The 115,343-nt window shown below is 50.3% G+C and carries 88 protein-coding genes and 2 tRNA genes (2 of these 90 only partly in view); 33 read left to right on the top strand and 57 right to left on the bottom strand.

Features of this window, described 5'->3' with window-relative positions; genetic code table 11:
• Positions 1-678, bottom strand: partial view of a VWA domain-containing protein gene (locus HRU79_11420; GenBank protein QOJ27219.1) — the 5' end (the start) only. 705 nt of this gene lie to the left of the window's left edge; only the first 678 of its 1,383 coding nucleotides appear in the window; it begins with the start codon at positions 676-678; its stop codon lies off the left edge, out of view.
• Positions 679-1,024: 346 nt separating this feature from the next.
• A complete protein-coding gene (locus HRU79_11415) occupies positions 1,025-3,190 on the bottom strand; it encodes a hypothetical protein (GenBank protein ID QOJ27218.1) in 2,166 nt (721 codons plus the stop codon).
• Between the two features lie 99 nt (positions 3,191-3,289).
• On the opposite strand from HRU79_11415, the gene HRU79_11410 reads away from it, so the two are divergent.
• Positions 3,290-3,363: transfer RNA gene (locus tag HRU79_11410), tRNA-Pro, on the top strand.
• A 20-nt stretch (positions 3,364-3,383) separates the two neighbouring features.
• Here the strand turns inward: HRU79_11410 and HRU79_11405 are convergent.
• From HRU79_11405 to sprA, 8 genes are all read right to left on the bottom strand, one after another.
• A complete protein-coding gene (locus HRU79_11405) occupies positions 3,384-4,751 on the bottom strand; it encodes an aldehyde dehydrogenase family protein (GenBank protein QOJ27325.1) in 1,368 nt (455 codons plus the stop codon).
• A gap of 103 nt (positions 4,752-4,854) precedes the next feature.
• Complete coding sequence (locus HRU79_11400; protein ID QOJ27217.1) at positions 4,855-6,780, bottom strand: tetratricopeptide repeat-containing sensor histidine kinase; 1,926 nt, start codon at positions 6,778-6,780, stop codon at positions 4,855-4,857.
• Positions 6,777-7,715 (bottom strand): PorV/PorQ family protein, encoded by a 939-nt coding sequence (locus tag HRU79_11395; protein ID QOJ27216.1) that lies wholly within the window; start codon positions 7,713-7,715, stop codon positions 6,777-6,779. The genes HRU79_11400 and HRU79_11395 overlap by 4 nt, the downstream gene beginning before the upstream one ends.
• A gap of 17 nt (positions 7,716-7,732) precedes the next feature.
• Positions 7,733-8,095 carry an acyl-CoA thioesterase gene (locus HRU79_11390; protein QOJ27215.1) on the bottom strand — a complete coding sequence of 121 codons (363 nt, stop codon included), beginning with the start codon at positions 8,093-8,095 and terminating at the stop codon, positions 7,733-7,735.
• 61 nt (positions 8,096-8,156) lie between these two features.
• Positions 8,157-9,128 carry a ParB/RepB/Spo0J family partition protein gene (locus tag HRU79_11385; protein QOJ27214.1) on the bottom strand — a complete coding sequence of 324 codons (972 nt, stop codon included), beginning with the start codon at positions 9,126-9,128 and terminating at the stop codon, positions 8,157-8,159.
• A 3-nt stretch (positions 9,129-9,131) separates the two neighbouring features.
• The gene (locus HRU79_11380) at positions 9,132-9,917 is read right to left on the bottom strand and encodes a ParA family protein (GenBank protein ID QOJ27213.1); all 786 of its coding nucleotides are present in this window, start codon (positions 9,915-9,917) and stop codon (positions 9,132-9,134) included.
• Between the two features lie 23 nt (positions 9,918-9,940).
• Positions 9,941-10,501, bottom strand: a complete 561-nt coding sequence (locus HRU79_11375) for an NUDIX hydrolase (protein QOJ27212.1) — start codon at positions 10,499-10,501, stop codon at positions 9,941-9,943.
• 76 nt (positions 10,502-10,577) lie between these two features.
• A complete protein-coding gene (gene sprA, locus HRU79_11370) occupies positions 10,578-17,315 on the bottom strand; it encodes a cell surface protein SprA (protein QOJ27211.1) in 6,738 nt (2,245 codons plus the stop codon).
• Between the two features lie 194 nt (positions 17,316-17,509).
• Here sprA and HRU79_11365 point away from each other — a divergent pair, with 194 nt between their 5' ends.
• The 9 genes from HRU79_11365 to rimO all read left to right on the top strand — a co-directional run bounded on the left by HRU79_11365 (position 17,510) and on the right by rimO (position 26,586).
• Positions 17,510-20,107, top strand: a complete 2,598-nt coding sequence (locus tag HRU79_11365; GenBank protein ID QOJ27210.1) for a hypothetical protein — start codon at positions 17,510-17,512, stop codon at positions 20,105-20,107.
• Positions 20,108-20,109: 2 nt separating this feature from the next.
• The gene (gene hrcA / locus HRU79_11360; GenBank protein QOJ27209.1) at positions 20,110-21,162 is read left to right on the top strand and encodes a heat-inducible transcription repressor HrcA; all 1,053 of its coding nucleotides are present in this window, start codon (positions 20,110-20,112) and stop codon (positions 21,160-21,162) included.
• 74 nt (positions 21,163-21,236) lie between these two features.
• On the top strand, positions 21,237-21,776 hold the full coding sequence (locus HRU79_11355) for a nucleotide exchange factor GrpE (GenBank protein ID QOJ27208.1): 540 nt from the start codon (positions 21,237-21,239) through the stop codon (positions 21,774-21,776).
• Between the two features lie 4 nt (positions 21,777-21,780).
• Complete coding sequence (gene dnaJ / locus HRU79_11350; GenBank protein QOJ27207.1) at positions 21,781-22,935, top strand: molecular chaperone DnaJ; 1,155 nt, start codon at positions 21,781-21,783, stop codon at positions 22,933-22,935.
• A 25-nt stretch (positions 22,936-22,960) separates the two neighbouring features.
• The gene (locus HRU79_11345) at positions 22,961-23,464 is read left to right on the top strand and encodes a ComEA family DNA-binding protein (protein QOJ27206.1); all 504 of its coding nucleotides are present in this window, start codon (positions 22,961-22,963) and stop codon (positions 23,462-23,464) included.
• Between the two features lie 8 nt (positions 23,465-23,472).
• The gene (locus HRU79_11340; protein ID QOJ27205.1) at positions 23,473-24,264 is read left to right on the top strand and encodes a hypothetical protein; all 792 of its coding nucleotides are present in this window, start codon (positions 23,473-23,475) and stop codon (positions 24,262-24,264) included.
• Positions 24,261-24,815, top strand: coding sequence for an RsmD family RNA methyltransferase (locus tag HRU79_11335; GenBank protein QOJ27204.1), 555 nt, complete (start codon positions 24,261-24,263; stop codon positions 24,813-24,815). The genes HRU79_11340 and HRU79_11335 overlap by 4 nt, the downstream gene beginning before the upstream one ends.
• 8 nt (positions 24,816-24,823) lie before the next feature.
• Entirely contained in the window at positions 24,824-25,312 is a 489-nt protein-coding gene (gene coaD, locus HRU79_11330) for a pantetheine-phosphate adenylyltransferase (protein QOJ27203.1), read from the top strand.
• On the top strand, positions 25,309-26,586 hold the full coding sequence (gene rimO, locus HRU79_11325) for a 30S ribosomal protein S12 methylthiotransferase RimO (GenBank protein ID QOJ27202.1): 1,278 nt from the start codon (positions 25,309-25,311) through the stop codon (positions 26,584-26,586). The genes coaD and rimO overlap by 4 nt, the downstream gene beginning before the upstream one ends.
• A gap of 14 nt (positions 26,587-26,600) precedes the next feature.
• Here the strand turns inward: rimO and HRU79_11320 are convergent, their stop codons facing one another.
• The 6 genes from HRU79_11320 to HRU79_11295 form a co-directional block, all read right to left on the bottom strand.
• On the bottom strand, positions 26,601-26,972 hold the full coding sequence (locus tag HRU79_11320) for a hypothetical protein (GenBank protein ID QOJ27201.1): 372 nt from the start codon (positions 26,970-26,972) through the stop codon (positions 26,601-26,603).
• Positions 26,973-26,978: 6 nt separating this feature from the next.
• On the bottom strand, positions 26,979-27,662 hold the full coding sequence (locus HRU79_11315) for an ABC transporter ATP-binding protein (protein QOJ27200.1): 684 nt from the start codon (positions 27,660-27,662) through the stop codon (positions 26,979-26,981).
• Positions 27,663-27,665: 3 nt separating this feature from the next.
• Positions 27,666-28,682 (bottom strand): phenylalanine--tRNA ligase subunit alpha, encoded by a 1,017-nt coding sequence (gene pheS / locus HRU79_11310; GenBank protein ID QOJ27199.1) that lies wholly within the window; start codon positions 28,680-28,682, stop codon positions 27,666-27,668.
• Positions 28,683-28,686: 4 nt separating this feature from the next.
• Positions 28,687-29,031, bottom strand: coding sequence for a 50S ribosomal protein L20 (gene rplT / locus HRU79_11305; GenBank protein QOJ27198.1), 345 nt, complete (start codon positions 29,029-29,031; stop codon positions 28,687-28,689).
• 64 nt (positions 29,032-29,095) lie between these two features.
• Positions 29,096-29,293, bottom strand: coding sequence for a 50S ribosomal protein L35 (gene rpmI, locus HRU79_11300; protein ID QOJ27197.1), 198 nt, complete (start codon positions 29,291-29,293; stop codon positions 29,096-29,098).
• 38 nt (positions 29,294-29,331) lie between these two features.
• A complete protein-coding gene (locus HRU79_11295) occupies positions 29,332-29,985 on the bottom strand; it encodes a translation initiation factor IF-3 (protein QOJ27196.1) in 654 nt (217 codons plus the stop codon).
• A gap of 225 nt (positions 29,986-30,210) precedes the next feature.
• Here HRU79_11295 and lon point away from each other — a divergent pair, with 225 nt between their 5' ends.
• Both lon and rpmG read left to right on the top strand, forming a co-directional pair.
• Positions 30,211-32,721, top strand: coding sequence for an endopeptidase La (gene lon, locus HRU79_11290; protein QOJ27324.1), 2,511 nt, complete (start codon positions 30,211-30,213; stop codon positions 32,719-32,721).
• A 56-nt stretch (positions 32,722-32,777) separates the two neighbouring features.
• Complete coding sequence (gene rpmG / locus HRU79_11285; GenBank protein QOJ27195.1) at positions 32,778-32,957, top strand: 50S ribosomal protein L33; 180 nt, start codon at positions 32,778-32,780, stop codon at positions 32,955-32,957.
• Positions 32,958-34,185: 1,228 nt separating this feature from the next.
• On the opposite strand, the gene HRU79_11280 is transcribed toward rpmG, so the two are convergent.
• Both HRU79_11280 and HRU79_11275 read right to left on the bottom strand, forming a co-directional pair.
• Positions 34,186-34,500, bottom strand: a complete 315-nt coding sequence (locus tag HRU79_11280) for a hypothetical protein (protein ID QOJ27194.1) — start codon at positions 34,498-34,500, stop codon at positions 34,186-34,188.
• Positions 34,501-34,552: 52 nt separating this feature from the next.
• Positions 34,553-35,275 carry a response regulator transcription factor gene (locus HRU79_11275; GenBank protein QOJ27193.1) on the bottom strand — a complete coding sequence of 241 codons (723 nt, stop codon included), beginning with the start codon at positions 35,273-35,275 and terminating at the stop codon, positions 34,553-34,555.
• Between the two features lie 49 nt (positions 35,276-35,324).
• Here HRU79_11275 and HRU79_11270 point away from each other — a divergent pair, with 49 nt between their 5' ends.
• Both HRU79_11270 and HRU79_11265 read left to right on the top strand, forming a co-directional pair.
• The gene (locus HRU79_11270) at positions 35,325-36,479 is read left to right on the top strand and encodes a DNA polymerase III subunit (protein QOJ27192.1); all 1,155 of its coding nucleotides are present in this window, start codon (positions 35,325-35,327) and stop codon (positions 36,477-36,479) included.
• On the top strand, positions 36,476-40,300 hold the full coding sequence (locus HRU79_11265; protein QOJ27191.1) for a VWA domain-containing protein: 3,825 nt from the start codon (positions 36,476-36,478) through the stop codon (positions 40,298-40,300). Before HRU79_11270 ends, HRU79_11265 begins: the two co-directional genes overlap by 4 nt.
• Before the next feature lie 10 nt (positions 40,301-40,310).
• On the opposite strand, the gene HRU79_11260 is transcribed toward HRU79_11265, so the two are convergent.
• Together HRU79_11260 and HRU79_11255 are read right to left on the bottom strand one after the other, a co-directional pair.
• Positions 40,311-42,173 (bottom strand): alpha-amylase, encoded by a 1,863-nt coding sequence (locus HRU79_11260; GenBank protein ID QOJ27190.1) that lies wholly within the window; start codon positions 42,171-42,173, stop codon positions 40,311-40,313.
• Entirely contained in the window at positions 42,170-43,999 is a 1,830-nt protein-coding gene (locus HRU79_11255) for an excinuclease ABC subunit C (protein QOJ27189.1), read from the bottom strand. Before HRU79_11255 ends, HRU79_11260 begins: the two co-directional genes overlap by 4 nt.
• A gap of 54 nt (positions 44,000-44,053) precedes the next feature.
• On the opposite strand from HRU79_11255, the gene HRU79_11250 reads away from it, so the two are divergent.
• Positions 44,054-45,370: a MoxR family ATPase gene (locus HRU79_11250; GenBank protein ID QOJ27188.1), complete on the top strand. Its 1,317-nt coding sequence runs from the start codon at positions 44,054-44,056 to the stop codon at positions 45,368-45,370.
• Positions 45,348-46,946: a hypothetical protein gene (locus HRU79_11245; protein QOJ27187.1), complete on the top strand. Its 1,599-nt coding sequence runs from the start codon at positions 45,348-45,350 to the stop codon at positions 46,944-46,946. The genes HRU79_11250 and HRU79_11245 overlap by 23 nt, the downstream gene beginning before the upstream one ends.
• Before the next feature lie 17 nt (positions 46,947-46,963).
• Here the strand turns inward: HRU79_11245 and HRU79_11240 are convergent, their stop codons facing one another.
• Genes HRU79_11240 through HRU79_11215 form a run of 6 tightly spaced genes read right to left on the bottom strand, consistent with a single transcriptional unit; the run spans position 46,964 to position 55,005 of the window.
• Positions 46,964-48,298 carry a UDP-glucose/GDP-mannose dehydrogenase family protein gene (locus HRU79_11240; GenBank protein ID QOJ27186.1) on the bottom strand — a complete coding sequence of 445 codons (1,335 nt, stop codon included), beginning with the start codon at positions 48,296-48,298 and terminating at the stop codon, positions 46,964-46,966.
• A 26-nt stretch (positions 48,299-48,324) separates the two neighbouring features.
• On the bottom strand, positions 48,325-48,495 hold the full coding sequence (locus tag HRU79_11235; protein QOJ27185.1) for a hypothetical protein: 171 nt from the start codon (positions 48,493-48,495) through the stop codon (positions 48,325-48,327).
• Positions 48,495-49,250 carry a TonB family protein gene (locus tag HRU79_11230; protein ID QOJ27184.1) on the bottom strand — a complete coding sequence of 252 codons (756 nt, stop codon included), beginning with the start codon at positions 49,248-49,250 and terminating at the stop codon, positions 48,495-48,497. Before HRU79_11230 ends, HRU79_11235 begins: the two co-directional genes overlap by 1 nt.
• A 12-nt stretch (positions 49,251-49,262) precedes the next feature.
• Positions 49,263-50,258, bottom strand: a complete 996-nt coding sequence (locus HRU79_11225; GenBank protein ID QOJ27183.1) for an SPOR domain-containing protein — start codon at positions 50,256-50,258, stop codon at positions 49,263-49,265.
• Positions 50,258-51,868 (bottom strand): hypothetical protein, encoded by a 1,611-nt coding sequence (locus tag HRU79_11220; protein ID QOJ27182.1) that lies wholly within the window; start codon positions 51,866-51,868, stop codon positions 50,258-50,260. The genes HRU79_11225 and HRU79_11220 overlap by 1 nt, the downstream gene beginning before the upstream one ends.
• Positions 51,865-55,005 (bottom strand): tetratricopeptide repeat protein, encoded by a 3,141-nt coding sequence (locus HRU79_11215; protein ID QOJ27181.1) that lies wholly within the window; start codon positions 55,003-55,005, stop codon positions 51,865-51,867. Before HRU79_11215 ends, HRU79_11220 begins: the two co-directional genes overlap by 4 nt.
• Before the next feature lie 2,074 nt (positions 55,006-57,079).
• On the opposite strand from HRU79_11215, the gene HRU79_11210 reads away from it, so the two are divergent.
• Genes HRU79_11210 through HRU79_11200 form a run of 3 tightly spaced genes read left to right on the top strand, consistent with a single transcriptional unit; the run spans position 57,080 to position 59,891 of the window.
• Entirely contained in the window at positions 57,080-57,916 is an 837-nt protein-coding gene (locus tag HRU79_11210) for a purine-nucleoside phosphorylase (protein QOJ27180.1), read from the top strand.
• On the top strand, positions 57,916-58,950 hold the full coding sequence (locus HRU79_11205) for a hypothetical protein (protein QOJ27179.1): 1,035 nt from the start codon (positions 57,916-57,918) through the stop codon (positions 58,948-58,950). Before HRU79_11210 ends, HRU79_11205 begins: the two co-directional genes overlap by 1 nt.
• The gene (locus HRU79_11200; protein QOJ27178.1) at positions 58,947-59,891 is read left to right on the top strand and encodes a phosphate acetyltransferase; all 945 of its coding nucleotides are present in this window, start codon (positions 58,947-58,949) and stop codon (positions 59,889-59,891) included. The genes HRU79_11205 and HRU79_11200 overlap by 4 nt, the downstream gene beginning before the upstream one ends.
• On the opposite strand, the gene HRU79_11195 is transcribed toward HRU79_11200, so the two are convergent.
• Entirely contained in the window at positions 59,851-60,750 is a 900-nt protein-coding gene (locus HRU79_11195) for an Hsp33 family molecular chaperone HslO (GenBank protein QOJ27177.1), read from the bottom strand. The two genes, HRU79_11200 and HRU79_11195, sit on opposite strands and share 41 nt — an antisense overlap.
• An 83-nt stretch (positions 60,751-60,833) precedes the next feature.
• Positions 60,834-63,464: a DNA mismatch repair protein MutS gene (gene mutS / locus HRU79_11190; protein ID QOJ27176.1), complete on the bottom strand. Its 2,631-nt coding sequence runs from the start codon at positions 63,462-63,464 to the stop codon at positions 60,834-60,836.
• Between the two features lie 52 nt (positions 63,465-63,516).
• On the opposite strand from mutS, the gene HRU79_11185 reads away from it, so the two are divergent.
• Together HRU79_11185 and smpB are read left to right on the top strand one after the other, a co-directional pair.
• Positions 63,517-63,606, top strand: a tRNA-Ser gene (locus HRU79_11185).
• A 15-nt stretch (positions 63,607-63,621) separates the two neighbouring features.
• Complete coding sequence (gene smpB / locus HRU79_11180; protein ID QOJ27175.1) at positions 63,622-64,125, top strand: SsrA-binding protein SmpB; 504 nt, start codon at positions 63,622-63,624, stop codon at positions 64,123-64,125.
• A gap of 24 nt (positions 64,126-64,149) precedes the next feature.
• On the opposite strand, the gene HRU79_11175 is transcribed toward smpB, so the two are convergent.
• Both HRU79_11175 and HRU79_11170 read right to left on the bottom strand, forming a co-directional pair.
• Positions 64,150-66,546, bottom strand: a complete 2,397-nt coding sequence (locus tag HRU79_11175) for an endonuclease MutS2 (protein QOJ27174.1) — start codon at positions 66,544-66,546, stop codon at positions 64,150-64,152.
• 7 nt (positions 66,547-66,553) lie between these two features.
• Entirely contained in the window at positions 66,554-67,000 is a 447-nt protein-coding gene (locus HRU79_11170; GenBank protein ID QOJ27173.1) for a GatB/YqeY domain-containing protein, read from the bottom strand.
• Between the two features lie 145 nt (positions 67,001-67,145).
• Here HRU79_11170 and HRU79_11165 point away from each other — a divergent pair, with 145 nt between their 5' ends.
• The 4 genes from HRU79_11165 to HRU79_11150 are packed head-to-tail and all read left to right on the top strand — an operon-like array spanning position 67,146 to position 70,279.
• Complete coding sequence (locus HRU79_11165) at positions 67,146-67,616, top strand: carboxymuconolactone decarboxylase family protein (protein ID QOJ27172.1); 471 nt, start codon at positions 67,146-67,148, stop codon at positions 67,614-67,616.
• Positions 67,617-67,640: 24 nt separating this feature from the next.
• Entirely contained in the window at positions 67,641-68,855 is a 1,215-nt protein-coding gene (locus HRU79_11160; protein ID QOJ27171.1) for a tyrosine--tRNA ligase, read from the top strand.
• Positions 68,856-68,857: 2 nt separating this feature from the next.
• Positions 68,858-69,559, top strand: coding sequence for a lipoate--protein ligase family protein (locus HRU79_11155; GenBank protein ID QOJ27170.1), 702 nt, complete (start codon positions 68,858-68,860; stop codon positions 69,557-69,559).
• Between the two features lie 21 nt (positions 69,560-69,580).
• Entirely contained in the window at positions 69,581-70,279 is a 699-nt protein-coding gene (locus HRU79_11150; protein QOJ27169.1) for a DUF1003 domain-containing protein, read from the top strand.
• Positions 70,280-70,294: 15 nt separating this feature from the next.
• Here the strand turns inward: HRU79_11150 and HRU79_11145 are convergent, their stop codons facing one another.
• The 20 genes from HRU79_11145 to HRU79_11050 all read right to left on the bottom strand — a co-directional run bounded on the left by HRU79_11145 (position 70,295) and on the right by HRU79_11050 (position 91,036).
• Entirely contained in the window at positions 70,295-71,149 is an 855-nt protein-coding gene (locus HRU79_11145; protein QOJ27168.1) for a DUF1460 domain-containing protein, read from the bottom strand.
• Positions 71,146-72,912: an aspartate--tRNA ligase gene (gene aspS, locus HRU79_11140; protein QOJ27167.1), complete on the bottom strand. Its 1,767-nt coding sequence runs from the start codon at positions 72,910-72,912 to the stop codon at positions 71,146-71,148. The genes HRU79_11145 and aspS overlap by 4 nt, the downstream gene beginning before the upstream one ends.
• Positions 72,902-74,008 carry a glycosyltransferase family 9 protein gene (locus tag HRU79_11135; protein QOJ27166.1) on the bottom strand — a complete coding sequence of 369 codons (1,107 nt, stop codon included), beginning with the start codon at positions 74,006-74,008 and terminating at the stop codon, positions 72,902-72,904. The genes aspS and HRU79_11135 overlap by 11 nt, the downstream gene beginning before the upstream one ends.
• Positions 74,005-75,276: a glycosyltransferase family 9 protein gene (locus HRU79_11130; protein QOJ27165.1), complete on the bottom strand. Its 1,272-nt coding sequence runs from the start codon at positions 75,274-75,276 to the stop codon at positions 74,005-74,007. The genes HRU79_11135 and HRU79_11130 overlap by 4 nt, the downstream gene beginning before the upstream one ends.
• A gap of 4 nt (positions 75,277-75,280) precedes the next feature.
• Complete coding sequence (locus HRU79_11125) at positions 75,281-75,577, bottom strand: hypothetical protein (GenBank protein QOJ27164.1); 297 nt, start codon at positions 75,575-75,577, stop codon at positions 75,281-75,283.
• A 114-nt stretch (positions 75,578-75,691) separates the two neighbouring features.
• A complete protein-coding gene (locus HRU79_11120) occupies positions 75,692-76,657 on the bottom strand; it encodes an alpha-ketoacid dehydrogenase subunit beta (protein QOJ27163.1) in 966 nt (321 codons plus the stop codon).
• Between the two features lie 4 nt (positions 76,658-76,661).
• The gene (locus HRU79_11115) at positions 76,662-77,645 is read right to left on the bottom strand and encodes a thiamine pyrophosphate-dependent dehydrogenase E1 component subunit alpha (GenBank protein QOJ27162.1); all 984 of its coding nucleotides are present in this window, start codon (positions 77,643-77,645) and stop codon (positions 76,662-76,664) included.
• 3 nt (positions 77,646-77,648) lie between these two features.
• Positions 77,649-78,062, bottom strand: coding sequence for a cytochrome c (locus HRU79_11110; protein ID QOJ27161.1), 414 nt, complete (start codon positions 78,060-78,062; stop codon positions 77,649-77,651).
• 150 nt (positions 78,063-78,212) lie between these two features.
• Positions 78,213-78,881, bottom strand: coding sequence for a sulfite exporter TauE/SafE family protein (locus tag HRU79_11105; GenBank protein ID QOJ27160.1), 669 nt, complete (start codon positions 78,879-78,881; stop codon positions 78,213-78,215).
• Positions 78,869-79,351: a FixH family protein gene (locus HRU79_11100; protein ID QOJ27159.1), complete on the bottom strand. Its 483-nt coding sequence runs from the start codon at positions 79,349-79,351 to the stop codon at positions 78,869-78,871. The genes HRU79_11105 and HRU79_11100 overlap by 13 nt, the downstream gene beginning before the upstream one ends.
• On the bottom strand, positions 79,348-80,793 hold the full coding sequence (gene ccoG, locus HRU79_11095) for a cytochrome c oxidase accessory protein CcoG (protein QOJ27158.1): 1,446 nt from the start codon (positions 80,791-80,793) through the stop codon (positions 79,348-79,350). The genes HRU79_11100 and ccoG overlap by 4 nt, the downstream gene beginning before the upstream one ends.
• 2 nt (positions 80,794-80,795) lie before the next feature.
• On the bottom strand, positions 80,796-81,419 hold the full coding sequence (locus HRU79_11090) for a c-type cytochrome (protein ID QOJ27157.1): 624 nt from the start codon (positions 81,417-81,419) through the stop codon (positions 80,796-80,798).
• Positions 81,420-81,460: 41 nt separating this feature from the next.
• Entirely contained in the window at positions 81,461-81,640 is a 180-nt protein-coding gene (locus HRU79_11085; GenBank protein ID QOJ27156.1) for a hypothetical protein, read from the bottom strand.
• Positions 81,637-83,787, bottom strand: coding sequence for a cytochrome-c oxidase, cbb3-type subunit I (gene ccoN, locus HRU79_11080; GenBank protein QOJ27155.1), 2,151 nt, complete (start codon positions 83,785-83,787; stop codon positions 81,637-81,639). Before ccoN ends, HRU79_11085 begins: the two co-directional genes overlap by 4 nt.
• 170 nt (positions 83,788-83,957) lie before the next feature.
• Complete coding sequence (gene ccoS, locus HRU79_11075) at positions 83,958-84,095, bottom strand: cbb3-type cytochrome oxidase assembly protein CcoS (GenBank protein ID QOJ27154.1); 138 nt, start codon at positions 84,093-84,095, stop codon at positions 83,958-83,960.
• Positions 84,086-86,491 (bottom strand): heavy metal translocating P-type ATPase metal-binding domain-containing protein, encoded by a 2,406-nt coding sequence (locus tag HRU79_11070; GenBank protein QOJ27153.1) that lies wholly within the window; start codon positions 86,489-86,491, stop codon positions 84,086-84,088. The genes ccoS and HRU79_11070 overlap by 10 nt, the downstream gene beginning before the upstream one ends.
• A gap of 33 nt (positions 86,492-86,524) precedes the next feature.
• Complete coding sequence (locus HRU79_11065) at positions 86,525-88,933, bottom strand: transketolase (GenBank protein QOJ27152.1); 2,409 nt, start codon at positions 88,931-88,933, stop codon at positions 86,525-86,527.
• Between the two features lie 68 nt (positions 88,934-89,001).
• Positions 89,002-89,583 (bottom strand): hypothetical protein, encoded by a 582-nt coding sequence (locus tag HRU79_11060; protein ID QOJ27151.1) that lies wholly within the window; start codon positions 89,581-89,583, stop codon positions 89,002-89,004.
• Positions 89,580-90,170 (bottom strand): guanylate kinase, encoded by a 591-nt coding sequence (gmk, locus tag HRU79_11055; protein QOJ27150.1) that lies wholly within the window; start codon positions 90,168-90,170, stop codon positions 89,580-89,582. Before gmk ends, HRU79_11060 begins: the two co-directional genes overlap by 4 nt.
• A complete protein-coding gene (locus HRU79_11050) occupies positions 90,167-91,036 on the bottom strand; it encodes a YicC family protein (GenBank protein QOJ27149.1) in 870 nt (289 codons plus the stop codon). Before HRU79_11050 ends, gmk begins: the two co-directional genes overlap by 4 nt.
• 86 nt (positions 91,037-91,122) lie before the next feature.
• On the opposite strand from HRU79_11050, the gene HRU79_11045 reads away from it, so the two are divergent.
• Genes HRU79_11045 through HRU79_11025 form a run of 5 tightly spaced genes read left to right on the top strand, consistent with a single transcriptional unit; the run spans position 91,123 to position 97,893 of the window.
• Complete coding sequence (locus HRU79_11045) at positions 91,123-91,833, top strand: purine-nucleoside phosphorylase (protein QOJ27148.1); 711 nt, start codon at positions 91,123-91,125, stop codon at positions 91,831-91,833.
• On the top strand, positions 91,830-92,660 hold the full coding sequence (locus HRU79_11040; GenBank protein ID QOJ27147.1) for a hypothetical protein: 831 nt from the start codon (positions 91,830-91,832) through the stop codon (positions 92,658-92,660). Before HRU79_11045 ends, HRU79_11040 begins: the two co-directional genes overlap by 4 nt.
• Before the next feature lie 9 nt (positions 92,661-92,669).
• A complete protein-coding gene (ribD, locus tag HRU79_11035) occupies positions 92,670-93,701 on the top strand; it encodes a bifunctional diaminohydroxyphosphoribosylaminopyrimidine deaminase/5-amino-6-(5-phosphoribosylamino)uracil reductase RibD (protein ID QOJ27146.1) in 1,032 nt (343 codons plus the stop codon).
• A 15-nt stretch (positions 93,702-93,716) separates the two neighbouring features.
• Positions 93,717-96,437: a HEAT repeat domain-containing protein gene (locus HRU79_11030; protein ID QOJ27145.1), complete on the top strand. Its 2,721-nt coding sequence runs from the start codon at positions 93,717-93,719 to the stop codon at positions 96,435-96,437.
• A complete protein-coding gene (locus HRU79_11025; protein ID QOJ27144.1) occupies positions 96,430-97,893 on the top strand; it encodes a fibronectin/fibrinogen-binding protein in 1,464 nt (487 codons plus the stop codon). The genes HRU79_11030 and HRU79_11025 overlap by 8 nt, the downstream gene beginning before the upstream one ends.
• Here HRU79_11025 and HRU79_11020 read toward each other — a convergent pair.
• Genes HRU79_11020 through speA form a run of 3 tightly spaced genes read right to left on the bottom strand, consistent with a single transcriptional unit; the run spans position 97,883 to position 105,853 of the window.
• The gene (locus HRU79_11020) at positions 97,883-101,833 is read right to left on the bottom strand and encodes a PKD domain-containing protein (GenBank protein ID QOJ27143.1); all 3,951 of its coding nucleotides are present in this window, start codon (positions 101,831-101,833) and stop codon (positions 97,883-97,885) included. The genes HRU79_11025 and HRU79_11020 overlap by 11 nt on opposite strands.
• A complete protein-coding gene (locus HRU79_11015) occupies positions 101,830-103,986 on the bottom strand; it encodes an OmpA family protein (protein ID QOJ27142.1) in 2,157 nt (718 codons plus the stop codon). The genes HRU79_11020 and HRU79_11015 overlap by 4 nt, the downstream gene beginning before the upstream one ends.
• Complete coding sequence (speA, locus tag HRU79_11010; protein QOJ27141.1) at positions 103,961-105,853, bottom strand: biosynthetic arginine decarboxylase; 1,893 nt, start codon at positions 105,851-105,853, stop codon at positions 103,961-103,963. The genes HRU79_11015 and speA overlap by 26 nt, the downstream gene beginning before the upstream one ends.
• A 66-nt stretch (positions 105,854-105,919) precedes the next feature.
• Between speA and HRU79_11005 the strand changes: the two genes are divergently transcribed.
• Positions 105,920-106,384 (top strand): transcriptional repressor, encoded by a 465-nt coding sequence (locus tag HRU79_11005; GenBank protein ID QOJ27140.1) that lies wholly within the window; start codon positions 105,920-105,922, stop codon positions 106,382-106,384.
• The gene (gene topA, locus HRU79_11000) at positions 106,381-108,774 is read left to right on the top strand and encodes a type I DNA topoisomerase (protein QOJ27139.1); all 2,394 of its coding nucleotides are present in this window, start codon (positions 106,381-106,383) and stop codon (positions 108,772-108,774) included. Before HRU79_11005 ends, topA begins: the two co-directional genes overlap by 4 nt.
• A gap of 25 nt (positions 108,775-108,799) precedes the next feature.
• Here topA and HRU79_10995 read toward each other — a convergent pair whose 3' ends face one another.
• The 3 genes from HRU79_10995 to HRU79_10985 form a co-directional block, all read right to left on the bottom strand.
• On the bottom strand, positions 108,800-110,878 hold the full coding sequence (locus HRU79_10995) for a hypothetical protein (protein ID QOJ27138.1): 2,079 nt from the start codon (positions 110,876-110,878) through the stop codon (positions 108,800-108,802).
• Positions 110,879-110,959: 81 nt separating this feature from the next.
• Positions 110,960-113,089, bottom strand: a complete 2,130-nt coding sequence (locus HRU79_10990) for a glutamine synthetase III (GenBank protein QOJ27137.1) — start codon at positions 113,087-113,089, stop codon at positions 110,960-110,962.
• 1 nt (position 113,090) lies between these two features.
• Entirely contained in the window at positions 113,091-113,570 is a 480-nt protein-coding gene (locus HRU79_10985; GenBank protein ID QOJ27136.1) for an Lrp/AsnC family transcriptional regulator, read from the bottom strand.
• 58 nt (positions 113,571-113,628) lie between these two features.
• Between HRU79_10985 and mtgA the strand changes: the two genes are divergently transcribed.
• Positions 113,629-114,318 carry a monofunctional biosynthetic peptidoglycan transglycosylase gene (mtgA, locus tag HRU79_10980; GenBank protein QOJ27135.1) on the top strand — a complete coding sequence of 230 codons (690 nt, stop codon included), beginning with the start codon at positions 113,629-113,631 and terminating at the stop codon, positions 114,316-114,318.
• Here mtgA and HRU79_10975 read toward each other — a convergent pair.
• A protein-coding gene (locus HRU79_10975; protein ID QOJ27134.1) for an RluA family pseudouridine synthase crosses the window boundary here: on the bottom strand, positions 114,281-115,343 show its 3' portion. It continues 98 nt past the right edge of the window; only the last 1,063 of its 1,161 coding nucleotides appear in the window; its start codon lies off the right edge, out of view — the gene reads right to left on this strand; the stop codon is at positions 114,281-114,283. The genes mtgA and HRU79_10975 overlap by 38 nt on opposite strands.

Genomic DNA, 115,343 nt, shown 5'->3' with positions numbered 1-115,343 from the left:
CGTAAACAAAACCATAAACCTTTTCACGTCATCCGGCATTTTACTTAACTGGTCAATCGAAACCATGGCTGCATCGTAAACCGCACTTCCGCCCCCCCTGTACGGCAGTCCATTAACTTTGAACTGACTAAGATACTCTTGACGGTCACGAGTAAGTTCAACCTCTACCTTTGGAGTACCTGTAAACTTAATAACGCTAACATAGTCGTTTGGTGAAAACGACTTCAGCGCGGATTGAATGGCACGCTGCATACGAACTGCACGTGGTATGGTGATTGACGGGCTGTGATCCAGCACAAAACTGACGGCAAAGGCTTCATTTTCGGAACGGCGAATTTCTTTTACTGTAATCGCCGAACTCGTTGCCTGAATTTTCAGCTCGTGGTTGATAAAATCCGTCCATAGTTGCCGTGCTTCTTCCTGACTCTCTAAGTATGGCGGAGCGTACCCTCCCAAACTTACTCCCTCTAAATCGGTGAGTGTTAATTGAACCTCACGTGATTTGTCGGCCATGATATCAGATAGTACAACATACTTGATCTGATTCTTGACTGCCATTTCATGAATCGGTACTAACCCCTGGCTGTTATTGTCTGGTCGTGTGTCTGCATATCCAGCGGATACCTGCGTAGCAGTGACTACAAACGCCACCGTACAAAGTAGTAATGAAATCTTCATCAAATGCCTCCCGAAATGACAGAAGTATAAAAACAACGGGCGCAATCTACGTACGTATTTTTACGCTGTCAAGTGGTAGAGCACGATTTTTCGATTTATTTTTACGTATTAATACGTAATGAGCAATCTTGGCAAGCCCTAAGGTATTACATTTCATTCACTTACCACGAACACATAATGTAGTGAATAAATTCAAAGAAAAACTTGGCAAATCACACTAATAGCATCAAAAACAATACTTTAATGGCTACAACAGTATTGCGGTACTGGAAAATTTCTAATTTCCTATGGTCACCTGAGCCATAGTTGACCATACGCATATTTACGTACGTAGGCATCGTCGACATTACATCAGACCGTATCGCTTGCGCAAAAACCACTCAACGCTGAAGGCTGACAAGGAGACCAGAATTGGCCAGACAGTATTCCAAAGTGCAACTTCGTTCGACCCGGTTTCGGCAACCTCGCGCATTCGCGGATCGGCCACAATTCTGGCAAGAACGGAATCCGCATTTTTCAGATCTGCATAGCTCGCCCCCGACGCATTGGATATGCCGCGCAGGAGAGCAGCATTTTGGGTCGTAGCAGCGGCTTCGATGCTCAGAGTATCAACCGAGAATCTTCCGGATGCCGTTGCAATTCCTTTATCTGCATCATACGCTACAGCTTTATACGAATAGTCGCCTGGTGGCAATGGACGCATACGAGTTGCAAACGTTCCATTCCCAAGTCCCTGCATGGTTACTACTCGTGAGCTTTTTGCCGACGAAATTGTGAGTTGCACCCCAGCCTTGGGATGAAGATTGTAAACAGACTGAAGCAGAGTTCCCGTAAACGAAATTTCCTCACCCGGAGCATAAATCTGGTGCATGGTTTTCACCACAAGGAGTTGTTCGCCTTCGTCCCTGGTAAGCACTTCCATGGTATTTGAAACAAACGTGCTCAGTACATCAGGTGCCGTAGCATTATGCAGCATCGCCGCCGCAGTCCCCATGAGTTTCCACCGATACAACCCGTACCCCAACACAGCAACGGCACGTTGTTTATCGTTCTTCGAGCGGACAATGAGGGGCTCCTGCATTGGAATATTATTAACCCGGATGGTAGCAAGAACATCAGCACCAGGGTTTACCTTCACAAACGTCTCAGTCTTATAAATCGGTGGCAGGGTATTCCACAAATCCTGATCAGCCGGGTCGCCGGAAATGCGCATAAATGGATCAGTGGCCGAGGCAGCATCAACATTGGCCGTCACCGAAAACTCATTTGGACGATGTGCAACCACGGAAAACGGCAGGAATTTTTCAAGGGGCTTAAGCTTATCGTAGTCAGTTGTCCTACTTGGAATAAAAAACAGATTCAGGCCTGCTTCGCAGGCACGCACCAGACGCTGAATAACATCCGTTGGCGTTGTTGGTTCAGGGAAGCCTACCAGAACGGCAGTTACCGCTCCCCTGAAATCAGTGTCAGACGGTGGAGTGGCGTAAAATACTCCGCCGGTTTTTTGCAGAAATGACCGAAGAATTACCGACTTATCAGCTCCGAGCTGTTCCTTTACAAACGATACATCCGGACTGGGCGCTCCTGCCAGGAGTAGGACCTTCTTCTTGTCATCTTTAACATCTACATAGCGTATCACTGAATTGTTATGCTGGTTTTTATCGGCCGTATCAGAGATGATCCGTACCTGAATCCGATGGATACCGGTCTTAACCGGCGTCCACTGCGTTTTTACCAAACTCACTTGCTTGCCGGATGTTATGCGTACGGTGTCAGACGCTATTTTTTTCCCTTCATCTTCAAAAAAAACGTGAACGGTTTTGCCATTCATTGCATCGGCGGCAATGGTGGCGGTAAGCAGTACGGGTTGTGCAACCCGGGTGTGCTCGGGAGATGTTACCGATTCAAGTCGAATGTCGGACGTGACAGCGGTATCTCCGATACCCAGGGTGTACCATCCAACTTTTGAGTCACGTACTACTGCTGTGGGCAGCACACCTGAATTCCACTGACCATCAGTGACCATGAGCACAACGCCCGGTTGTTCAGTACGTGGTCGGTTTACAATGTATTGCATGACTTGAGCCATATTCGTGCGGTCATCGGCAAATACAAGTGCCGAATCGGGGTTGTACTGACGTATCCGCGATCCGAAAAGCAGAACCCGGGTGTTATTGCTTAGCCCCTTCACCTTCTGAAGTAACGTTTGGATCTCATCGTGTATGGCCTGTTCTCCTGTATGTACGGGAACCGAACGTGAAGCATCGACGGCAACAACAAGCAAGGGTTTAGTTGTGTGCGAGTATAAAAACGAAACAAGGGGTTCAAACAATGCTAATGCAAGAGTAAACAACGCACAAAAGCGTAATCCCATTAACATTGCTTTCCTGTTCCGGGGCAGGACTGGCTGTGTTTTGGAATACAAGAAAACCGTCAGCGCTGCCAGGACCAGAGCCATACCTACCAGTAACCACCAATTCCCTGTTGTTAATACCAATTCAAACTGCTGCATGAATAACCTTTTTGTATTCCCTAACGCCGAAATTTACAGAACAATCAACTTGCTGTTTGTGTGCTTAGTACTGTACTACGTAACTTTGTGTTCTTATGTCGGGGCGTGGCTCAGCCCGGTAGAGCACCTCGTTCGGGACGAGGGGGTCGGAGGTTCAAATCCTCTCGCCCCGACACAATTAAAACCAGTTCGTTTACCCGAGCTGGTTTTTTATTATTACCGACTTCAGATTAACAAATTCGGTTAAACCAAAGTGCGAGAGTTCCCTGCCGTAGCCGCTGTTCCCGGTTCCTCCAAACGGCATTCGAGGGTCACTGCGAACAATGCCATTAATAAAAACTGATCCGTCCTTTATACCAACAGCTACATTCTCTGCTCGCTCGATATCTGCAGTGTATAAGGCAACGCCCAGACCATACGGTGTTTTCTGAGCAAGCTGGAGTGCCTGCTCATTTGACTCTGCCACCGTGATCGCAGCCACCGGTCCAAATGTCTCCTCGTCAAAAACACGCATTGACGGTTTAACGTTATCCAGTATCGTTGCTTCGAACAATGCACGCTCCCTATTTCCCCCAACCACACACCGTGCTCCCTGCCGAATTGATTCCACAACTTGCTGTTCGAGTTTTTCTGCAAGGTCTGTACGGGCAAGCGGGCCAAGAGTCGTCTGCTTCTGCATTGGGTCTCCCGGAATAAGAGACGCTACTCGTTCCTGAAGTCCGCCGATAATGTCAGCTTCATGCTTTTTGTGAATGATCAATCTTTTGGCAGCAATACAACTTTGGCCGGCATTTGAAAAACGGGCAACAACCGCATCATCACAGAACGATTGCACATTAGCGTCGTCGAAAGCAACCATAGCGTTACTCCCTCCAAGCTCCAGAACTGATTTTTTCAGACTTGCTCCTGCTGCAGCTGCTACAACTGCCCCTGCCGTGGTACTGCCGGTAAAGGTTACTGCATTAATTGCTTGGTGCGAAATGATGTTTGCAACGTTTCTGTGATGAACACGTACCCCTGCAAATACACCGTCTGGAAAACCAGCCTCTCTGAAAACACCTTCGATGGCTTCAGCACATCCGAACACATTGGGAGCGTGTTTGAGAACAACTGAATTGCCGGCGGCAATCATTGGGATCGCGCAGCGGAATACCTGCCAGAATGGAAAATTCCAGGGCATGATTGCGAGAATCGTACCTAACGGATCTTTTCGTACATAAGCCCTGTCTGCAACACCTTCAACATGTTCTGATTGAAGCATGCCATCAGCATTTTCGGCATAATACTCAGTGACCCATGCACATTTTTCAATTTCTGAAACAGATTCAAGAATTGGCTTTCCCATCTCGCGGGTAATAATGCCAGCGAGCTCTGAACTGCGTTCCCGTAGTTGTTTTGCCAACCCTAACATCAACGTTGTTCGCGTTCTCAGCGGTACCGTTCGCCACTGCTGTGTTGCTCTTAGTGACTTGCGGAGAATTTCCGCAACTGTCGGTTCATCGTACTCGGACCATGCTGATATGATTTCCTGATTGTAGGGATTGATACTATGAAACATTATATGTCCAGGCGTCATGCTGTTTACAATACATTTTTAATAACAATACCAATTGGTACACGATTCTGCCTTGAGGTGATTCGGGGGGCAGCGAGCAAACCTGAAGTTACTGGGCAGTTTCATTCCCGTATGGTGGATTTGCAAGCTGAAGTTCAACGAGGAACGTTGCCCCTCCCTCAGGTGACGTGTTTTCGTACCAAATCCTGCCGTTCATCCTATCTACCATTCGCTTGACCAGATAGAGACCGATACCGGTACTATCTTCACCTCCGGTAGGCGTTGATGACAGTTTACTAAACGGAGAAAACAGGCGTAGTCGGTCAGTATCGCTGATGCCGTGACCGTGATCCGCCACCCTCAGGACTACCATTGCACCCTTTTCAAGTGTGCGTTCAAGTCCAAGGTGACATTCAATGGTTTCACCTAACGGAGAGTATTTTATAGCATTACTAATCAGGTTGTCAAATACAACTGCAAGACTTGCATCCGAAGCCTGTACCCAGAGCGGCTGTTCACTTTGTGACGAAAGTATCCGAATGTTCTTTTCAGTTGCAAGTGCGGAAAGCGTATGCAACGAGTACGAAAAAGTCGTGCGGGCGTCGGTCAGGCTGCCATCAGTCGTATTCTCGGATGCCGCTACGCGTAACGTTTTGTTAACCATTTCGAACATCCGAGTAGAGATTGCGTGAATATCGCGTTCTAACTCCATTCGCTCGCTAATCGTAATCGTTTCATCGGTCCCCAACATTGAAGTCACAGTACGAATCGTACTGAGTGGGTTCTTCAATTCATGTGCAAGCAATGCTATATACCGTTCATTTTCGGCAACAACTTCTTCAAGGTGTCTTACGAGGGCCCCCAACTCAGCATTGCGCTGACGCTCTGCCTCGGCCTCACCCTTTTTCCGGGAGCGTTCAAGAGTTCTATTCATTCGGTACACCTTACTCTTGAGCGACCTCGAATAGAGCATTTTCAAGTGCTCACATCGTTTACGAAGGACAACTGATACATTCTTCCAGTCTTCTATACTTTCGTAGTATTCCAGTTCTTCGTTGTAGATTTCCAAAATGAATGGTACACTGTACATGTACTGGGGCAACGTTTCATTAACCAGCCTCAAGGTAGGCGCCCAGTCACCTGCCAAACGTGCCCTTTTTGCAGTAGCCCGCATTAATGGAAGGTGCGAATGCCCATCAAACTTGCCTGCTTTCTCCAGCTCGCTTACTTCATTTAGAAGTTCGTCTGCCGATTCGAGATCACCAATTTCGAGGTAGCTTAAAATAAGCATTCCGTAGTCAGAAGCAACGTCAGCAACTTCACCAAACTGCTTTGTGTACGTTAGTGACTGCTGAAATGCATCAATTGACTCATGAATTTTATCAAGGCTGCGGTAGTGAAGACCAATATTGTGCAGGGTTTTTCCAATGCCGACATTATCTCCCAGTTGTTTAAAAGTCTCCAAATTTTCCTTGGCTATGGTAAGTGCTTCCTCGAAATCATACAGATAGTTGTGGTATAGGGTTGCCATGTTCGAACGAACAATTGCGCGGAGCGGCACATCATCAGTGATATTGAGTTTTTCCAGCGCACGCTCGTAATAATCAAGTGATTCGCTAAATCGGTTAGTAAACTGGCATACATTTCCAACATTCAAAAGCACACGTGCCTGGTCAAGCTCCGATCCGAACTTTGATAGTAGGTCTAATGCTCTGGAATGCATTTCAAGTGCTTCGTCATAATTAACATCAATCAGAGCCAGGACTCCCAATTCATTATACCCCAGGCCTTCCAATCTTCTGTAGGCAGCACGTTTTGCAATTTCAAGTGCCTGCGACGCCTTTGTCCTTGCATCCTGGTTGTTACCGACGTGTATGCTGGCACGTGAAGAAATCAATAGGACGTCAGCAAAATGCGGACTATCAGCTTCGCATCGCTTAAGCAATTCAGAGCACTGTTCAAGGACAAACTGGGGATCGGACCGTAATTGTGAGCGGGCCTTCTCAATGTCATGAGCTAGACTCTTCTTCGTCATAGTGATAAACCAAGACTAATCCTGTGAATAAGCGCACTGCTTCCTACAGAGCTCATGGCATAGTCAACATGCATGTCATTCAGTGTAACACTGGCTCCTGCTGACACTCCAGCCAGCTGAGTAGCCACATTAACATTGCTTATGTTCCGGGTGGTATTATCGTATCCTAACCGTAGTCTTACATACTTACCGGCACGCAGCTCACCACCAACCGAGAAGTTCAGAAAACGGTCAAAAAACGATGGAACATCATCTGCTAAATGATTAATTGAGGCGTTTACAAGAACAGGCAAGCCTTTTAACTGGTGGTTAACCCCCAAACGAACATCAAGAGGAAGCTTGTCCGTTGTCCCGTCAAATGTTGTCAGCTGAAATCCGGCATTTAAAATCGAAAGCCCAATATTGGTATTCGACTTGGGGATTTGAAACAACAAACCGCCATCCATTGCCAGGGCAAACGTGTTTTGTGTTTCAACGGACCCATACAAGAGTTTTACAGTAGCTCCCCATGAAATCAGGGTGTCGATCTCACGTGAATAACTTCCTGCAAGTGCGATATCAGCTGCACCGAACGAGCCAAGGAGTTCGCCGGTAGTACTGGTTCTGTTAAACGACCCGTAGGATACAAAAGAAGCATGCACCGCATAGGCTTCGTTTGGTGCCGTACGCATCGAGTATACGAGGTAACCGGAGTTAATATCCAGAACGTGTTTGATAAACGTTACGTCAACCTGGTTGGAGTCGGTTGTAACCAGACTACCGGGGTTCATTACCACCATGGACGGATCGTTTGTCATGGCAACGGTAGCACCTCCAAGCGCAGCGGCACGTGCACTAATTGTACTACGCAAGAACGAAAATATCGTGCTCTGCTGAGCCCTGACTCCTGCAATTGTGGTACAAAATGCACAAACGATAACTGTGAGTGATCGCATGGGAAAGCGGAATAATGTCATACGTTATCCTTGGCTACTGCCTGTACTATTTCCCGGAAATGCTTTGGCGGACGAACAGGCTGCCATGTCTCCGAGTTGACAAAAGTGTGTTTCGTAAACCCCGTTACCAGTACCTGCTGTCCTTTGGTAATAACGTAGTCGATGTGCATGACGGCTCCATGATCAGTACAGTACGTGGCCTTCAAATCCAGAACATCGTCGTACCGGGCTGGCTGCAGATACCGGGCCGAAGCCTCAAGTACGGGCATCAGGATACCGGTTTCCTCCAGACGGGAATACGGAATTCCGGCGGCTCTGAGCATTTCTGTGCGTGCAACCTCAAAATAGCTTAAGTACACACCATGGTATACCACACCCATTTTATCTGTATCAACGTACCGAACCCGAATTGATGTTGTATGTGAAATTGTTTTCCCCACCTTAGGCCTTGGAATCTAATGTTGTAAACAACTCTAACAGCCGTTCCAGTTCTTCAACACTGAAGAACTCAATGTCAACCGATCCCTGCGTCTCATTCTTCATGCGAATCCTGACCTGCGTACCAAAAAGATGCCGTAACGATGACTCGATATCCTGTAGGGCAGCATGGTTTTCACCTTCAATTTCAGGCCGAATCCGCTGTCTGCGCACCGGACCGCCCTGGACAATGTCTCCGTTTTTTTCAACCTTCTTCCGTCCTAACTCTATATCCTTAACCAGCGCCTCAGTGCGCCTAACCGAGAGGTCGTGAGTAACAATCTCGGACAGTACTGCAACCTGACTGGCTTCGGTAGACAGTGCAAGCAGTGCCCGAGCATGGCCCATGGAAATTGTCCCGTTACGCAGCTCTGACTGAATCTCTGGTGGCAGGCGCAGCAGTCGCAGCATATTAGCCACCGTGCTTCTGTCCTTGCCAACTCTCGTGGCTACATCATCCTGTTTAAGACCACACTCATCAATCAGCAGCTGATACCCTAATGCAACCTCCAGCGGATTCAGGTTCTCTCGCTGTACATTCTCGATAAGTGCAATTTCCAGCATCTGTGCGTTTGTGTTTACTTCGATGATGTAGGCCGGAATTGTTTGCAAGCCGGCAAGTTTCGAAGCCCGTACGCGACGCTCCCCGCTGATGAGCTCATAACCATCAAAATGTTTACGAACCGTTATCGGTGTAATAACACCGTGAATGGCAATACTCCGAGCCAATTCTTCAAGCCGTGCATTATCGAAATCCTGCCGCGGCTGCATTGGATTTTTCCCAATAATTTTATCAATCTCTATCAATGCTATCGAGGAACTGCTTTCTGAGTCATCAACGCCCGTAAGTGACGTCTGCCTGCTTCGTTCCTGCTTCATTACATCTTTAGGGATCAGTGCTCCAAGCCCCTTTCCCAAGCCTAATCCGGGTTTCATACGCTATTCAACCTCCGTTGGAATAATACCATTCCGTGTAAGGATTTCGGATGCCAGGTCCAGATAGTTCTGGGCACCGATACTGGATGCTTCGTATAAAAGAACAGGTTTTCCATGGCTTGGCGCTTCGGACAGCCGTACATTCCGAGCAATCACGGTTCGCATAGCCTTATCTTCGAAATGTCGGCGAACTTCGTCAACAACCTGATTGGATAGGCGTAGTCTGGAGTCGTACATCGTCAGTAACACTCCTTCAATATCGAGTTTCGGGTTTGTACTCCTTCTAACAATTGCAATCGTATTCAGCAGCTGACCAAGCCCTTCCAAGGCATAAAACTCACATTGAACTGGTATCAGAACACTATCGGCAGCGGTCAGGGAGTTTAGGGTTAACAAGCCAAGTGAGGGTGGACAGTCGATAATGATAAAATCGAAGTCATCCCGAACTGCATCGATTGCCGTACGCAACAAGTATTCGCGCCCCTTTACGTCAACAAGTTCAATCTCTGCTCCAACCAGATTGATATGTGACGGTACCAATTGCAAGAACGGCATCATTGTTGGAACGATTGCATCCTTTATTGGAAGTTTATTTACTAACACCTCGTAGATGGTTTTCGTTAGCTCAGTCGTGTCAACATCATATCCATGCGAGGCATTAGCCTGAGGGTCAATGTCAATAAGCAGTGTTCGCTGTTCAGCCGCTGCCAGCGAGGCAGCAAGGTTTACAGACGTTGTAGTTTTTCCTACTCCACCCTTCTGATTAGCAACTGCAATTACTTTAGCCATTGTGATTCCTTTATTCCAGTCTGTTAATTTTTATGCATTAGGTAGTGTGTTACTGCACTGAGGACCAGAGAGTGCCGTACAATGCCCCGTTGGATTAACGAAAACAGTTCCTTTTCGGCAACAAGTCGAACCGATATATCTTCTAATGCGTCGAGGTTCTGCTTGCCGGTATCAGCACAATTACGCCACAAGTAGGTAAAGCACTGATTAGTCATAAAGGCTGGATTTGCATCCGTCTTGCCAATCAGTACAGCAGGTTCGGGAGAATACCAGCCTGTTTCTTCCCTGCATTCGCGCTCTGCGGCCAAGCGTGGGTCTTCGCGTAGCACTACAATGCCTCCGGGTACCTCGAGTGTGACCTCTGCAGTTCCGTGACGAAATTGCTCAACAAGAATGATTTGGTTATCGCCCGTAACCGGCACAATATTTACCCAAAGCGGCGCACTGGCAATCGTAAATGTACCCGTTCGGCCATCAGCTGCATGCCGGCGAACTTCGCGATGCACCCGCATAACGGTGTAGTCGGTTTCCGACTCAGCCGAAATCCGTTCCCAGCGAGCAATATCATTCGAGCGATGTGGCATAGGCACCTGTGGTAACAAACAAACGAAAATAGCGATTAGAAACCCAACGTACGTACTGTTTCATGCACGTTTCACGCTACCTTCCTCCGGATATGGATAATCGGATATCTACACCGAACTGAGTGGAACTGAAGCCGGGTGTAGAGGCGCCTTCCGAGAAGTTGCCTTCGTAGCGAATAAAAGCCGAGGCCGTAACGCGATTACTGATCGTATATCGTGCCCGAGGTTCAATGGTAAGTTGTGTTGTGCCGTTTACGGTACGGGCCTGCGTAAAAGGATACTCATCAACTTCGAATCTCGCCTGGATATTTTTTCGCATCTGGGTAAGAAGCGAAATCTCAAGATCATTTTTCAGTTCCAGCCCAATAAACCGCAGGTTCATGCCACGCTTTAAATACGATGCCTGAATTTGTAGCTCATGGGTGTTTTCCTGTTGAATCACTCCACGAGCTCCTCCGGAGAGCGAATGCGCCTGGGTAATCGAGTACCGCGCTGTTGCTGTTAACATACCTTCCAGTGCCCTCTCGTCAAAACTCAGGTTTAATCCTATCAGCGGCGAAAATCCTGTACGTACTTCCTGAACGTCGGTTACCCTTCCGTTGTCAGTTATCGTTGCAGATTCTTTATATGTGCTTTGGTAACCGTGTTCCAGGAAAATCCGCTGTGCAATACCCTTTAAGAACCACAGCTTCTCGATACCATCCCACCGCAGCGTCCAGTTTAAAGCAGGCAATACCTTGGCAGCCTCACCCGACCATAGTTGAAAACTTTCAAAACCTTCTCTGAAGGAAGTATTCAGAGCCTCTAATAGTAGTGTGTTCCTGTCATTTTCGTTGGCAGTTGCCATAATGACTGCCTTCCGCTCGTTATACATCCGCAGGACATTATCTACATTGTTATTGGCAAGTGAGAATGGGAAGAAGTTTGGAAAACTGATAAATGTTCTGTCAATTATCTGCCTTTTGAGTACGTTCGTAAACGTAGGATTTCCAAATTGATCGGTAATGACACGTTGATTGATCGAAAAGCCGATATCAGTTTTTGCAATGATGTCAAGCGTTGCACCAGGCCAGAGCGGTCTGTTGGTTTGAAGTTGGAAGGTGGATTTCGTATCGTAGTTGTCCATCATTACCCCGTTGGGCGGTCGCAGTCCTGGTGTGGTTTCGAACTTGAAAAACGGGAATGCAGAGCTGCCGGCAAGAACAACATTGCCGTGAGGCTGGTAGTTTAGGCCAAGCTGGTAGGCTGTACTCGGACCCCACGATGGCTGGTTGGCCCTGAATGTGACTGACCGTGCCCAGAAGTTCGTAAAACCGGTTTCACCCATAACGCCGCCGTTGGTAGCATTGCTGTTCTGATTGAACAGGAAGGTGAAATTCTCGAAACCAAAGAAGATATCCTTCAAAATATAGCCTAGTGTGCCAAGCGTGCTTTTGTCTGTATGCTTGATGGGGCCGAACAATGACTGCCCAAACTGCCCCCATCGGAAAACGGGGCTAATCCTGAACTGGGAATTGAATCGGGCATTTCGAACGATGTCGCGCTGAGCCGGATCAGGCGCAAGCGGATCAACCAGACCAAAGGTAACGGAATACGAGGCAGTGGTCTCGATCAGCCGGTCCAATCCGGCTATGGCAGGAAGCCGTGGACGCATTGAAATTGTCACAACCTGATCATACTGACCGGTTTGGCCAAAGTTGAACAGGCGACCATTACTAAAGAACATTTCACCAAACAACTCCGAAGCAGTCCGTTGTCTGCCATTAATATCAAGTTCCAAAGGTGCCAGCGTTGTCGTGTTCGTTAGCTTGTAATCAATAGTGGGATTGAGTAAGCCATTCTCTACAAGACGCCAGTTGAAGCCAACGGACTGGATTCCGATAAAGTTTCGTACGATCGGACTTGGGTACGATAAATACCTGCTCTGCTCGGTCGTCCTTCCCCGTTCAAAACCGGCATTTGCCGTCACGTTCTGCGGGAGGAAATTAAACTTCACGTCCTTATAAATCTTTAATCCGTAAACTCCATCAAGAAATTTAAAGGGGCTAACTGTAACTGTATTGGGAATGGTAACCGCATAGTCTGCTTTAAACCTCCAGAGCCATTCAAAACGGCTTTGTACAACCTGGGTACGCTGATATTCCTGAGCATAACTAAAATTAAACGTCAACTTGTTTAATATATCGTCAGCATACCATGCCGAGGATGGAATTCCAAGTTTAAGACCAGTTATTGCCCACTGATCCTGAATCCTGAGGGTTTCGGAACGTTCTATTACCTGGCGGGCTGCCTGGTTTGCTACTTCTTCCGTAGCCCCTTTCCGAAGTGTATCCACCCGGGTTGCTTCAGCAGCAGCATCAAGGAGCACGTCGTTCTGCGCCTGATACCGTGGTTGCTGGAAATACTCCGAGTGTGTATAGGTTATCGGGATCTTAGCCCCCTTCATTTCTTTAGGCAATAGTTTTTCAAGCGAGCTGTTTACCGTGACATTCCACGATGTAACCGTGTTGCGGTCGCCAAAGCGTTCTTCCAGTTTATGGAAGTTGGGTGTTCTTACATTGACGGCTGCGGCAACGTCAGCAAGGTCAGCAAGGTTTACACTGGCAGTAGCAATGGCTGCCCAGTCTTTATCACGTATGGGATCAACAACACGAAGCTCATCAACCCACATACTTGTTGTAAGCTCACTGGGATAGCGTTCGGAAGGGTTTTCGATTCCAAATGCAAAAAACGATACTCTGTTTAGGATTGGACTACCCTTGATTGCGTAAACTGCCGACGGATCGTTGGGGACCGGAAACTCCTGGCGTTCGTTAATTCGGGTGGCATCCCGAACCTGCTTAATAGCGGTTAGATTCTCAACGGGAATTCTAATATCCTGCCATCCGCGCAGTAGTGGTCTGCGCATTTCATAGTAGTTGGCGGAGTCCACACCAAACCGAATAAAGGCATAAGCCGGCGGGATCGAATTTCCGTCAATATGATCCGGCATGGTATTATCACCATGGATAAAGAATGCTAACTCTTTGTAATAAAACAAATCCCAGGGGGTATATCTGCGTGCTGCCATTCGTTCTTCGCCGTACTTCATGTTTTGCACGTCAATCCGAAGTGACTGCTCGTTCAGATACAGATTGGCAAACGGGTCCGGGTTTTGCAACTGTTGCGGCGGGCTAACCCCCGGTGGCATGGAATAAAAGTCGGGGGCATCCTGATTTTCTTCGCGGTTAACGTAGGCAACTTGCAGGACCGAGTCAGTTTCACGAAGTCCGGGCTGAAAGTTATGGCGTGCCAGCCAGTATGATCCTACAACACTCCAGTCTGCTATTGCCAGTTTCACCCGTCCGCCACGAAATGCAAGCCGTACATACTGAATATTGGTATAGAGCGGGTTTCCTACAACTGTGTCCGGACGGCGGACCGGAATACGGAATAGATACCATCCTTTGTCAGGATTCCCGCCGATAATCTGAGGGTTAGTTGCCGGATTGGGATCCAGACGAACCTCGTACCTGAAGTACGAGTTGTCAAGCATGATGGTTTGTCCGTTGTTCTTATTCAAAATCTCGGTATCGGGAAACTGTCCAAGTTCCGACTGGGTTGAGTTGTTTTCGTAGTTATTATACTTAATAAACTGTGATTCGTTCTGGTTCTGCCTGTCAGCACTAAAATCAAAAAAGTAGTCATCGCGCGCAGGGTCTGCTTCCAGATTCAGCGGATACGGATAGGACTCTTTCTCCTGTTGGTTTGACAAGGTATCAAGTCCTATGTCTTCACCTTCGTCGATGATATTATTCGGCGGATATCTGTCTTCGGTATTGAGTTTCTGGTTTGGTATTACATCTTCCGATATCTGACCCAGGTCAATATACATTTTTGACCCTGGTTCGTAATCTTCGATCTTCATCATGATTTCGATGTAATCAATGTTATCGTTATCGAAATTGGTGTTAAAGGGTGACAGCAGGCGCATCAGTCCGCCCCAGGTTCTGGCACTATTATCATAACGATAATTATTAGCAGCATCTCGTACCTGTAGTGAGTCTGGATCAAACCAGTGGGGATTTTCACTATCAAGAAACTGAGGGTTCATGTTGTAGATGCCGCGTTTGGCTGGATCGAACACGATCCGCATTGGGTTAATATTCGTTTGTCCAAGGCGCTGCGACCTGTTTGGGTAAACATCACTCTGCGGGACATCAGGAACAAATCGCTGATACCAGAAGGTACGGCCACGGAAATTCTGTGCAGTAGTATCATCGGTCCATAGAGTAATATCCGGGAATGGACTACTATGTGACCACACTCCAGGAGTAAGACCAAAGCTGATAATTCTGCGTGCTCCCTCAAAGTCGTCTACATACGCAACCGGTTTTCCATCGTCTGAAAGTACGCTGCTCTGACGTTTATTGGGGTTAGGGTTAACCATTGCCCATTCGCCCTTAAGCACGAAATTGCTCTTGGTTTTTGTGTCGATAATTGGCAGGTCATCGATAAACCGAGTAAGCCAGGGCAAGTTTGCATTTAGCTCAGTGTCAAACCCCCACATAAGGTTGGCATTGGGTTCCTGGTTTGGCTGCACTCTGTCCACGAGAGCTGCCACGTCGTAGTTCATCAGGGTCATCCCAATCCTGCCGGTAAGATTTCGCTTTTTAAAGAGCTGGTAATCGGCCCGCAATCCGGCAAGTGTTCTGGTTGTCAGATTGAACACATCGTTGCGTTCGTATTCTACCGAAAGGTTTGCGTTAGGCAGAGTAGCTCTGGGATTTAAAAGCGATAACGTTCCTCCGTAGTAATCAACCGAATAATCAACTCCCTCGCGCAGGTCTTGTCCGTCAAGCTTTACTTTCACCGATCCCGGTGCGACATTAAAGGCAAGAGGTATTCGGCTTCCTGAAGCCGTTCCGGATGCTTCACCTACGATCAGAAACCTGTCTTTTGCCGTATTGAGTCTGGCTGCCTGATCAGTAGTATCATACACTTCGTTAAATACATACTGTTCTGCAAGCTGAGCATTACCCTGTTTTGCAAAGTATTCACGTAAACCATCACGGAATGGCTCACGATTGGGGAACGTGATTTCACCTCGTTGGGGATTAAACACCGGCTGGCGGGCATCAAAAATCCCGTCAGGCGGTAGGGCTCCGGTACTGTTATTCACCTGGTCTAGCTTAAATATCGTTACAACCTTATCCGGAGCCCCTTCCAGAATATCGGTAGAGTCATTGGTATTGCGGTAATACCACATCCCGATGTTGGCATCAGTTGGATTTACATTGGTAAGGCCAACGGTGTAAACATTCTTCATTAGCCGCTTCCAAAGCGTTTTAAAACCGGGCTGCATTGCCTGCCGGGAAACCAGCTTCAATATCAGCGTGTCTTTTTCTCCTGCATTCCGAGGCAGCGTGCCAACGTACAAATCATCTTCATCTGTTAAGGCCGACTCGCCTTCGTAGCGATACGAAACAGCATAGAACCGGTCGGAGCGCAAATTCAGAATGGTGAGCGTACCCAGGTTAACATCAACCTCGTAGCGTTTAGGATCCAGCTGTACAAACCTGCCACGTTCCACTTCCCCCGCCTTGATGTCGCCATTCTTCATCGCATCGGGATATCGCTGTCCGCGTTTATATTGAATCGGATCCAGATCAGCGTATGCAACTGCTTCGTTTGCCTGCACCACACTCACCTCGGTTGTTGATTCCCATACAACAATTTCCTTTACAACCAGCGATCCGGTGCTTGCCGGTAAAACGGGTGGGAACGTTGAGTAAAACAAGTCCCATACTTTAAAGTATGCCGTATCCAGGAAGAAATGATTCCGTACATAATCGTAGGCACGTACGGCAAAGTACGACTTTGATGAGCCGCCAGCTGCGTTTAGAAACTGTCGTTCGGAGCGTCGTTGTGATGCAATCGTTTTAATGTAGAGCGGACCAAACTGAAAATCAGCTCTGATACCAAATAAGGTTTGCCCACCACCAATAAGCGTACTATTGGTTTCCAGATTTACATTGCCGAACTCAACCCGTTTTATAATATCGTCATCATAGCCCTCGTATCCCACCTTAAACCGGTTATTAAACTCAAACTGGTTGAGTGTATTCCAATCGGTATTAAACCGGAATTTATCGCCGATTCTGGCGCTGACATTAACCTGGATATTCTGGCTAAAAATTGGCGAAGACTGGGTCTGCCCCAACACAGAAGCAGTACCAAGATTCTGGGTGTCCCAGCGCCAGCCAGCACGCACATTTACCTCACCGTTCACGTTAATGCCAATTTCCGGTTTACCGAAAATTCCAAATATCGGACTGGGCGGAAGCGGGATGGTAAGGTTAGTAGCCTGATCCAGGAGTTTAAGAATCTCGTTTTCCGATTTAACCTTACTTAACTCATACCGCACCAGCGAAGAATCCTTGGCACTGGCATACAGCTCAAACGGTCTGCGTCTAAGGTAGTCATCCAGGTTTTCAATCCGTGGCAGACCCAAAGGCAGTCCCTGGATATTGTCACGCAGGGTAATTGTCTGCAGCAGTGAATCAACCGTCCCTGATTCAAGCAGACCCGGTGGTCGCACCAAACGTCCGGCAGACTTACCTGTTCCGTAAAATTCTGATCGTCTAAACCCGGACGGAGCTCCAAATCGTGGAATGTCGGTATTAGTTGGGTCGCCAAAATCCAAAACGGTTACTGAATCTGTGCGAACACTGTCAGACGCAATAGCACGGCCCTTCACCAAGGGGTGGCATAGTACAAAGAAGAGCGCAAGGAACAGCGCTCCGGCATGATGATTTAATTGTCGATCGTTCACGACCGGCTATTCACAATCAGAGAATAATGGAAGCATGAAAAGAAAGTACCAAACAACGTGAATAGCATGCCTTATTAGTGTAGAAAAACTTTCGCAAAGATAGATGTAGCGTAGTTTTGTGAACAATTTAACGTGTGAGCAAATACTTGAGTGTTAATGCCCACGAATCAACTAACGTGCCTAGTTTATACCGAATGCTGCAAAAATCTACGGTACTATTACTGCTCCTATGCGTTGTAACAGCGGGGTTCGCTGTTGATTTTCACAAATATTCGCCGCTTACGCCCCGACAAATTTCCGTGCTGATGCCCACCGAGACGCGCACGGTTATTGACCTCAGTGGTACGTGGGACGTGGTCGAGGATGGACAGCCCTCTGGTACTGTGGCAGTACCGGGTACCGTTTCGGGTACAGGACCAATCACACTCCGAAAAACAATTAATCTGAAAGCAGAAACAGTTAAGCGGTTTTCCTGGCAGCTTGAGTTTTTTGGTATCTCGGATGAAATCCAGGTTCGGATCAACCAAAAAGAGCTGGTACGTCACCCGGGAGGCAATGCACCGTTTACCGTAGTTATTACCGACAGGATGCTGCAGTCAGGCTCCAATCAGATTGAATTGGTCATCGGACCAACGGGTTCACTAATTACTTCAATCCGTAGATATGCGCCGGCGTCGCCAAAACAATGGACGGGTGTTACCCGTGAACTCTTCCTGGTCGGGACTCCACATGTTTCAACAGCCGAGGTTCGTACCTCCACTTCATACAGCCAGAACTTTTCCTCGGCATCGTTACTGGTGACGACCTCGATCAGGGGTGCAAACGTTGAGCGAATTTCAAATCCGACAGATACTGCGAAGTCAATTCAGCAAGGCATTGTGGATATCGATGTCGAAACAATTGTCCGCAACAAACAAACCGGAGATGTTGTTTCCAGGGACTACAGAAGCAATCTGAAGGTAGAGCGTGCCCGTACCGTAGTCATGAATGCCGACTTGCATATTGCAAATCCTCAATTGTGGTCGCCGGAACAGCCTAACCTTTACGAGATCGAAGTACGTTCGTTATTTGCCGGCCGTGTTATTGATGTGTACAAAAAACTGATTGGCTTACGGTCAATATCGGTGGCTGGTGCACCTGCGCAACGACAAATCAGGTTAAACGGCAGACCATTCTTTGTTTATGGTGTTTCGTATGTTGACGAATATCCTCAGGTTGGACCGTCAATGTCGTGGCGCCAGATGGAAAACGACGTCACCCTTTTAAAAACACTGGGTGCCAATACTGTCAGGGCTGTACGAGGCTGTCTGCATCCATACTTTATGTATCTGTGCGACGTTTATGGTATCATGGTCATGCCTGAAATTGATGCTAGCGGGATCCCCACGCCACTGCTTCAGCATGACGAGGTAAAGGCATACCTTGAGAACCATGCCGACCTGCTTGCTACATACGTCAGCTCGCATCCGTCGGTACTGGCATGTGGGTTAAGCACAGGCTTTGAAGAAGGTTCGCCCATTGTTTTGGCATATCATAAGACCGTAGCTGCATTATTCCGTAAGCACATCTCTGTTCCGTTGTACAAGGTTGTCCCTTCAACACAAATTTCTAAGTTGAACGAAGGGGGCTTTGATTTCGTGGTGTTATCGGCAAATAGCAGAAGTGAGCAGAATTCACTACAAACGGCTTTCGCATCGGCAAAGAACTCCGTCAGGTCAGCCGCCCTGCTGTCACTTGTCGGCTTCCCGGTTTCACCTCAGAACTCCAACGGATACAGTGATCCCATATCGCTTGAATCACAGGCTGTTGCAATTCGTGACGGATTAACGGCTGCCAGAACCAATGCCCTGGCTGGAATTATCATAAACACGTTTGCGGATTACTCACTCGAACTTCCCACCCTGATGGTGGATGGTAACAATCATTATATTTGTACGGCAGGTTTATTAGACGCCTGGCGTCAGCCACGGGTTGGTTTTGACATGTATAAAGCTCTGATTAACGAAGAGAAAGAGCCACTGCTTCAGGCACGCAATTTCACCGACTCAACGTCGAGCCTGTTTCTTGGCACAGGTATCGTGCTGGCGCTGATCTTAATGCTCATGGTAAATCGCTCGCGGAGATTCAGAGAGTACTTTATCCGCTCTCTTGTAAGGCCATACAATTTCTACGCAGACATCCGTGACCAGCGTATTCTTTCAACAAAGCAGACAGCGGGCCTGGGTATCGTTATTGCTGCCGGATCCAGTTTAATCCTTGCATCCACCCTATACTATCTCCGTACCGATGCCAGGATGGAATACCTTATGCATTTGTTCATCTCGGATGGAATACTTTTCAGCATCGTTCGCTGGGTGGCATGGAACCCGCTCCTTGCCATTATTACTGGAACAGTTTTTTGCCTGGGTCTTCTGGCTGCAACGGCCGGCCTGCTCAGAGCGGCTGCAATCTTTTCTCAGGGACGTATCTTGTTCAGGGACTCATTCACCATTGTTGTTTGGGGGGCAGTCCCGCTCCTGATGTTAACACCAATTGGTATGGGACTCTATGAGCTTCTGGCCTCCGATACAATATCAGTGTGGATTCCACTGCTTATCGTGAGCGTCATGCTCTGGTCATTATTTAGAATCCTTCGGTCAACAGCCGTGGTTTATAATGTTTCATCACTTGCCGTACATGGCATTGGTCTGGGATTTATTACGCTACTGTTAATTGCATTTATTACTGTTTGGGAGCTTCAGTTTGATATTCTGGAGTTTCTCGACTATTTCAGAAGTGTTATGGTTTTGTAACGATGGGTTTGTATGTTCCTGATGACCGCGATCTTAACGAGCGCGAACGAACAATCCTTCAAACGGTGATTCAGCTGTTTGTCCTCCATGCGTCACCGGTAGGTTCACGCGTGCTTTCACGTCACCTGGAAAAGGAACTAAACCTAAGTCCCGCCACCATACGGAATGTTATGGCAGACCTTGAGGCAATGGGATACATTACCCATCCGCATACATCAGCGGGGCGAATGCCAACCGACAAAGGGTATCGCTTTTATGTAGACACCCTACTGGAGTTCTCGCTTCAACCTCAGGTAGAACAACATATCGTGGACGAACTCTCGAGTAAACCACGGGAAACCCTACTGAGGGATGCCTCAAAGGTATTGGGGAAGCTAGCCAAGGCACTGGCTGTTGTTAAGGTTCCCAAAGTTTCAGAGGCACTGATCACCAAGGTGGAACTCATCTCCCTTTCGTCTGATAAAATTCTTGTTATTATTGCTCTGGATAGTGACCTTATTCGTACAATCACACTAGAGTCAAACACCGTCATTGACCCCACTGACCTAGAAGTCTTAAGTTGTTTTCTTAACGAGAAGCTCGCAGGTAAAACACTGTATTCACTGTCCGGTATCCTGCCGTATGCATCTGCTGATACCGACGGCCCAACCGGCAGCCTGCTTCGGTTGTTTGTGGACGAAGTGGGAAGACTTTCTACCACTGATACCGAATCAAGCGTTCATGTTGCGGGAGCACATCAGCTGTTGGAGAATCCGGAATTTGGTGATCCGGCACGGATGCGCAGCGTCATCGAACTGATGGAAAATTCGGATGTTATCGTGCACCTTGTAGATGCCGTCCCCTCAACCAGCGGTGTTGCTGTTCGGATTGGGAATGAATTACAAAACGAACAGCTGGCAGACTACAGCCTGATCACTACAATGTATCGTGTAGGTTCAGCCACCGGATCGATTTCACTGATTGGTCCAAAACGTATGGACTACGTTCACATGATGGGCTTGGTTCAAACGGTGAGTGGAGTTTTGCACAGCAACCTTCATGGCAAGGTGTCATAATTACTCGCCACGTAAATCGTCTGTGGCATTCTGCCAAGCAATCTTTTATCATATTTCTATCTTTTTTGCGCACTATGACTAATTCCGACGGTCAGACCGATGAAACAAACATGCCGGATAACGATATTCAGGAACAGGATGAACTCGCTGCACTACGTGCTGAAGTAGCCGAATGGAAGGAGCTAAGTATCCGCCGTAGTGCAGAGCTCGAAAATTTCCGGAAACGTACGGCAACTGAAAAAGAGTATTTGACGCTATATGGCGCTGAGCGCTTTATTTCAAAACTCCTACCGGTGTTCGATGACCTGAATAAGGCATTGGAGGCTGCTCAGAATTCACCCGATCATGCGCTGCTCAATGGTTTACAGATGGTTTACAACAATGCCCTGAAGGTGTTGGCAGAATCAGGAGTGTCTGTTATTGAGTGTAATATTGGTGATCCGTTCGACGTGAATATCCATGAAGCTCTGATTCACGTGCCAAGCGACCTGCCGGAAGGCCACATTACTCAGATTATCGAGCGCGGCTATCAATTCCATGATAAGGTGCTGCGACACGTAAAGGTAGTAACATCGTCCGGAACACCACAGAACGAATCAGACGTAACGGAGTAATACGGTGACAAAGAGAGACTATTACGAAATTCTGGAAGTGTCAAGACAGGCTACCGACGCTGAAATAAAAACGGCCTACCGGAAAATGGCAATGCAGCATCATCCGGATAAGAACCCGGATAATCCTGAAGCCGAAAGTAAATTCAAGGAAGCGGCCGAAGCGTATGATGTGTTGAGTAATGCCGAAAAGCGGGCACGGTACGACCGCTACGGTCATGATGGCGTCCGTGGTATGGGTGGCGGCAACGGTGCTGCAGGTTTTACCGACATCAGCGATATTTTCAGTGCATTTGGCGACATCTTTGGTTCCTCGGTATTTGGCGGAGCTTTTGGCGGGCGCAGCCGCTCTGGTAGGCGGAATCGCGGTGAGCCGGGATCAGACCTACGTGTTCGCATTTCACTGCGTCTTGAAGAAATCCTGAATCCTGTAGAGAAAACAATTAAACTTCGTCACTATGTTACCTGTACGTCGTGTTCCGGAAATGGAAGCAACTCGGCTGGTGGGTGGACACAGTGCGGTTCGTGTAATGGCACAGGTGAGGTGCGGCAGGTCTCCCGGTCAGTATTTGGGCAGTTTGTGAATATTTCACCATGTGGTGCCTGCGGAGGAATTGGCGAAATTCTAAAAACACCGTGTACGGAATGTAAGGGCGAGGGCAGGGTTGAGGGCGAAGAGAACATCCAGGTTACAATTCCTGCCGGAGTGGCCACTGGTAACTACCTCAATGTAAACGGTAAAGGTCATGCAGGCCGACGTGGGGGGCCGCCCGGTGATGTTCGCGTTGAGGTCGAAGTTGAAGACCACGAAGTATTTGAGCGGCAAAACGATGATGTACACATGGACCTGCCAGTATCATTTCCGCTGGCAGCGCTGGGCGGTACGATCCAGGTACCTTCGCTGACCGGGCCTACGGAAATTACTATCGACGCAGGAACCCAGCCGGGTGCCGTTCTCAGGCTAAAAGGCAAAGGAATTCCGCATGTTCAGGCCCGAGGCAAAGGCGATCAGTACATTCACATTAATGTATTTGTACCAACCACACTCTCGGCGACAGAGAAAAAAACTCTGGGTGAACTGTCACAAAGTAAACACTTTGTACCACCTTCACAGCAGAAAGACAAAGGTTTTTTTGATCGCGTGAAGGAAGCGTTTTCGTAATGAATACAGGAAACGCTTTTGTACAATGAAGCGTTTCCTGGTTACCATACAAAACGAGACAGGTCTTACCCGTGCAGAACTGGTAATTGTATTAACCATTTTTATTACACTTGCCATCGGGTGGCTTGGCAACATTATGCAGAGCAGTCAATCCACCCATACGACGGTCGCTGTTGAGCGTGTTATTGATTTGCTTGACTCGCTTGCGGCCAGTACCAGAGCTGGATCCGACTCTGTGGTCATAACTCCACCTTCGGCTTCTACCTCCCGCAGTTCCGAGTTAGGTCAGCACTCAAGAGCACCAACAACACAAACAGAACCGTCGAACCTTTTCAGGCGACCCGTTAATCTGAACAAGGCAACACCAGCACAGCTTGATAAGCTTCCTGGCATCGGCCCTGCTCTTGCCGGGAGGATTGTTGCCGAACGTGCCAAAGCCCCCTTCACATCAATTGATGACCTGCGCAGAGTGAAGGGAATTGGAGCAAAAAAACTTGAAAAGCTTCGTCCCTACGCCGTTGCACCGTAATTTCACAAATGCCTTATTGCGACTTTCTTCATCCTTTACGCTCAATTCGGGTTGGCTGGGAAACCTGTGACGGTGAAATCAGCCTGATCGAGTACACCGAACGTGAGCCGGATTTACTGAGCCCGGATGAGCAAACGGCAGTGGTAATCACTCCCGCTGCAGACCTTGTGGTACACCGTTTTCCAACGATTCGGAGAACGGCTCACCGCTATGTATTCGAGGCCGAGCAGTTTTTTACGGATGCGGAGCGCAGTGCAATGAACCTCTTTTCCATAAAAGGGGCTGACACATCCGCCTCAAGGCAGTGGGACGTTATCATGGGATACAGCAGCCGCGGACTAACAAATCCCGTAAACGAAATCGTGGCAGCATGCATGGCCACTGTTCCCGACGGTGATTGTTTTGTGTGTGGTGTATTTCCGGACAGGATTGTTGTAGCCCTCCAGCAGGGCAGCATTACTGATATCCGATCTGTGTCATGGCGCAACCGGTCAGTAGGCGAAGAATTACGTGCCACTCTCACACTGATGGCACATGACCACCTTGTAAGCTCGTTGCCTCTTGTGCTATTCGGTGACGCACTATCAAGACAGACACTAAATATTCTTATGGACCAGAAGCCGGCTGCGGCTGGTGAAATCAAACGCTTACAACCATTCAGACACATCAGCAGTACGCTTGATGATGACAGCAACCGCAGAATACTTTCACGTACTCACATCCTGGGGTGCATTGTCGGCGCCATTTTTATGCACGAGAACTCCTATCCTAATCCCCTGCTGCCGGTGAGTATCACATGAGTCTGAGAATTATCAGCGGCATTTGGAAAGGACGAACGCTGCCTCCGCCGCATACCAACGGTACCAGACCCAGTACTGACACGGTTAGAACCATGGTGTTTAACTATGTAACTGCATGTACCACGATAGACGGAGCCATAGTCTGGGATTTATTTGCCGGGACCGGTGCATATGGTTTTGAATGTCTAAGCCGAGGTGCCACAGCATGTACTTTTGTGGATTCGTCTGCTATTCAGTGTAAAAAATTGCATGATTTTGCCGCCAGGGTTAATGCTACAGGCCATGATATTGTTCGTGGGACCGTACGTGATTTCATACACTCACAGAGTAACAACAGCAGCCAGCCAACCATTGTATTTGCCGATCCTCCGTATGCAGACCGGGTGTGCAATGCCCTGCTGAACACACTAACGTCGCATGTTGCTGATTCCTGCGTATGTGTCCTGGAACATGGTCCATACGAATTCGTTCTTCCGCATGACGGGTGGACGGTACTGCAACACAAGGAAGTTGGCCAGGTTGTGTTTGACATCGTACAACGATCAGTCTAAGGATTACCATGCAAAAAACTGCAATGTACCCGGGGTCGTTTGACCCTATCACTAACGGACATGTTGATGTGATTCAAAGAGCAGCATCCATGTTTGGAAGCGTCACCATTGTTATCGCCCGCAACAGTAAGAAAACACCGCTCTTTAGTGAAGAAGAGCGATTATACATGGCTACTGAGGCACTGAAGCACCTCTCCAATGTTACTGTTCAGCTTCATTCGGGCCTTGTGGTTGACTATGCGCGCAACCACAATATCCCGGTGATCATCCGCGGGCTTCGGGCTGTAACTGACTTTGAGTATGAGTTTCAGATTGCCTTAATGAACAGGAAAATCGCGCCTGACATTAACACGATATTCCTGATGCCGCACGAGCGCTATACCTATCTGAACAGCTCGATCGTGCGGGAACTTGGTAAATACCACCAAAACCTGACTGAGTTCGTACCACCGGTTGTTGCATCACTGATTCAAAAGAAATTTCCACAAACCGCATGAACGTTCATATCATAACATTAGGCTGCAGCAAGAACACGGTTGACAGTGAAACACTCACCGGTACATTACAGGCCAACGGTCTTACTGTTGTCAATGATGCCGACTCCGCGAGTGCCATTGTTATTAACACATGCGGGTTTATCGACCAGGCAAAATCAGAAAGTATTCAAACAATCCTCGAAGCAGCCGAACTCAAGAAGAACGGTGGTATTGACACGCTCATCGTAGCCGGGTGTTTGTCGGCACGATATGCTAACGACCTTAGGAACGAAATTCCCGAGGTTGATCACGTGTTTGGAACCGAAGCCTACGAAGGAATTGCCAAGGCCTTATCACCTGACTTGAAGTACTCTCTGCTTGGCGAACGAACCGTCTCGACACCACGGGGCTATGCCTATCTGAAAATTTCAGAAGGGTGCGACAGACCCTGCAGTTTTTGTGCAATACCGCTTATGCGCGGCAGCCATCGCAGTATCCCGGAACATGACATCCTGCGCCAAGCCAGGAGCCTTGTTTCACAAGGAGCTAAAGAGCTGATATTGATAGCTCAGGATCTCACGTTTTACGGCTTAGACCGGACAGGAAAGCGCACTCTGGCCAACCTGCTACAAATGCTTGCAAACGAAAGCGGAGCTGAATGGATACGGTGCATGTATTCATTTCCAAGTGGTTTCCCGATGGATGTGATAGACGTCATGGCTGCCAATGATAATATTTGCAACTACCTTGACATCCCCTTACAGCATGCCAGCAATGAGCTCCTGCAAAGTATGCGGCGTGGGATTACACGGGAACGAACAACTGATTTACTAAATAAAATCAGAGAAAAAATACCGGACATCACACTGCGCAGTACGTTTATTGTTGGTTACCCATCCGAAACAGAGCAGCATGTTGATGAATTAGCCGACTTTTTACAGCAACACCAGCTCGATCGGGTTGGCTTTTTCCCTTACTCACGGGAGGATGACACACACGCATTCAGCCTGGGTGACCCAATTGCCCCTGAAGTCAAGGAGCAACGGATTGCACGCCTCATGGCAGTACAGTCCGAAATTTCACTTGAAAAAAACATTCAGAAAATCAGTACCGTCAAGAAGACGCTGGTGGAAGAAAAAATCAATTCGGAATGGCTGGGCAGAACCGAGTCCGACGCACCCGAAGTTGATAATGAGGTGTACATCCGGTCAGCCATACCATTAACGCCCGGCGAATTTGTTAATGTGGCGATTACGGACGCCGATGAGTTTACGCTGTTTGGCAATCTTGCTTAGGGCAGCCCGGGCTATTAAACCTTGAGGTTTTTGAAAAGGAAGACAGACATATATCCGCTCGCCAGTGCCATAACCAGAACGAGTACAATAACAGCAACGGACGGAGCATCAGCACTGCTTGCAACGTCCCGAAGGTGCACCACCGTCCTCCACACAAATGATGCCGTAAAAATACCTGCCACGGCAATTGCAGCAGGTAACGCAAACGTGCGCCGTTGTTTATGTAGCGCTCCCAACACAAGCATCAGGATCCCTCCGATAATTCCGTTTACCAGTGCCGATGCGCTACGATTTTCTGTTGCAATAAAACCCAGTGCTCCGCACACAAGCAGGAACACTCCGTAGTACATGATTCTATGGGCAACGATTCGTGGTGGAAGCATCATGTGGCTCTATTCAACGATCGTACCATCCTGAAGCCTAACAATCCTGTTTGCATGATGAGCCAACTCGATGCTATGAGTGGCAACGATAATGCTGACGTTATACTCGTTTTGCAAGCTACTAAACAGAGCAACGATTTGATTGGCATTATCAGTATCCAGATTCCCGGTTGGTTCATCGGCCAGCAATACTGCCGGAGCGTTCGCCAGTGCTCTTGCAATGGCAACCCGCTGCTGTTCACCACCGCTTAAGCGCAAGGGATGATGTTCTGTTCTGTGCAGTAATCCAACATGCTCTAAAAGAATGTGTGCTCGCTTGTGTGCCTCGGCCTTGGGCTTTCCTGCAATAAGCATTGGCATCATAACATTTTCGATAGCCGAAAATTCCGGGAGCAGATGATGAAACTGGTAAACAATGCCAAGGTAACGGTTGCGCATCGTGGCGAGCTTTCGCGGAGTTAGTTTCTGGTAACAGTAAACCTGATCCGTCACAAGCTGAATAGTTCCTTCATCCACGGTATCTAACGATGCCAGGATATGCAGCAATGTGCTTTTACCAGCACCGCTAGGCCCCATCACTGCAACAAACTCACCCCGCTTACAGGAGAACGTAACATTTCGCAATACCCGGGTTGCAGCCTGTCCTTCGGGGAAAAATGATTTGGAGACGTTTTCGGCGTGTAGTACCGTCATTCTTTACAATTGCTGCAACACTCGCACATCGTTTTGATACAGTAATCGAATATCGTCGATACCGGTTTGCATCATCACTATCCGTTCAAGGCCAAAGCCAAATGCGAAACCAGTGTATTCCTCGGGGTTGATGCCGGCAGAAACAAGCACATTGGGATGAACCATGCCGCAACCTGCAATCTCCAGCCAACCCGAATGTTTACAAATCCGGCATCCTTCGCCCTTGCATAGGAAGCAGCTCATATCAACTTCAAGACTTGGTTCAGTAAACGGAAAGTAACTGGTTCGAAAGCGGAACCGTGCATCAGCCGAGTAGAATTGCCGAGCGAATGCAGTAATGGTGCCTTTTAGGTCAGCCATACTCACATTCCTATCAATATACAGCCCTTCAACCTGATGAAACTCGGCAAGTGACCGTGACGAAACAGCTTCGTTTCGGTATACTCTGCCGGGCATAATACATCTGATGGGCGGAGCAACAGTTTCCATGACACGCACCTGCACGCTTGAAGTATGCGTGCGCAGTAACAGAGTTGCAGGGTTGGACTGCACGAAGAACGTATCCTGCATGTCTCGTGCAGGATGGTCGTCCGGGAAGTTCAGGCTTGAAAAATTATGCCGCTCGTCTTCTACATCGGGTCCGTGCGCAACCGAGAACCCCATGCGTCCGAAAATATCAACCACACGCTGAATTGTGGCCACAATGGGGTGAACCGAGCCATGCCCGGTTCTGCGGGCCGGAAGCGAAGCATCAATGGTAGGTTGCTGTTTCCGGTTCTGCTGCAATCGTGCGTTTATCGTGGCAAATTCAGTTTCAACATGAGCCTTCAGAACATTTAACTCTCTGCCTACAGCAGGTTTTTCTGATGTCGGCAGAGAGCGCATTTCATCAATCATCTGTTGTACCGTACCCTTGCGTACAAGATGTCGTAGCCGGAAGCCGTCAGCCTGTTCCACAGTACTGATCTGCGAAAGTTCCATCTCCAGGACAGCCCGAAGCTGTGCAACACGGTCCAGCATGGGTTTACCCCACTTGCTTTACAATTGCGGCAAATGCATCCGGATGATTCATTGCAAGATCGGCGAGCACCTTACGGTTTATCGAGATATTGCTTTTCTTTAGTCCGTGCATGAGGTTAGAATAGGTGGTACCGTTAAGTCTGGCTGCAGCATTAATCCGAACAATCCAAAGTGAACGGAATGTGCGCTTTTTGTTCCGGCGATCTCGATAGGCATAGGTAAGCCCCTTCTCGACATGATCGCGAACAATTGTCCAAACCTTACTTCTGGCGCCCCAGTAGCCCTTTGCGAGCTTGAAGTACTTCTTCTTTTTCTGATGCGCCGCTACTTTGTTTTTTGCCCTTGCCATGGGTTTTCCTTTAAATGTGCTGTCAGGAGAGCGGATCCCTGATCAACGATATTAATAAATATTATTACCGTAATGCCAGTGCGTGAAGAATAAGCTTTTCATTTGATGGATGAACTAGCGTATTCTGGCGCAGGTTACGTTTGCGTTTGCGAGATTTGCTGGTGAGAATGTGGCTTTTGTACGCCTTTTGCCGTTTGATGGCGCCACTTCCCGTTATGCTGAAGCGTTTCTTGGCGCCTGAGCTTGTTTTCATTTTCGGCATTGCTGTCCTTTGTGTTTAGTCGATTATGTCGTTGTAATTTATTCTTTATTCGTAACCGGTTCTGATTCAGCATCTGGAGCAGGTGCCACAACGGCCGGTTTTGATTTCTGGTTTTCTGCCTTCTTGGTGCTGCCCTTCTTTTTTAAATCGGGTGCGAGAGTAACACTCAGCATTCTACCTTCCGTTTTCATATCCTGATCTGTTTTTGAAATATCGGCAAGAGCATCAATAAATTTTTGTAACAGAGCCCTGCCGATATCCTGGTGGACGATCTCACGTCCACGGAACAGAACATTTGCTTTTACTTTATGACCATCCAGCAAAAACTTTCGTGAATGACGAACCTTAAATTCCAGGTCGTGGGTATCGGTACCGGCACGAAGCCTGATCTCTTTAAGTTCTTTTTGCTGTTGATTTTTACCAATTTGTCTGTCTCTCTTCCGCTGTTCATAAACGAACTTACCGTAATCAATAATCTTACAAACAGGCGGATCAGCCTGTGGTGAGATTTCAACCAAATCACGATCAGCATCATGGGCGCGTTGTAATGCTTCGCGAACCGTCATTACTCCATATTGCTCACCATCATCACCGATAACCCGTACTGTGGGGCCGGCAATTTCCTCATTGATTTTATGCTTACGGTTTTGTTCCGGACGCGGGGCTACGCCACGCGTATTAGGTCTCCTCAAAAGACATCCTTAATTGTATGAATAAACTGGTAAAGCACAAAGATACGGCTCTAACCCTTGTTTATCCAATAAGTTGACGTAGTTTTTTGAATAGCGAAAACACAACGTTTGGAATTGCCTGCACCGGGAAGGGGCTGTGAATTCCGCTCGATTACCGGTGATGAGCATGATGCAATACCTGTCCGACGTAATTTTACGGTTCTCAATCCGTCAAACAAGAAACTTATGAATCATACCGACGACGTTTTAACAACCATCGAAGAAGCGGATCGCCGCACCCCAACCGTGCCGAACGAGTTGCCGGTACTGGCTTTACGCGATATCGTCATTTATCCTCACATGATCTTCCCGGTTCTGATTGGACGGGCAAGTTCCTTAAAAGCCGTTGCCTCGGCGTTAGATCACGACAAGTTCGTGATGCTGCTTACCCAGCGCGATCCTACAACCGACGAACCTGGCTTTTCGGATATGTACAGTCATGGCACAGTTGCCAAGATCTTACAAGTTCTCAGATTACCGAATAATCTATTAAAAGTGCTGGTGGAGGGTATGATTCCCGCACGTGTCTCCGTGGAAATTTCCACTGAGCCCTTTCTAAAAGCAAAGGTGATTCACGTGCCGTCAGTGTTTGATGCCAATGACCAGCAGCTTAATGCCCTTGTGCGGCATGCCAGTGAGTTGTTCGAGGAATATGTAAAAGAACACCGGAACCTGCCACCTGAGGTTTTGGGTGCCTTTGAAAACCTTGACGATCCGGTAAGAAAGCTGTTCTATGCGGCTGCCAACATCCAGCAAAAAGTTGAAGCAAAACAAAAAATCCTGACTCAGGAAGGGCTAACGGCTCAGTATATCGAGCTAATACAGCTTCTAAGCAGCGAAATAGAACTCCTGCGCCTGGAAGCAGAAATCGACACCAAGGTTCAGGATCAAATTCAGAAATCACAGCGCAAATACTTTATCCAGGAACAAATCCGGGCACTCCAAAAAGAACTTGGCGAGGATGATGAACACGGCTCGGAGCTTAGTACACTTCGTGAACAGATAGAACAGGCGGAGCTACCGGAACAGGTGCATGCTCGAGCAATGGACGAGTTTGAACGGCTTAAACGCACTCCATCGATGAGTCCGGAATTCTCTGTTAATCGTACCTGGCTGGAAGTGCTGACAGCCGTTCCATGGAAAAAGCGAACAGCTGACGATCTGAATGTTCAGCATGTACGGAGCATACTGGATGATGATCATTACGATTTGGAGAAGCCAAAGGACAGGATTCTGGAATATATCAGCGTGCTGAACCTGGTTGGCTCATTGCGCGGACAAATCCTCTGTTTTGTTGGCCCTCCAGGTGTTGGTAAAACATCGTTGGCAAAATCGATTGCCAGGGGGCTTGGGCGGAACTTTGTCCGCATTTCTCTCGGAGGTGTCCGTGACGAAGCTGAAATCCGAGGTCACCGGCGCACCTACATCGGTGCCATGCCAGGTAAAATTATCCAGGCAATGAAACGGGCCGGCAGTGTTAACCCGGTAATTCTGCTTGACGAAGTTGACAAAATGAGTATGGATTTCCGGGGCGATCCAAGCTCAGCTCTGCTGGAAGTCCTTGACCCGGAACAGAACTCAGCGTTTAACGATCATTACCTTGAGGTTGACTATGACCTCAGTAATGTACTGTTCATTGCTACAGCAAACGTAAAATATGATATTCCGGCTCCCCTGCTGGACCGCCTCGAGGTGATCGAGCTTTCAAGCTATCTTGAGCCGGACAAGGTTGAAATTGCAAAACGTCACATTATGCCAAAACTCCTTGAACGGCATGGCCTTGCTGATTTCGACGTACGGGTTTCAGATGCTGCCCTGCTTCGTATTGTACGAGAGTACACGCGCGAATCCGGAGTTCGTAACCTTGAACGTGAACTTGCAGGAATCCTAAGAAAAGTGGCTCAGAAAATCGTGTCGCAGGCTACAACAGGTATCGAAGGGGCTGATATCCCCACTGATAGCATTCGTTCGCTTCCGTCCTTTAAAAAGCTACGCAGACGTGCGTGGAAAATTGATGCTCCACAGGTAGAGGAATACCTTAAAGCACCTCGCTTTAAGGAAAAATCATCTGAACTGCACCGCAAAATTGGTGTTGCCACCGGGCTGGCCTGGACGTCAGTAGGCGGCGATACACTCCCGGTAGAGGTTACGATAATGCCGGGAACAGAAAAACTCACCCTTACCGGAAAGCTGGGCGAAGTCATGAAGGAGTCGGCGATGGCATCGCTGTCATACCTTCGCAGCAACTATGCGAAATACAACCTCGAACCCGACGTGCTTAAAGGAAAAGAAATCCACGTTCACCTGCCCGAAGGCGCAATACCAAAAGACGGTCCTTCTGCCGGCATCACCATGACGCTGGCCCTGCTTAGTGCCATAACCGGAAAACCGTTGCGCGGTGATGTGGCAATGACAGGTGAAGTAACACTGCGGGGACAGATTTTACCCATAGGCGGCCTGAGCGAAAAACTCCTCGCAGCAAAAAGAGCAGGAATGAAAACGGTGCTTGTGCCGGGTGCCAATAAGGCTGATGTTTCAGAGCTACGCGAAGGTGTAACCGACGGCTTGGACATCGTCTACGTAAATAAGATTGACGAAGCAATCCCGGTGGCTTTTGACAGTGAATCTCCATTACCCCGCAAAACCATCGTCGCAAAGTTGCCGGCAACTACCAAAACAAAACACCGGAAAAAGTAAATTGTTTGTAATTTTGTGCTTTACATTAACACAGATCTCTAAAGAGGACCTACATCATGGCTAAAAAAGGTGCCCGCGTTATTATTACGCTGGAATGTACAGAAGCAAAAAAAGAAGGTAAGCCGGCTTCCCGGTACACAACAACCAAGAACCGTCAAAACGTTACTGAACGCCTGGAAATGAAGAAATACAATCCCTTCCTTCGTCGGCACACGGTTCATAAAGAAGTTCGGTAAGATATTGCCAAATACTCAGAACTAATAACCATCCTCGTACGGATGGTTTTTTTTTGCTTCCCCTACGGTTTCTTTTGTTTTCTGTTGTTTCGTGGAGGGCGTATGCCATCCACCCCGACGGGTTCGTGGTAATATTTGTGACGTTTCGTGCGGGCGACCACGTGGGGTCGCCCCTACGGGTATGCGTGGTGTTCAACGTTGATTCGTGCGGGCGATCACGTGGGGTCGCCCCTACGGTATTATCGTTATTTATGTTGTTTCGTGGAGGGCGGATGCCATCCGCCCCTACGGTTTCGTGCGGGCGACCACGTGGGGTCGCCCCTACGGGTATGCGTTGTGTTCAACGTTGATTCGTGCGGGCGACCACGTGGGGTCGCCCCTACGGGTATGCGTTGTGTTCAACGTTGATTCGTGCGGGCGACCACGCGGGGTCGCCCCTACGGTTTAATGGTAACATTGCGGTTTAACGCAAACCATTTAACACAATCCACCTGCGCAACCGTACCACGTCAACATTCCAAACGGACGGACTACGGCCCTTCGGGCCCCACCCCCACCGCCACCTCCATCGTGCATCACCACCTACCACTACAGCTCGGCCGGTCGGCTGCGTTGCGCAGCCTACGTAAGAAACATTAGAATTCCGGAGCAATTGCTTTGCTGTATTGTGCATGAATGACAGGAAAATGTGACACACCAAACACCTCGGACCCTACAGGTTTCGTGCGAACGGATGTAACACGTGGGCGGATGGTATTCGCCCCTACGGTTCGTATTGTTTTTTATGTTGTACCGTAGAGGGCGGATGCCATCCGCCCCTACGATTTCGTGTGGGCGACCACACGGGATCGCCCCTACGATTTCGTGCGGGCGACCACACGGGATCGCCCCTACGATTTCGTGCCGGCGACCACACGGGATCGCCCCTACGATTTCGTGCCGGCGACCACACGGGATCGCCCCTACGGTTTCGTGTGGGCGACCACGTGGGGTCGCCCCTACGGTTCGTATTGTTTTTTATGTTGTTTCGTAGAGGGCGGATGCCATCCGCCCCTACGGTTTCGTGCGGGCAACTACGCGGGGACGCCACTTCGGGTTTTGTATTATTTTTTAAGTTGTTTTGTGCAGGCGACAATCCACCCCGTGTATTGAGTGAATTTTCTCTCATCCTGTAAATTCTAAAGCAGTCAATCGTCGGGAGACGCTGCCTACGTTTGGGCTGGGTGGGCTATTTGGTTGGCTTGATTCGTGAAGCCTTGTCGGCTACGGCATCACTCAGATTAATCCCTCGCGCATTTGCAAAATTCATCAGAGCAATAAATACATCTGCGGCTTCATCGGCTACCATTGACGCAGGAACCTGAGCCCCCTTCCAAATTTTCTTTTCAAGATTGGCAAGCTCACCAGCCTCACCACAGAGTTCAAGACAGTAAAACTCAGGTGAACGAGGCTGAAACTGATCGGCCTGCCATTTTGCAAACGCATTCTGGATTTCGTCAAGATATTGCACGCTGTGCTGAACAATGGTCAATGTTTCACTCATCAGAACCCTTCGATTACGACAAATCAAAATACCGTATTACTAAATTACTTTCCTACTCTATCGAATTTTCGGGTTCAATAATCTCCCGCCCATCAGCATCAAGATCAGGCTCCTTCATTCTGTAGCCAACACCGCGCACGCTCTGTACCAATTGTGTTCTTTCGGGTTTTTCAATTTTCTGGCGGAGACGTTTTACGTACACATCGATAATGTTGGACTCTGGGTCGAAATTGTGCTTCCACACCTGCTGGGTGATCATACTCCTGCTTAATATCTTACCCTTATTCCTCATAAAGTATTCAAGCAAGGCGTATTCCTTTGTCGTTAACTCAATTTCTTTATTATCGCGATAGGCAAAATGCGTGACCAGGTCAAGCACAAGATCGCCGCAGGTGAGCTTGGTTGTTTTGTCGGTGCTTGACCTACGCAAAATTGAACGCAATCGTGCCGCAAGTTCTTCAAAGTGAAATGGCTTTGCCAGGTAATCATCGGCACCTGCGTCCAGACCCTGAACTCTGTCCTCAGTTGTGCCCCGCGCAGTAAGCATGATCACCGGTGTTGAATTTCCCAGTGCACGAAGTGCACGCAACATAGAATAGCCATCCATCTTGGGCAGCATCACGTCCAGAACGATGGCATCGTAGCCGCCTGACGAGGCATAGCGCAGCCCCTCTTCGCCGTCGGCAACGGCATCAACAAGGTATTTTTCTTCTTCAAGACCCCGCTTGATGAACGAAGCAACCTTTCGTTCGTCTTCAACTACAAGTACTCGCATCGTGTAATTTACAACACACCGGCTCACGTTGATACCCGATATTTGTGTAATGGCATGGGAACGTGTAGTTGGCCAGGCGGCCATCATTCGAATATTGCAGCGGTCGATATTGTCCGACAGGATACCACAGGCTCTCCTTCTGGAGGGGGCTGAGGGTTGCGGGACATTGGCACTGGCTACTGCGTATGCACGCGTTGTCTTGTGCGAGCAGCGATCTACGGGTGCCAATGGCATAGATGCCTGTGGAGTCTGCAGGTCGTGCGTTCAGAATGCCCAGCTGCGCCATCCCAACCTTCAGCTCATCACAGCATTGCCATCGGGAAAGGCCGACAGCGAGGCCGACCTTCCCGCTGATGTTCTGGAGGAACTGTCCGAATTAATCACAAGCGTTGCCAACGACCCGTATCAGCCGTTTATTCTTCCGGGAGCTGCTACCATTCGGATTAGCCAGATCCGTGAACTTAAGCGGTCGCTGGCTTTGTCGGCAGTGCAGCAGGGGTACCGGGTTGTAATTCTGCATAGGGCCGAAACGCTGACAACAGAGGCTGCGAACGCATTCTTGAAAACATTGGAAGAGCCCCATCCCAATACCCTTCTTATTCTTACCGCCGCCCAACCTGACCGGTTGCTGGCAACGATAACGTCGAGATGCCAGCGCCTGTTCGTCCCGCCTATCTCTACGCATGACGTGGTTGGGGAACTAATAAAACGCGGCAGCTCTGAAACCGACGCCATGCTTGCCGCATCGGTTGCTCAAGGCAATTTTTTGCATGCAGTACAGGTTGCCACCGATGATTTACGGGGCGTTTTTGAGGAGACGCTGACGTTACTTCGAGCATCATTGCATGGACGAGAGTACCGAATGCGGGTTACGTCTGCAATTGAAACCATGCTGGACCGACGGGATAAGCAAAAAGCTGTTTCGATATGCTCCGTACTTGCGCTGTGGTTTAAAGACATCCAGACCCTAATCGCAGGCGGAGAACCGAATTCTGCATTTACCTACTTTGATCCACAGGCTTTGGAGAAATTTGTGACTTCATTCCCGTCAGTTAACATGCAGAAGATTATTTCTGAAATTGAAAAAGCCAGCTTTGATATCTCACGAAACGTGCAGATTCATCTGGTAATGTTAAGCCTGATGCTTTGCATTCGGGACTGTTGCCTTCGATCGAATATTCCACGTGAACACGGCCCTGCATGAGAGTTTGTACCGTTTTTGTGATTGTTTACTTGTGTCTGACGGCATCATCAGTTCAGGCTACGGAATCTCTCTTCGTCCGTTCCGTTGTTACGGATTCCGCCGGATGGCGTTCGGCATCGGTCGTGTACTTTACCAATTCAGGTACCATCGCACCGTTAACTGCGCTCACCTTGAGTGTAACCGAGGGCGGACGGCGCGTGGATTCACTCGTGGTGAATTGTCCGGACCACTCGCCTGCAACAACAATTTCGTCTGTTCTTACCATTGACGTATCCGGATCAATGCGGCTGGGCGGTCCGAATCTAAAACTTGCAACAGAGGCTGCGTCTGCATGGGTTCAGGCGCTGGAGGGGAACTCTGACTGCGCCATTACTGCCTTTGACGATGGCGTGATGTTGTTAACCGACTTTACGAAATCAAAGTCTGAGCTGACTGAAGCCATACAGCGTCTTAAGCCACGGGGAGGAACCGATTATAACAAGGCGTTCAACACCTCCCCTCAGGGTGCCCTCGACGTTGCGAGTCGCGGACGTAACCGAAGGATACTGGTGTTCCTTACCGATGGTTATGGTACTCTTGATCCTGATAGCGTGATACGCAGAGCCGTAGGTGACTCAGTTACGGTGTATTGCGTTTCGCTTGGATTAAGTATGCCTGATGTACTACGAACAGTTGCAGAAAAGACCGGCGGTTTGTGGTTTGAAAATGTCACCACGGTAGAACAGGCACTCGAGGCCTACCGTAGAATCTATGCAGATGCCGTAACACAATACGGTTGTATGGCGCGGTGGAAAGCACCGGAACAGTGTTCTGACCATACCGTAATCCAGGCACAAGCCGGTAATGCTACATATCAATTTGTTGACGATGTTCCGATTGTTTTAGAAAGCAGGGTGAGCATCATCCCGAGTAGTGTCCGGGTCGACTCGGTAACACAAGAGCCCGCTCCCCTGCTTCTTGTGTGTACGGGATCGAACTCTACCATAACAAACATTAGTATTGATCGCCCTGATATATTCCGCCTGACCACTCCTCAACTCCCACGCAGCCTGAAGTTGGGTGATACCCTTGCCATATCGGTATCACTCATTGCTCCATCCTCGGGATATACGGTGGGTACAATCACCATTAGCGGTAATCCTTGCCCTCTGCCTACGGCTTATGCAATAACCGGTGATCCGCTGGTGGCACCGTCACGGAAAACGTTGCGCGTGGTATTCCCCAATGGCAACGAAAAGTTCCCGGCACACTCCGATTCCGTGCTTCGCTGGGAAGGACTCCCACCAGACGTTCCGGTAACGCTGGAAATCAGCACCAATGCTGGTTCTACCTGGCTGAACGTACAAAAAGATGCTGTAGGTAATCTGCGTCCGTGGAAGGTTTTTAATATCTCGTCGGACTCGTGCTTGTTTCGTGTTACTCACATGGTTCCGACCGGCAGTAAAAAACCGTTGTTAACGACTTCGACACTGAATGTTACTTCTGTTGACCTGTCGGCAACTGGTAAATACCTGGCTATCGGCGTAGAGTCTGTACTCCGGGACGCATCAGTACCGCGTGACGTATTGCTCTGGGATGTTGAACATCGCAAACTGCTGCATACGCTGGGCTACGGACAAATCGTTACGTTCTCCAACGATGAGACCAAGCTCCTGGTGATGTCCAGAGATTCGATTTCGCTCATCGATGTACAAACCGGTGCACGGCTCTGGCAGCATACGTCAGATCACCTGCCATCAAACATCTCTGTTGATTCAGCGTTTCGGGTTTTGGCTTTCTCCGGAGCCCAACACAGAAATGTTAATATTGTTGATCTTAAATCAGGTACTGCAATTACCACGATTCCCGTGAATGCCCGCCAGCCTGTCATGGTTGATGTTGCTCCTGATGGCTCGGCCGTAGCAATAGCCGGTGCCGACAGTACAATTCGGGTGGTCCACCTGCGGGCAGGCGGAGGCCGGGACCTCACGATTACCAAGGCTGGTGTTCACGTGTTTTACCGTGCCGTATTCACCGGCGACGGCTCAATCATTGCTGCAGATGATTTAGGTACCGTTAGCAGCTGGGATGCAGCTACGGGCAACCCGCTACGTACATTGTCCAGGCGACAGTACAAGAACGACAATACCTACATTGCGATGTCGCACGATTCACGAAAGGCCGCTCTTGAAGACGGAGTTGATGCAACGCGGATTGTTGATCTGGAAACGGGAGACAACATGGTCAGCATCCGCCGTCCGATGGAGCCTGGCGGTGCCTCGAATGCCCAGCTTAATTCTCAGGGCACAGTGCTTCTTCTTTCAACGCTGGCACATGCAACGGTGTACGATGCCATTACCGGCGTCTCGATGATGCGTCTCCAGCGAGGCTCGGTTACGCCATCACTCTCGGCTGATGGCACAGCCGTAGCTGTAGCCGGTCCGGGCAATGTTGTAAACGTTTATCAAGTTAGCTCACCGATACTCCAGCAAGACGTGAGCGATGCCATGTGGTCGATCTACAAAATCACAGCTAAACTGCGTCCCGTGCGTTTACGGCAGTTAGCCGTCGGACAGTCAACAGACTCAGTAGTGGCAGTTGCACTCACCAACACCTCGCCTGACACAGTACGGTTTTTCGGGGTACGCATTGAGGGGGCTCAGGCATCTGACTTCTCGGTAAATGCACCGCGCGAGTTTATTCTTGGTCCGGGTGAATCCACCTCGCTTACATACTCGTTTCATCCAACCAAGGTTGGTGAACGTGCAGCCCGTGTGTACGTTCAGTTTCCCGGTGGCATTATTAATGCCGCAATTACCGGACGGTGTGTTGGCGGAGTGATTGCAGCCGACGGACGTGACGTTGACCTTGGTACCGTTGCCGCCGGCACAGTAACAAATGTTACTGTTGACGAGCTGCTTGTGAATCAGGGATTGCACCCCGTTACCGTTACCAACATTCAGGTTGCGGGATCTTCGGTTATTATCCCTGCATTTGAACAGCAGTTTTCACTGCAACCTCTAGAACGCAGGGACGTTGACGTAGGAATCCGTGCACCGGAACCGGGCATTTTCACTACTCAGGCAATCGTAACCGTACAGGGCATCCCGGACCCCATCGAAATTCGATTTGTGGTTACGGTTGTCCACCCAGACTCGCTGCTTGCACACCGTGATCCTACAACATTCAGGGGAATAATGTTGCCCACGGCTCTCGTTCCCAAGGCAGGGACTTTGACAACCGGTGTTTACAACGCCCTTGGCCTGTCAGCGACCTATAGCATTACCAACACCATTGCCGTTGTTGCTGGTGGCATGATTCCGCTGCCAAGCCGGTGGCTTGGTGCCACCGGCTATAATGCATCATGGAGTGCCGCATGGTCTGCCGGCGCAAAATTTGGATTACCCGTTGCAAAAAACGTTATTGTGGGCGGTGGCATACAAGCAGGACAAAGTCTCTACAATCAGGACTATTCGGCAGAGATGGACAGCCGGATAACCTTTAGCACACTCTGGGCAACGGCCGGCTATGGTACCGATGACAGCCGACTGAACGTTCATACCGGCTTTACATTCAAACACCATGAAACCCTCCTTGAAGGCGCCTTCCGCGCCGATGCAACCATCCTGGGAATTGGGTATGATTACCGGATAGCAGACCAATGGAAGCTCTGCTTTGAAGGCTTTGCGATGCGAACGATGCCATTTATACCCGTCTCGGTCGTCGGACGATATTTCAGGGCCGATGACGCCTTTGAAGTAGGTTTCACCTATCTGGCACAGCTTAAGGAAGGTAGTGGATGGCCAGTATTCCCCTTGCTAAGCTGGGTTAAGCGCTGGTAAACGCCGGCTCTTAGCCATGCAGCGTAAACACCATCTCGCAGGTTGTTGCGGGCAACTCAACATCAAGCCTTCCTCCAACGTGCTTGATACCTGTGTGCGGCGAAACAAACATCAGGCCGCAATCTGCAGGAATACTAATTTTGGTGACGATAGGCTCTTCTGACAAATTTGCAAGGCAAATCATGCCCTGGCGTGAACCGTGCGGAAGCCTGAGGAAGCCCAGTAACGTATTCGTCACTGACAGTGGGAACACCTTGTCACTCTGCGTTGCATTAGCCCAAAATGCCGACGCCGTCAGCCGTCGGGATGCCGTAACCATTGCGTTAACCGTATCAGCACAGCCATCCCAGGCAAGCGGAACGTCCGAGAACATTGGCAATGTGTTGTGTGAATACTGCGCAATCTCCTCAGATGTGAATCCGAGTCCCGTATTCACCGGAATCACTTCACCCAATTCCATCCCCGCATGAATAAAACCAATGCTTCTCGGAAGCGCCCGCAGCAGGGTCCACACCGCAATAGCTGTCCTTGCCGATCCCAGACGGACAGCAGCACGCATGGTGTTATGCGATTCAGGTGATGCAAAAACCGGTACACTATTCTGCTGTTCGGCAACGGCAACAATATGCTTTCCGATTTCGGATACTGAATGTGCAGTTACCGGAAGATGTCCTACAACGGCATCGTATCCCTCGGCAGCCGACAACCCTTCTGCATCGAACTGTTCCCAGTACAACGTAAACGAATCCTTTAGCGACCTTGCATCAGCAACGATTTTCTTGCGCAGGTCGGCAGGCAGTGCATGTCCCATGTCAATCATTGCACCATCGATGTTAAAGGATCGGATATAGAACGGTATAAGCGACGCAAGTGTATTCCACAGGGGGCTAATGCGATAGTGGTCGCTGTCCAGCTCAGAGTCAAACATCCTGAGCGTGTTGTATGCCATGTACCGGAAGTGCGGATGGTCATGCAGACGCAGGTAGGTAACATCAGTCCACAATGGCTGATTATCATTAGGTGGCCAGTCTGCAAAGCCTGGTGGTATCCGCAAAACTGTATTGCGAGAGCCAAGCCCCTTCCAGCCCTTCTCATCAAATTCAACTTTCAGAGGCGGAGCAGAGAACTGCGCTCTGTACTCTGCTGAGGGTTCGGACAGATTATAAAATTGTTTCTTTTCCACCTTGTGACGTATTGCCTTAACGTCTTTTGCCGGGAACACCGGAGGAGTAAACAGGGCTGCATCACCAGCTTCCGCTTCGTTGATCCAGTAAAACCACTCCGGGTTCGATGAAACCAGGGAGCTGTCGATACTTGCCGTGCGAAGGACAACTTCCAGGATAACCTTGATGCCGAGGCTATGGCACAGTTCAATAAAAACACGAGCTTGATTTTCAACTGAGTATGACACGGCAGGCTCTGCCAGGTACGGATCTAGGCGCCATGGGTTTTGAACGGCATATGGTGATCCCAGCGTTCCTTTGCGTGCCACACGGCCAATGTCGGTAACAGGCTGCAGGATTAGCGTATCTACACCAAGACGAGTGAGGTACGGGAGCAAACCCGCAAGCTTCAGGAATGTCCCTGTGGTCCGCCAGCCATGGGTTCCAACACCTTGTCCGTGGTTGTATGACGTAATGTGGCGTACCATTCCACCATAGGCTAATACTTTTTCAGGATTCCACGTGCGCTGCCGAAGAACCTTCCTGTCCCGATCGATAACGCGAAGCTGGTGAAGGAAATATGCCGGTGGCGACGGGAATGTAACCGGATCGCAACTGCCTACCCACAGTCCGGGCACGGTATATGACGGCCACTGGTGGCGAAGCAGGGCTTCCAGCTCAACCTGCAGGGAGTGGATGAGTGGCGTCATGAATGAAAGTACCCGTAAATACTTTCAGCAACTTTTTTACTAACAATCTCCATCAACTGTTCTTTACTGGCATGTTTAATAGATTCTACCGAACCAAGTGCAATAAGTAGCCGTGCGGCAGTTTTGGCTCCGACACCGTTTATCTGTTCCAGTTCGGACTGCAAAGTTCGCGAACTCCGGAGTTTCCGGTGATAATTAATTGCAACCCGATGTGCCTGATCGCGGGCCTGTTGCAGTAAACGAAGGCTGCTTGATGTTTTAGGCAGGAACACGGAGTCCTGCTCTCCCGGGACAATCACTTCCTCAAGTTTTTTTGCAAGACCGATAACCGTAAAGCTCCCAGCGATTCCAACGGACCGAAGGGCATCCAATGCAGCGTTTAGCTGTCCCCTTCCGCCGTCAATTATGCACAAATCCGGTAATGGCATATCCTTCAGCGATCCGCTATAGCGGCGAGTTATCACCTCCTTCATCGCGTCGAAGTCATTATTCCCTTCAACCGTTCGTAGCCTGAAGGTTCTGAACTCTGAACTTCGAGGCTTACCATCTACGAATACAACCATCGAGCTAACATAGTCAGTGCCCTGCATGTGTGAGTTGTCAAAACACTCGATACGCCGCGGCAGTTTGCTCAAATGAAGGTCACGCTGCAAACTCATTACTGCCCGGGGCATCACCTGGTCTTTTTGTGCCTGCTGCAGCAGCAGTTCACGCAGCAGATGATCGGCATTGGTTTCTGCCAGCGATAGCAGCTTTTTTTTGTCGCCAATCTTGGGGACAAGAAATTCAACCTTCTTACCCGACTTCATCCTCAGAAATTCTATCACTGATTCATCATCAACGGCAAACGGAAGCATTACCTCTGCAGGAATATGATCCTGCTCTACGTACCACTGCTCGATAACACTTCTAAGGATATCGCCGTCGGTATCAGTAGCCTGCTTAATAAAAAAGTGTCGCTTACCCGTGAGCTGTCCGTTGCGAACCGTAAAAATCACCGTGCAGACGTTGTTTCCAATTCGTGCAAGTGCGAACACATCACGGTCTGCTGAGTCTGCGCTAACAACCTTCTGTTTGGCGGTGTACTCCCGCAAGCGCTCCAGACGCTTCAGAACAATCCGTGCTTCTTCAAACCGGAGCTCGTCTGACAGTTGCTGCATGTGTTGCTCCATTTGTAACTCCAGGTCGTTCGACCGTCCGGTAAGGATTTGTTCTACCTGGTGGATGTATGCCAAATACTCTTCTTGCGAAATCAGGTTTTCGCACGGCCCGTCGCACCGCTTGATATGATATTCCAGGCATACCGTGAACCGTCCGGTTTTCACATTATCAGTTGTCAGCGGCAGTTCACAGGTCCGTAGCGGAAACACCGCCCGTATTGTCTTCATAAGGTAGTACAGGAACGTGCCATCTGTATATGGTCCGTAGTATTTACTTCCATCCTTGACCACCCTGCGTGTTTTAAAGACACGCGGATAGTCCTCGTTCGTAATCCGGATATACGGATAACTCTTGTCATCTTTCAGAAGGATGTTATACTTAGGCTTATGCTCCTTGATCAGTGTATTCTCAAGGAGAAGAGCTTCGGGCTCGGTATCGGTGACGATGTATTCAAGACTGGCAATTTTGGACCGCAGCACCATCGTCTTCGCATCCACAGGCTTACCCTCCTGAAAATACTGGCGGACCCTGTTCCGCAGGTTTTTTGCCTTGCCAACATAGATAACCTCACCGGCTTCATTCTTGTACAGGTACACGCACGGAACCGTTGGAAGCGTTGAAACCCTGAGTTTTGCTGCAAGCTCGGATGGAGATAATTTTTCCATACCTGCAAAATAGGGCTATCCCGATACCATATATTCGCTGAGAAAGGAGTTGCAATGCCAACAGAGTACCACGAAGTTCTACCGTCAATCGAACAAGTTTCACTTGAATTGAAAGGGGCTGCAGAGTTCATCGGCAGTCGGGTTATTAACCGCGAGGAAGTCATTGAACAGGCAATTTGTGCTCTGCTGACCGGTGAACATCTTCTGCTGCAAAGCCGCACGGGTGCCGGTAAGTCACTCCTGGCAGAACAGATTTTTCGAATGTTCGACGGAGGCCGGATTTTTCGGGTGCAGGCCAGTAAGGAACAGCAGCCCGACACGTTTTTTGGCGGCCTCGATCTTGAAGCTCTGAAAATCGGCCGAATTGTCCATAACACCGAAGGCTCTTTGGTGGAGAGCGAGTTTGGCTTTATTGACGAGATTTTCGACGCCAATGATTTTACCCTTCGTGCCCTTCTCTCACTGCTTAACGAGCGCAGACTGATGCGTGGCGTACAGGACGTAGCCTCTCCCCTTCATACCGTTATTGCAGCCACGAACTACCTGCGGATTTCCGAGGTGACCGAAGCACTGCTTGACAGGTTTCTGTTCAAAGCGCTCATCCTTCCCGATAAAGATCCGTTTATCCAGTACAAGATTTCGCAGCAGTATCTGGAGCATGGCGGTCGGGTGGTGGAACCCCCACAGAAAATCAGCTTTGCGAAGCTGAAACACCTGAGCCTTGTTGTTCGGGGTCTGGCTGACGACATGGTAATCAGTATTACCAACGAGATGTTATACTTTACCAACATCGTCATTCGGCACTACGAATTTCTCCGAAACCGTCAGCATAGCGAACAGTTAAAGGCTACCTCCGGTGGCGACTTCTACATCTCGCCACGGACCCAGGCCAAATCCCTGGATCTGCTCCGGGCACTTGCCATGCTTAAAGGCCGTACCCATGTTGCTCACGAAGATGTCAGCAGACTGTATTTCATCTTTGCTACCGTCGGCCTCCCCGAAGAAGTTGCAATGTTTAAGAAGTCGTACACCACGGTACTGAACTCACTAACATCATCGCGCGCTTTTGATCAGGTGACAATCCTGCTGGACTTTACTGAGATTCTGGACAAGCTGCGGTCAGAGCCACGGCGCATGAAGGAGCCCCTTTCAGCGCTTTCTGGCACCTCGGTAAAGCGAACATTCTTTGAGTGGATCAAGGAAGCCTTCGGCAGTGAACAGCCTGAGGCAAAAAACAGAATGATCCTGGAGCAGTTCCTGCGTGATTTTGTTCCTGCCTGCGATGAAGTCCGCGAACTCAAGCACAGTGTAGAACAAATTCTTCAGCACACACTAATCCTGATTGAGCGTGAGCTTAACCGATCGGAATAGCATCCTTAACCGGCAGGTGCTCGAAACATCCTCATTCTTCTCAAGGCTGGAAGAATTTGGTTTCTTCGACCGGGTATCGGAACACCTCCCTGCCGAGTTTACGATGATTTACGAGATAGCCAGGGTTATCGAGGATGCTACTCATAGCCTGGCAATGAGTCTTGCGCCGGTTCTGGAACTCGACGAAGCCTTACAGGATGCTCCAACCACTACCATGCTTCTCCCGCACGTACCCGAAGCAAAGGAATACGAGGCTGACCTCATCCGGAGCGTCACCGAAGTCAGACATATCTATCCGCATCAGTTTTTGCTGCCTGAAACTGTTTTCCTGCAGCGCCTTGCAGAACGATCACTGTGGCTGCCACGCCCCCGAACACCACGGAATTTCCGCTATCAAACCGATAGCAACCGGTTTGCCCCTGATGACAGGAAGCAGAAAGTGTACATCCTGTTTGATACGTCAAGCTCGATGCAACACCACTACCGGATACATCTGGCAAAAGCCATTGCCTATATTTTTTTACGACGTAACCAACGCGAACTGGGTACGGTTTTTTGCAGAACCTTCGATGTTAAGATCGGCGATCGCCACGTGGCACGGGACATTGTTGGTTTCGACCAGCTGATAAGTACCATCATGCACATTACGGAACTGGGCAATGGGACGGTACTGCAAAAGGCAATCGAGGCAGCCATCGACGATATTTCGCACGAGCCCCAGCTGTCGCAAACTCAGATCCTTGTTATCACCGACGGTGTGGCACATGTTGACCTTGAGCACCTGCAGATCCTGATGGGTACTGATATCAGGCTGAGTACTGTAAAAATCGGCAGGGCACGGATGCTGGTGGATGACAAGGTGATCGAAGATCAGGTGTTCCATTCTTCAAGCGATGAAGCCAAACGCTTGCGGGAACTTCTGAATGAAAAACGAGACCTTCAGTCAGCCGTATCTCATGCTTCCGGACATAAACGTTCTGAAAATATCAAGGCTCACCTCGATGTTGTCCAAAAGCAGATCGATATGCTGAAAACCAAACTTGCTGTTCAGGTGAGCGAAGAGTACGGCCTCGAGATTCAGCGCCTCAGCACCGTTTATATAGAAATTGATGATATTGAACCAGCCGAACTCTTCAGCTTTAGCGAGGAAAAAGTTGTCGAATTGGAAGAGCTTGCCGAAGCCCTTGTTCAAACACTTCGTTCTGAACACCAGATCGAAGATATCAAGCGGGCGGCAATGCTGTATGACCATCTGTATCTGCTGATGCAGTATAACACCGTAGATGCACCCAGGCTGGAGCGCTACGCCAAGGAGCTGGAGGGCATCCTGGGCTCAATCATGAATCAGCCGGGTACGAGTGACGTTGATGTGTCGATCACCGACCAGGAGCGTTTTCAGCTACGTAATATGCTCGAAGGGGGCTTTGGTTCAAAACGTACCTCACTCGCACGCTTACTGCGCTACCTGTTTATGTACGTGAAGCGCTGGTGGCATACACGACGGAAATTTAGGATGTATGAGCGTCTTACCGGCAAGGTACAGCCTAACCGCCGGAAGGACGTCCATATCCACTGACAACCCAATGAACCCCGTTATACCACACTGGGCCTGCCAACACTGTGATATTCAAAACCATGCTCCCTCATTTTATCCAGCTGGAAGATATTCCTCCCGTCAAAAATCAGGGGCTGTTTCATGAGTTCACGCAGTTTTGGCAAATCCGGATTTCTGAACATGGGCCACTCAGTGGCAATAATCAGCACATCAGCACCCATTGCTGCATCATAATGGTCATCGGAATAGTGAAGACGTGCACCATAAATCTTTTTAACATTAAGGTGTGCTTCCGGATCGTACACTCGCACTGACGCCTTGGCGTCAATCAGTGCATTGATAACTTCCAATGACGGTGCCTCCCGAATATCATCGGTACCCGGTTTAAACGCCAGCCCCCAGACAGCTGCGGTCTTCCCTTGCAACGATCCTCCAAAAGCGTTTAAAATGCGTTGCGAAAAGCGGTGGATTTGTCGGGTATTAACTTCATGAACTGCCTTCACAATCTGTAATGCAACCCCGTGCTGCTCCGCATCGTTCACGATTGCCTTAACATCTTTTGGGAAACAGCTTCCGCCATACCCAAGACCTGCAAATAAAAACTGTGGTCCTATACGCGGTTCGGCACCAACGCCAAGTCTGACCTGGTCAATATCGGCGCCAATTGTTTCGCAGTATTCCGACAGGTTATTCATAAAAGAAATCTTGGTTGCCAGCAACGCATTTGCCGCATACTTCGTTACCTCGGCGCTGCGCTCGTCAAACACGAAAATGGGCGCTCCGGTTTGTACAAATGGCTGATACAAATCAGTGAGTACTGTTGCGGGGTATTCGTCTGATGTACCAATAACTACCCGTGAAGGGTTCATCGTATCGTCAATGGCGTAGCCTTCAGATAAGAATTCGGGGTTGCTGACCACGTACACCGTGCTATCACCGGCTTGTGCAGAAAATATATCCCGAACTTTTTGTGCTGTACCAACAGGGACCGTACTCCGGTTTACCACGATCAGCGGATGAGTACGTTTCAGTGATTTCAATATTCCGGCTACCTGCGCTGCAACATCCATAACGGCTCGCAAATCTGCCGCACCGCCGGCACCCGGTGGCGTCGGTAAACAAAACATCAATACGTCACTGTCACTCACAGCTGTTTCAAGGTGCGTTGTAAACCGGATCCTGCCGGCATCCAGGTTCCTTCGGAGCATTGGTGCCAGCCCCTTTTCAAAAATCACCGGATGTCCGCTATTGAGCTGCCTAATCTTCTCTGCGTCTATATCCATACAGAGTACCGTATGCCCAACTTCTGCTAAACAAACGCCTGTAACCAAGCCCACATAACCGGTTCCGACAATTCCAATTTTGTACGACATTTAGTTTGAATTTGGTGAAAAAAACACTACAGCAGGTACCAGGCAATTGCAATGAGTAACAGGATGCAAACAAACAAAAAGAGCGCAAGTTTTATCAGGCGCTTGAACAACGAGAAACACACAACCACAACCAATATCCAGAGCAGGATCTGTAAAAGTAGGGGTAGCTTGTTATAAATTTCGGTAATATCAGCCATCAGCGGTTTTTAAACACGAATGTAATTGTACCTTCCATCTCAGTGTCGGTTGACAGCGGATTAAATCTCCATTTGTACATGGCTGTTATTGCGGCATTATCAACAGCCGGATTACCTCCCCGCCGAAGTGGCATCACCCAACTAACCGTACCGTCTGGACGCACTCTGAACCGCAATTTAACTTCAGTATTTAATGTTCCGGCGGGAAATCGTGGCAATTCCTTCTTCAACACCGTCCGGTTACCTCCACCTCCCCAGTCAATGTCGCCCAACCCGAGCCCCTTTCCCGGGCCGCTTCCTGCCCAGCCAAGGCCGGTACCGTCAGTTGCTCCATCCTTAGCACCACGGTCAGCATCACCGCTATTGGCTACATCGGAAGCCGTACCTTTTTTTCCCAGTTCGGCTACGGTACGATGCGAGGCTGACGCCATGGGGTCTTCTACTGTTCGCGGATTTTTTGCGGAGGCCGCTGCCTGGGCATCTTCAAGCGGATTGCCATCCGGGCCCTTCCTTGCCTGCCCCTCTCTGGAGAGATTCCCTTTTCGTGCTCCGGTACCGTCGCCATCACCAAAGCGGACCTCTACGAGTCCATAGGATGGCCGCGTTGCGTACGGTTCGGGTGCCGAAACCTTGGTGCACATCGAAAACACCATGAGAACTGCAAAAAAAATAAGAGCAGCAACGAAACCGCGAAAGGTATTCGGATTCCACTGAAACTGGATGCTTGCGGTATTGATATCGTTGCGTGATCTCACAGTGTTTACATTCTAACGCACTCGGGCTACCCAGGGCTGACGGATCCCGGCGCTCCGCGCTGCAGCCATGGCATCTTCGTATGTTTTAAAATCACCAAAGCGTACCCTGTACCATGATTCTCCCCTGATTTCCTGCTGGGCAATATAACCATCGTTAATATTTTTTTCACGCAGGATTTGCAGCCATTCATTGGCATCAGCACGAGACGGGCTGCTAAAAACCTGCACAACATACTGCGTACCGCCACGCAGTTGCTGCTGTGGTACCGGCTCAGGTTTCTGGTTCGATACCTCCGGCCAGCGCTCAGGTATGGGGCGGGGTGTGTTATTCGCTACTGCTGCCGGCTTTGATTTTTCTGTCCGCACGATTGATTTGGGCTGGTTGTTATGGGCGGTATGGTCAGTTGGCTCGGCAGTCTTAGCCGGCGCAGGCTCTGGAGCAGCCGTGGCAGTGCCGACATCAACGTTCTCTGCCGGCCCGTCAGGTGTAGTGTCCGCCACCACCGGAGGTACGCTGGTCTGTACGTCAGATACGTCAGGGGTGTACTCAGCCGTGGCATCCTGCATAAAGGCCTGCTGATCGATCGTTGGCCTGGTTAACCAGTACATGGTACCGCCAATTACCGCCACCAGGAACACTGCAAAGCCAAGGACTCCAAGCCAAAAGATTGGTCCTCGACGCTTGCGGTCAGACGTATCGGCAGCATATACAACAGCTTCTGCCGGTACTGCTGCCTGAGCCAGGTTTTGCATGTCCGGAGATGGTAATTCACCTGTATTGCTGTCAGAACGTACCGATGGTTCATTGGCACCGGTTGCTAATACGGTGTCAGCATGTACAGAGGCCGGCATGCCAAGTTCCGACCAGGCTTGTTCGGAGGTTGGCAAACCGGTTTCTGCAGCAGCATCCATTGACTTGTCGTCGGGAGACTCGGACTGACTTTTCCTGAACGAAGCATCCTCATCGTCAGTAAACCCTGCTGATTCCCAATCATTTTGTTGTGACATTAAAACCTCCAGTCAACACCAACACGTACAAATGCAGTTCTTTCTTTATACCCTTCCCATAGGAAGATGGTGCTCCCTAGCAAATTCTGTGCACGAATCACTGCCGTAAGATTGGAGCCAACATTGTAATCTGCAGAAATCCGAATATCGGTATAGCCGCTCAGATGGGTTGCATTCGCCGTATCGGTATACCGTCCTGCACAATACACCACCTGAATGCCGGCCCGCAGACCAAAATTCCATGTTCTGAAGTATGATAACGAGACTTTGGCAGGCACAGTGTAAGGGGCTGTGTTTGAATTGGCAAGCATTGTCCAATTAAGGGTTACGTCGGCTGACAGCACATCGGCCGGTGAAGGCTTCCACACCGTATTGCCTTGCAGGTAGGTGCGTGCCAGCGTCTGCCAGTCCACCACGAACATTGCTGTATCTGCAGAGCGCACCCAAACCACATCCCGGTTACTTTTAGCAAAGCCCCCTTCCACCCCCACCGACAACGTGGTGAGCGGATGGTACAGAAACGATCCGTGTACCGCTACAACATCAAACGGAAGATCTACCATCTGGTCGGGCGATAGGTATGGGTTTTCGGCTGCAAGATCGGTAATGGTGGTATGCCGAAGACCACTCCTCAGCCCTCCGCCAACGGTGACAACCGGCGATGCCTGCCACGAAACTGTTCCGTTGACCAGTGCTGCTGCCCTGGTTTCTGATGCTGTTCCTTTGCCAATCTGAGCTCCAACCGTGCCCAGAACCTCAACAGGTCCATGCTGGTATTTGAAAACCGGTCCCACACTCACCAGCGGATAGCCACTGCCGTTTGTAGCTAGTGATGCTTCAATCATGCCCCCGGCCAGGACATCATCGTCACCGGTAATAAACCGGATCGTTCCAAACAGCCCGCTATCCGATATCCGCGGATGAAGTTGCGTCTCCACCTCCGATCCCTTCCATGAAGCCGATGCCGTAAAATCATACTTCCCTGTTCGTCCAACCGTTTCAACTCCAAGGCGATAGTTAACAACACTTCGTGAATTGTGTAAAGGTGACGCAAACAGCGAAAAATCCTTCGACCCGATTGATGCCCGTGCTGTTGTTGTACTCCGCCCGAAGACAATAAAACGGTCAGGTGCCTCGTAGGTTGTTTGCACCTGAGCATTCCATAGCGAATAATCCGAATGATCCATCCATCCCCCACTTGACTCGTAACCACCTTTCATGTCAACCAGATATTCGCCTACTCTGAATGAATATCCAGCCTCGATATCCGGTGTAACATAGTTACCGATCCCAACGCTGACATACCCTGGAACATACGCTACATGGTTAGAATACACTGGTAACGGGATTTCTTCGAGCGGTGGCAGTGGCAGTTTTTCGATCGGGTTCAGGCTATCCAGTCTGGTCTTTGAAAGCGCAGCAGGACGTCTGGGTGGAAGTTTTGCTGCACCCGGAATACCAATTTGTTCCTTGCCGGTAACGATGAATTCCGGAAGTTCAATCGGCTGTGCGGGTGATTGCTGCTGAGCCCATGCAAGCGATGTGCAGCCGGCGGAGAGCAGGACGTACGGTAGAATTCTGATGATGAGAAGGGGCTTGGGCAACGTCATTTTTGTTTCTCCAGTCGTTTAAGGCGCGCAAGAGCAGTCTTCCCGTAGTCATCGTTCGGACGCAGTTGGGCAACCACCGTATAGGCATTGCGTGCGGCCGTTACGTCACCCAGTTGTTCATAGGCACTCCCCAGGCCGATCATACTTAATGTGTACCAGTCTTCGTAGCCGGCATAGTCATTACGGACATGTTCAAAGGCTTCCACAGCCTCCGTCCACATCCGCTGTCGCGAATACAGGTCACCCATATCAAACAGTGCATTGGCACGGATCATTGCCGATGGTGAGGTTCGTACCAGGGTTGCCAGCTCTGTGCGGGCACTATCCGGCATGCGCACGGCACGGTAATACAGTGCCAGCTGGTAGCGCGCCTGATCTCCGTACTCTGTTCCGGGATAGGCGTCGGCAACTGTTCGGTACAGGTTCAGCGCCTGCAGGGTATCCAGCATCATCCGGGCAATCGTGGCACGCTCGAATCCTGCGCGTGATGCCTCGGCTGTATCTGTAGGATACCGCTTCATAACAACAGCATATAAACTATCGGCAACCTTTGCGCGAGCCCTCTCCTTGTGAAAATCAGCAAGCTCCATTTTGGAAAGGGCGATGTATTCGCTGTTCGGGTATGTGCGCTCTAAACTTGTGAAGGCATTATGTGCCTGCTGAACATCGTCCATGCTCAGATATGTTTTTCCAAGCATGAACAGGGCATGGTCTGCCCGACTGTTATCGGGGAACTTTGAAAGGAAGGCCTGCAACTCATCGGCTGCGCTTTTATAGTTACGTCCCGAATAAAAAATATTAGCTTTTTCCCATGCGAACTCGCTGGCTGCCTTGCTCTGTGGATTGTATGCTATCATTTGATCGGCAACGGCAATGGCTTCATCGGTTTTCCCTTCACCCACAAGGACGGATTGCAGACTCTTTGCAGCTTCAACGGCCAGGGGGTTCATCGGGAACCTGCTGATAAGGATCCGGTAGCGTGCCTTTGCCCCCTCAAGGTCACCGGTATTGTACAGTGCATCTGCAAGGGTAAACATTGCGTTAGCCGTTTGATCTCCGTTAGGATACTTGTCAATGAGGTATTCAAATTCTTTAATAGCCTCCTGGTCATTATGCTGCTGAAATGCAATCCATCCGGAAAGGTACAACGCATCATCGGCAAGTGCTGAAGCGGGTTGTTCCGATGCAAACGAGCGCAGGTACGCCGAAGCATCGGCAAGGTTGCCTGCACGGTACAAGGCTTGTCCTGCCTGATACCCCGCATATTGTCCAACCTCTGTGTTCGGTGCCGTACGGGCAGCACGGCGGTACTGTTCGGCAGCCTGGGAATAACTCCGGGAAATGTACAAGGCATCACCACGCCGAACCATGGCATCAACGGCATAGCTGCTTTGGGGAAACGCATCGAGCAAGGCACCAAAAGCCTTTATGCTCTTATCGAATTCACGTTTTCTAAAAAAGGTCCATGCCAGACCATACAGTGCATCTTCGCGACGCGGACTTGCCGTATAGCGATTCACCAATTCTTCGTACACATCCTGGGCGTTTCTGAGCAGATCACTCCGGTACATCATCTCGGCCAGCCAGAATAATCCTTCGTCGCGCTGTGGATCGGCAGGATGCGACGCCACATAACCGGTAAGAACTCGAATAGCGGCTTCGCGTTTACCTTCCTGTGCAAGACAAATTCCACGTTTTAACCGTGCTTCGGCAAGGTACCGGCTTCGCATTTCAGCGTAGGCTGACGGCAGTTGAGCAGCCCCTTGTTCAACGCGTTCATACACAGCCTCGGCGTCCGACCATTTTTGTAGTTCCAGGAAGGCGGCTGCCAGCAGCAACTGTGAGCGGATCGTTGTCTGCGCATCGGTACTTAATTTCTCAGCACGGTCAACGGCCCTAATCGTAGCCTCCATGTCGCCACGCTGATAGGCTGCTTGGCCAACCTCCACCAGAGCCTGAGCCTGATACGGATATCCGGCCAGGGCCGCAAGGTAGGTAAAGTCAGCAACTGCTTTTTCGGGCATACCACTCTGACGCAGGGCCAAGGCGCGGTAGAGCAATGCCTGCTGACGTATGGGCGAGGCATCGTCGGTTACCTGATCAATAATTTTATCAAGATGCAGTAATGCGTCGTCCGACGAGTCAAGATTCAGCATACAGAACGCACTTTGAAGTCTAACCAGCGGTACGTTTCTGTCGGGAGGCGATTCCCGTAAATATGCAGTAGCAGAATCCAGGGCTTCGGCAAAACCTCCGCGCATGATCAGTGCATTTGTACGCAGGATTCGAACTTGTCCGACAGCCTCCGATATCGGAAACGGCAACAAACTGTCTCCAGCGGAAAGACTCAGGATCTCTGCATCAATCCCGCCAAGGATGTCAACGGCACGCTCAGGCATCCGTTGCCGCAACGCAATCTGTGCCTCCCTGATCCGGGCTGCCACGATAATATTTCCAGTCCTGTACTTTTTCCGAATTGTTGAGTAGGCTTCGGAAGCTTTGTTTGTCACAGCCAGCCGCTCATACATTTGGCCCATGGCAAACAGCGCACGAGGAGCCAGGCTCCCCAACGAATCGGTGGCTATACAAGCCGCAAACCGCACGATTGCACTGTCAAACTTCTGCATCCTGCCCAGAGCCACACCATCCCAGAAGTAGGCATGTTGTGCAAGAGTACGGTATTGGGTATCACGGCGGACAACGTAATCGTGCTGCGCACGCAATGCAGCAGTATGGAGCAAGCTGTCAGCCTGACTATATCGGGCCTCCGACAGCGCCAGAAAGCCACGTGCCGACATTGCAATGGGGAAGAAGGGCGAGTTGCTGCGCCCCTGCAGGAACACCATCAGACTCCGGTCCGAACTCTTTGGCAAGCCTGAAGCACGTTCGAGCTCGGCACGACTCATTCGTAGGGCGTCACTTCCCGAGCGGACCTCTGAGTCTCGAAATTCATCCAGTACATCGGCAGACCTGCGCAACAGCCCGTCTGACTGCCAAACGTCCGCAACCTGCTCCACAGTCTCCAACGGAAGGTACGGGTATCTCCCCTGCTGTGCATAACACGGCAGGAAGTATATCAGGAAACAGCAGAATGCAAACATTCTGCCACACAGATTTCGTATATAAGATTTCCCCATGGTAGCTGCATTGCAAAAATAAGAAAGAGGGGTGTGGTATGGGGGATGATGAACCGGCTAAATAAAGGGCTTACCGTCGTGTAACCGGTTTGTGTTTTACTTTCAAAGGATCGAGCTCATGGAATACACTCTCCACAGTTTCGACTCAATTGAATATTACCTCGGGACGGGTTTGAAACCCGCACCTTGTTCCGCACCCTTACGGTTTAGTCCTTTTTATGCTGTTTAATGCAGAGCAGCCACGCGGGGTTGCCACACAGTAGGGCCTTATGATATCACTGTTGTTTTAATATTATTTACAGCTCCCTAGTCCGGCAAACATGCTGTACGACCGAGCCACGGCAAACATGCTGTATGACTGAGCCACGGCAAACATGCTGTATCACTGAGCCACGGCAAACATGCTGTATCACTGAGCCACGGCAACCATGCTGTATCACTGAGCCACGGCAAACATGCTGTATCACTGAGCCACGGCAAACATGCTGTATGACTGAGCCACGGCATAAATCCCGAACGGACGGACTACGGCCCTCCGGGCCCCACCCCCACCTCCACCACCATCGTGCGTTACCACCTACCAGTACAGCTCGGCCGGTCGGCTGCGGTGTGCAGCCTACGTAAAACACCTTAGGAATTCCGGAGCAATTGCTGTGATAGAGAGTGTGTCAATGACAGTGAAGTGTGACCACGTTCGTACAGTTTCGTATCGGGTTTTATAATGTTTCGTGTGGGCGACGACATGGGGTCGTTCATACGGGGTTTCATACCCACATTACGGTTTAACACAACCGTTCTGCACTACCGAGGCACGGCATAAATCCCGAACGGACGGACTACGGCCCCCCGGGTCCCACCCCCGCCTCCACCACCATCGTGCGTTACCACCTACCTGCACAGCTCGGCCGGTCGGCTGCGTTGCGCAGCCTACGTAAAACACATTAGGAATTCCGGAGCAATTGCTGTGATAGAGAGTGTGTCAATGACAGTGAAGTGTGACCACGTTCGTACAGTTTCGTATCGGGTTTTATAATGTTTCGTGTGGGCGACGACATGGGGTCGTTCCTACGGTGTTTCATCCCCACATTACGGTATAACACAAACCTTATGCACTACCGAGGCACGTCATAAATCCCGAACGGACGGACTACGGCCCTCCGGGCCCCACCCCCACCTCCACCACCATCGTGCGTTACCACCTACCAGTACAGCTCGGCCGGTCGGCTGCGGTGTGCAGCCTACGTAAAACACCTTAGGAATTCCGGAGCAATTGCTGTGATAGAGAGTGTGTCAATGACAGTGAAGTGTGACCACGTTCGTACAGTTTCGTATCGGGTTTTATAATGTTTCGTGTGGGCGACGACATGGGGTCGTTCATACGGGGTTTCATACCCACATTACGGTTTAACACAACCGTTCTGCACTACCGAGGCACGGCATAAATCCCGAACGGACGGACTACGGCCCTCCGGGCCCCACCCCCGCCTCCACCACCATCGTGCGTTACCACCTACCTGCACAGCTCGGCCGGTCGGCTGCGTTGCGCAGCCTACGTAAAACACATTAGGAATTCCGGAGCAATTGCTGTGATAGAGAGTGTGTCAATGACAGTGAAGTGTGACCACGTTCGTACAGTTTCGTATCGGGTTTTATATGGTGTTTCGTGCGGGCCACCACGTGGGTTCGTTCCTACGGGGTTTCATACCCACATTACGGTTTAACACAAACCTTATGCACTACCGAGGCACGTCATAAATCCCAAACAGACGGACTACGGCCCTCCGGGCCCCACCCCCACCTCCACCACCATCGTGCATCACCACCTACCACTATAGCTCGGCCAGTCGGCTGCGGTGTGCAGCCTACGTAATGATCATGACAAAACTCTGGAGCAATTGCTTTTGTAGATAGTACATGAACGATAGTACAACGTGACCATATGCCCCTTAGGTTCGCTACCTGAGCTCTCCGAACGTGTCATCCTAATCCATGAATCACTGAATTCAATATTCCGACGATATGTACAGGGTCCTGAGCCGCTCAAAGACATCCATTGCTTCCCTATCTTCGCACCATGAATCACCACACGTATGATGATGTTATCAAGGCTGCCGGTCTGGTAAAGGACACAATTGGCATCCAACCCACCGTTGGTATTATTCTGGGGACCGGTCAGGGGGGCTTTGTTGAGCATATCAGCAACCCCGTCAGCACACCATATCAGGATATTCCACTCTTCCCTGAGAGTACTGTTGAGTCGCATGCCGGACGTCTGGTGAGCGGTATGCTCGATGGTGTACCGGTGTGCGTGATGCAGGGCCGGTTTCACATGTATGAGGGGTATTCACTCCAGCAGATTGCCTACCCTATTCGGGTAATGTGGGCGTTGGGTGTAAAAACACTGATCGTGTGCAATGCCTGCGGCGGAATGAACCCTTTATATCGCCGGGGCGATGTTATGCTTATTGACGATCATATTAACCTGCTGGGTACAAGCCCGCTGGTTGGCCCGAACGATGAACGGTTTGGTCCACGCTTCCCGGATATGAGCGAGCCGTACTCGCAGCATTTGCTAACAATTGCTGAAAAGGGGGCTCTGGAAGGTAGGCATCGGGTGCACCGCGGTGTATTTGTTGCAGTCTGCGGACCCAACCTGGAAACCAGGGCAGAGTACCGATTCCTGCGCACAATTGGTGCCGATGTGGTGGGGATGAGTACAGTCCCCGAGGTGATTGCTGCCCGCCACCTGGGGATGAAGGTGCTTGGCATAAGCATCATCACCGATGAATGCTTTCCGGATTCGTTACAACCGGTGTTGCTGGAAGAAATGCTTCAGGCAGTTACAATTGCAGAGCCTGTTGTTGCCGATATTATCCGCTATGTTGTTCAACATGCTGATAGGAGTGAATAATGAGCCGACTGATTTCAGCATTGGTCCTGACCAGTGTGCTGCTACTTTCTTCATGTTCTCCTGAAGAGCCGTTAATAAATTCGTTTAATGGCAAATGGCGTCTGCTGCTGAGTGGTCCTACGGGGCTTTATACGATCTCGATGCCTGACCAGACTGTTCTGAATCAGACCTGGAAGCCAACCACCGACCTGGGTGCATACCCTGTACAGCAGCTTCGGCAGTATCGCAACGATATTTACGTGCTAACAAAATCCGAAAGCATTACCGTCCTAAACCGAGAGACACTTACTGCCGTAGCCGAGATCAGTCTGTCGGGGTATGGCCATGCGGCCGACATTGCCTTTGCCAATGCAACAACAGCCTACGTTTCATTACCCGATAGCATGGCAGTTGGCGTTATTGACCTTACGGTATTCCAGATCGTACGTACAATCTCTGTTGGAGATTCAACTGCAGGTATTGCCGCCCTGGGGAATCAGATTTGCGTTGCACTGCCACATCAGAACAAGGTAGCCATTATCGACAGTCGGACCAATACGGTCGAAGCACGGCTGGATATTCCGTCAGACGTTCCGTCTTTGGTAGAGGGCGATCCGTTGAACAACGTGTTCTGCGTTGTTTCACTCGGCAAGGGAAAAACGCCTGCATCTCAGGGCGAAGATCCTACCGTACCTTCACTCTCTACGATCAATGTGAGTACCCGGACCATTACGGCAACCGTTGCACTTACGTCCCGTGATTCTGAGGGCCCGTTACAAATTGCCTCCAGCCTTTCCGTTAACAGTAGCGGCTACTGCTACGTTCCTGTTCAAAATGGTCTGCTCCAGATTCAAACCCGAACACCCCGACGTGCCGCCGCAGTTCAGTTCGAGTCATACACCATGTGCTCGTATGATGCAGCTCGCGCCCTGCTGATGTGCACTCACCATGATGAGCCACGACTGACGATTTTCGATGAGTTTGCCGAAAAAAAACTTTATGATGTTGCTATTCCGTTTACGACAAACTGCCGAATCATTGGTTTAGCCCCATGAGCACTCGTGATGATGATCTCCTCCATCGTGCTTCTAAACTGCAGCGCCGGATTGTATTCCCCGATTCATCGGACGAGCGCACTGTCCGCGCGGTGCAGGAACTACAACACCTTGGCGTTGCCATCCCCATTCTGGTTACTCACGATACGCCGATTAGCGAACCTCACCTTGTTGAATATCTTTTGGAACGAAGGGCCGGGAAGGGGCTAACCAGATCAGAAGCCGAACATCTTGCCGTACAACCATTATTTCGTGCTGCATGGATGGTGCATACCGGTGAGGCTGATGCAGGTGTTGCCGGTTCCGTTTCTACCACAGCCGATGTTCTGCGTGCCGGGATATGGACGATTGGAATGGACAGCAGTGTTAGTGTCGTCAGCAGTTTCTTTTTAATGGTTCTTCCTTCCGGCGCAGTGCTCACCTATGCTGACTGTGGTGTTGTTCCCGATCCGACGGCTGATCAATTAGCCGATATCGCCCAGTCTTCAGCGGTAAGCCACCACATTCTCACCGGCGCCGAACCGCGTGTTGCGTTTCTAAGCTTTTCCACTAAAGGATCTGCTCAACATCCGCATGCACAAAAGGTGCGTGACGCGTTCAGGATCTTCTCAGAGAAATATCCCAACATTGTAGCCGATGGTGAACTGCAGGCCGATGCAGCACTGGTTCCGGCAGTTGCCGCACGGAAAGCACCGAGCAGTGCACTGGCTGGTAATTCAAATGTGTTGGTTTTCCCAACCCTGGATGCCGGTAATATTGCCTATAAGCTAACTGAGCGTCTTGCAGGGGCTGCAGCCTATGGACCGGTGGTGCAGGGATTGCAAAAGCCTTTTGTTGATGTCAGCAGGGGGTGTACCTGGCACGACATGGTGCTGACGGCTGCAATTGCCGCCTTGTTGTCTAATTCCGCCGCGCCAGGAGTAACTCCTTCAGTTCCATGAAATCCTGTTCGCTAAGGTGATATCGCTCGTTACAGTACTGGCAAACCAATTCGTTGTGACCGGCCTTTTCCATGCTGACCACTTCGTCATATCCAAGTGTTAACAGCACCCCCTTAAACCGTTCAAGCGAACACCGACAGAAGAAATCAACCGCTGTTTTGTCGAGTATTTCAATTTCACCGGGCAATACTTGTTTTACAATGTCTTCGGGAGAATATCCTTTTTCGGCAAATTCGGTCGGACGTTCCAGCATATCCAAAATATCATAGGTCTTAAAAATATCTTCGGGTCGTGCTCCCGGCATCGCCTGGACCAGAATGCCAACACTCTGGGTGATAAGGTCATTGTGATCAAAGGCAACATCAAGCATAAACACCGATGGTATTTGTTCACTTTGTGTAAGGTAGTGACTCAGGTCAGTCGTTATATCGCCCCGCTCCAGTTCTACAATTCCGGTAACCGGTTCATTCTTGTCATACAGGAAACGCTGCACCTTTAACAGACCTTCGCCTAAGGGGCCGGAGCGCTCAGTTGGATTACTGTTCTTAAGGCAGAAACCACGCACCTCGCCTACCTGGATTGCCTCGGCAAATACCGATTTTACTATTCCGTCGCCGTCAGCAGAGACTGATACTCGTTCCTCGCCCTTTAAAAACGAAGCCATTAGCGTTGCGCCCGACAATGCCCGTGCCAGCAGGAGCGAACACAGGGCATCCAGTCCGTGCCTGCGTTGGGCTGTAACAGCCGCAATCCGGTTCAGTACCACGGCGGCACGGAACAGTCCGTCCTTCGTCATAGCCTTAACAACCCGGTCGCGATCTTTCCACTGTCTGCGTATCTCGTTGGTTTGTTCTTCCATTCGTTCACGTTGAATATATTGTCCAAATAGTTACTTTATTGTCCCGCTGTACAAACACGTCGTATAGCCAAGGTTCACCGGTTTCACTCATCCCGGATCGAGTCTTTTAAATCTGCAAGGGTCTGTAGTGCCTGTAAGGGCGTTAATGCGTTCACATCCAGATCCTGAACACGCTTGCGCAGTTCATCGTCGCGAATTTCAAACATCGTGAGCTGTCCGGCAGACTCAAGCATCCGGCGGTCAACTGCGCTGGTATGAGCTGAGCGTGCCGGATCGTGCTTTCCGGTTTCCAGCTGGTTTAGCACTACTTCAGCTGTCCGCAGTATTGCCGGAGGCATTCCGGCCATACGGGCTACGTGAATACCAAAGGAATGGTCGGCCGAACCCGGAACCACCCTGTGTGTAAAGACCAGGCCTCCTTCTTGTTCAACAACTTCAACCTTAACGTTGTGAATACGTTCAAAGCGGTCAGCAAGGGCAGTAAGCTCATGGTAATGTGTGGCAAATAATGTTTTGGCGCCAACCACTTCGTGCAGATACTCGGCAATTGCCCAGGCAATCGAAATACCGTCAAACGTAGCTGTTCCGCGTCCAACCTCATCAAGCAATATTAAACTTCGCGATGTTGCGTTATGGACGATGTTTGCACTTTCCTGCATCTCCACAAGGAACGTGCTTTCGCCTGCCAGCAGATTATCTTGTGCACCAACCCGTGTAAAAATCCTGTCGGTGATCGGAATGGTAGCCTGTACTGCCGGAACAAAGCTACCGATATGAGCAAGAAACACTATCAGTCCGGCCTGTCGCAGATAACTGCTCTTACCGCTCATGTTCGGACCGGTTAACACCATCAGTTGATGTGTTTCGGTATCAAGCACAATGTTATTCGGCACGTAGCGGGTACCGGCGGGTAGCAGACGTTCGATCACGGGGTGCCGTGCTCCCTGGATGTTGAGCAATGTCCCGGTATGCAGCTCGGGCTGTACATACTCGTACTCCTGTGCAGTACGCGCGTAGCTGTGCAAACAGTCGGCGGTGGCAACAGCAAGTGCTGTTTGCTGTATTGCAGCACAATTGGCAGCCACACCACGCTTTAGCTCCAGCAGAAGCTGCTGTTCCAGTTCAGATACTCGGCCCTCAGCCGAAAGCAGCGTGGCTTCAAGTTTTTTAAGCTCCGGAGTAGTGAACCGTTCCGCATTTGCCAACGTCTGTCGACGTTCGTAATGGGCAGGCGCACTGTCACGCTGAGCCTTACTGACTTCGATATAGTAACCAAAAACATTATTAAACGACACCTTGAGCGTTGGTATCCCGGTATCGGCACGCTCACGATCCTGAAACTCCTTAATCCATTCCTTACCATGTGCCATCGCATCGCAGACCGAATCCAGTTCGGCACTGAAGCCCGCATTAAACATCTTACCGCTGCCAAACTGAACCGGCGCAGCGTCAGATAACGCCGCCGAGATCATGTGAACAACACTGCTGTGATCATGAACATCGGCACATACATAGTGCAGGGACGGGAAGGGGCTAAGCATCTGCATGATATCCGGAATTACTCTCAGACCATTACGCAGAGCCACCAGATCGCGTGCTGTTGCTCTGTCAGTTACCACTCTGGCAATAAGCCGTTCAATATCCCCAACCTGCGCGAACAAATCGCCAAGGTTATACAGATGCCGGCTTCCGTTCAGGAGTTGTTCAACAGCGTGCTGCCGTTGAACGATAGCGTCTTTATTGATCAGTGGAGCCTGCATCCACCGTCGGAGCAATCGTGCTCCCATTGGTGTTCTCGTCCTGTCCATCAAGTCAATCAAAGCCCCCTGCCGTTCACCCGGTGAGCCTGGTTGGTGGATTTCAAGGTTTCTGCGTGTTGCGGTATCCAGCACCATCACGTCGGACGTGTTGATGGTACGGAGTGTTGTGATATGCGTCAGTGATCCGCGCTGGGTTTCAGCTATGTAATGCAGGATCATTCCGGCAGCGATCATCGCTGGTGAATCATCAGTGAGACCGAAACCTTTCACCGATGTTGTGGAAAAGTGTCGCAGAACCGTTGTCCGCGCAAACTCGGTATCAAACAGCCACGACTCGAGTTTGCTGACGGCTGCACGTGGTGTAGCGGCCCGCAAAACCGGTTCCCAGATTTCCTTTTGCTCCTTGTTCACCAGCACTTCTGCGGGAGCGTAGCTTTCAAGCAGACTCAATACTCCACCATCCGGTACATCGGCAGCCATAAAGACCCCGGTAGAAACGTCGGCAAAAGCAATCCCCCAAACAGCGATGGTTTTTCCGTTAGCCTTACTTGCAAGCGGAACCAGGGCGCACAAGAACGTATTTGCCGAATTCTCCAGCAACTTGTCGTACATCACAACACCCGGCGTAACAACCTCCACTACGCCGCGCTTTACAATCCCCTTTGCCTGCTTTGGATCTTCGAGTTGCTCGCACACTGCCACCCGGTAGCCCGACCGTACTAACTTTGGCAAGTAATTATCCAACTGGTGATGGGGGAAGCCGGCCAGTGGCGTCTCACCTGCCGCCCCGTTGTTCCGCTTGGTTAACGTAATACCACACGCAGCAGCCGTGGCAATGGCGTCATCGCCGAAGGTTTCGTAAAAATCCCCCAGCCGGAACAGGAGTATCGTGTCCGGATGCTTCTCTTTTATTTGCCTGTACTGGCGTGCTAATGGTGTTTCTTTTGCCGACATTTTATGAAAAATAACCAACGTACCGTATCTTGCACATTCTTCTTTACACCCCGGAGGGGTGGCCGAGTGGCTGAAGGCAACGGTTTGCTAAACCGTCATAGGGTGTTAAGCTCTATCGAGGGTTCGAATCCCTCCTCCTCCGCACTTTCCACAATCAATGCCCTGCGCACAGCGTGGGGCTTTTGCTTTGCAAACCCAACCAACACGAACCGAACGAATTATCGTTACGAACCGCAAGGCGTTGCACGAATACGAGATTCTGCAACGGTTTCAGGCGGGCATCCAACTTACCGGCACCGAGGTGAAGAGTATCCGTGCCGGCAAGATAAGTCTTGCCGAGGCGTATGCCACATTCCCCTCGCGTACGTCGGACGAGCTTCTGCTGCTGGGGATGCATATCAATCCGTATGATTTCGGAAACCGGGAAAACCACGAACCTATGCGACCCCGTAAGCTTCTGCTGCATCGGCACGAGCTTCACCGTCTGCGAATAGCAACCGAGGAAAAGGGGCTTACCATCATTCCTCTTTCGGTTTTCTTCTCGGGTCCGTTTATCAAGGTTGAACTTGGTGTTGCCCGCGGGAAGAAACTGTATGATAAACGCGAGTCTATCAAGGAGCGCGACGAGAAGCGGCGAATGAACAGGGACGAACGCGATTAAGGGAATACCGTCCGGTATAGCCCCCTATAGCTCCACAATGGTTACGCCGTCGCCGCCCTCGGGAATACTGCCCAGTCGGAAAGAACGAATCCCGTGTTGCTGCTCCAAAAAGCGGTGCACGACCTCCCGAAGCGCTCCCGTTCCCTTACCGTGGATGATACTTACAAAGGGCAGGGACCGAACCACAGCACTGTCCACAAACACTTCAAGCGCTCGCAATGCTTCTTCAGCACGCTGACCACGCAGGTCCAGCGTCATCGCCGGTACTGCCACCTTCTCTGCTTCCGTCGAACTCCTGACTGCCGCCTTTCGCTTGACGGGAGCTTGTGCTTTCTCCGACGTCGGTTCCAGCTTGGCACGTTGTACCCTCATCGTGATACCGTTAACATGCACGACTGCATTCCCCTTGGCATCGATAGCTTCAACAGTACCAACAGAGGCTGTTCCTTCGATACGCACCATGGTACCAACAGTGATGTCTGTATCGGTAGCAGAGCTGTCGGTGTTACTGTGTTCGCCCTTTTCTCTATGCGTAAGCTGCTGCCGCTTCTCGTTAAAGGCAGTTTTGACTTCGGCAATACTCTTTTGTTGTTCCCGTATCTCGCGAATCGTGTTTTCAATTAACGCATTAGCCCCTTCCAAAATTTCAGCTGCCTTGATTCTGGCTGATTCAATTTCCTTGCTTTTTTTAGCTTTTAGGTCTGACAGCCGTTCTTCGTATTCCTTTCTCAGTTTTTCGGAAGCCTGATGTTCTCTGGCCGCCTGAAGAGCATGCTGTTCCGCTTCGTTCCGAAACTGTTGCATTGCGCTGATACTTTGTTCCAGCTCATTGTGACGGTTGCCCAGATATTCTTGTGCACGACGCAGTACTACCTCTGGCAAGCCAACTGTTCGTGACAGGTCAAATGCATACGAGTTTCCGGGTACACCATACAGGAACCTGAATGTTGGCTGCATCCGTTCTTCGTCAAACGCAAGTGAAGCGTTCGTAATACGGCTGCTGGTAAGTGCGTACTGTTTCAGCGAACTCTGGTGTGTTGTAACAACAAAGCAGGCACCGCGCGCCAGAGCTGAGTCCAGGATGCCGGCAGCCAGCGCCCCTCCCTCTGCAGGGTCAGTACCGGCGCAGATCTCATCAATAAGAATTAAGGCTTCGTGATCACATTCCGACAATACATCCCGCAGCCGGATAATCTGGGAAGAAAATGTACTCAGGTTGGCATCAATGCTCTGGTGGTCTCCGATGCTTGTGTAGAGTCGGCGCAGCGGACACACACAGGTACCCAGCGGAAAGATGCCGCTCATTGCCATGGCAAGCGACAATCCTATCGTCTTCATCGCTACAGTTTTCCCGCCTGCATTTGGTCCGGATATCAGTATTCCGCGCACGTCACCGCCAAGCCTGACGGTAAGCGGAATAATAGTTTCGTGCGAGGATTTCAGTGTATCATTCGTCGTCCGAATACCCATTGCCTGGTGCATAAGCAGCGGATGACGAACGTTGGTCAGCTCGATCATATCATCATCCACAATAATGGGCATTATACCGCCGTAGTACCGCGCATACCAGGCACGGGCAAAAATGGTATCAAGTTCCACCAGAATGTCGGCCGTGGCTTCCAGTTCGTCGCATACACTACCAACCTCTGCCGTCAACATCGTAAGGATGTTGATTATTTCGCGTTGTTCCCTGCCCCGTAATAACGCCAGGTCGTTATTCAACTCATAGGTTTCAGCCGGTTCCAAAAAAACTGTCTGCCCGGAGCTGCTCATCCCGTGAATAATGCCATTAACGGCACGCTTATTCTGTACCTGTAGCGGTAGAACAAAACGTCCGTCCCGCTGTGTTACAAACTCTTCCTGAAGCAGCTCTTCCTCGCCAAATTTGCGAAGAATCTGCCGCAGCCGCGAGCGCAGCCTGCCTTCCAGCTGATGGATATCTGCGCGAATGGTGCGTAGTTCGCGCGATGCTGTATCCCGGACTACGCAGGTTTCATCGATTGCCTCGGTAATGTGCTTTTCAAGTATCCTGTTGTCGGCAAGGAATTGGGTAAGTGTCCGCAGTCCTATGGTAGCCCCTTCTTTCTCTGCACAGAATCGCTTCATCGTGCGCGACGCAACGAGGGCCTCTGATACATTCAGCAGTTCCGGAGCACTCAGATAGTTACCTGCAATCCGGGCGCGTTTCAGGAGGGCAGAAATATCCGGGAACTGCTCAAGCGGAATGCTGTCACTGGTTACAATAATGTTTACTGCCTCGTGAACCTGCAGAAGCTTTTCGTTCAGGATAGCAGTGTTGGGTAAGGGGCTAAGGTTTCGGACAGCATCCGCCCCCATCGGCGTAACGCAGTAGGTGCTGATTTTTTCAAGGACTGCTGGAAAGTTCAGCTCACTGAGCGCCGTGGATGCAAGGTCAACCATTATCTCGTTAACCAAGCAGCTCTTTAACCACAGCCTGAATCGTACTACCGTCAGTACGACCTTTCAGTTGCTTTACAGCCACACCCATCACCTTTCCAAAATCGGATGGGCCGGTTGCTCCAACGTCGGCGATGACACCACGGATGGCATCGCGAACCTCGTCAGCAGATAGCTGAGACGGCAGGTAGCTCATCAGAATATCAAGCTCCTGTTGTTCCTTGGCGGCAGCTTCGGTACGGCCGGCATTGGCATATTGTTCAATCGCGTCGCGACGTTTTTTAACAGCTGAGTTCAGGATTTTAAGCTCATCATCGGAGGTCATCTCCCGGTCAACACCACTTTTTTCGAATTCCAGGATGGCCGCCCTTATAGACCTCAGTGTTTCTAATCGCAGCGTCTCGCGTGCCTTCATTGCTTCCTTGATGTCGGCGTTAATTTTGTCATTTAAGCTCATACCGCAAAATTAGCGAACTATCGGTGTTTGCAGTTAGCCTGAATAATGGCTTAGCCGGAACCGTGGACAACGTTTCGTATCGGATGATGACCTCTGTCCTTTGCTATTGTTCCTAAGTTTGCGTATTCATACTTCGAGATTTCCTATGGAACAACGACTTGATTACAAGGCTGCTTCACCTGAAGCTTTTAACGCCATGATTGCACTTGAACAGAGCATTCATGCATTTGGTATCGAGAAACCACTCCTTGAACTGGTAAAATCACTGGCATCCATCCTGAACGGGTGTGCATGGTGTTTGGATATGCATACCAAGGATGCACGGGCAATGGGCGAGACAGAACAGCGGTTGTATCTGCTCCCGGTATGGCACGAGGCACACTGCTATACCAGCAGAGAGCGGGCAGCGCTGGAATGGACAGAAGCACTGACTACCGTTGCCAACTCACAGTCGGTTTCCGACGACGTGTATAACCGTGCACGTGCTGAGTTCAGCGAGAAGGAACTCGTCAACCTCACCATGGCTGTTATAGCCATCAATGGGTGGAACCGTTTGAACGTGGCTTTCCGCACCACCGTCGGTGCGTATGTGAGCTCCTATTCCAAGCATGCCTAAGCCCCGTTCACCTTATTGAGCAATATGACTGTTTCAGAACAACTATCCGTCGTTAAACAGTACGCTGTTGACGTTTTGCCGGAAGCCGAACTGCACACGAAGCTGGAGCGCAGCATCAAAACCGGAAAGCCACTGCGAATAAAGCTGGGCCTGGATCCCAGCCGGCCGGATATTCACATTGGTCACGCCGTTGTTCTTAATAAACTTCGACAGTTTCAGGATCTTGGCCATACCGTTGTGCTGATTATCGGAGACTTTACGGCAATGATCGGTGATCCAACCGGAAAGAGTAAAACGCGCCCGGCACTCACACTTGAAGAAACCCGAGCGAACGGCAAAACCTACGTTGATCAGGCACTCCGCATCCTTTCGGGTGATCGGCTTGAAGTGGTCTATAACAGCGAGTGGCTCGAAGCACTGTCGTTTAAACAGATTATCGAACTTGCCTCCAAATACACCGTAGCGCAGCTTCTGGAACGTGACGATTTTACAAAACGGTACAAGAGTGGTGTGCCAATCAGCGTTCATGAGTTCCTCTATCCACTGTCGCAGGCGTACGACAGCGTTGCTATACATAGCGATGTAGAGCTCGGCGGTACCGATCAGAAGTTTAATCTGCTTGTGGGACGTGAGGTCATGCGTGCATACGGCCAGGAACCGCAGTGTATCCTAACCATGCCGATATTGGAAGGTACCGACGGCGTAGAAAAGATGAGCAAGTCGCTGGATAACTACATTGCAATTACCGATACACCACGCGACATGTTCGGGAAAACGATGAGCATCCCCGATTCATTGATCACCCGGTACCTTGAGTATGCCGTGTTTGCTCAGCCCGCACACGTGGCGTTGGTTGCAAAGGGACTGGCCGATGGTACACTCCACCCAAGAACCGCAAAGGTTGAAGTAGCCAAAGGTATTGTTGCCAAGTACCACGGACCCCGGGCTGCCGATGAAGCACTGGCCGAGTTTGAACGCGTTTTCGTTCAGAAAGATGTACCGGACGAGATACCGGACTTTAAACTTCCTGACGGCACTACAGTGATAAATATCATTACTGCTCTCTCTGATACCGGTAGTACTGCTTCTAAGAGTGAGGCACGCAGACTGGTACAACAGGGTGGTGTTCAACTGGATGGCGAAAAGATCACCGATATCAACGCTGAACTTACCGTACTATCACCACGCATCCTTCGCGTTGGGAAGCTAAAGTTTTACCGTCTGCTCCCTGGCAACTAACCATGGAAATCCCGTTTGACGGCCCCGCAACCGGCAGCCAAAACATGAGCAAGGATGTTGCGATGCTCGATGCACCGATTACCCATGGCATATACCGGTGGCGCACCTACACCTGGCATCCGTGGGCCCTCTCGCTGGGTAAACACCAGGACATCGCTGCCATTGACGCCGTGGCTGCCCGCCGTTATTCCATTGATGTTGTTCACCGCCCTACCGGTGGTCGTGCTGTACTCCATGCCAACGAACTAACGTATTGCGTTGTTGCTTGTGGCAAACCTCAAGAGGTGTATGCCAAGATCCACCAGACGATTCACAAAGCCCTGATACAGGTGCTGGGCGATAATGGGTGGCTGCTGGAGTTTGATACCGTCGGACACGATTTGCGCTCACATTACGCATCTGGCTCTGACCTGGGACAAGCCTGTTTTGCTACCAGTGCAAAATCTGAGATTATGGTAAACGGACGCAAGGTTGTAGGTAGCGCGCAGCGGGTAGTCAATGGCATCGTTCTTCAGCATGGTTCCATTTTATGCGGCCCCGAGCATCTTCTCCTGTCTGAACTCATGCCAATCCCTGATGAGCGCAAGACCATCTTTAAAGCTGCACTTCAGCGAAGCAGCATTTCGTTGTCGGAAATTGCTGGGTACGCCATTACACCGGAAGATGTTGCCAAGGCGTTGAGCAGCATCCAGCCGGATCAGTAAACACAAGAATTCGGAGGCACCATGGTAATAAGTTCGGTTTCGGGAACTGCACTTCAGAATTATGAGGCTGTGGCTGGTAAGGATATTAAGCCGGAACTCCTTGAGTTTATCCGATGCTCGCATCCTGACATTACATTGGACGGCTGGATCAGCATGAAGGAGCTGAACACATTCCGACGGTTGTATATGGTACATCTCATCCAGCAAAAAACCGAGGAACTGTCCGACGTGGATATCGAGGTAATCCAGGCAATTACCGGAAACTCCGTCATTGCTGATAATATCGAACCCGGTATCGATGCGTCACTGTCTCTGGGACAGCGCATTGCCGACAGAATTGCAGATTTTGGGGGTAGCTGGACGTTCATCCTGTCATTCATGGGGTTTATCGTTCTTTGGATGATAGTCAATATTTGGTTTGTTACAGTCCATCCTTTTGATCCCTATCCGTTTATTCTGCTGAATCTGGTTTTGTCGTGCCTTGCGGCAATTCAGGCTCCCATTATCATGATGAGTCAGAACCGGCAGGAAGAAAAAGACAGAATGCGTTCTGAACATGACTATCAGGTGAACCTAAAGGCAGAGCTCGAGATTAAGCTGCTGCATGAAAAGGTTGACCACATCCTGCTTCAGCAACGGAAGCAACTCGATGAAGTACTTCAGCTTCTGCAGTATTGTCGTCCGGCTGACAGTGCGGAAGGGCGACAGACGGGACAGTAACAACAATGCCTGGGACTACGCAGAAACAACCGGACGCAGTACGGAAATTCCTGTATGGCTTTTTACGGAGAGCACATAGTTGCCGATCGTATCATCAAGTACAACTTTTTTGTGGGTTGTAGAGGCATGCATAAAACGGGCCTTTCCATCTGTGCGGTTAATTAATCCCGTATGGGCATAATCAAGGCCGGCCTTTGATGTTGTAATGGCGATAATATCACCCTGCTGCATCAAGTGCTCCGCATCGGCAATCTTTTCTTTGGGTATATAGGTCCGTGGGATGGTATTGATGTGTCGTTCAATTGCAGCCATCGCTTCTACCAGCTCGGGATGGTCCTGGAGTGGCTTGTAGAACTTTGGATGCGAACTCATAAAGTTTACATTAACCGGGAACGGCTCTCCGCCCATATCCGGTGTAACGTCATGAATAACGTTTTTTTCAATGTTGTCAGCAATCCATTCGGCAGTGTAATGTAGTCGTGAAACGTACCCATTCAGCTTCCCTTGGCGGTACCGTGTGTATGTAACTTCGTTGACAAGGTCTTCGAACGTGCTACCATGGTGATCGATCATGCGGGCAATATTGAGGACCACTTCAAAAAACGTAACACAGTCCAAGGCCTCAAGATTCACAGTACACACTTCCGGTTGAGTTTCAAGCGTTCCGCCAACGTACGGGACGCCCATAAAGAATGTTGCGATATTTATCATACGCTTGCCAATCGGAAGCGTATTCCAGTGCTCCTGGCGGGCCGCCTGCAGAATTCGTTCAAACCGTGACGTCGGCACACCATCATCCATGAATCCCAAAGACCGCCTTGGTATCAGCGGCAGGGATAGCAGTAAACCGATCACGTGTCGGCGGTTCATTTTCGGAGTCCTATACCAAGATCGGCAAGCTGGGTATCGTCAACAGCAGACGGACATTTATCCATGAGCGACAAACCTGATGTTGTTTTTGGAAATGCAATCACTTCGCGAATATTGTTTGTCCCGCTCAGCAGCATCGTCAGCCTGTCAAACCCAAAGGCAATACCACCATGTGGCGGAGCACCGTAGCGAAGCGCTTTTAGCAGGAAGCCGAACTTTGCCTCGGCTTCTTCTGCCGACATCCCGATCAGTGCAAACATCTTCTGTTGCACTGTTCTGTCATGAATACGTATCGATCCGCCGGCAGCTTCGTACCCGTTGATAACCAGGTCATACGCCCTTGCGCGCACGGCTGTCGGATCCTCGTCAAGCATTCCAATATCTTCGACCATTGGGCTGGTAAACGGATGATGCCGAGCAACCCAACGTGCTTCCTGCGGGTCATGCTCCAACAGCGGAAACTCGGTTACCCACAGCATTGCGAAAGGGGCTTTGGTTTGTGCCGGTAAATCGAGTCTTCGGGCTACTTCTACCCGAAGTGCACCCAGAATCACACACGAGCGTTCCCATTCGTCTGCCGAGAAAAGGAGCAGGTCACCATCTTTGGCACCACAAGCGCTAACCAGGGTTACTTTGTCGCCATCCGTCAGCTGTTTGGCAAACGAACCGGTAAGTTCACTGCCAGCGTATTTCAGATACGGAAGTCCCTGTGCGCCATGAATACGGGCATGATCCGTTAACTCATCAATCTGTTTACGACTGAACGTGGCAGCGTCAGGCACTCGCAAAACCTTAACCGTCCGATTCTGAGCTGCAGCCTCCTTGAATAGTGAAAACGAGCATTCCTTCACATCGTTTGTAATGGTTTTCAGTGGCAGATCGTACCGCAAATCCGGTTTGTCAGTACCATACGTGTTCATAGCATCAGCATACGTGATCCGCGGTAATGGAAGTTGCACAGACACTCCCAGCAGTTCATGCCAGACCACCTGAACAAACCGTTCAGCAACCCCCATGACATCTGCCTGATCAACAAAACTCATCTCAACGTCGATCTGTGTAAACTCTGGCTGACGGTCAGCTCGCAAGTCTTCGTCGCGAAATGCCTTTACGATTTGCATATACTTATCGAACCCCGCAACCATGAGAAGCTGTTTAAACAGCTGCGGACTCTGTGGCAATGCGTAGAATCTGCCCTGATTCAGACGGCTTGGCACCAGGAAGTCTCGTGCGCCTTCGGGTGTGCTCCGTGTTAGCACCGGCGTTTCAACCTCTACAAATCCCTCCTGCTCGAAGAACTTGTGCGTAAGCTGATACAGCTTGTTGCGAAGCAACAGATACGATTGCATGAGAGGACGCCGCAAGTCAAGATATCGGTACTCTAAGCGCAGTTCTTCGTTCGTGGCAAGATCATTGACCACCTCGAATGGCGGAACCTCGCTCCGATTGATGACTCCGACATCAGCAACATCGATTTCCACCAAACCGGTTGGAATATTGGGGTTTGGGTTCTCCCGAAGACGAACGGTACCAGCTGCCCAGATAACCCATTCGGAGCGCACATCCTTGATCAGTGCCGAGAGATCCGGACGGTCTGCAGCATCTATCACGATCTGCGTAACTCCCTCCCTGTCTCTCACGTCAATAAAGTGAACGCTGCCGTAATTGCGGTGAGCATTAACCCAACCGTTTAGGACAACGGCCTTACCGGCATCTTCGGGGCGAAGTGCGCCACATGTTACTGTTCGCTGTTTATAGTTCATGGTTATCCTCTGAATGTCCGCAATATGCAAACAGTCGTTCTATTGCAGCGACAATTTCCGATTCCGGAATATCTGCAATCTGATTTGTTTTGGTAATCAGAGCCTCGTAGCGTGCACCCAGCGGATACCACGGATACAGGTCCTGATGCGGCTGGATGTACATCACACAAACCGGCAACCCAAGAGCTCCGGCAACGTGGACGAAACTGGTGTCGGGCGTTAGCACAACGTCCATGGCTGACATCTGAACTGCTGCATCGTGAAACGTAGCAGAATACGGGGCTGGTTTCGCCGGCGTCAGACTTTCTACCCGGCAAACCCAATTGTAGTTTTTCGGGTCGGCAAACAGATATACCTTCAGGGACGGGTGTGATTTTATAAGTGTATTTAATACACCTGCCATTCTTTCCGCGGGATATTGTTTATTGTTAGAGCTTCCGCTGGCAACCACGCCAAGTCGAATACCGGGCCCGACGTCAGTGCCCAGTGCCGCCTTCGCACCATCGCATTCATACGAAGTAATCGGATACCGTGGAATCAGGCTGACCTTTTCGGGATCGATTCCAAATGCTTTGAGTAGCTCTGCAATTCGGCGGCTAATATGAACGGAATCCCTTGGCAACATTGGTACAACATGAGTGTACACTCCATCGTTTTCCTTGGAAATTCCCAGACGGTACCGGGTACCGCTGAACCTGCACAGTAACCCTGATGTGGCAGATGGGTTATCCATCAGATCAACAACAACATCATATTTTTTCTTACGAATTTCTCGTATGAGTGATGCCAGGCCGGGAGCTGTCCGCGAATACACGTGTACGATGTTCACGTAAGGCTCGGCCGCATTGCGAACGGCAATGTTATTACTACTCAGCACGATGCCGATCTGTGCTTTAGGATACGTTGTGCGAATTGCATCCAGTACGGGAGTACTGATTAGAACGTCGCCTATCCTATCCTGACGCAGGAAAAGGATCCGTGGCACTGCCGACAACGAAAACGTGTCGTGAACCCTGCTTATGGCTACAGGTTTCTTGTCAGACTGAAACCAACGGTTAAACCACCTGCGAAAAGCCAATTCAGCTGACTTTATCATGGCAGCAGCTGTACAGTTTGTTCGGCAACAAGATTTGGGGGTATCGCGTTAATTGTATAGGGATCCGGACTCAGAATAGCCCGGAACGTTGTCCCCAACGGATACCATTCAGCAACCTTAATCAGTTCGGCATACAGTCCCACCACTGGAACTCCGGCGGTTGCAGCCATGTGCAGCACTGCTGTATCGGGCGTAACCACAGCCTGTGCACCTGCAGTCAGCGCCACCAGTTCAGGCAGCGAACCTTTCCACAGGTGTGTACCCGGCACGTGCGTGCGCTGGAGCTCAACCTCGAGTTCACGATAGTTTGAGGGGGCTCCCGTTACAAAGCACACTGTGTATGGCAGCGCCTGTGCAATTGCACCAGCGGCTGTCACTGCATTCTCAGCACTCCATTGCCGGTTTGGCGAGTATGCGCTGATGTTGAGCACCACATACTTCAATCCACTGGTACTCATCGTTTGCATGGTCTCACCCTTGGCTGCCACTATTCCTTTACCGGTATTGGTACTGTACCCAACGCCAAGTGTGAGCAGCATATCGGCTACACGCTGCTGGGCTCTCTGTTCCAGTACAACGTATGGCCGGGGTTCAGCTTGCCTGGTATGAAACAATGCCGGGCCAACCGTTGCCATTGTTTCCATCCAGTGGGCACCCGCCTGTTTGTGTTGTACCTGAATATCGAATACTCTTCCGTAAATATCCTTACGTTCTGAATGCTCAATGGTAAGCCGTATCGCCCGTGGACCAGCAAGAGCGGTAAGCACCGCTGCCTTTGTCATCTTTGTAAAAACAAGGGCTGCAACGGCATCGGGCCGTCTGTTTCGGACATGTTTATACACATTGAACCACGAAATATGCGGTATGTGTCCCGGATGAATAGCCGTAACCGAGTGAACGAACGGGTCGTTCCTAATCAGGTCAATGTTTCTGGTTGACGAGATCACGTCAATCTCAACATTGGGAACATTTTCGGCAAGCCAGCGGACGAATGGTGAGGTTACGATATAATCGCCCACGGCATCGTATCTGAACACCAGAACCCTCACTGGTGTAGAAGAAGCCACAAGTTCCGGCGTTGATATCCTGGTTTTAAACCGTGCTCCGAGGATGCTGAATAATGTTGTTCGTATGTGATCTTTAACCGTTCTGCTGCCATGATGTTCAGGTGGCGGTTTCAGGCCATACAGCGAAACACATTCGCTTTGAACAAACGGAATGTCGGGCAATCCAAAAACTACCGGCTGGCTACGGTAGGCAGGCAGCATGATCTCACCACGTGACTTCTTTAGCTACATTATACACCACGTTGTCGGCCATTGAATACACAGCATCCAGAACATCGGCGATTTCCCTGGTGTTATCCGGATCATCCGAAGCCTCGTATGCTTCTATTGACGGATAAATGTAGGTTTCCTGAAAATGGTTGTGTTTCGTGTTGTCTTCAAATACCGAGTAGTCAACGGCATTAGCGGCATAAAACGAATGCAGCTTACGAACAAGCATCAGATATTCTGAACGCTTGCCGTCGGGAATGGTATAAGAAACTCGAAAGAGGACACGTGACATGAATTATCGGTGTTAGTGTGAATGAAAACACGGACGAAGCACAAATTTACGGCTCCGAAAATTGGTACGACTGAGAATTTTATACAGCATGATAACGTAGTGGCTGCCCGCGAATTAAAACTGTAGAACAGATCGTAGAGCGTCAACCACTGCCAGAGTATTGGGAAGTACCGCCTTTTCAAGGGTTGGGGCAAACGGTGTTGGCGAATCAAACGCCGCAACACGGCGCACCGGAGCATCAAGATATCTGAATGCACTGTCGGTGATCCGGGCAACGATTTCGCCGCCAAAGCCCCCTGTAAGAACTGCCTCGTGAGCAACCACTGCTCTGCCGGTTTTTTTAACCGAAGCAAGAACGGTTTCTTCGTCAAACGGTACCAGTGTTCTGATATCAACAACCTCGACCTTAGCCCCCTCCTTTTCCAGAATTTCGGCTGCTTCCAGTGCCATGAACACAGCACTACCGTAGGCCACAACGGTTGCATCGGTACCCTGCCGTGCAATTCGTGCCTGTCCGAGAGGAATGAAGACCTCGCCTTTCGGGACATCTTCCTTGATTTTGCGGTAGAGGCCCTTATGCTCAAAAAACACAACCGGATTCGGATCTCGGATGGCAGCTGTCATGAGCCCCTTGGCATCAGTTGCCGATGCCGGGCATACTACCTTGAGCCCCGTGGCATGAACAAACCACGCTTCACTGTTTCTGCTATGGAACGGATTGGCACCAACGCCGCCACCTGATGGTCCGCGAACCACGATTGGCACAGGGATTCCCCATCGGTATGCCGTTGTGCCTGCAACGGTAACAAGCTGGTTAAATCCGTTGGTAATAAAATCCATAAACTGCATTTCCACGATCGGACGCATTCCGTTGAGTGCGGCGCCAATGCCGGCACCAACAATGGCAGCCTCGCTGATCGGAGCGTCGATAACGCGCTGTGGACCAAACTCGGCAAGGAATCCCTTTGTGAGTTTAAAAGCACCGCCATAAACACCGATATCTTCGCCTATCAGGAACACCCGATCGTCGGCACGCATTTCAAGTTTGATAGCATCGGCTATCGCTTCAAGATAGGTCATACATTTACAGAAATACGTTTTTCATTCCTTCCGAAGCGTCAGGCCACGGAAGTTCCAGAGTACGGTCGATTGCGGCAACCATTGCGTTAAATGTCTCGTCGTGAATTTGTTTGACCGTTTCGCCGGTTAATACGCCGCGTTGTACCAGCACAGCCGCATAGGTGTTCACGGGATCCTTGAGTGCCCACTGGTCTAAAAGGTCCTTGGGCACATACGAGAAGTCATCGTGCTCGGCATGCCCCCGCATGCGCATGGTTCGCGTTTCAATAATCGAGGGTCCGTTGCCTTCCCGCGCCCGTTCCACAGCTTTCCGGCATGTTTCGTAAACAAGTTCAACATCGGTCCCATCAATTGTTTCACCGTGTATCCCATAGCCGATTGCCCGTTTGCTGAGTTCATCAACGGCAAACTCCATCGAATTTGGTGTGCTGTAGGCGTACTGATTATTCTCAATGATCAGGACGAGAGGTAGCTTTTGGACGGATGCAAAGTTCAGGGCTTCGTGAACTTCACCCACTTGCGCCCCACCGTCGCCAATGTAGGTTAATGCCACGGTTGGTTCGCCACGCATCCGTGCAGCAAGCACAAAACCGTTAGCGACTGGTATCATCGATCCCAGGTGACTTACGTTGCCATAAATGCGAAGTGCTGGGTCGGCATAGTGTCCGGTGCCATCGGTTCCTCGCATCTGACTACCCTGACGTGCAAGTTGATTTTGCATCATCTGGTCAATCTGTGTGCCGAACACAAAGTGTGCTCCAACATTGCGGTGCATCGGGAACAGCACATCCGTTTTGGGTTCAAGCGCCATTGCACTGCCTACACTGACGGCTTCGTTACCAAGCTGGGAATACACACCACCAAAGGCCTTCCCCTGCCGATATAAACGTAGCATGGCTGCGTCAAATTCACGAGCCATCGTCATGTACCTAAAAAAATCGAGCTGCCTGTCAGCGGCAGCTCGATCAGGGTTTTTCTGCTTTTTCACAGCTTATTTAATTTTACCTTTTTTCTTGGCTGCGGCCACCTGAGCTGGCGTAACCTTGCCCTTTGAATTACCGAAATTGGTGAAGACGTATGTCATTACGTCGGCAACATCCTTGTCTGTGTACTTCTTGGGGAGCGGTGTCATAACACCGTTATATTCCTTACCATTAACTTTCACCTTGCCACTCAGTCCGAACACGACCTCACGAATCAGGGTTTCAACGCTGTTAGCCTTGATATAGTCACTCTTTGCAAGCGGAGGGTAGATTTTGGGCATCCCTTGTCCGTTTGCCTGATGACATGTTTTGCAATATCCTTCGTATACCTTTTTGCCGTTTGCTACATCCTGTGCATTCATATCCGATACGCTGAAAACCATTACGCTAACAGCCGCAATCAACCATATTACCGATTTCATTGAAAACCTTTGAATTGTAAAATATTGAGTTTATTGGTACAAAAATACCACAGAATTACTTGCTGTGTATTCACGAAGCAACCACCATCATATTTGCTTGTCGGCTGACGAATTTTCCACCTGTACCACGATGACCATTAAAAGAAGGGGCTAATGGCTGCATGTTTCTGTTTGAACTGGCGAAAGGTTAGCTGGTGACACGTAGGGAATGCCAAGTCCCATTCCGCGAAGCGTGACAAGGACGCCGATAACAAGTGCGGCAATGGGTAGCGCCATACGCCACCGGGAGCTCAGTTTTTCCTTAAAAAACTTGCCGGCTACGGCAATTGCAATCATCGAGGGAAGTGTGCCAACACCAAACAGGAACATAAAGAAAGCCCCCTGCCAGGTGTTACCCGTCCCTGCTGCTCCCAATATCGCACTAACCACCAGACCGCATGGCAACAGCCCGTTTAACAGCCCAATACCCAAACGCGCACCAGCAGCTCTGCTTTGGAGTAACGTCCCTAACCGATTTCGTATTGGAGTCGTTAGGCGGAGTACTGACGCAGAGGGAACAACGGTACGATGAAATATCAGTTGTACAATGGCCGTGAGCACCATAAGAGATCCTGCAATGATGCTTACCCACTGTCCTGTTACATACAGTGTTATCACCCCAGAGCCCAGGCCAACCAGGATACCAAGCATGGTGTAGCTGATGATTCGTCCAAGATGGTATGGGATATTCCTGCCTGCAACGATTGCAATTGGGCCGCACATACCCACACAGTGCATACTGCCGGCTATCCCCAGCATTAAACCGGTCAGCGGTTCCATAGGTAGAGTCTCTCTTCCATCTCGTACGGTATACCGCCACTTGTCCACGATGCAACAATTCGCCATTGTCCAGACTGAAGTGTGCCGGGAGGCAGCCGATATACCCCGTCATGATTGGTATGAATCGTTAGTATTTTGTCCAGTGTTGGGTTGTCGGGTCGGTAACAAAGAACTGAAACCTTCACGTCAGGCTCCAGCTGAAATAAAACCGATTCGGCATCCTGCTCCTTGATGAAAAAGCTGTCTGCTTTCTGACTGGTATGTTGTCGCGCTTCCTGGGTACGCGAATAGTCAAGTGAATGTTCGTAATAATCGGTGCGGACAAGGTGTACACTCCGCGTAAGCGCAAAAACTACAAAGCCGAGGGTTGCAACGGCAAAGGCCACATACACAAGAGCAATTCGTTTTCCCCAGTGGAACCCGGAGTCGATCAGGGAGTCATGACGTGTAACGGTGTTGGGGTCCTTCATGGAGTAATGAACGATGTTTCAGCTTCGTAAACAGTGCTGGTGCCCGAGAGTACGGCAATCCGGATCTTGGTTCCGTGCTGCGCGAGAGTAGCCGTTGGCAAACTCACAATAAACCTGCCTTTCAGTATTTGCTGTGGTTCTACCCTGTCGGGTATTCCCACAGGGGTTATCACGGCAGTGGAAGGGCTGAGTACTTTTACTGTGATTGGTATGCTTTCATGACTTTTGTTAATAATCTGAATTCGGTATACGTTACCCAGCCCCTCAGTTGTCGTAACCCATGTTGTGCCTTCCTGACGTAGAATCTTCACGTCAACGTCAGCTCGTAGTATAAAAAGCGTAACAACGGTTGCTATCAGCAGCAGCCACACAATACCGTAGGCGGCTATCCTGCGGGTAAACCAATGCCCCTTTCCGTTTTCAATCACACTCTGACTTGTGTGACGAATAAGGCCACGCGGCAGACCCACTTTGTCCATAACCTCATTACAGGCGTCGATACAGGCAGTACAGCTAACACATTCCAGTTGTATGCCATTACGAATGTCGATACCGGTTGGACAAACCGTAACACACTGATAACAGTCCACGCAGTCTCCCTGATCGTTTGGCCGTTTAAAATCGGCTTCAGTCATCATTCGTTTTGCTGCGGCATCGTCACGAGTAAACTTTCCACGAGGCTCGCCGCGCCTGAAATCGTAACTTACAGCCATCGTGTTGTCGTCAACAAGGGCACTCATGTACCGTCCGTACGGACAAACAATCAGGCAGGCCTGTTCCCTGAATCGGTAGAACACCATGAAAAAAACAAATGCAAAGAACAGCAGGCCAACAAACAAATCCCAGTGTTGAAAGGGTCCGTTTACGATGTACTGCAACAACGTATCACTTCCAACAACGTACGCCAGAAAAACGTTGGATATCAGAAACGAGATTGTAAAGAATATTGATATCTTGGCAATCCGGTGCATTACGCGTGATACCGTCCACGCACCGGCATCTCTTAAGGCCTGTTCCTTAGGGGTTCCGTCAAGAAGCCATTCAATCTTTCGGAACACCATTTCCATAAAAATGGTTTGCGGACACAGCCAGCCGCACCAGAGTCTGCCAAGGGTAGAGGTAAACAAAACAATCGTAACGACTCCGGTAAGGAACATCAGAGCTACCAAATAGAAGTCGTTCGGCCAGAATGGTATGCCAAAGAAAACAAACTCTCGTTCGATGATGTTGAAGAGTAAAAACTGGTGTCCGTTGACTTTCACAAACGGTGCCAGCACCAGGAAGAGCAGCAGAAACCAGCTTAAAATTGTCCGCCACCGGTATAACCGTCCTCGTGGTTTGCGTGCATAGATCCATTTTCGTTTTCCGTCCTTGGATATACTTGCGAGTTCGGCACGGTACCGTTCGTGATCGTCGATCTCTTCTACTTCGATTACAGCCATGATCAGCTCGGGAGTTCTTTATCGTGACTGCACGGTTTATCGCGACCTTCTTCAATTGGCTTGGGGTCGGGTGGATTTGAGCCACGCATGGAAATGATGTAACTGGCAAGTTGCTGCAGCTCTGTGTTACTAAGTTTATTGGTGCTTCCGTACGGAAGCATCCCCTTATCGGGAAAACCAGATTTAATGCTTGCAATAATTTCTTCAATGGAACAGCCGTGAATCCAATTATCATCGGTAAGGTTAGGGCCTACTGCTCCGCCAAGATCTTCGCGGTGGCAGGTCATGCACAAACTATTCGTACTGTTGTAAATTTCCTTACCTTTATCAAGTGAAGCGTTATCGGTTAGCAGTGTAAACACGACCGCTTCGGATTTAGGTGCATTCGCGCGCAGAGTCTCGGCATTCTTTAGCTCTGTCCTGTATTCAGCCTCCTGAGTCTTTGCACCATACCACAAGATATTCCAGTCAGGACCTGTGTAAACATGGTAGTAAAACATGTACACCACGCTCAGTCCTATGATAAGGTAAAAACCGTACAGCCACCAGCGCGGCAAGTTGTTGTCGAACTCCTGGATGCCATCGGCATCATGGTCCATCAATGTATCTTTTTTTTGCTCGGCCATAAGTCACCAAACCGGTTGTCGTTAGTTTAAAGTAAGATCTTTTACTGTAAGGGGGCTTTGGTCTCGTTATCCAGTGGCATCTCGGCATGATCGCGCATGGCTGACTTGTCAGCTGTTACAAACCACACGATCAGACCGGTAAAAAAACCAACAAACAGGATGAGTGCAACGATGGGATACAGTTCAATGCCGGGAATCGAGCTCAGGACCCTTGAATTCATGGCTGTTCCACCTCCTTCCTGATGTCAGTCCCCAATCGCTGCAGATATGCAATGAGCGCAATGATTTCCTTGTTTGCGTCAACACCCTTGATTCCTGCCTGGCTCAGCCGTCCGGCAACCTCGCCTGCCTGTTGCTGCAAATTGGCAACAGCCTGCTTTTCGAAGCCGGGCGGATAGGGTACGCCCAGGCGCTGCATGGTGATGATTTTTCCCTCGGTATGCGAGATGTCCAGGTTTGTTGTGTACATCCACGGGTAGCCGGGCATGATGGAACCGGGCGAGGTGGACTGCGGTTCGTGCATGTGCTTCCAGTGCCATGCATCCGGATACTTGCCGCCCACGCGGTGCAGGTCAGGTCCGGTTCGCTTCGATCCCCACTGAAACGGATAGTCGTAAATGAACTCGCCTGCCATACTGTACTGGCCATACCGCTCGGTTTCACTTCGGAACGGACGTACCATCTGTGAGTGACAGGTATAACATCCTTCACGAACGTAGATATCACGTCCTTCAAGCTCCAGGGGCGTGTACGGTTTTACCGATGCAATGGTTGGTATGTTGCTTTTTACTAAAAATGTGGGAATAAACTCTACGATTCCGCCGATTGCTACTGCGATCAGCGTGTATACGCTAAAACGTACCGGGCGTCCTTCCAGCCAGCGATGCCAGCCTTCCTTTGCCGTGCTACCTTCATGCGCAGTGCGACGGTTAACAACCTGTGCTTCTTCATTGACAATGAGTTTACCGCTCCTGGCTGTCTTGTGCAGGTTCCATACACAGATAATTGCACCAACTATGTACAGCGTACCACCAATAGCCCGAAGTACATACATGGGAATAATCTGAGTAACGGTCTCAAGAAAATTGGGATACTGCAGCGATCCGTCAGGCAGGAACTGGGCCCACATCAGTGACTGAGTAATGCCACCCCAGTACAGTGGGATAACATAAATCACAACACCAAGGGTCATTAACCAGAAGTGCATGTTGGCAAGTGACAGACTGTACAGCTTCGTGCGATAAATGCGGGGTATGATGTAATACAGCATGGCAAAGGCTAAACCGCCATTCCAGAGCAAGGCACCCAGGTGTACGTGACCAATGATGTAGTCGGTATAGTGAGCTATCGCATTGATGTTCTTTAAGCTCAGCATTGGTCCTTCAAACGTGCTCATGCCGTACGCTGTAATACCCACAACCATAAATTTCAGAACCGGATCCGTACGGACCTTATCCCAGGCGCCACGCAACGTAAGAAGTCCGTTTACCATACCACCCCATGATGGTGCTATCAGCATCAGACTGAAAACAACACCCAGGCTTTGCGCCCAGCCCGGCAATGCCGTGTAGAGCAGGTGGTGCGGTCCCGCCCAGATGTACATAAAAACCAGGGCCCAGAAGTGTACAATTGACAGACGGTATGAAAAGACCGGGCGCTCCGCTGCCTTGGGTACAAAGTAGTACATGATGCCAAGAAACGGTGTGGTCAGAAAAAACGCAACGGCGTTATGTCCGTACCACCACTGAACAAGTGCATCCTGAACACCTGCATACATACTATAACTTTTTAACAGGTGGACAGGAATTTCAAAACTGTTCACAATGTGCAGAACAGCAACAGTGATAAAGGTGGCCAGATAGAACCAGATTGCAACGTAGATATGCTTGTCCTTACGGTTCAGTATGGTCCCGATCATATTCCAGCCAAACACAACCCAAATAAGTGTGATTGCAATATCAATCGGCCATTCCAGCTCTGCATACTCCTTACTTGTCGTTATCCCCAGGGGCAGTGTAATTGCCGCACTGACGATGATAAGCTGCCAGCCCCAGAAATGAATTTTACTGAGAATGTCGCTGTACATTCTGCTTCGGCAAAGCCGCTGCAAGGAATAGTACACACCCAGGAAAATTGCATTGCCTGCGAAGGCAAAAACAACTGCATTGGTATGCAACGGACGAAGTCGTCCAAAGGATAAATAGTCAAACCCGCCAAGGAATTCGGGAACAAAGAGTTTGATTGCTACAATAAGCCCTACCAGGAATCCAACGATACCCCATACCAGGGTTGCCAGCGCAAATGCACGCACAATGGCATTATCATAGTGGACTGTTTCAGTTCTACCTGCAAAGGTGCTATCGGCCATAAAGGTCGCCTTCAGATAATTACCGGATTTTGGTGTGTGTAATGTGTGTACTAGCTACAATCGCTGCGTAAAGATAACGATGTACACGGGTCAGCAGAAATGGTGTTGAAGACAAAAACAACAAAAGTGTCGCCAAGGCCGACGCTGGGACACAAGACTGCCCAGCTTCCCTACTCATCATCCATAATCCGATGTGGCGGGGTTACTACGTCGTCGTACTGTCCGCGACGTGTGGCCAAAATAAACGCTACTAAAAAGCCACCGGCAACGAGCAAGCTGCAGAAGAACAGAATTACAATTACTGCCATACGTGGTTCCGTGCATAGTAGTGAGCGCCAGCCACACTCATCGCAATTACAATCAGTGAGCTTGCGGGCATCATGATGGCCGCCATAACCGGTGTGAGACGTCCAATGACGGCCAGTCCGATGCCAAGGACGTTGTACGCGAGTGAAAACACGAAGGTGGCCCACACAACACGATGTATCTGCCTGGCATAGGTTAGAAGGGCCGGAATATCCTGGATCCGTGATGCATTCATAACAACATCGCTTGCGGGCGCCAATGTACCAGTATGGTCTGTCACGGCTATCGATACGTTGGCGGCTGCCATGGCCGCTGCATCATTCAGCCCATCACCCACCATGAGAATACGCCCGGTTTCATGCTGTACCCGGGTAATCAGCTGACGCTTTTCATCGGGTTTCAGGCCAAAAAACATTTGCTGCCCGAACACAGCCTCAAACAGCTCCTTGTCCTGGTCTGTATCGCCACTCAATAAGAGTCTGTTTGGCAGCCGACGAAGGTTTACAATGCCTTGACGCAGCGTGGGCGTCTGCCGAACATAACCCCGATAGTCTCCATTGATACTAATGTGGGTTGCCGCAACGGTATCGTGATGCTGCACAAACCCGGCAGTACCTATCCGAATATCGGCTCCGTTTACCGTACCACTGATCCCATCTCCAGCAACTTCATGTACATCCACAGCATACATGGTTGCTGAATTGTACGTACAGTGTCGGGCAATGGTACGCGCAACGGGGTGGCTGCTCTGGCTTGCCAGGCAACCAACCATCTGACGTTCCGTATCCGAAACCGCCAATGCCGAAAAGTCCGGTTCCGAAATGGCTTCTGTCAGTGTCCCGGTCTTATCAAATGCAACAGCCCGAACTCGGAGCAGATCGGCCAGCGTATTGGCAGTCCGCAGGAATATCCCTTTTGCTCCAAGTACACCCATTGCCGTACCCAGCGCTATCGGGGCAGCAATGGTGAGTGCGCATGGACAGGCAATAATGAGGACTGCCGAAAAGACCAGGAAAGCACTCGATGTATCCGGGAGCCAAACAACAAACGCTGTGAGCGCAATCAGAATCGTAGCTATCGTAAACCACTGTCCAAAGGTGTTGCTCATGGTTTCGTACACCGAGCCGGAATTTCTGACTGCTGTTCGCTCCCACAGCTTCACCAGATAACTGTGTTGAACGGTCGATGTGGCAACCATCCGTATCAGTCCACCGGCAGCTTTCCCTCCGGCGTACAGCAATTGGCCATTCCGCACCACTACCGGACGGCTTTCACCGCTAACAAACGAATAGTCAATGAATGCTGTATCCCCCATCAGAATACCATCGGCCGGTATTACTTCACCATTGCGGATAATCAGTATGTCTCCAACCGTTATCTTTTCTAGTGGAACGATTTCTTCCGATGCTCTCTTCTCGCGGCGCACCCACAGGGGAAAGAATGACTTGTATGTACGGTTGAATGAAATCCGCGCGTAGGCTTTTTCTAACAGCAGACGGCCTACCAGCAGAAAGAACACAAGACCAACAAAAGAGTCAAGGAATCCTTCGCCGGTTCCGGTTACAATTTCAACAATGCTGCGCACAAAGAGCGCCGTCATACCTAGTGCTACCGGAACATCAAGCGTTACTGTCTGCAGACCCCTTCGGGGCAATTGTTTCAACGCCGCCAAAGCCCCTTTCAGCCAAGGTGAAGCACTGAAGAAATACACGGGTACAGACAGCGCAATGGCCGTCCACGGAAAGATTTCCTGCAACTCGGACGGAAGACCGGCGATTCCACCGGCAAAATATACTGCAACGGCAATCATCATGATATTTGCCATTGCAAACCCGGCTACACCCAGTCGCAGATACAGTCCCCGCAACACGTGGCGGCGTGCACTAAATCGCTGCTGTTCGTCGCCTTCAATGTTTAGGAGCGGAGGATATCCCACATGTGAGAGCAGGCGTGCAATACTGGATGCCTGTGTGATCGTACAGTTGAACTCAACTGCTACCGTCTTATTCAAATAGCTTACATCGGAGTGACGGATTCCTTCGTCTATCTTGTGAAGTTGTTCCAGGAGCCATACACACGATGCACAGTGCATTGACGGTACGTAGAACGAGATTCGCTGTAGGTCTCCGCTCTTCCACTCCGTAAATTTTTTCAGTATTTCCGGTGTATCAAGAGCGTCGTAATCAGTAGTGTCAGCTGCGACGTTGCGTTGTGAGTTGCCCGCTGAAGCATCGATCGAATAATAACTGCACAGATTATGCGATGAAAGTATTTCAAACACGCTGGCGCATCCCGAGCAGCAAAAAACATCATCACCAATTCGCGCTGCCATATCGGCTGAACCAATGTGATCACCACAATGTTTACACCGCGCAGTAGTGGTTTCTGTTTCTACCATGTCAGTAATCAACGCTCATGGCTGTCGTGCAGCCTATACGCCTGCTATTGCAAGAACAGTCTCAATAACATCTTCTGCTTCAGGTTTACTCCAATAGCCGCCGTCTGTACCGTATGCGGGTCTGTGTTCGGTAGCCGTAATGGTTTTCGGCGGCACATCAAGCCACCACCATGCATTGTCGCGCTCAAGAAGTGTCTGCAGGATATAGGCCGAAGCGCCACCGGGAACATCTTCGTCCAAGACTATCAGTTTATTTGTTTCTTTCAGTCGTGTGGCAATGATACCTTCGGTATCAAACGGAAGCAGCGTCTGCACATCAATTACGTCAATCTCGATTCCAAGGGCTGCCAAGCGCGTTGCGGCTTCGAGTGCCACACGCACGCATGCACCATAGGTAACCAGCGTTACGGCTGCCCGGGTACCGCCATGCCTTACGATTTCGGGCACACCCATGGGAACCATGAAGTCGCCAACGTTCGATGGCAGCAATTCTTTCAAACGGTAGGCGCTAAGAACCTCAATCACAAGTGCCGGCTGATCCTCTCTGAACAACGTGTTGTACATACCTGCTGCTTGCAGCATGTTACGCGGTACGCACACGGTAATCCCACGCACAAGGCTGATAATGCCAGCCATTGGAGAGCCGCTGTGCCAGACGCCCTCCAGCCGGTGACCGCGCGTACGCACGATTGCTGGAGCCCGCTGTCCGCCGCGTGTGCGCCACTCAACCGTTGCCAAATCATCACTCATGATCTGAAGCGAATACAGCAGATAGTCTAAATATTGAATTTCTGCAATCGGTCGGAGCCCCCTCATCGACATTCCGATAGCCTGTCCAACAATCGAAACTTCACGAATGCCGGTATCCGAAATACGCAGTGCGCCGTACTTAGCCTGAAGTCCGGCAAATCCCTGATTAACATCTCCAAGCTGTCCTACATCTTCGCCAAAGGCAATTAGTCGCGGGTCTCGACCAAAATTGGCGTCAAAGCAGGCATTCAGCAGTTCGCTGCCATTAACCTGCGGCGAATCGGCTTGAAAGACCGGTGGAATAATGTACGGGGCTTGGCCATGTGTAAAACCGGAATTCGGACCATAGCTGTACGGACGTTTCAGATTATCAGAGTACAACGGTTGTATGCTTTTGTTATAATCCGTCCGCCATTCACGGAGTGCTTCGCGTTCTGCCGAGTTCTGTCCGTAGGTAGCCTCCAGCGCCCTGGCGGTAGCCACCATAATATCTTTTCGGAATGGTTCGCGGATTTGCTGCAGTTCAATGGCAATCTCGGTTTGCCCCAAGTCCTGCAGTAACCTGCATGCCTGATCAACGTCCCGTTTGATTGGTTCGCTATATGCTTCCCACGCAGCCTGCTTAGCGTTGGCAGCTTCGGTAACGGCCTGGTTGTCAATTTCATCCATTTGGTTTGCGGTTGCATACCCTTGTTGAATGATCCAGTTCCGCATGTGGGTAATGCAGTCGGAATCGATTTCCCACTGCAGACGTTCCTTGCTTTTATAGCGTTCATGAGATCCGCTGGTACTGTGGCCTTGCGGCTGAGTAACATCGGTAACATGGATAAGTTGCGGGATATGGTGTTGGCGTGCCTCGTTGGCAGCTTTTACATACACATCAACCAACGCAGGATAGTCGTATCCTTTTACGCGGTGGATACGATAACCGCTTTTACCACCCTCGGTGCGTTCGAATCCCGATAGCAGGCTCCCCACGTCGGCCTTGGTATGTTGAAATTCATTTGAAACACTGATACCGTAACCATCGTCCCAGATGCTCATCACCACCGGCGCATTTAACACACCAATCGCATTGACAGACTCCCAGAACATTCCTTCCGCAGCGGATGCATTACCAATAGTTCCGAATGCAACTTCGTTGCCATTCACGGAGAACATAGTAAACTGCTTTAATTCTTCAAGCTCACGGTACAACACGCTTGCGTAGGCAAGCCCTACAAGTCTTGGCATTTGCGATCCGGTCGGGCTTACGTCGGCACTAATATTCACCGATGTGGTTTGAGGAAGCCAGCCGGTTTCCGGATTAATAAAGCGAGAGGCGAAGTGACCATTCATGGAGCGCCCTGCCGATGCCGGTTCATCTTCGATACTCGGGTGAGCATACAACTGTGCAAAGAACTTCTGGACGTCGCTGGCACCGGTAGCAAACATAAACGTCTGGTCTCGGTAGTATCCCGATCTCCAGTCGCCTGGTTTACAGGCCCGTGCCATAGCCAACTGCGCCACTTCCTTGCCGTCGCCGAAAATTCCGAACTTCGCCTTGCCTGTTAGCACCTCACGTCGGCCCAGCAGCGAGGCCTGTCTGGAGAGTACGGCAATCCGGTAATCGTGAAGAGCCTCAGCGGCACGATCATTCCGTGGCGACTTCTTTCCGTTTGAGCGGTGTTCTTTCTGCGTAACGTTCTCCATAGACGGCAAAAATAGGGCAGAACACATTGTCTACCTGACCGGAGGTGTGTCGCAGTACGATGCCTTCCCTACCACCACCACCCAATAGAGCCGCCAAGGCTTGGCAGAACTCCTGGAGACGGTCCGGGCAGATACAGCAGGTTTACAACGGCCCGGTACTGTACGCCGCCCCCAGGGCTCTCGTACCGATATCCCACCGATGCAGTCGGGTTAACAATTTTATTCCGCCATGTTAACGGTTTTTCAGCATGCGTTCCGTACACCGGATTCAGCGGAATACTGGTGCCAATACAAACTTCCAGATTGTGTACCGAGCCCCACAGTGCCTGCAGCATCACCGGTGCGAAGTGCGGGGTGAATAAGCTGTAGCCGATACCTGCTCGTATGCCAATGCTCCGAAAACCGCCGTCACCAAACGGATGAAGGAGCCGCACATCGGCATGAATGCCAACAATCTCCATGATTGGCACCGTTTGCATCCACACCGAATAGCCGAGTTGTACCGGAGGAGCCTGAACCGGCAGCACTGGCGATGGTGCCTGCACCGTGACAGCGGTATCACCGTGGGTGGTAATCTCGGTGGTTTGTGCATGAACAACTGTCTGCATAACCACACTAATGAGCAGTATGCTGGAAAGAATCCGGATCATAGCTCTAACTGCTGTTGCTCTCCCGATCCCGCAATGTTTTTTTGGACAATGGTTTCTGCAGATTCCAGCGTTTGGTTCAGAACTGAATTGACCAGAACATGGTCAAATGCATCGATATGCCCCATCTCCATCTCGGCACGAGCCAGACGCATTTGTATCTGTTCTTCAGTTTCCGTTCTTCGGTTCCGCAGTCTTTCTGCCAGTGTCTGCATATCCGGAGGAGCAACAAAAATCAGCAGCGAATCGTTGGGGAATGCTGTACGCAAACTTAAAGCCCCCTTCACATCAACATCGAACAGAATAAATTCACGGCGGGTCAGGGATTCCTGTACAACACTTTTCAGGGTTCCGTAGTAATTACCAAAGATCTCTTCGTACTCGATGAGATCGCCCTGTTCGATGCGACGTTTAAATTCATCACGCGACAAGAAGTGATAATCTTTTTTATCAACTTCACCGCGTCGTTTTGGCCGGGTTGTGGCGCTGACGCTAAACCGAAGCATGGGAAACACCTGGAGCAAGTGTCGGGCAACCGTTGTTTTGCCTGCGCCGCTGGGTGCGCTCAGCACAATCAGGCTCTTGCTCATTCTATGTTTTGCACTTGTTCACGAATCCGTTCCAGTTCTTCCTTCATTCCCACAACCAGGAGTGCAATGTCAGCATCGGCAGCCTTGCTTCCGATGGTGTTTACTTCGCGGTTCATTTCCTGCACCAAGAAGTTCAGACGTCGTCCAACGGCTCCGCCTTTCTCTAGGTCGGCACGGTAATGTTTAATATGGCTTCGCAGACGAACACTTTCTTCACTCACATCCAGCTTTTCGCTCAAAAGAACAATTTCCAGCTGGAGTCGCTGTTCGTCGACAGCTTCGTCATTCATGAGCTGACGGACTTTCTCTCTGAGGCGTTCCCTTTCCAGTGGAATGCGTTGTGCACTGAGGTTTTCGGCACGGGTGAGCATGGTGGTAATTGACTCCAGGCGTTCAGCCATATCATTGGCGAGAATAGCACCTTCGTTTGTCCGCATGACGTCCAGACCATCAACTGCCATAGAGACGAGTGGCAGGAGTTCTTTCGAGGCATCGGCATCGGCATCGGCCACGCCACGGAACACTGCATCGTACCGTGCAACCATTTCAATACCAATGGTGCCGGGCAGATTGAGTTCATTCTGTATGGTTTGCAGTGCCACAACGTAGGCCTCTGCTGCAGGGATATTCACAACAACATCATCGGTGGCCAGCGTTGATTCTCTCCGTACAAAAACGTTCACACTGCCACGGCTGATACGGTCCCGTATCACTTCACGGATACCCTGTTCAATATGTGCCCACTCCTTAGGAAGGCGCACGGACGGTTCCAGGTAGCGTCCGTTCACACTTTTTATTTCTACCGTAACCGTGCTTCCCAGTACTTCACCTTGGGCCTTTCCAAACCCCGTCATGCTTTTTATCATGAGCGAAATTAGGGTTGTGCCGACTGATAAACCATTGCAAATCGTTTTTTACAGTAGGATTTCGTTTAGAAGCAATATATTTCGGTATGCCCCTCGTTGCCGTTATCGCCGGTAGTGGTATCACGATAGGAACACCAACCGGTGACAGTATTCAATTTGATTCTATACCGGGTGTACCCGCTACAACTGTTGCCGGACATAACGGTACCATTGGCATGCAGCAGATTGGTACCCAGCAGGCCCTGGTCATGAGCGGGCGCCTGCATCAATACGAAGGACACAGCCAGACCACTCTGGCACGACCACTGGAATACCTGAAGTCGCAGGGCGTTACCCACCTCATCGTTACCAGTGCCGTTGGTGCGCTCAACCGTTCGCTTCAAGCAGCCGATGTTACAATCATTGATGATGTTATTGGGATGATAGATTCACTCGGTACTGCCGGACGCTTCCCTGTGAACCGCGACTGGGCAGGTGCAACCCGCGAGGCTTGTCTGAGAAAGGGGCTAGGGTTACGTAGTGTTACCTACGTCCAGACCCGTGGTCCACAATACGAAACCCGGGCTGAGATCCGAATGTTTCGTCGGATGGGTGCCGACGTCATCGGCATGAGTATGGTTCCCGAGCTGACGGCAGCACGCACACTTGGCTTGTCCTGTATTGCTCTTGCCGTTGTTACCAATACAACATCCGAAGTACAGCTGCCTGTTCTCGGTCACCACCATGTGCTACACACTGCAGCGCAGGCCGCCCGCACCACAGCTGAAGTGATAGAATCGGCTATTTTTGCAGCATGATACGATCACGCTTACATCGGTGGTGCTCCTTACTCGTCATCATTACGATCGTCACCATTTCTACCACCGGCTGTGTACGCGTAGCTCATAGTGACTTCGTGCGCTCTGGCAAAGCCCTTCGGGTTAACGAACCAGTGTACGATTTACGAGCAGTAAAGCTTACAGACGGAACAGTTAATATCAGCTTTATTGGAACACCAACCCTGCGAACGTCGGGTAAATATGTAAAGTATGTAGAGGCTGCAGTAGGCGCAGACGAGAATAGTATGAACGATATCATCACGTTCTCGCTTAGTACGGCAGGTGCACCGGGCGTAGGAGAAACAATTCACCTGACTGGGAATGCAACATGGGATACCAAGCCTGCCGTCGCCAGCAAGAGCTGCTGGGCTGATGTTTCGGTCGTTACGCCGGAGGAACATCTTGTATTCAGAACGCATCTTACTTACGAGGTGATCGAACCTCTTGAACTCACTGCATTTTCGCATGCCGTTAACGATACAACGATGGAGATTGGAGCTGTTGCAAAGCGCATTTTTGTTCCGCCAGGCGAATACCTCCCGTCGTCCGAAGTCTTCCGAATCATCATTACCGACGAAGCCGGGACTGTTGTGTACAGGTCAGATTACGAACGCAACTTCTTACAGTTTGTTAGCACTGTTGAACCGCAAACACCCAACCAGATGCAGCGGTATGTTATTCCATGGAATGGCAGAAACCTTCAGGGGGTACGGGTTAGTGACGGCGATTACCATGTAGAGCTTTTGATTCCGGCTCACCCCAAACCCTACAGAACCGATTTGAACATTTCATGGCCTCCCCGGTAAACCATGGGTATGGCAGAGTATCCAAGTAAACAACTGTGTGATGAAATGCTTGCACGGGCAGCCCGGCTGTCGCTAAACGGTACGGGTACCACGAGTCCGAATCCGCGTGTTGGTGCTGTTGTTGCTGTTGGGTCAACAATTCTCTCCGAGGGTTGGCACGAACGGTACGGTGAACAACATGCAGAGGTGCATGCACTCAATCAGCTGCATAGCATACCAGCCGAGGCTGTACTGTACGTAACACTGGAACCATGCAACCATAGCGGCAAACAGCCTCCGTGCACACACAGAATCGTACAGTCTGGTATCCAGACGGTTGTTGCAGGAATGGCCGACCCTAACCCGACGGTCCGCGGAGGCGGTATCGATTTTCTGCTCACACACGGAGTTCGTGCCTTTATTCACCATGGAGCCGCCACAGATACCATTACCAGAATAAACAGAGCCTACATAAAGACTGTAACAACCGGGATGCCGTACATCGTGGTTAAGATTGCCCAAAGCTCCAATGGTATCATGGCTCCGCTCGAGCGCTCCCCCATCAGCATTACAGGGGTTGAGGCCCAAACCGAGGTGCACAGGCTGCGGGCGGAGTTCGACGCCGTTATGGTAGGCATGGGCACCGTCATTGCCGATAACCCCCGGCTCAACGTCCGCTATGTTCAGGGTCGGGACCCCGCACGTATCGTAGTAAGTTCTGTTCAGGGACTTCCCTCCGATTCGTATCTGTACCAAACCCGTTCTGTTTATCCAACGTATGAAGTCATCACTACCTTTACCACGGCCGACCGTTCACACTTTATTGACCAGCTGAAAGCACTGACGCTGAACGGGATAACCGGTATTTTGTGTGAACCGGGTCCCGGCTTAGCAGCATGGCTGTTTGCACTGGACCTGGTTGATGAACTGCACCTGCACACCGCACCGGTACGCATTGAATCCGGACGGTCATCGAATATTCCTTTTGACCGATTTACACGTTACTCTTCACAACAAGCCGGGGCGGATACAATCGAGATCCTGCTTCGTAACGGCCACTAACATTGTTTATTACGTATGCGTTTTGTTCTCATCCCGCTGTTCTTTCCAGTCCTTGTCTGTGCGGCACAACCCAGTCTTACTCAGCACATTCACTCTGCCATGGAACGGCTTGGCATGTCAGACTCCGATATTTATCTGCCGTACGACTGGGTAAAAGCCGATCCGCACAGAACAAGGTTCCATGACAGTTTGTTTACTCATCCGCTCGGAAGCATTTCGGTTGCGCGCAGGCTGAGCAGCGAAGCCGTTTCAATGCTTACTCATGCCGATCCGGTCCTGTTTTCTGACCTTATACGGTTAACAGAGGTGGGCTACTCACCACTGCATTTGTTTGGAGCACCACCATCACAACTGCCGGTGGCCATTACTGATCTTCATGGACGGCCCACTGAAATCACCGACAACGGTACGCATATTATCGTGCAGTCTTTGCTAAACCGGATTATTACTGCCAAGGCAGCGGCAGCAGATGCCCGCAAGCGCGTTCGCAATACACCGATGGTTGAACGATGGTCAGATTCACTCTGGCTTGAATCGGGCAGCAACGAAAAAGCATCGCTGTTTGACACGTACCGAGCTGAGCGCGAACAGTTTAAAGAGGTGAGCGATTACTTTAACCTTGCACAGCCGGCATGGTTTGAAAACGTGTACCGCAGTGGTGCAGAACTGTATCTGCAGGCAATAACCCACATCGGCAATATTCAGGCAACTCCGGGCAGCATCGGATCTGATACAGCAGTTCACGTTTACCAGACTCCCGCCGGCCTGGTGGCTATCGGTACCACCGGGTCAGATGTGTACCATGGAACCTATGCGCTGATTTTTGATCCGGGTGGTGATGACATTTATACGATCGGTCCATCCTCGAAAGCAGATGCCCTGAATAATCCGGTACAGTGCATTATTGACCTGGGTGGTAATGACACGTACAATGGTAATGACATGGCCCTGGGTTGCGGCTATTTCGGCGTTGGGATCCTGATCGATGTGGCCGGGAATGACACGTACAGAAGTGCCAATTTCAGCCAGGGATGCGGTTTATTCGGATTTGGAATTTTGCACGATATCGCCGGTAATGACTTTTACATCGGCGGACAAAACACCCAGGGCACCGGCATCTTTGGTATCGGCATACTGGCCGACAATGCAGGATCGGACATGTACCACGCTCATTCACAGGCTCAGGGTTTTGGCGGTACACGCGGAGCAGGTATGTTGGTAGACCTTGCAGGCAACGATCAGTACGTTGCCTCAAGTCCGGTTGTTGATGTTCTGCGATATAATGATCACTTTACAACCTTTGCTCAGGGAGCGGCACTGGGAAACAGGCCACATGCTTCCGGAGGAATTGGTATCCTGTACGATGCCACTGGCAACGATACGTATGTGTGCGACATCTTTGGTCAGGGTGTTGGCTACTGGTTTGGCCTGGGCGCCCTGCTTGATGATGCCGGACATGATAAATATCTGGCACATCAATATGCTCAGGGCAGCGGCGTTCACTTTGCCACAGGTATCCTGGTTGATAGCGCCGGCAACGATGTGTATTCCTCGCATGGCGTTAGTCAGGGATGCGGACACGATGTGGCCCTTGGTTTACTGTGCGATGTTTCCGGCAATGACTCCTATGCCGTAGAAAGCCTGAGTCTGGGCGGCGGGAATGCAAATGCCATATCGATTTTTACTGATCTGGATGGCAGTGATCTGTATGCCGCACGCGACTCAACCAATACGTTAGGCTTTTCCGATTTCCGCCGAAGCATGGGCATGATTGGTATCTTTTACGATGCCAACGGTACTGACTTCTACTCAAGTACGCAGCGGAATAATTCTACGTCACTTCAGTCCACCTATGGTACATTTATTGACGATTCCGATTCTTCCGTACGGCAGCCGGTAACAAAACAAAGTACACCGTCACCCGAAGAGCCACCACTGCCACTGGCTACGTCGTTCGACAGCTTATTTATCCAGGCATCAGCCGCACCGTTAAAGTATCAGTCAAACGTAAAGCCGGCGCGAGACTCACTGGTTGCTCTCGGTACCGGTATTCTTGACAGTCTGTGGCAGTACCTTGGAACGCAAATGCCACGCGAACGCCTGACCATAGAGTACGTTGTCCCCAAGCTCTATTCTGCCGACTCAACCGCCGTTATTGCCTTTTTGCACAAGGCTATGCAGTCGGATGACCGGGGGAAGATTGGTGCGGGCTGCGTTCTGGCAGGCCTCTGCAAGAGCATTTCCTTCGTTGAGCCGCTCATCACCGTTACCGGCAACACATCGTGGGGTTTGCGAAGTGCAGCCACACTTTCCCTGAGCCAGATAGGCAGTCCGTCCGCACTATCGGCAGTTACTAAACTTCTTTCAGATAAGCATCCCTACGTCAGAGCAAGAGCAGGATATGCTATTGGTACGCTCACCAAGGGTGAACTGCCGTTGCTGCTGGTAAAGTGCTTTATGGATAAGGAACAAATTGTTCGTAATTCCGCTGTCGAAGGTACCGTTCGGGGCGAAAAGCGAACAATTGCCGACATTATTCCCATTTGGCAAAAATGTAAGTCGCATAATCAGCGAATAAGCTGCGCACGGCTTCTTGGCTGCGTTGACCCCACTCCGGAGAATGTTGCTTCTTTTACCAAGTGGATGAAAGGGGCTTCGGCAGAGTGGAAAAAAGTAATGACGCTAACGTTGCCGTCGCAAAAGCCGGAATGGCTTGGTATCGAAAGCCATGATTAAGCATGCACTCACCCTGGAACATGCCGCACGAGAACTGAACGGTTGCATTGGCGGATGGATTCTATGCAGTGCATGGACGCAAGAGAAGAATGCGTGCCGACTCGGGTTTTGTACGGAAAGCGGACAAGAATTGTACATTACCCTAAGTGTTGACCCCACCTATGGAACTGTTACCAGGAGTTCCGAAGCCTACCGGGCAAAAAAAAACACGATTGACATTTTTGCTGAATGTACCGGACATACGCTACGATCAGTTACAGCCTTTAGTGGTGACAGGATACTGATTTTTGATTTTGGTGATATGCAGATCCAGGCATGTTTCTATTCCGGGGGCAAAGGCAATGTACTTGTTACCCGTAACAGTGTCATCACCAACGCACTGCATCATACATCCCGGCTTCGCAACACGCACTTTTCGGGAACATCGGCTCCGATTAAACTCCCCCCTGTTCTTTTATCAGCCGGTATGCCAGAAGAAGACGTTATTGCCCGGTTTCGGGCATCCCGTGAATTTTATATCCTGGACCATAATTCAGTGCCGGTTTTGAGTGCAATTCCGATTCCAGGCATGAGCGTGATTTCCCGCTTTAACAGCGTGCTGGAAGCGCTTCAGCAGATCGTGGCTATGCGCCGAAAGGCAGATCGTAAAAATACCGACACTGATGCCACTGTACACCTGCTCACGGCCAGGCTCACAAAACTTCGTCGAAGTTATTACGCACTGAAAAACGATGCCCTGAAATCTGTAACACCAGAAACACTACGATCAATCGGCGATGCGCTCCTAAGTCAGCCGGTGCCGATGCAGACAGGTGTCAACACACTGGAGCTGACCCTTCCAGGGTCCGACGAACCAATCACGGTACAGCTTCGGCCGGAAATCAGCCTTGTTGAAAACGCCCGGCGGTACTACGAAAAAGCTCGCAAAGCCCAGGCAGCGGCTAACGAGCGCCTGCTAAGGCTGCCACGACTTGAAACAGAAATTCAAAAACTGGAGCAGTTGCTTCTTCACCCGGAGAGCATTCCTATGGACGTAAAACAAAAACATGCATCCCCTCCCCCTCCGTACCGGATTTTTCAACTGGAACAGGACTACACGTTGTATGTTGGACGAAACAGCGCGAATAATGACCAGCTGACGATGAAGTTTGCTAAACAAAACGACTATTGGTTTCACGTACGCGGCCAGAGCGGTTCACACTGTGTATTGCGCAGTCCGGATCCATCCGTATCCAAGCCTCCAAAGAAGGTTATTGAACAGGCAGCGGCAATAGCCGCATACTACTCATCGGCAAGGAATGCCGGATGGACCCCGGTGATTTATACGCAGCGTAAGTATGTACGAAAGCCCAAGGGTGCTGCAGTAGGTGCAGTCGTGGTTGACCGGGAGACTGTTGTCATGGTAAAACCCGAGCTGCCGGATGGTGTTATGGGTGCACCGGACGCTAATGAATAACTCGGAACGGAATACCGTGTGATCCGGAAAACACATAATAGCAGCCGGATGACAGATGTGCCGTCGGAATAATCGTATGGCTTTCGACAACAGTCTGCTGCCATAGAATCCTGCCAAACGAATCAAGAACGGTAATACGGTCACCCGGGATACTGTTAACTATTTTTAAATGGTCAGTAGCCGGATTTGGGAATACCTGCAGGGTTGATCGGGTTTCCTGAACGCTAACCGGAGCATTATCGAGACTCAGACATAGCTCAACATTTGCCGTTATCATGGTATTAAACTTCAGCGTCTGCCGCTTCAGTGTCGAATCATAGCTGGATAACCCTTGTGCCTTCTGCCAGAGCTGCTCACTGTATGCCGGACGCTGCCACACAGTAAATACTGGTGCCCGTTTGCTGCCACCCGGTTCAACATCCGAAACATCAAACTGTACCATATCAAGGAAGTCACTAGCCGCCGATACAGTACGAACAAGAAAGTACCGTGCGTCAACCAATACAGATGGTTCCGGAAAGGCAGGGGCTGGTCTGTTGATCCTGCTGAGGAGTATGGTTGTGTCAGTACGTGTGGCGGCAGCCTGAACTCCGAGTGCCGTAATCCGATAGGCTTGAACATCTGACAGCGGTGCCTGTACAAGACTGCTAACTCCACTGCCATACGGAATAGCAGAGTTCACACGCCGTGCACCACCCGAAAGGATGGCATGCCTGGATTGCGCAACATCGTACAGGCTTACGCCACCGGTTTCGTTGCACTGATACCATGCCAGAAGCCGCGGGTCATCCGGATCGGCTGGATGATGCATGTGCAAGAGGATCTCGTTACGGCTTAATGACGTTCTGTACAGCCGTACTTCATCGATATAGCCGTTAAAATTCCTGTCAGCCCAGTAGCGATACGTTCCCAGCATGAGTTGAAGTGAGCCAAGGTGCTGCTCCTTATAGACTCCCGGCTGTTCGGCCATTACTCCGTTAACCATGAGCCGTGCACGTGTGGGGCTAATACTGAACGCAACATGATTCCACTGGTCCGGAATAAGCCGTAAACCACTCTTCCATGACCAGTCTGCATCCTTCCACAAAATCCCAAGCTCATTACTGTCTGTCACAAATTGCACACCAAGTTCGCCGCGTACGTCACCCACGACATCCGAACAGAGAATGGCGCTGTGTATAGCTTGGAATCCGACGGGTTTCACCCAGGCGGTGAATGTAAACTCATTTACTGATTCATTAAAGCTGCCAAGGTCTATGAAATCTCCGGCCGACGTTAAGTCAACGCACGATCCCGGTTTGGAATCAACAACATCACATTCACCACCTAATACAACAACGGCGCGTCTGACCAGGCAGGTGTCTGTACCTGCACTGTTACCAACCTCGAGAGTCACCTGATACGTGCCGGGTGTGTTGTAGAACACCTGTGGTGACCTCTCAGAGCTCTCGGCCGGATCTCCGCCTTCAAAATGCCAGCGTCGCCATGAGTCAACAGTAGATGGGACAGGGCTGCGGTCATTAAAGCGCACCGGAACATACTGACATCGAACGGTGTCGGCATCATACCCAAAGCGGGCAATAACGGTGTCAGGCTTAGGTAATGCAGCTTCCCAGATGCCGCGAGTGGTTCCAATCCGCAGCATACCGTCAATTTCATCAGGATGCACGTAGTGAACATGACAGGTTGGGAGACCGCTTCCATACGGTTGCCACTGGCCTGCAGCGTCATCTTGCGGGGGCATTGAATAAACACCATTAGCCGTCCCGACAAAAACAGTTCCTGTGGCTGACTGAACGTTTATGCAATACACGGGAAGATTGTAAAGCCCCTTACTTATGTCCTGCCAAGAGGCACCTGCATCGGTAGTCCGCATGACCTTAACATCCTGCTGACCACCTCCGAACACAATCCACAATGTGTCGGGATGTTCATTATCAAAGGCAACATCCACAATGCGCTTTTCAAGGGTTTGCAGAGCTGAAGGCGTAATATCGGACCAGGTAGCACCGACATCTGTAGAGTGCCAGAGCTTCCCGTCACCAATAGCAGCCATGGTTGCAGGCCGGCTACCAGCAATACGCACATGAACACCTGATATACTGAACTTTTTTAATGTAGTCCAAGTTTCTGCATTGTCGGTAGTTCTAACAACACCCGGGATATTGTGATCAATCGCAACAATGGTGTAGCTTTCAACCGGATGAAACGCAACATTGCTGAACGGAAGGTAACCCAGCTCGATTCCAAGGTTCCGAACTATTGGTGTTTTAAAACGAGAACGATGGCGATAGCCACGAACACTCGTCCACGGCTTTGCGTACAGCCATTGGGTATTATCGGGGTGAACATCAGCCATCATTGCATCTGCACCCGACCACGGATACCATCCAGCCGAGAACCCCCTGCTGTCGTAAACCGCATCGTCACGGACAAAGATGGGTAAATGGTAGGCACCAATTGCCATGACGCCCGTTCCCGGTGCCTGTCCAAAGCCCCATACCTCGACTGCGCAGATGCCGGCACTTCTGTCTTCCAGTGTGGTTCCGCGGTCATTGCTTCGTTGAATTCCACCGTCGGTGGATACCCAAAGAGTGTCGCCTACAATTACGGCATCCTGAACATCATAATGTATTGGTGCAGTAGCCTTCCATGTTTGTCCGCCGTTACTGCTTACATAGGCAAAAATCCCTCCTGCCACGATAAAGCTGGTATCGGTGGAAGAAACAGCAAAGGCCATATCCCAGGTAACCTGAGCAAGACCAAGACCCATTGGATTATAGTCAATAAGGTTAGGTTGCAATGGTGTTGGCATCGATGGTTCATCCGGCCCGCAGCACCTTCGACCGAATGTTCTCCCTTGGTCATCACTTTTATACAGCCCCCATATACCGCCCACGCTGTCCTTTTTACCTGCAAACAGCACCCATACCGAATTTGGCGCGGCGGCCGACGTAGCAATTAGGGCTCGTGGCGTTACATCAAGCTGTCCGGGCTTGGGTAAACCAGTACCGGTTGAAAGCCCCTTCTCATCAACAATCCAAAATGTGCTAACGTTGCCGTCCTTCCGAATGGCGTAGAACTCTTCGCCTTTAGCAGGATTGGCTTCAAGATCCCAGTAGGTACCATCCGATCCCGGAATTACCTGCCATGTTGCACCGGCATCCCTGCTGAGCTGCAGCCGTTTATTGACGGCAACAAGAACGACGTGTGGATTTGCTGCCGAGACGGCTATGCACTCAACGTGTGAAAGTGCCGGATAATCGGCGCGCGAGTCTAGCGACGTCAGCTGCCAGGTTGCTCCACCGTCAACAGATCGGGCCAGGCCAACATCGAGTGCTGCGTAGGCAACCGATGGTTCAGTTGCAGAGAATGCAACTTTATGAACTTCCTGCGCCATGATTCCATCAGTCACCGGAGTCCAGGTTAAACCTGCATCGGCAGAGCGCCACACACCGGCACTAATGGTTCCCGCCAGAAACGTTGTGGGAGCATTTGGGTTAACAGCAATACTCCGTACCACTCCGATACCTTCAGAGCCGGTGGCTTTCTTGGCATCCTTATCCCAAGTAAATGGTCCCAGGCAGTGCCACGTGGCATTGGCCTGCGTCCGTACCACGGCAGCAGTTTTTGCAGCCCTTGGCGGAAAATACCTCCGGCTGTCAACCTTGCCTGTAGCATCCGAAAACAAGTAGTGTTTTCGGATCCATTCCCTGGCATTATAAACTTCGATACTTGGCGGCTCGGTATAGGCAGACGAGTCCAGTCGCATCCACAGCATCACGCTATCCACGTTGGCATGATTGCCAAGGATAGCTTGATACCACCGACTGGTGTGATGACGAGCGTTTGTAAGCAGCCCCTCACGCTCCCATGCCAGCAGTAGAGCCGGAAGGCTGAGAAGAACAACAGCGATGCCAACGGCACGAACACCCATCACATCTTCACGATTTTAAATTCAACGCGACGGTTTTGCTGCCGGCCCTCCTCGGTATCGTTGGAGGCCACCGGCTTAGATTTACCGTAGCCAACAGCCATCAGGCGCTTTTCATCAATTCCGTTATTGACCAGATACGTTCTGACGGCTTCCACGCGATCTTTCGACAACGCCTTGTTTGCGTCATCCGATCCAACGTTATCGGTATGTCCCTGCAGTTCAATCACAAGCGAGGGGCGCGAGCGCAGCAATGCAAGGAGTCGTTCAAGTTCGGGTAGTGATTCATCTCGCAAAGTGCTCTTGCCAAAATCAAAAAAGATATTGGATAACTTTATTGTCTCGTTAACTCTGAGCGGAACCAGGAGCAGATCACGCTCAAGTTCGGTATACTCTTCAAGCTTACGGGCATCTAGCTGGTCACTAACCGGATAGTATCCCTCGGCTTCAGCCCTGAAGCCGTACAGATCGCCCGACGGAAGGGCAATACTGTAACTTCCCTCCGGCAAGGCAGAACGTGCTGTTCCAACAGCCATGCGGTGTGTAAGGCTTTCGTATGCAACACGGGCGGCAATCGGCTTCCTGGTGACGGCATCCAGTACATGACCGCGCACCAGGAAAACAGGTTGTGGACGCACTCCCTTGGTTAACCGGATACGATAGATGTCGGCGCTGCCATCGGTGTTGTTGGCTGCACTTAGATAAGCATAATCACCTTTTGCAGGAACGGTGAAGTAACCATCCCACTTATCACTGTTTACGCTTGGTCCCATGTTTTCGGGTTCCGTCCAGTTCAGCCATGTATCGTCCAACCGGCGTGTGACCCAGATATCCATCGAACCGTAGCCTTTAAGACCGTCAGTAGCATAGTACATCGTTACGCCGTCGGCAGCAACAAACGGACTCATTTCGTTGCCCCAGGTGCTGAGCGTTTGGATATGCTGGGGAGCCGAAAACGTGCCGTCCGACAATAGGTGCGACACATACATATCCTTATCACCCTTCGAGTCATCACGCTGAATTGCCATGATCAGTTGCTGCCCGCTTGGTGAGAGTGAATACTCAGCGAATCTGTTTCTGTTATAGTAATTTCGGATAATAACTTCCCTTGGCACCGTCCATCCCCCTTCTGTTCGGTACGAAATACTAACACCTCCGGAAAGCGGGCGGCCGTCAGGCCTGTACGTATTCCCCACCAGTGCCGTATTCCCATCGGGTGTAATCGAGATAAGGAAATTGCTCCCTTCGTTATTGAGCGGGCGGCCGATATTTCTCATCCTTCCCCACAATCCGTCGGGTTGCAGGTCACTTACGTAGATATCTTCGGTTGACGGGTGGCCGATATTCCCTTCATAAGGGTAGCGTCCGATGTACAGTTGTCGTCCATCAGCGGTGATGACCGGTGAAAGATCACCGCTGTAGGTATTCACATTCGGCCCAAGGTTTTCGCGAACCACATCCTTTGGATAATCGGCAGCAAGGCGTATTGGTTGCTGTGTTTGTCTGACTTCAATGTAATCAGCTTCAACAGCAATGCTTCCCGTAACCACGATACCGAAAGCACGTCCGAATAATCGTGGCTCTTCGGTATACGTCGTGATATCGTCATTGATGACGATTGCAATTGCCGATCCCCTCCGCCGAACCGTAATCGTATTCCACTCATTGTTCTGCTTTACTGAAGCTGATGGTACGGGAGTAACAACATCTTCGTATCTCCCGGAGCTTATTCGAAAAGCACCCAGGCTGCCGTCAGCCGTATATCCAACAACATTCACGTAGTTCACATCAGCAGCCATGTAGCCAATACCGATGATCTTATCCTTCTGCCCCGAGTTAAAGCGCAGACGCAGTTCAATGTCGTAATCGGCGTTGATATCGAGAAAAATCTGTGGGGCAGGAATAAACCACAGACCTCCCGGGCTCAGCTTCCGCAGATGATACATTCCATCAGAAATTCCTGCAATCCTGTCGCCCCAATTCCCGACTGGCCAAACCTGTGTCGCGGTACTAAAATCATCACGATACACAACAGGCATATCGGCGGCGCAGACAGGTATTGCACCTGTCATGGCTGCTGCAATCAGTATTGTACGAACAATGTTCTTTAACAGGACCGGTTCGTAACGATAATTACTCTTCAAGGTAGGTATAGCCATAAAGACCGGAGCGATAAATATTGAGGAATTCTCTCCCTTCGTGATTACTTATCCTCCCGTCCTGTACCGATGAATTAACCCAGGTTTCCATTGTCCGCACCAGCCGTTTTGCATCGAACTGTACATAGTCCAGTACATCGGCCACCGTCTCCCCGTCAATAATATTTTCAATATGGTAGGTGTTGTTCTTAATCACAATATGTACAGCATTCGTATCACCAAACAAATTGTGCAGATCGCCAAGAATTTCCTGATATGCACCAACCAGGAAAACGGCAAGGTAGTATGGCTCTGAGTTCATCGGATGTAGCGGCAACGTTTGCCGGTAATCGCGTCCCCCGATAAACCTGTCAACCTTCCCGTCACTGTCGCATGTAATATCCTGCAGCGTTGCCATCCGAGTTGGTTTTTCACACAGCCTGTGTATTGGCATGATTGGAAACAGTTGATCGATTGCCCAGCTATCAGGCAGAGACTGGAACAGACTGAAGTTGCAGAAATATTTTTCTGCCAGGAGTCTTTGAAGGGGCTTGAGTTCTTCCGGCGGGTTTTTCAGCTCTTTCGAAAGGTCGTACACAGCCCGTGCAACTGACCAGTATAGTTTTTCGACCTTGGCGCGTGCTGCAAGATCCACCAGCCCGAGCGAGAACCTGTCCAACGCTTCTTCGCGTACCTGCTGAGCATCGTGCCACGATTCGAACATTGCCCGTGGACTGATATTCTGAAGAATACCATGCATCTCACGAACCAGCTCGTGATCGGTATCATCGGCGGTGTCAGTTTCTCCCCACTCTGGGACCTTAGCGGTTTCAAGAACGTTGAACACAAGCACTGAATGGTGGGCAGTGAGTGCCCTGCCGCTTTCGGTGATGAGGTTTGGATGTGGCAGTGAGTTCCTGGTTGCAGCATCCACAATTGTTGCAACAGCATCATTGGCGTATTCCTGGATGCTGTAGTTAATGCTGGATGCATAGGAACTTCTCGAGCCGTCATAGTCAACGCCCAAGCCCCCTCCAATATCAACAAATTCGATATTGCAGCCCTGCTTCATCAGTTCCACGTAGTACTCGCTGACCTCACGCAAACCGCTCTTGATTCTTCGGATATTGGTGATCTGCGAGCCCAGATGGAAGTGTATCAGCCGCAGACAGTCCAGAAGATTCTCGTTACGGGCATAATCCACGGCTTCGAGAAGCTCGGCAGGGTTCAAACCGAACTTGCTGTTGTCGCCACCACTTTCTTCCCATTTACCGCTGCCCGATGCAGCAAGTTTGATGCGAATGCCAATATTGGGCCGAACACCAAGCCGCTTACTGATCGTATTAATTAATCGTAGTTCGTTGAGCTTCTCAACAACAACATAAATCTGCTTTCCCATCTTCTGGGCCAGCAGCGCCAGTTCAATATAATCTTCGTCCTTGTACCCGTTACAAATAATCAGTGCATCCGGGTTTCCCATGATTGCAAGGACGGCGTGCAACTCGGGCTTTGAGCCGGCTTCCAGACCAATGTTAACCCGCTCTCCGTACCGCACCAGCTCTTCAACCACGGGACGCTGCTGGTTCACCTTGATGGGGTACACAGAATAATACTGGCCATTATACCCGTAGTCTGCCCCGGCTTTATCAAAGCATAACGCGATTTTCTCTATCCGGTCATCCAAAATATCCGGAAACCGAAGCAGAACCGGGAGCGACACGTCACGTGCCACCACCTCATCGATAACCTGCTTCAGGTCAATTTCCGGTCCTTTATTCTTTCGTGGCTGAACAGTAACATTACCGGCTTCGTTCACGCCAAAGTAGCTCACGCCCCAGCCGTGAACATTATAGAGTTCCGAGGAATCCTCGGCCCGCCATTTACGCATGTATTAGGAGTATGATTTGTGGTTCAGAAATGACGACCAAAAATACGAAGACTATATTTGCTGTCTATGTCAGCAAACGTAAAACTCGAACAGCTGCAAAATCAGTTTGCAGAATTCCTCCGCCGAAAGAAGTACCGGGCTACTCAGGAGCGGTACAGGATTTTGGAAACAATTGCCGAATTGGACCGACATTTCTCGGCCGATGAGCTTTATTTTGAAATCAATAACCGTGGTGAACGGGTATCCCGCGCTACGGTGTATTCTACTCTGGACTTGCTTACGCAGTGCGGCATTTTAACCAAACACAGATTTCAGGGCGAAAGCGCTCACTTTGAGCTTTCGTCACGAATGCCAAACCACGACCACCTTATCTGTACCGAGTGCGGCAGAGTTGTTGAGTTCCGCAACGAAGCTATTGATGCCATCCGAAATTCAGTGGCAGAGTCGCTTGGTTTCGTCCCGGTATCACATTCGCTGCAAATTTTCGCTGTATGCCATAATCCGTCAACTTGTGAATTCAACATATCATGAATCTAGTTATCGTAGAATCGCCGAGTAAGGCCAAAACAATTCAAAAGTTCTTAGGTGACAACTTTGTTGTCACATCATCAATGGGACATATCCGCGATCTGCCGGGTAACGACAAGGCGATTGATATCGAACATGGATTTACTCCCACATACGAGGTCACGGCAGATAAAAAGAAAATCGTCGCAGATCTGAAAAAGCAGGCCGCCAAGGCAGAAACAATATGGCTGGCAACTGACGAAGACCGCGAGGGTGAGGCTATTGCATGGCACCTGATGGAGGCGCTGGAACTGCCACCACAAAAAGTACGGCGCATTGTGTTCCACGAGATCACCAAGAAAGCAATTCAGGCGGCAGTCGAAAAACCCCGTAGCGTTGACATAGCTCTGGTTGATGCTCAACAGGCACGCAGAATTCTGGACAGACTGGTTGGCTTTGGACTTTCGCCGGTGCTGTGGCGCAAGGTACAGCGCAACCTTTCGGCCGGCAGAGTGCAAAGCGTTGCCGTCCGCCTGGTTGTTGAACGGGAACGAGAAATTCAGGCCTTCACGGTAACCTCTCAGTTTAGAATTCAAGCCGAGTTTCAGAAAAACGGCAGGTCATTTACTGCCGAACTTCCACGAAGGTTTGATACCGAAACCGAAGCCCGTACCTTCCTTGAGAAGTGTAAGGGGGCTTTGTTCCATGTGCAAAATCTGGAAATAAAACCCGGTAAGAAGTCACCCTCTGCGCCGTTTACCACGTCAACACTCCAACAAGAAGCTTCACGCAAACTGGGCTATTCATTGGCACGTACCATGAAGCTGGCTCAGGATTTGTACGAGGCCGGACACATTACCTATATGCGAACCGATTCAGTGAATTTGTCCGATGTTGCCATTAGCGCCGCATCAGAGTACATTGGGTCATCCTTTGGCGCCGAATACGTTCAAACCCGCCGGTACACCACCACCGTGGCCAGCGCACAGGAAGCTCACGAAGCTATTCGGCCAACCGATGTGTCAAAGAAAAGTGCCGGAACCAGTGAAGCACATAAAAAACTGTACGACCTGATCTGGAAGCGTACCCTTGCTTCACAAATGGCAGATGCCCGTTTGGAAAAAACCGTTGCAACCATTGGTATCAGCACAACACCGGAAACACTCACGGCAACGGGCGAAATGCTGGCATTTGATGGTTTTCTGCACTTGTATATGGAAAGTTCCGACGAGGAGAATGACCAGGAAGATGCCAAGATGCTGCCACCCCTTGCCGTTGATGAGAAACTGGATGCACAGGCAGTGCGGGCTCAGGAACGGTTCGCCCGCCCCCCAGCCCGATACACCGAGGCGTCACTTGTTAAAAAACTTGAAGAACTTGGTATCGGACGTCCATCCACGTATGCACCAACAATTGGTACGATACAGTCACGGAATTACGTGGTAAAAGAAGATCGCGACGGCAAGCAACGCGAGGTTCGCGAATTAGTGCTGAATCTTAATACAGAGACCATAGCCCCTTCCGAGATCCAGCGTATTGTGAAAACAGAGAATACCGGGCAAGAACGAAATAAACTCTTTCCAACCGGCATCGGCTCAATCGTGACTGATTTTCTTCTCCTTCACTTTGAAGGAATTATGGACTATAATTTTACCGCCAGCGTAGAGAAGCAGTTCGACGAGATTGCTCACGGTAAGCTGCAGTGGCAGTCCATGATTTCGGCGTTCTATGGTCCGTTTAAAGAGACTCTCGACAAAACGTCGGCAACGGCAGAACGCCAGAGCGGTGAACGTCACCTGGGTACCGATCCCAAAACCGGGAAACCGGTCACAATCCGGCTGGCACGCTACGGACCCATTGCACAGATCGGCGACTCTGATGATCCGGATAAAAAACAAAAGGGCCTTGCTCCAGCAATGAGCATGGAAACAGTTACTCTTGAAGAGGCTCTGGCGTTGTTCCGCTTTCCACGCGTTGTTGGTGACTACGAAGGACAACCCGTAGTCGTGAAAATCGGACGGTTTGGTCCGTATATCGAACACAACGGCATGTTTGCCTCCATTCCATCAGGCGAAGATCCCGGAACAGTGTCAATCGAACGATCAATCGAACTCATCGAGGCAAAGAAAAAAGCAGTTGCCGAACGTCTAATCAAAATATTTAATGAAAATCCTGATGTGCAGATTCTAAAAGGACGCTGGGGACCGTTTCTGAAAATTGGTAAGGACAACTATCGAATTCCAAAAGGTACTGATGCTGCAGCGCTTACTCTTGCCGAGTGTTTGGCACTGGCAGAATCACAGTCCGAATCGGCACCAGCCAAACCCGAACGTGCGGTAAAGAAGACTGCTGCAAGGAAGTCGGCCGCAAAAAAGCCTGCATCCAGAAAGTCGGTTACAAAGAAGTCTGAGTAGCATTGGCTGCGGACAGAACCATTGTTTACTGTGCAACAATAAAGCTGCTCCAGTAATACGTTCCGTCCGCCAAATACACTGCTGCAAGGAACGGAGTACCTGAACTTCCAAGTTTGTTTACAATGCCACGGATTTCTTCAGGTGTGATGTTATAAGTTTGCCGGTACACCTGCTGTCCGTTTAGCTGGTACACCACCAGTGTTGCATGTAGTTGCTGAAACGTTACCAGTCTGCCTTCAATCCAGCAGCCGGTTATCGCAACCGAACCGTTGTGATACATTGCCAATGGAACAACGCCGTTCTCAAGGGTTACACTATCCGCTGTCACCGGAGCACGCTCCGGCCTTCGTAGCATGGTCTGAACGTTCAGGTACACTGTGGTATCTGCCTGACCCGATGGATAGCCTGCAAATAAAATGTGGTACACATTGTCTGTAGCTTCCTGAGCTACACGTTCGATACTGCACCCTCCTGACCCAAGCACATTCAGTGCATTCCGTGGAGTACGCACCGTAAACCGGACTGTGGTAGAACCATTAAAGTGCAGGGTTGACTGCAGCCGAATCGGGATGTTCAGAAAAGTGCCAACCGGTACTGTGGTATCGGGGATGGATATACTTACCTCGCCTGTGATGGTGTCACCAACGGCAATCCCCGTGATCCTGGAAGTTATCGTATCCTGGCACTCGGAGTCCATCAGCACCCACCTGAGCGTTATTGAAAATGCACCGGGAACAAGAGGCAGGAACTGAACCGTAAAGTTCTGACGTGTTCCGGCACCCACCAGTCGTGGTGTTTGCGGTTTAACGGTAACCGGCGATGATGATTGAACCGAAATAACGCTAACATCGTTCACGCCATTGTTAGCGACTTGTACTACAGGCTGAACATACAGTCCTGTGGGTACAACTCCAACGTTGACATCAGGAACACTCATCGCTATTGGAGGCTGCACTCCAAGAGTGATCGACGTGGTTTCTGAACATGCGTCAAGCGTTGTTCCGGTTACCGAGTAGGTTCCGGGTGCAGTGATCCGGATGCTGCTACCCTGCTCCCCGGTATTCCACACCCAGCGAACAACTTCTCCCCGCGTATCGGATGCGGTCAGGACAGCGGAATTTCCTGGACACAGGATGCGGGGCCCAGTAATCGTGATCTGCGGTTTCTGAAACTCAATAACTTCAACAGTATCGCTTACCCCTGAGCATCCGTCAACTCCGGTAACCGTTACATAGTAGTAACCTCCGTTCCGCACGGTGATGGTCTGGGTTGTGTCACCGGTATTCCAGACAACGTTACCGCCGGTAACCGCCGTCAGTTGCACGGAGTCACCGGTACAGATATCTCGTCGCGTATATGATATCGTTGGCTTCACCGATGCCAGGACGTTAACCTTTACCGTGGTATCCTTGGTGCAAACACCACCATCGGGGCGGGTGGTAACGGCACGGACGGTGAGAGAACCCGACCTGCTCCACCGTACCTTAACAGCCGGTGTACCCTGCCCGCTTTCCACCACACCACCATCAGCCATCCAGGAATACGAAGTATTGTACTGTCCGGAAACATAGTGAACAAGTGTACCATCTTTACACACCGACGTTGGCCCCTGAATACTGACAACAGGTTTTGGAATAACCAGCACCAGTATTTCGTCTGACGTACCCGTGCATCCGTTGGTATCAACAACTGTTAGACGGAACCTTCCCTCCTGAGTCACCCGGATGGAACTTGTGGTATCCCCGGTATTCCAGCGGTACGACACGAATGTGGTTGGTGCTTCCAGCCGAAGCTGATCACCTGCACACAGATATTCAACCGGATTACCAATCGAAGGATGCGGAATAAAGGCCTGACGAACAACGGCTACGCCGGTGTCGATATTACCATTTGGCAGAGTTACAGTACAGGTATAGGTCCCGGCCGACGTTACAGTGATCTGTCTGTCGGTTGAACCGGTATTCCACGAATAGCGGATCATCCCTGCGGGTGCCGACAGTACAATGTCGGTTTGACCGCATATCACCCGCGGGCCGCTGATTGATACGGCACACAGTGCGGTTGATACCGATGCGAGAAACATCCAGACCAGGAGCTTTTCCATTGCGTTGGCACCTAGCAATAATTGCACCATCATCACACGGAGTGATCTCCGAACAATGAACCGTAGAAACGAGCACCGTCTTTACCGAACCAGCCACATTTCGCGGTATCCCGGCATTGGCCATACAGCAGAGTCACAGATGCGCTCAAGTTTATCGGCTACGTGGCGGACAGCCTTCATTGCAGGCAGCACATTCTGTACCATGTGCGTGCACTTGCTCCGTACATCGCTGCCACCCAGCTCAACATTTTGCCTGTGCAGCTCTCCAAGAGCGCTCCCAAACTTGTCTATTGCCTCTACCAGCTTGTGGTGCGTTTCCTGCGCAAACGTGCTGTGCGTTTGTACCAACTGGGTACGAGCGATAAAATCAAATACTGCGGGGACAATCATTGTACGGGCAATCCACTCTGTGGTTTCTGCTTCGATGTTGATAGTCTTAAAATACTGATCGTACAGCACTTCTTGTCGGGCTTCGAGTTCACGGGCATTAAACACCTGCAACTGCTCAAAGAGTTGAATATTCTTCTGTGAGGTTAACTGTTCATAGGCATCAACGCATGATGCATAAACGGGCAAACCACGCTCGGCAGCAGTTGTAATCCACTGAGGATTATAACCATCGCCATCAAACAAAATACGTTTATGTTCGGAGTAGGTGGAACTAATCACAGTGCGCAGTGCGTTTTCGAACTGTTCGCCCGAAGCCAGAAGAGCTTCGATCTGTGCTGACTGATATATCACTGATTCAGCAACGATACTGTTTAGAACCGTTACCGGAAAGCTGATGGTCTGCGACGACCCCACGGCTCTGAATTCAAACTTGTTACCCGTAAATGCAAATGGTGACGTCCGGTTACGGTCACCACTGTGCAACGGTATCGGAGGCAGCACCGGTGAGCCTAACCCCAGCAGCCCACGAGCCCGTTTACTTCCGGCCTTACCACTCTCGATGCGTTCAAAGACGTCGGTCAGCTCTGCGCCAAGGTAAATGCTCATAATTGTTGGCGGTGCTTCGTGGGCCCCCATGCGTAGATCGTTCGATGCTGTAGCAACGCTAATACGCAGCAAGTCTGAGTGGAGGTTGACGGCACGGATAATTGCCGTGCAGAAAAACAGAAACATCATATTCTCAAATGGAGTATCGCCAGGCTCCAGAAGATTCACTCCCGTATTGGTGATGATGCTCCAGTTCACGTGCTTGCCGCTCCCGTTAATTCCACTAAACGGTTTTTCGTGCAGCAGACAAACAAAGCCATGTTTCCGTGCCGTATTCCTAAGCACCTTCATCACCAGTTGCTGATGGTCGGCTGCAATATTTGCACCTTCGTACAGCGGGGCAAATTCATACTGACCGGGTGCAACTTCGTTATGGCGGGTTCTCACCGGAACGCCAAGTGCGAACAGCTGCTGTTCCACATCCGTCATATAGCTCAGTACACGGTTTGGTATCGAACCAAAGTAATGGTCGCTTAACTCCTGACCACGTGGCGGGCGTGCGCCAAACAACGTCCGCCCGGTTAGTGCAAGGTCAGGTCGGCGTTTGGCATACTCAGCGTCGACCAGAAAATACTCCTGCTCTGCACCAACGGCACTTGTTACGTTTTCAACCGAAGAATCACCAAATAATTTTAGTGCTTTCAGAACTGCATGATTGAGTGCATTCGTACTCCGAAGCAGCGGAATTTTGTGATCCAGTGCCTCACCCGTCCAGCTTGCAAATGCCGTGGGGATATACAATGTGGCACCGTTGTCATGACGGACAATAAAAGCGGGCGATGTTGGATCCCATGCCGTATAGCCCCTGGCCTCGAAGGTAGCACGCAGACCACCACTTGGAAAACTGGATGCATCGGGCTCTCCCTGAATCAGCTCCTTCCCGCTGAATTGCGAAATTGCCGACCCGTTTGAAGTGGGTACAACAAACGATTCATGCTTTTCAGCTGTAAGACCTGTAAGGGGCTGAAACCAATGTGAATAATGGGTAGCCCCTTTTTCAATTGCCCATGTTTTCATTGCCAGTGCCACCGTGTCGGCTATTGCACTATCGATCACCGTGGCTTTATCAATTGTGTTACTAATTGACTCCCACACACTCCTGCTTAAGCGCTGACGCAGTTGGTCGGCTGTTAAAACATCATCGGCAAAGGCCTCCGTTAACGTATCAGAAACAAGTTTTGCTGACCGGGGTACATCGGTTGCGTTTGTGTGCATTTTATTTACTTTCTGCGGATGTTGGTTTGATTTCCAAGTTCTGTGTTTCCTTGTGCGTGCTCAGCACAACATGAGTTACCGTGCGCGTAACCCCTTTCCAGCGCTGCATTACGCTTAAAAGTTCCTCGAGCTGCGAGGTATTGCGGACGCGAACCTTAACAATATGTGAGGCCGTTCCGGTAATTGCATGAACCTCCAAAATATCGGCATGTTTCAGACAGTTCCTCCGGAACTGGCTGTAAACATCGCTTGATTCTGCATCAACGAAGATGAATGCCGTCACGTCGTACCCAAGAGCATCGGAACTGATTACAGCATGGTATCCACGAATCACACCGTTCGCCTCAAGTCTTTTTACCCGTTCACTGACTGTTGGAACCGAGGCTCCAACCCTGTCTGCCACCTCGCTCAAACTGAGTCGGGCATTGTCCTGAAGGATCCTACAAATTTCCCTATCGAGTGGTTTTAATGTGATTTCCATTACTTTTGTCAATTATTTCGTGTGCAAACCTAACAAACGTAAAGTCCCAAATCAGAGCATGTGGAAAAAACTTTTTCGTGGTTTATGGCTTAATATCCTCACGGTTAGCGGCTTATTCATTGTAAGTATTGTTCTGTTGCGATGGTTTCCACCCTGTTACACGCCGCTCATGATTTGGCGTCTGGCCGAAGCCCCGTTCACAAAATACTCGGGAGGGCTTCACTACGACTGGGTATCGATTGATGAAATGTCAACGTGGGTACAGCGCGGAGTCATTGCCAGTGAGGACAGGGCCTTCCTGATTCATGGCGGCGTGGACTGGCGTGCAGTTGACCGTGCAAAGAGAGTTAACCCCTCAAGGGTCAAGCGCGGACGTCCGCCCCTTGGTGCCAGTACCATAAGTATGCAAACAGCACGAAGTGTGTATTTGGTACCGAGCAGGACGATGGTACGGAAGGCGTTTGAGGTTGGAATCACGTACTGTATCGAGGCAGTATGGGGCAAGCGTCGAATCCTGGAAATGTACCTTAATGTTGTGGAGTGGGGCGACGGTGTGTATGGTGTTGAAGCGGCGGCACAACATTACTTTGGTAAAACAGCGGCACGGTTAACACGAATGGAATCGGCACTGCTTGTAGCGGTACTCCCCAATCCAAGGCGGTTTAATGCCGGCAGGCCTTCGGCTTATATTAAGCGACGCGCAAGTGCAATTAGCAAAGGCATGGGGGGAGCGGCCCTGCCTCGGTAGGACGTACTGTACGAATAGCCGAAAGGAAATCTTCTGGGACAGGTGTAGTGAACTTCATAGGTTGCCTGGTTGCTGGATGTACAAATTCAAGCAATCGGGCATGCAGTGCCTGCCGCTGGATAGTGAGCAGAACCTGTCGTGCCTGAGGCCGAAACGCATGGTGGATTCCGTTGAGCACTGAATCTGCACCTCCGTACTCTTTGTCGCCCACGAGCGGGTGCTGTTTCCAACTTGTATGAACCCGTATCTGATGTGTCCGGCCTGTATGCAACTTACAGGTAATCAACGTTGCACAGTTGTAGCGTTCTACAACGGCAACCTGCGTAGCAGCGTATTTCCCATTGCGCTGCACAACAGCATACAGTCTGCGATCTCTTGTACTGCGTCCGATATTGGTTTCAATAAGCATGGCATCATCCTGCATAACACCCCATGCAAGAGCTACATACTCACGCTGAACTATACGTTGAGCAAACTGATTAGAAAGGTGCAGTGTTGTAGCATAGTTTTTTCCAACAACCATCACTCCCGACGTGTCGCGGTCCAAACGATGGACGATACCCGGGCGTACGGCTTGTGCAGACAGAAATTCGGAGGGACTGGAGTCAGGTGTTTCCAGTATGCCATCCTCCATACCATCATCGCCGTCTGACTCGCCGTCATCATCTGTATCGTCGTAATCGGCAAGTGACTCACGATTACCCAGGACAGGAACGGCCTCCCGCTGTCCGAGATGCCACAGAACTGCATTCACCAATGTCCCCGACCTGTTGCCGATGCCGGGGTGCACCAGCATACCGGGCATCTTATTGATGACGATAAGATGTTCATCTTCAAACAGAATATCCAGCGGTATATTTTCGGGGATTAACTCCAGTGGCGGAGGTTTGCGAACGAGAACGTGAATTACATCGCCCGGACGAATTTTATAGTTTGACTTTGTGGGCTTACCGTTCACCGTAACCGTACCGCGTTCTATAGCACGCTGAACACGTGACCGTGAAGCATGCTCAATACTACGCGAA

The organism is Ignavibacteria bacterium (assembly GCA_015709655.1).
Taxonomy (GTDB): Bacteria; Bacteroidota; Ignavibacteria; order Kapaibacteriales; family Kapaibacteriaceae; genus OLB6.
The sequence above is the reverse complement of the archived record's forward strand: the minus strand, read 5'-3'. Positions and strand labels throughout refer to the sequence as shown.

Excerpts from the sequence above, each read along its gene's own strand:
- HRU79_11155 (QOJ27170.1), top strand. The coding sequence starts at position 68,858 with ATGGAAATCCCGTTTGACGGCCCCGCAACCGGCAGCCAAAACATGAGC.
- HRU79_10990 (QOJ27137.1), bottom strand. The coding sequence starts at position 113,089 with ATGCACACAAACGCAACCGATGTACCCCGGTCAGCAAAACTTGTTTCT.
- HRU79_11150 (QOJ27169.1), top strand. The coding sequence starts at position 69,581 with ATGGTAATAAGTTCGGTTTCGGGAACTGCACTTCAGAATTATGAGGCT.
- mutS (QOJ27176.1), bottom strand. The coding sequence starts at position 63,464 with ATGTCGGCAAAAGAAACACCATTAGCACGCCAGTACAGGCAAATAAAA.
- HRU79_11260 (QOJ27190.1), bottom strand. The coding sequence starts at position 42,173 with ATGACGCCACTCATCCACTCCCTGCAGGTTGAGCTGGAAGCCCTGCTT.
- HRU79_11125 (QOJ27164.1), bottom strand. The coding sequence starts at position 75,577 with ATGTCACGTGTCCTCTTTCGAGTTTCTTATACCATTCCCGACGGCAAG.
- rimO (QOJ27202.1), top strand. The coding sequence starts at position 25,309 with ATGAACGTTCATATCATAACATTAGGCTGCAGCAAGAACACGGTTGAC.
- mtgA (QOJ27135.1), top strand. The coding sequence starts at position 113,629 with ATGTGGAAAAAACTTTTTCGTGGTTTATGGCTTAATATCCTCACGGTT.
- HRU79_11090 (QOJ27157.1), bottom strand. The coding sequence starts at position 81,419 with ATGGCCGAGCAAAAAAAAGATACATTGATGGACCATGATGCCGATGGC.
- HRU79_11355 (QOJ27208.1), top strand. The coding sequence starts at position 21,237 with ATGACTAATTCCGACGGTCAGACCGATGAAACAAACATGCCGGATAAC.
- HRU79_11385 (QOJ27214.1), bottom strand. The coding sequence starts at position 9,128 with ATGAAACCCGGATTAGGCTTGGGAAAGGGGCTTGGAGCACTGATCCCT.
- lon (QOJ27324.1), top strand. The coding sequence starts at position 30,211 with ATGAATCATACCGACGACGTTTTAACAACCATCGAAGAAGCGGATCGC.
- speA (QOJ27141.1), bottom strand. The coding sequence starts at position 105,853 with ATGCGTAAATGGCGGGCCGAGGATTCCTCGGAACTCTATAATGTTCAC.
- HRU79_11400 (QOJ27217.1), bottom strand. The coding sequence starts at position 6,780 with ATGACGAAGAAGAGTCTAGCTCATGACATTGAGAAGGCCCGCTCACAA.
- HRU79_11170 (QOJ27173.1), bottom strand. The coding sequence starts at position 67,000 with ATGAGCTTAAATGACAAAATTAACGCCGACATCAAGGAAGCAATGAAG.
- HRU79_11110 (QOJ27161.1), bottom strand. The coding sequence starts at position 78,062 with ATGAAATCGGTAATATGGTTGATTGCGGCTGTTAGCGTAATGGTTTTC.
- ribD (QOJ27146.1), top strand. The coding sequence starts at position 92,670 with ATGGCAGAGTATCCAAGTAAACAACTGTGTGATGAAATGCTTGCACGG.
- HRU79_10985 (QOJ27136.1), bottom strand. The coding sequence starts at position 113,570 with ATGGAAATCACATTAAAACCACTCGATAGGGAAATTTGTAGGATCCTT.
- HRU79_11380 (QOJ27213.1), bottom strand. The coding sequence starts at position 9,917 with ATGGCTAAAGTAATTGCAGTTGCTAATCAGAAGGGTGGAGTAGGAAAA.
- HRU79_11365 (QOJ27210.1), top strand. The coding sequence starts at position 17,510 with ATGCTGCAAAAATCTACGGTACTATTACTGCTCCTATGCGTTGTAACA.
- HRU79_11255 (QOJ27189.1), bottom strand. The coding sequence starts at position 43,999 with ATGGAAAAATTATCTCCATCCGAGCTTGCAGCAAAACTCAGGGTTTCA.
- HRU79_11320 (QOJ27201.1), bottom strand. The coding sequence starts at position 26,972 with ATGATGCTTCCACCACGAATCGTTGCCCATAGAATCATGTACTACGGA.
- ccoS (QOJ27154.1), bottom strand. The coding sequence starts at position 84,095 with ATGGCAGTAATTGTAATTCTGTTCTTCTGCAGCTTGCTCGTTGCCGGT.
- HRU79_11050 (QOJ27149.1), bottom strand. The coding sequence starts at position 91,036 with ATGATAAAAAGCATGACGGGGTTTGGAAAGGCCCAAGGTGAAGTACTG.
- HRU79_11220 (QOJ27182.1), bottom strand. The coding sequence starts at position 51,868 with ATGACGTTGCCCAAGCCCCTTCTCATCATCAGAATTCTACCGTACGTC.
- HRU79_11030 (QOJ27145.1), top strand. The coding sequence starts at position 93,717 with ATGCGTTTTGTTCTCATCCCGCTGTTCTTTCCAGTCCTTGTCTGTGCG.
- HRU79_11165 (QOJ27172.1), top strand. The coding sequence starts at position 67,146 with ATGGAACAACGACTTGATTACAAGGCTGCTTCACCTGAAGCTTTTAAC.
- HRU79_11070 (QOJ27153.1), bottom strand. The coding sequence starts at position 86,491 with ATGGTAGAAACAGAAACCACTACTGCGCGGTGTAAACATTGTGGTGAT.
- HRU79_11265 (QOJ27191.1), top strand. The coding sequence starts at position 36,476 with ATGAGAGTTTGTACCGTTTTTGTGATTGTTTACTTGTGTCTGACGGCA.
- HRU79_11415 (QOJ27218.1), bottom strand. The coding sequence starts at position 3,190 with ATGCAGCAGTTTGAATTGGTATTAACAACAGGGAATTGGTGGTTACTG.
- HRU79_10995 (QOJ27138.1), bottom strand. The coding sequence starts at position 110,878 with ATGGAAAAGCTCCTGGTCTGGATGTTTCTCGCATCGGTATCAACCGCA.
- HRU79_11225 (QOJ27183.1), bottom strand. The coding sequence starts at position 50,258 with ATGTCACAACAAAATGATTGGGAATCAGCAGGGTTTACTGACGATGAG.
- HRU79_11340 (QOJ27205.1), top strand. The coding sequence starts at position 23,473 with ATGCCTTATTGCGACTTTCTTCATCCTTTACGCTCAATTCGGGTTGGC.
- HRU79_11100 (QOJ27159.1), bottom strand. The coding sequence starts at position 79,351 with ATGAAGGACCCCAACACCGTTACACGTCATGACTCCCTGATCGACTCC.
- HRU79_11250 (QOJ27188.1), top strand. The coding sequence starts at position 44,054 with ATGCCAACAGAGTACCACGAAGTTCTACCGTCAATCGAACAAGTTTCA.
- HRU79_11200 (QOJ27178.1), top strand. The coding sequence starts at position 58,947 with ATGAGCACTCGTGATGATGATCTCCTCCATCGTGCTTCTAAACTGCAG.
- HRU79_11120 (QOJ27163.1), bottom strand. The coding sequence starts at position 76,657 with ATGACCTATCTTGAAGCGATAGCCGATGCTATCAAACTTGAAATGCGT.
- HRU79_11145 (QOJ27168.1), bottom strand. The coding sequence starts at position 71,149 with ATGAACCGCCGACACGTGATCGGTTTACTGCTATCCCTGCCGCTGATA.
- HRU79_11390 (QOJ27215.1), bottom strand. The coding sequence starts at position 8,095 with ATGGGTGTGGTATACCATGGTGTGTACTTAAGCTATTTTGAGGTTGCA.
- coaD (QOJ27203.1), top strand. The coding sequence starts at position 24,824 with ATGCAAAAAACTGCAATGTACCCGGGGTCGTTTGACCCTATCACTAAC.
- ccoG (QOJ27158.1), bottom strand. The coding sequence starts at position 80,793 with ATGGCTGTAATCGAAGTAGAAGAGATCGACGATCACGAACGGTACCGT.
- gmk (QOJ27150.1), bottom strand. The coding sequence starts at position 90,170 with ATGAGCAAGAGCCTGATTGTGCTGAGCGCACCCAGCGGCGCAGGCAAA.
- HRU79_11015 (QOJ27142.1), bottom strand. The coding sequence starts at position 103,986 with ATGGCTATACCTACCTTGAAGAGTAATTATCGTTACGAACCGGTCCTG.
- aspS (QOJ27167.1), bottom strand. The coding sequence starts at position 72,912 with ATGAACTATAAACAGCGAACAGTAACATGTGGCGCACTTCGCCCCGAA.
- HRU79_11005 (QOJ27140.1), top strand. The coding sequence starts at position 105,920 with ATGTCAGCAAACGTAAAACTCGAACAGCTGCAAAATCAGTTTGCAGAA.
- HRU79_11040 (QOJ27147.1), top strand. The coding sequence starts at position 91,830 with ATGATACGATCACGCTTACATCGGTGGTGCTCCTTACTCGTCATCATT.
- HRU79_11240 (QOJ27186.1), bottom strand. The coding sequence starts at position 48,298 with ATGTCGTACAAAATTGGAATTGTCGGAACCGGTTATGTGGGCTTGGTT.
- HRU79_11335 (QOJ27204.1), top strand. The coding sequence starts at position 24,261 with ATGAGTCTGAGAATTATCAGCGGCATTTGGAAAGGACGAACGCTGCCT.
- HRU79_11130 (QOJ27165.1), bottom strand. The coding sequence starts at position 75,276 with ATGCTGCCTGCCTACCGTAGCCAGCCGGTAGTTTTTGGATTGCCCGAC.
- HRU79_11160 (QOJ27171.1), top strand. The coding sequence starts at position 67,641 with ATGACTGTTTCAGAACAACTATCCGTCGTTAAACAGTACGCTGTTGAC.
- HRU79_11205 (QOJ27179.1), top strand. The coding sequence starts at position 57,916 with ATGAGCCGACTGATTTCAGCATTGGTCCTGACCAGTGTGCTGCTACTT.
- pheS (QOJ27199.1), bottom strand. The coding sequence starts at position 28,682 with ATGCTGGACCGTGTTGCACAGCTTCGGGCTGTCCTGGAGATGGAACTT.
- HRU79_11025 (QOJ27144.1), top strand. The coding sequence starts at position 96,430 with ATGATTAAGCATGCACTCACCCTGGAACATGCCGCACGAGAACTGAAC.
- HRU79_11275 (QOJ27193.1), bottom strand. The coding sequence starts at position 35,275 with ATGCGAGTACTTGTAGTTGAAGACGAACGAAAGGTTGCTTCGTTCATC.
- topA (QOJ27139.1), top strand. The coding sequence starts at position 106,381 with ATGAATCTAGTTATCGTAGAATCGCCGAGTAAGGCCAAAACAATTCAA.
- HRU79_11195 (QOJ27177.1), bottom strand. The coding sequence starts at position 60,750 with ATGGAAGAACAAACCAACGAGATACGCAGACAGTGGAAAGATCGCGAC.
- HRU79_11065 (QOJ27152.1), bottom strand. The coding sequence starts at position 88,933 with ATGGAGAACGTTACGCAGAAAGAACACCGCTCAAACGGAAAGAAGTCG.
- HRU79_11135 (QOJ27166.1), bottom strand. The coding sequence starts at position 74,008 with ATGATAAAGTCAGCTGAATTGGCTTTTCGCAGGTGGTTTAACCGTTGG.
- HRU79_11270 (QOJ27192.1), top strand. The coding sequence starts at position 35,325 with ATGGCATGGGAACGTGTAGTTGGCCAGGCGGCCATCATTCGAATATTG.
- HRU79_11085 (QOJ27156.1), bottom strand. The coding sequence starts at position 81,640 with ATGAATTCAAGGGTCCTGAGCTCGATTCCCGGCATTGAACTGTATCCC.
- hrcA (QOJ27209.1), top strand. The coding sequence starts at position 20,110 with ATGGGTTTGTATGTTCCTGATGACCGCGATCTTAACGAGCGCGAACGA.
- HRU79_11315 (QOJ27200.1), bottom strand. The coding sequence starts at position 27,662 with ATGACGGTACTACACGCCGAAAACGTCTCCAAATCATTTTTCCCCGAA.
- HRU79_11175 (QOJ27174.1), bottom strand. The coding sequence starts at position 66,546 with ATGGTTGACCTTGCATCCACGGCGCTCAGTGAGCTGAACTTTCCAGCA.
- rpmI (QOJ27197.1), bottom strand. The coding sequence starts at position 29,293 with ATGCCGAAAATGAAAACAAGCTCAGGCGCCAAGAAACGCTTCAGCATA.
- HRU79_11345 (QOJ27206.1), top strand. The coding sequence starts at position 22,961 with ATGAAGCGTTTCCTGGTTACCATACAAAACGAGACAGGTCTTACCCGT.
- rplT (QOJ27198.1), bottom strand. The coding sequence starts at position 29,031 with ATGGCAAGGGCAAAAAACAAAGTAGCGGCGCATCAGAAAAAGAAGAAG.
- HRU79_11215 (QOJ27181.1), bottom strand. The coding sequence starts at position 55,005 with ATGGGGAAATCTTATATACGAAATCTGTGTGGCAGAATGTTTGCATTC.
- HRU79_11060 (QOJ27151.1), bottom strand. The coding sequence starts at position 89,583 with ATGATCCGGATTCTTTCCAGCATACTGCTCATTAGTGTGGTTATGCAG.
- HRU79_11280 (QOJ27194.1), bottom strand. The coding sequence starts at position 34,500 with ATGAGTGAAACATTGACCATTGTTCAGCACAGCGTGCAATATCTTGAC.
- smpB (QOJ27175.1), top strand. The coding sequence starts at position 63,622 with ATGCCCTGCGCACAGCGTGGGGCTTTTGCTTTGCAAACCCAACCAACA.
- ccoN (QOJ27155.1), bottom strand. The coding sequence starts at position 83,787 with ATGGCCGATAGCACCTTTGCAGGTAGAACTGAAACAGTCCACTATGAT.
- rpmG (QOJ27195.1), top strand. The coding sequence starts at position 32,778 with ATGGCTAAAAAAGGTGCCCGCGTTATTATTACGCTGGAATGTACAGAA.
- HRU79_11045 (QOJ27148.1), top strand. The coding sequence starts at position 91,123 with ATGCCCCTCGTTGCCGTTATCGCCGGTAGTGGTATCACGATAGGAACA.
- HRU79_11235 (QOJ27185.1), bottom strand. The coding sequence starts at position 48,495 with ATGGCTGATATTACCGAAATTTATAACAAGCTACCCCTACTTTTACAG.
- HRU79_11375 (QOJ27212.1), bottom strand. The coding sequence starts at position 10,501 with ATGCCACATCGCTCGAATGATATTGCTCGCTGGGAACGGATTTCGGCT.
- HRU79_11105 (QOJ27160.1), bottom strand. The coding sequence starts at position 78,881 with ATGGAACCGCTGACCGGTTTAATGCTGGGGATAGCCGGCAGTATGCAC.
- HRU79_11395 (QOJ27216.1), bottom strand. The coding sequence starts at position 7,715 with ATGCGATCACTCACAGTTATCGTTTGTGCATTTTGTACCACAATTGCA.
- HRU79_11210 (QOJ27180.1), top strand. The coding sequence starts at position 57,080 with ATGAATCACCACACGTATGATGATGTTATCAAGGCTGCCGGTCTGGTA.